Source organism: Gardnerella sp. DNF00753 (assembly GCF_049244275.1).
Lineage (GTDB): Bacteria > Actinomycetota > Actinomycetes > Actinomycetales > Bifidobacteriaceae > Bifidobacterium > Bifidobacterium greenwoodii.
In genome coordinates, this window is the sequence record NZ_CP058393.1 from 634,038 (window position 1) to 749,380 (window position 115,343).

General features: G+C 40.8%; 80 protein-coding genes, 4 tRNA genes, 1 other RNA gene, 1 pseudogene and 1 riboswitch (2 of these 87 cut by a window edge). Of the genes and pseudogenes, 63 read left to right on the forward strand and 23 right to left on the reverse strand.

What is annotated here, in order from left to right:
• Together HXT33_RS02780 and HXT33_RS02785 are read left to right on the forward strand one after the other, a co-directional pair.
• Positions 1 to 845, forward strand: partial view of a glycosyltransferase family 2 protein gene (locus HXT33_RS02780; protein WP_421787486.1) — the end only. Its footprint begins 2,551 nt before the window's first position; 845 of the gene's 3,396 nt are visible here — the last part of the coding sequence; its start codon lies off the left edge, out of view; its stop codon occupies positions 843 to 845.
• Positions 832 to 2,406, forward strand: coding sequence for a DUF5719 family protein (locus HXT33_RS02785; RefSeq protein ID WP_421787488.1), 1,575 nt, complete (start codon positions 832 to 834; stop codon positions 2,404 to 2,406). The genes HXT33_RS02780 and HXT33_RS02785 overlap by 14 nt, the downstream gene beginning before the upstream one ends.
• Positions 2,407 to 2,413: 7 nt before the next feature.
• Here the strand turns inward: HXT33_RS02785 and HXT33_RS02790 are convergent, their stop codons facing one another.
• Entirely contained in the window at positions 2,414 to 2,842 is a 429-nt protein-coding gene (locus HXT33_RS02790; protein ID WP_004128242.1) for a metallopeptidase family protein, read from the reverse strand.
• Between the two features lie 120 nt (positions 2,843 to 2,962).
• On the opposite strand from HXT33_RS02790, the gene HXT33_RS02795 reads away from it, so the two are divergent.
• Together HXT33_RS02795 and HXT33_RS02800 are read left to right on the forward strand one after the other, a co-directional pair.
• Positions 2,963 to 3,784 (forward strand): HAD-IIB family hydrolase, encoded by an 822-nt coding sequence (locus HXT33_RS02795; RefSeq protein ID WP_419388709.1) that lies wholly within the window; start codon positions 2,963 to 2,965, stop codon positions 3,782 to 3,784.
• A 119-nt stretch (positions 3,785 to 3,903) separates the two neighbouring features.
• Positions 3,904 to 4,779, forward strand: coding sequence for a ComF family protein (locus HXT33_RS02800; protein ID WP_119521299.1), 876 nt, complete (start codon positions 3,904 to 3,906; stop codon positions 4,777 to 4,779).
• A 14-nt stretch (positions 4,780 to 4,793) separates the two neighbouring features.
• Here the strand turns inward: HXT33_RS02800 and HXT33_RS02805 are convergent, their stop codons facing one another.
• The 3 genes from HXT33_RS02805 to glgB form a co-directional block, all read right to left on the reverse strand.
• Positions 4,794 to 5,903, reverse strand: coding sequence for a sensor histidine kinase (locus HXT33_RS02805; RefSeq protein WP_421787491.1), 1,110 nt, complete (start codon positions 5,901 to 5,903; stop codon positions 4,794 to 4,796).
• A 91-nt stretch (positions 5,904 to 5,994) separates the two neighbouring features.
• A complete protein-coding gene (locus tag HXT33_RS02810) occupies positions 5,995 to 6,747 on the reverse strand; it encodes a response regulator transcription factor (RefSeq protein ID WP_004127943.1) in 753 nt (250 codons plus the stop codon).
• Between the two features lie 17 nt (positions 6,748 to 6,764).
• On the reverse strand, positions 6,765 to 9,038 hold the full coding sequence (glgB, locus tag HXT33_RS02815; RefSeq protein ID WP_421787493.1) for a 1,4-alpha-glucan branching protein GlgB: 2,274 nt from the start codon (positions 9,036 to 9,038) through the stop codon (positions 6,765 to 6,767).
• Positions 9,039 to 9,129: 91 nt separating this feature from the next.
• Here glgB and HXT33_RS02820 point away from each other — a divergent pair, with 91 nt between their 5' ends.
• Positions 9,130 to 9,768: a CarD family transcriptional regulator gene (locus HXT33_RS02820; RefSeq protein ID WP_421787495.1), complete on the forward strand. Its 639-nt coding sequence runs from the start codon at positions 9,130 to 9,132 to the stop codon at positions 9,766 to 9,768.
• A 147-nt stretch (positions 9,769 to 9,915) separates the two neighbouring features.
• Here the strand turns inward: HXT33_RS02820 and HXT33_RS02825 are convergent, their stop codons facing one another.
• Positions 9,916 to 10,968: a metal ABC transporter solute-binding protein, Zn/Mn family gene (locus HXT33_RS02825; RefSeq protein ID WP_421787497.1), complete on the reverse strand. Its 1,053-nt coding sequence runs from the start codon at positions 10,966 to 10,968 to the stop codon at positions 9,916 to 9,918.
• Positions 10,969 to 11,090: 122 nt separating this feature from the next.
• Here HXT33_RS02825 and HXT33_RS02830 point away from each other — a divergent pair, with 122 nt between their 5' ends.
• The 18 genes from HXT33_RS02830 to glgX all read left to right on the forward strand — a co-directional run bounded on the left by HXT33_RS02830 (position 11,091) and on the right by glgX (position 36,371).
• A complete protein-coding gene (locus tag HXT33_RS02830) occupies positions 11,091 to 11,972 on the forward strand; it encodes a bifunctional methylenetetrahydrofolate dehydrogenase/methenyltetrahydrofolate cyclohydrolase (RefSeq protein ID WP_004135959.1) in 882 nt (293 codons plus the stop codon).
• A gap of 138 nt (positions 11,973 to 12,110) precedes the next feature.
• A complete protein-coding gene (gene rpsA, locus HXT33_RS02835) occupies positions 12,111 to 13,613 on the forward strand; it encodes a 30S ribosomal protein S1 (protein WP_004135961.1) in 1,503 nt (500 codons plus the stop codon).
• A 220-nt stretch (positions 13,614 to 13,833) separates the two neighbouring features.
• Positions 13,834 to 14,163 (forward strand): TM2 domain-containing protein, encoded by a 330-nt coding sequence (locus HXT33_RS02840; protein ID WP_421787499.1) that lies wholly within the window; start codon positions 13,834 to 13,836, stop codon positions 14,161 to 14,163.
• A 152-nt stretch (positions 14,164 to 14,315) separates the two neighbouring features.
• A complete protein-coding gene (locus tag HXT33_RS02845) occupies positions 14,316 to 14,864 on the forward strand; it encodes a TM2 domain-containing protein (protein WP_004135965.1) in 549 nt (182 codons plus the stop codon).
• 78 nt (positions 14,865 to 14,942) lie between these two features.
• Complete coding sequence (gene coaE / locus HXT33_RS02850) at positions 14,943 to 15,611, forward strand: dephospho-CoA kinase (RefSeq protein ID WP_421775714.1); 669 nt, start codon at positions 14,943 to 14,945, stop codon at positions 15,609 to 15,611.
• Between the two features lie 28 nt (positions 15,612 to 15,639).
• Entirely contained in the window at positions 15,640 to 17,754 is a 2,115-nt protein-coding gene (gene uvrB, locus HXT33_RS02855; protein ID WP_421787501.1) for an excinuclease ABC subunit UvrB, read from the forward strand.
• Positions 17,755 to 17,904: 150 nt separating this feature from the next.
• Positions 17,905 to 19,344, forward strand: coding sequence for a pyruvate kinase (gene pyk, locus HXT33_RS02860; protein WP_004127978.1), 1,440 nt, complete (start codon positions 17,905 to 17,907; stop codon positions 19,342 to 19,344).
• A gap of 257 nt (positions 19,345 to 19,601) precedes the next feature.
• Positions 19,602 to 19,675 (forward strand) — tRNA-Leu (locus HXT33_RS02865).
• A gap of 144 nt (positions 19,676 to 19,819) precedes the next feature.
• Complete coding sequence (locus HXT33_RS02870) at positions 19,820 to 21,475, forward strand: alpha-amylase (RefSeq protein ID WP_421787503.1); 1,656 nt, start codon at positions 19,820 to 19,822, stop codon at positions 21,473 to 21,475.
• Positions 21,476 to 21,557: 82 nt separating this feature from the next.
• Positions 21,558 to 23,318 (forward strand): VWA domain-containing protein, encoded by a 1,761-nt coding sequence (locus HXT33_RS02875; protein WP_421787504.1) that lies wholly within the window; start codon positions 21,558 to 21,560, stop codon positions 23,316 to 23,318.
• Positions 23,319 to 23,367: 49 nt separating this feature from the next.
• Complete coding sequence (locus HXT33_RS02880; RefSeq protein ID WP_421787505.1) at positions 23,368 to 24,768, forward strand: glycoside hydrolase family 3 protein; 1,401 nt, start codon at positions 23,368 to 23,370, stop codon at positions 24,766 to 24,768.
• Between the two features lie 474 nt (positions 24,769 to 25,242).
• The gene (locus HXT33_RS02885; RefSeq protein WP_004135981.1) at positions 25,243 to 25,869 is read left to right on the forward strand and encodes a hypothetical protein; all 627 of its coding nucleotides are present in this window, start codon (positions 25,243 to 25,245) and stop codon (positions 25,867 to 25,869) included.
• A 180-nt stretch (positions 25,870 to 26,049) separates the two neighbouring features.
• A complete protein-coding gene (locus HXT33_RS02890) occupies positions 26,050 to 27,987 on the forward strand; it encodes an ABC transporter ATP-binding protein (RefSeq protein ID WP_421787507.1) in 1,938 nt (645 codons plus the stop codon).
• A 55-nt stretch (positions 27,988 to 28,042) separates the two neighbouring features.
• Entirely contained in the window at positions 28,043 to 28,816 is a 774-nt protein-coding gene (locus tag HXT33_RS02895; RefSeq protein ID WP_421787509.1) for an energy-coupling factor transporter transmembrane component T family protein, read from the forward strand.
• 39 nt (positions 28,817 to 28,855) lie between these two features.
• The gene (menA, locus tag HXT33_RS02900) at positions 28,856 to 29,944 is read left to right on the forward strand and encodes a 1,4-dihydroxy-2-naphthoate octaprenyltransferase (RefSeq protein WP_119521325.1); all 1,089 of its coding nucleotides are present in this window, start codon (positions 28,856 to 28,858) and stop codon (positions 29,942 to 29,944) included.
• 225 nt (positions 29,945 to 30,169) lie between these two features.
• Complete coding sequence (locus HXT33_RS02905) at positions 30,170 to 30,958, forward strand: ANTAR domain-containing response regulator (protein ID WP_004128008.1); 789 nt, start codon at positions 30,170 to 30,172, stop codon at positions 30,956 to 30,958.
• A 109-nt stretch (positions 30,959 to 31,067) separates the two neighbouring features.
• Positions 31,068 to 34,142: a DNA polymerase I gene (polA, locus tag HXT33_RS02910; protein WP_421787512.1), complete on the forward strand. Its 3,075-nt coding sequence runs from the start codon at positions 31,068 to 31,070 to the stop codon at positions 34,140 to 34,142.
• A 99-nt stretch (positions 34,143 to 34,241) separates the two neighbouring features.
• Complete coding sequence (gene glgX / locus HXT33_RS02915; protein WP_421787514.1) at positions 34,242 to 36,371, forward strand: glycogen debranching protein GlgX; 2,130 nt, start codon at positions 34,242 to 34,244, stop codon at positions 36,369 to 36,371.
• A 73-nt stretch (positions 36,372 to 36,444) separates the two neighbouring features.
• On the opposite strand, the gene HXT33_RS02920 is transcribed toward glgX, so the two are convergent.
• A complete protein-coding gene (locus HXT33_RS02920) occupies positions 36,445 to 37,539 on the reverse strand; it encodes a hypothetical protein (RefSeq protein WP_004135993.1) in 1,095 nt (364 codons plus the stop codon).
• Positions 37,540 to 37,705: 166 nt separating this feature from the next.
• On the opposite strand from HXT33_RS02920, the gene HXT33_RS02925 reads away from it, so the two are divergent.
• Positions 37,706 to 37,779: transfer RNA gene (locus HXT33_RS02925), tRNA-Pro, on the forward strand.
• An 86-nt stretch (positions 37,780 to 37,865) separates the two neighbouring features.
• Entirely contained in the window at positions 37,866 to 39,233 is a 1,368-nt protein-coding gene (gene aroA, locus HXT33_RS02930; RefSeq protein WP_421787516.1) for a 3-phosphoshikimate 1-carboxyvinyltransferase, read from the forward strand.
• 80 nt (positions 39,234 to 39,313) lie between these two features.
• Here the strand turns inward: aroA and HXT33_RS02935 are convergent, their stop codons facing one another.
• The 3 genes from HXT33_RS02935 to HXT33_RS02945 all read right to left on the reverse strand — a co-directional run bounded on the left by HXT33_RS02935 (position 39,314) and on the right by HXT33_RS02945 (position 45,173).
• The gene (locus HXT33_RS02935; protein WP_004135997.1) at positions 39,314 to 40,543 is read right to left on the reverse strand and encodes an acetate/propionate family kinase; all 1,230 of its coding nucleotides are present in this window, start codon (positions 40,541 to 40,543) and stop codon (positions 39,314 to 39,316) included.
• 167 nt (positions 40,544 to 40,710) lie between these two features.
• Positions 40,711 to 42,417 (reverse strand): phosphate acetyltransferase, encoded by a 1,707-nt coding sequence (gene pta / locus HXT33_RS02940; RefSeq protein WP_421787518.1) that lies wholly within the window; start codon positions 42,415 to 42,417, stop codon positions 40,711 to 40,713.
• 278 nt (positions 42,418 to 42,695) lie between these two features.
• Positions 42,696 to 45,173 carry a phosphoketolase gene (locus tag HXT33_RS02945; RefSeq protein WP_004128025.1) on the reverse strand — a complete coding sequence of 826 codons (2,478 nt, stop codon included), beginning with the start codon at positions 45,171 to 45,173 and terminating at the stop codon, positions 42,696 to 42,698.
• Positions 45,174 to 45,574: 401 nt separating this feature from the next.
• Here HXT33_RS02945 and guaA point away from each other — a divergent pair, with 401 nt between their 5' ends.
• The 3 genes and pseudogenes from guaA to HXT33_RS02960 all read left to right on the forward strand — a co-directional run bounded on the left by guaA (position 45,575) and on the right by HXT33_RS02960 (position 49,987).
• Complete coding sequence (gene guaA / locus HXT33_RS02950; RefSeq protein WP_421787520.1) at positions 45,575 to 47,137, forward strand: glutamine-hydrolyzing GMP synthase; 1,563 nt, start codon at positions 45,575 to 45,577, stop codon at positions 47,135 to 47,137.
• 519 nt (positions 47,138 to 47,656) lie between these two features.
• A complete protein-coding gene (locus tag HXT33_RS02955) occupies positions 47,657 to 49,045 on the forward strand; it encodes a PTS ascorbate transporter subunit IIC (protein ID WP_421787522.1) in 1,389 nt (462 codons plus the stop codon).
• Between the two features lie 214 nt (positions 49,046 to 49,259).
• A pseudogene (locus tag HXT33_RS02960) lies at positions 49,260 to 49,987 on the forward strand (GntR family transcriptional regulator).
• Between the two features lie 179 nt (positions 49,988 to 50,166).
• On the opposite strand, the gene HXT33_RS02965 reads toward HXT33_RS02960, so the two are convergent.
• The 5 genes from HXT33_RS02965 to HXT33_RS02985 all read right to left on the reverse strand — a co-directional run bounded on the left by HXT33_RS02965 (position 50,167) and on the right by HXT33_RS02985 (position 56,201).
• Positions 50,167 to 50,253, reverse strand: a tRNA-Leu gene (locus HXT33_RS02965).
• A gap of 114 nt (positions 50,254 to 50,367) precedes the next feature.
• Positions 50,368 to 52,317 carry an FAD-binding protein gene (locus HXT33_RS02970; RefSeq protein WP_421775704.1) on the reverse strand — a complete coding sequence of 650 codons (1,950 nt, stop codon included), beginning with the start codon at positions 52,315 to 52,317 and terminating at the stop codon, positions 50,368 to 50,370.
• A gap of 40 nt (positions 52,318 to 52,357) precedes the next feature.
• On the reverse strand, positions 52,358 to 54,013 hold the full coding sequence (dprA, locus tag HXT33_RS02975; RefSeq protein ID WP_421787524.1) for a DNA-processing protein DprA: 1,656 nt from the start codon (positions 54,011 to 54,013) through the stop codon (positions 52,358 to 52,360).
• Entirely contained in the window at positions 54,010 to 55,653 is a 1,644-nt protein-coding gene (locus HXT33_RS02980) for a YifB family Mg chelatase-like AAA ATPase (protein WP_421775702.1), read from the reverse strand. The genes dprA and HXT33_RS02980 overlap by 4 nt, the downstream gene beginning before the upstream one ends.
• Entirely contained in the window at positions 55,653 to 56,201 is a 549-nt protein-coding gene (locus tag HXT33_RS02985; RefSeq protein WP_421775701.1) for a YraN family protein, read from the reverse strand. Before HXT33_RS02985 ends, HXT33_RS02980 begins: the two co-directional genes overlap by 1 nt.
• A 320-nt stretch (positions 56,202 to 56,521) precedes the next feature.
• On the opposite strand from HXT33_RS02985, the gene HXT33_RS02990 reads away from it, so the two are divergent.
• From HXT33_RS02990 to HXT33_RS03005, 4 genes are all read left to right on the forward strand, one after another.
• Positions 56,522 to 57,844 (forward strand): O-acetylhomoserine aminocarboxypropyltransferase/cysteine synthase family protein, encoded by a 1,323-nt coding sequence (locus HXT33_RS02990; RefSeq protein ID WP_421775700.1) that lies wholly within the window; start codon positions 56,522 to 56,524, stop codon positions 57,842 to 57,844.
• 271 nt (positions 57,845 to 58,115) lie between these two features.
• The gene (locus tag HXT33_RS02995; RefSeq protein ID WP_421775699.1) at positions 58,116 to 58,955 is read left to right on the forward strand and encodes an ABC transporter ATP-binding protein; all 840 of its coding nucleotides are present in this window, start codon (positions 58,116 to 58,118) and stop codon (positions 58,953 to 58,955) included.
• A gap of 17 nt (positions 58,956 to 58,972) precedes the next feature.
• The gene (locus tag HXT33_RS03000; RefSeq protein WP_421787526.1) at positions 58,973 to 61,666 is read left to right on the forward strand and encodes an ABC transporter permease; all 2,694 of its coding nucleotides are present in this window, start codon (positions 58,973 to 58,975) and stop codon (positions 61,664 to 61,666) included.
• 381 nt (positions 61,667 to 62,047) lie between these two features.
• Complete coding sequence (locus tag HXT33_RS03005; RefSeq protein WP_421775697.1) at positions 62,048 to 63,985, forward strand: chromosome partitioning protein ParA; 1,938 nt, start codon at positions 62,048 to 62,050, stop codon at positions 63,983 to 63,985.
• A gap of 94 nt (positions 63,986 to 64,079) precedes the next feature.
• Here HXT33_RS03005 and HXT33_RS03010 read toward each other — a convergent pair whose 3' ends face one another.
• Positions 64,080 to 64,853, reverse strand: coding sequence for a response regulator (locus tag HXT33_RS03010; RefSeq protein WP_421775696.1), 774 nt, complete (start codon positions 64,851 to 64,853; stop codon positions 64,080 to 64,082).
• A 9-nt stretch (positions 64,854 to 64,862) separates the two neighbouring features.
• Complete coding sequence (locus HXT33_RS03015; RefSeq protein ID WP_421775695.1) at positions 64,863 to 67,418, reverse strand: sensor histidine kinase; 2,556 nt, start codon at positions 67,416 to 67,418, stop codon at positions 64,863 to 64,865.
• Positions 67,419 to 67,533: 115 nt separating this feature from the next.
• On the opposite strand from HXT33_RS03015, the gene HXT33_RS03020 reads away from it, so the two are divergent.
• The 4 genes from HXT33_RS03020 to HXT33_RS03035 all read left to right on the forward strand — a co-directional run bounded on the left by HXT33_RS03020 (position 67,534) and on the right by HXT33_RS03035 (position 71,879).
• Complete coding sequence (locus HXT33_RS03020) at positions 67,534 to 68,916, forward strand: alpha/beta fold hydrolase (RefSeq protein ID WP_421775694.1); 1,383 nt, start codon at positions 67,534 to 67,536, stop codon at positions 68,914 to 68,916.
• Between the two features lie 137 nt (positions 68,917 to 69,053).
• On the forward strand, positions 69,054 to 69,860 hold the full coding sequence (gene proC / locus HXT33_RS03025) for a pyrroline-5-carboxylate reductase (protein WP_421787528.1): 807 nt from the start codon (positions 69,054 to 69,056) through the stop codon (positions 69,858 to 69,860).
• Between the two features lie 51 nt (positions 69,861 to 69,911).
• Positions 69,912 to 71,000, forward strand: coding sequence for a redox-regulated ATPase YchF (ychF, locus tag HXT33_RS03030; protein ID WP_421787530.1), 1,089 nt, complete (start codon positions 69,912 to 69,914; stop codon positions 70,998 to 71,000).
• Between the two features lie 303 nt (positions 71,001 to 71,303).
• Positions 71,304 to 71,879: a L,D-transpeptidase gene (locus HXT33_RS03035; protein WP_421787532.1), complete on the forward strand. Its 576-nt coding sequence runs from the start codon at positions 71,304 to 71,306 to the stop codon at positions 71,877 to 71,879.
• A gap of 140 nt (positions 71,880 to 72,019) precedes the next feature.
• Here the strand turns inward: HXT33_RS03035 and HXT33_RS03040 are convergent, their stop codons facing one another.
• Positions 72,020 to 73,081, reverse strand: coding sequence for a YeiH family protein (locus HXT33_RS03040; RefSeq protein WP_421787534.1), 1,062 nt, complete (start codon positions 73,079 to 73,081; stop codon positions 72,020 to 72,022).
• Between the two features lie 217 nt (positions 73,082 to 73,298).
• On the opposite strand from HXT33_RS03040, the gene HXT33_RS03045 reads away from it, so the two are divergent.
• From HXT33_RS03045 to HXT33_RS03055, 3 genes are all read left to right on the forward strand, one after another.
• Positions 73,299 to 73,655 (forward strand): DUF488 domain-containing protein, encoded by a 357-nt coding sequence (locus tag HXT33_RS03045; RefSeq protein ID WP_421787536.1) that lies wholly within the window; start codon positions 73,299 to 73,301, stop codon positions 73,653 to 73,655.
• A 309-nt stretch (positions 73,656 to 73,964) separates the two neighbouring features.
• On the forward strand, positions 73,965 to 75,254 hold the full coding sequence (locus HXT33_RS03050) for a uracil-xanthine permease family protein (RefSeq protein WP_246905001.1): 1,290 nt from the start codon (positions 73,965 to 73,967) through the stop codon (positions 75,252 to 75,254).
• Positions 75,255 to 75,394: 140 nt separating this feature from the next.
• Positions 75,395 to 78,988 (forward strand): UPF0182 family protein, encoded by a 3,594-nt coding sequence (locus HXT33_RS03055; RefSeq protein ID WP_421787539.1) that lies wholly within the window; start codon positions 75,395 to 75,397, stop codon positions 78,986 to 78,988.
• Positions 78,989 to 79,205: 217 nt separating this feature from the next.
• On the opposite strand, the gene HXT33_RS03060 is transcribed toward HXT33_RS03055, so the two are convergent.
• Positions 79,206 to 79,997: an ABC transporter permease gene (locus HXT33_RS03060; protein WP_004136043.1), complete on the reverse strand. Its 792-nt coding sequence runs from the start codon at positions 79,995 to 79,997 to the stop codon at positions 79,206 to 79,208.
• Between the two features lie 383 nt (positions 79,998 to 80,380).
• Here HXT33_RS03060 and HXT33_RS03065 point away from each other — a divergent pair, with 383 nt between their 5' ends.
• The 3 genes from HXT33_RS03065 to mfd all read left to right on the forward strand — a co-directional run bounded on the left by HXT33_RS03065 (position 80,381) and on the right by mfd (position 85,723).
• The gene (locus tag HXT33_RS03065; protein ID WP_032841610.1) at positions 80,381 to 81,421 is read left to right on the forward strand and encodes an ABC transporter substrate-binding protein; all 1,041 of its coding nucleotides are present in this window, start codon (positions 80,381 to 80,383) and stop codon (positions 81,419 to 81,421) included.
• Between the two features lie 131 nt (positions 81,422 to 81,552).
• Entirely contained in the window at positions 81,553 to 82,152 is a 600-nt protein-coding gene (pth, locus tag HXT33_RS03070; RefSeq protein WP_004136047.1) for an aminoacyl-tRNA hydrolase, read from the forward strand.
• Between the two features lie 16 nt (positions 82,153 to 82,168).
• Positions 82,169 to 85,723 carry a transcription-repair coupling factor gene (gene mfd, locus HXT33_RS03075; protein ID WP_421787650.1) on the forward strand — a complete coding sequence of 1,185 codons (3,555 nt, stop codon included), beginning with the start codon at positions 82,169 to 82,171 and terminating at the stop codon, positions 85,721 to 85,723.
• A gap of 75 nt (positions 85,724 to 85,798) precedes the next feature.
• Here the strand turns inward: mfd and HXT33_RS03080 are convergent, their stop codons facing one another.
• The 3 genes from HXT33_RS03080 to HXT33_RS03090 form a co-directional block, all read right to left on the reverse strand.
• Entirely contained in the window at positions 85,799 to 86,614 is an 816-nt protein-coding gene (locus HXT33_RS03080; RefSeq protein ID WP_410314286.1) for an ABC transporter ATP-binding protein, read from the reverse strand.
• Between the two features lie 27 nt (positions 86,615 to 86,641).
• The gene (locus HXT33_RS03085; protein WP_004136053.1) at positions 86,642 to 87,646 is read right to left on the reverse strand and encodes an ABC transporter substrate-binding protein; all 1,005 of its coding nucleotides are present in this window, start codon (positions 87,644 to 87,646) and stop codon (positions 86,642 to 86,644) included.
• Positions 87,647 to 87,702: 56 nt separating this feature from the next.
• Positions 87,703 to 88,524, reverse strand: a complete 822-nt coding sequence (locus tag HXT33_RS03090) for an ABC transporter permease (RefSeq protein WP_004136055.1) — start codon at positions 88,522 to 88,524, stop codon at positions 87,703 to 87,705.
• Positions 88,514 to 88,630: riboswitch (TPP riboswitch) on the reverse strand. (Overlaps the previous gene by 11 nt.)
• Positions 88,631 to 88,778: 148 nt before the next feature.
• Here HXT33_RS03090 and eno point away from each other — a divergent pair.
• The 5 genes from eno (at position 88,779) to HXT33_RS03115 (ending at position 93,749) form a co-directional block, all read left to right on the forward strand.
• Positions 88,779 to 90,074: a phosphopyruvate hydratase gene (gene eno, locus HXT33_RS03095; RefSeq protein WP_004111411.1), complete on the forward strand. Its 1,296-nt coding sequence runs from the start codon at positions 88,779 to 88,781 to the stop codon at positions 90,072 to 90,074.
• Between the two features lie 195 nt (positions 90,075 to 90,269).
• Positions 90,270 to 91,184 (forward strand): L-lactate dehydrogenase, encoded by a 915-nt coding sequence (locus tag HXT33_RS03100; RefSeq protein ID WP_004128103.1) that lies wholly within the window; start codon positions 90,270 to 90,272, stop codon positions 91,182 to 91,184.
• 157 nt (positions 91,185 to 91,341) lie between these two features.
• The gene (locus HXT33_RS03105) at positions 91,342 to 91,818 is read left to right on the forward strand and encodes an FtsB family cell division protein (protein ID WP_004128105.1); all 477 of its coding nucleotides are present in this window, start codon (positions 91,342 to 91,344) and stop codon (positions 91,816 to 91,818) included.
• A 54-nt stretch (positions 91,819 to 91,872) separates the two neighbouring features.
• The gene (locus tag HXT33_RS03110; protein ID WP_421787581.1) at positions 91,873 to 93,537 is read left to right on the forward strand and encodes a DUF501 domain-containing protein; all 1,665 of its coding nucleotides are present in this window, start codon (positions 91,873 to 91,875) and stop codon (positions 93,535 to 93,537) included.
• 128 nt (positions 93,538 to 93,665) lie between these two features.
• Positions 93,666 to 93,749, forward strand: a tRNA-Leu gene (locus HXT33_RS03115).
• Between the two features lie 360 nt (positions 93,750 to 94,109).
• On the opposite strand, the gene HXT33_RS03120 is transcribed toward HXT33_RS03115, so the two are convergent.
• The gene (locus HXT33_RS03120) at positions 94,110 to 95,027 is read right to left on the reverse strand and encodes a hypothetical protein (protein WP_421787542.1); all 918 of its coding nucleotides are present in this window, start codon (positions 95,025 to 95,027) and stop codon (positions 94,110 to 94,112) included.
• Between the two features lie 374 nt (positions 95,028 to 95,401).
• On the opposite strand from HXT33_RS03120, the gene HXT33_RS03125 reads away from it, so the two are divergent.
• The 14 genes from HXT33_RS03125 (at position 95,402) to HXT33_RS03190 (ending at position 113,216) form a co-directional block, all read left to right on the forward strand.
• Positions 95,402 to 96,382: a cation diffusion facilitator family transporter gene (locus HXT33_RS03125; RefSeq protein WP_421787583.1), complete on the forward strand. Its 981-nt coding sequence runs from the start codon at positions 95,402 to 95,404 to the stop codon at positions 96,380 to 96,382.
• A 61-nt stretch (positions 96,383 to 96,443) separates the two neighbouring features.
• Positions 96,444 to 97,382 (forward strand): TrmH family RNA methyltransferase, encoded by a 939-nt coding sequence (locus tag HXT33_RS03130; protein ID WP_421787544.1) that lies wholly within the window; start codon positions 96,444 to 96,446, stop codon positions 97,380 to 97,382.
• Positions 97,383 to 97,417: 35 nt separating this feature from the next.
• A complete protein-coding gene (gene pheS, locus HXT33_RS03135) occupies positions 97,418 to 98,527 on the forward strand; it encodes a phenylalanine--tRNA ligase subunit alpha (protein WP_050543263.1) in 1,110 nt (369 codons plus the stop codon).
• Positions 98,528 to 98,532: 5 nt separating this feature from the next.
• On the forward strand, positions 98,533 to 101,157 hold the full coding sequence (pheT, locus tag HXT33_RS03140; protein ID WP_421787546.1) for a phenylalanine--tRNA ligase subunit beta: 2,625 nt from the start codon (positions 98,533 to 98,535) through the stop codon (positions 101,155 to 101,157).
• Between the two features lie 177 nt (positions 101,158 to 101,334).
• Entirely contained in the window at positions 101,335 to 101,880 is a 546-nt protein-coding gene (locus HXT33_RS03145; protein ID WP_004134894.1) for an arginine repressor, read from the forward strand.
• A gap of 258 nt (positions 101,881 to 102,138) precedes the next feature.
• A complete protein-coding gene (locus tag HXT33_RS03150; RefSeq protein ID WP_004134896.1) occupies positions 102,139 to 103,353 on the forward strand; it encodes an argininosuccinate synthase in 1,215 nt (404 codons plus the stop codon).
• Positions 103,354 to 103,371: 18 nt separating this feature from the next.
• On the forward strand, positions 103,372 to 104,859 hold the full coding sequence (argH, locus tag HXT33_RS03155) for an argininosuccinate lyase (protein WP_421787548.1): 1,488 nt from the start codon (positions 103,372 to 103,374) through the stop codon (positions 104,857 to 104,859).
• Between the two features lie 137 nt (positions 104,860 to 104,996).
• The gene (gene tyrS / locus HXT33_RS03160; RefSeq protein WP_004134900.1) at positions 104,997 to 106,316 is read left to right on the forward strand and encodes a tyrosine--tRNA ligase; all 1,320 of its coding nucleotides are present in this window, start codon (positions 104,997 to 104,999) and stop codon (positions 106,314 to 106,316) included.
• Between the two features lie 64 nt (positions 106,317 to 106,380).
• Positions 106,381 to 107,796 (forward strand): hypothetical protein, encoded by a 1,416-nt coding sequence (locus HXT33_RS03165; protein ID WP_421787585.1) that lies wholly within the window; start codon positions 106,381 to 106,383, stop codon positions 107,794 to 107,796.
• Between the two features lie 20 nt (positions 107,797 to 107,816).
• Entirely contained in the window at positions 107,817 to 108,929 is a 1,113-nt protein-coding gene (locus HXT33_RS03170) for an HAD-IIA family hydrolase (protein WP_421787550.1), read from the forward strand.
• Positions 108,926 to 109,729 (forward strand): TlyA family RNA methyltransferase, encoded by an 804-nt coding sequence (locus tag HXT33_RS03175; RefSeq protein ID WP_421787552.1) that lies wholly within the window; start codon positions 108,926 to 108,928, stop codon positions 109,727 to 109,729. Before HXT33_RS03170 ends, HXT33_RS03175 begins: the two co-directional genes overlap by 4 nt.
• A gap of 81 nt (positions 109,730 to 109,810) precedes the next feature.
• Positions 109,811 to 110,740 (forward strand): NAD kinase, encoded by a 930-nt coding sequence (locus HXT33_RS03180; protein WP_421787554.1) that lies wholly within the window; start codon positions 109,811 to 109,813, stop codon positions 110,738 to 110,740.
• A 36-nt stretch (positions 110,741 to 110,776) separates the two neighbouring features.
• Entirely contained in the window at positions 110,777 to 112,561 is a 1,785-nt protein-coding gene (gene recN / locus HXT33_RS03185; protein ID WP_421787556.1) for a DNA repair protein RecN, read from the forward strand.
• The gene (locus HXT33_RS03190) at positions 112,545 to 113,216 is read left to right on the forward strand and encodes an HAD family hydrolase (protein WP_421787558.1); all 672 of its coding nucleotides are present in this window, start codon (positions 112,545 to 112,547) and stop codon (positions 113,214 to 113,216) included. The genes recN and HXT33_RS03190 overlap by 17 nt, the downstream gene beginning before the upstream one ends.
• Here the strand turns inward: HXT33_RS03190 and rnpB are convergent.
• An RNA gene (gene rnpB, locus HXT33_RS03195) (RNase P RNA component class A) lies at positions 113,213 to 113,586 on the reverse strand. The genes HXT33_RS03190 and rnpB overlap by 4 nt on opposite strands.
• A 211-nt stretch (positions 113,587 to 113,797) precedes the next feature.
• On the opposite strand from rnpB, the gene hpf reads away from it, so the two are divergent.
• The gene (gene hpf / locus HXT33_RS03200) at positions 113,798 to 114,469 is read left to right on the forward strand and encodes a ribosome hibernation-promoting factor, HPF/YfiA family (RefSeq protein WP_004128140.1); all 672 of its coding nucleotides are present in this window, start codon (positions 113,798 to 113,800) and stop codon (positions 114,467 to 114,469) included.
• Between the two features lie 216 nt (positions 114,470 to 114,685).
• A protein-coding gene (gene secA / locus HXT33_RS03205) for a preprotein translocase subunit SecA (protein WP_419388766.1) crosses the window boundary here: on the forward strand, positions 114,686 to 115,343 show its beginning. Its footprint extends 2,129 nt past the window's final position; only the first 658 of its 2,787 coding nucleotides appear in the window; the start codon lies at positions 114,686 to 114,688; the stop codon falls past the right edge of the window.

Below are 115,343 nucleotides of genomic sequence, written 5' to 3' on the forward strand. Positions count from 1 at the left end.
CTCGTACGGATAGGCGCGCCGCAATGCGTAGATCTGCACAGCGTTTTATACGTCACGTAATTCGTATTGCTCGTGCTGCTCTGGCAAGTGGAATGTTAGCTATGGCTGTTCTTTTGGGTCTTTTTACGGTATTAAGCGGTCCTGCAACATCAATCTCTGCAAGTAGTAATGGCCTACCTATGGTTGTAACTGATTACTTGCGTAAGGATGATACTCATCGCATACTTGCTTTGCGTGCACAAGATAATCATGAGCTATCTATTGCTGTTATGCGCACTTCTAAGGGAGATTCTATTGATCAATCTCCAGCTCTTCGTGTACGACAAGTAATTTTTGGTAATTCTCAAAGCAACAAAGCAATATCTCGTGCTGCGGCTCAACTGTTATCTCATGCAGATAATAGCGCAATTGAAACGCTAAAGCAGTTAGGTATTGGCGGTATTTATATTGTTGGAGATTCTGGTAATCATAAAGTAATTTCAGAATCAAAAATGTCAATACAGCAGTTGCTTCAGCCTTCTTCCAAGCCTCAGCCAAGCAAGGTAAATAAAGAAGCTACGGATAGTCTTATTGCGCATGTAAACGCATCTGAAAGCACGCAATTAGTAGTATCTATGCCTCAAGGAACTTATTGCAGGTTTGATGGCATGCCAGATTCTAAGTCGCTTTCAGAAACATCCCCATATTATCGTTCTAGGCCATTAACTTGGAGAATACCTTGGGTAGTGTCCACTGCAATCGTATTGCTAGTATACTGCTTGGTAGCTGTTCCTCGTTTTGGACGACATAATATGATTGAGCGCTCTGACGATTTGCATGAGGAGGAATTAGATGAGTTGGCGTAAAAATCCTCATGATAGTTCAAAGCATGGTGAAGTGCCTGCACAATCAGAAATTAAGCAGCATAATAAAATGATTGGCGTTGCTGCTCTTGCAACATTTAGCGCAATATTTCTTTTAGTAGTTGCTTGTGTTGTGGCGTTGTGTTGCGCTATGCCTAATTTTGTAGATAATGCTAATGCTCCAACTAGTAGTGTTTCTCACAGTGTTGGTGTTAGCCGCTTGCAATCTGTATGTCCTATTAGATTATCGCTACCTGATTTGGCACAATACGGAGATAGTCAATACAACGAATCAGAAGGAGACTTGCAATCTTTTGCTAGATACTCGACTTTTGGTGACGTGTATCGTGCTAGTGTGCACAATATTCGTGATACTAATGACGAATCGACTTTGTTAAGTAAAAAATTAAATAATGATGGAACTTCATCTCTTACTTATGATGGAGATGTAAATCACGATGCGCAAGTTTTAGAAGGGCGTTTATCTAACATTGCTTCTGGCACAGGAATAGCGGCATCAATGGCATCTTGGGCAACTAAAGGTGATGTTCGCGGATTGTCCGCAACAACTTGCTCTATTCCTACCATGAAACAGACTTTCTTGGTTCCAGAGTCAGGTGAAGGTGTTTCTATTCGTTTAGAGGCTTTTAATCCTGCTTCAAAACCAACAGTAGTGCGTGTGCGAGCTTGGTCTGCTAAGCGTGGAAGTAATCCTATTAATTTATCTACTGGAAGTGCTTTTACTGTTCCAGCTCACTCTCACGCGTATTTTGATCTTTCTGCTGCAGCGCCTAAATCTTCTGGATTGTACGTTCAAGTAGAAAGTGAGCAAACACCTATTGCTGCCTTTGTAAAAGTCGTTCATATGAGCGGACTTACAGTGAAAGGTGTTGATATTATTCGAGCTTTAAGCGCTATGTCTTACGAAACTGTTTTGTCTGGAATTAATGAGTCAGAACAAGCAAAAGCATATGTGTGGCCAGATAAAGACGGTAAAGTGACTATTTCTTGGATGAATGATTCTGGAGCTCAAACAGTAAAAGATTTATCTGTAAAATCTCATAATTTGCAAGTTATTGATCTTGGAAAAGTTCCAGAAAAAGTTCATGCTTTAAGTATTACCGGCTCTGTTAAAACGTCTGCAATGATGTCTGTTTCTCGAGATGGTAAAGATGGCCAATCAGATATTGCTTTTATTAGCGCATCTCGTTCTCAAGGAATTAGCGCAATTGTTTCTCCTGTAAGCGCGGAAGAAACGACTTTATATATTGCTTCAACAAGTGATTCTGATTCTTCAGTATTCTTACAAGCAGTTGGCGCATCTGGAATGAAACGTGTTAGCGTTCCTGCACATTCTGTAGTTACCGTTCCAGCATCAGACATATCTCATAATGCCGTAATGTTTACTGTTAAATCAAGCAAAAATATTTCTCTGTCTGCAAGAATTCGTAAAGATGATTTAGACAAAGCTAATGTTGCTGGTATTGCTTGGCTTGCTTCTCAATCATTGGAGCCGCAACAAGCTCAAGTGCATGTTAATAGCGACAATCACATTGTGCAATAAGCTATAATTATATTCCCCAATCAGGGTCAATTTCTTCCGGCCTGCGCCCATATAATTCAGCTAAACGTTGCACAAGCTCATCTCTAATAGCATATTGAAGCTCTAGTCTGCTTGTTACATGAGTGCATAGGGGAAGACGATACAATACAATACGAGCTTGCATTCCTCTACTTGCAGGGAATGCTTGAGACATAATGCGCCTATTATGTTCCCACAGTATTGGTTGAGATGGTGGAACATCTTCTACAGCAAATTGAACATCTTTTGTAAGAGCCTTCCAAGCTCCATTAAGGCGTCGAATTTGTGCAGCTACCATGGAATCAAACATTGCGCTAGCAGTACGGTATTGTGGAAGCCTAGTGCCAAATATTGGTGCGCGTAAGCCTCGCCCGTGGCGGTTTCTATAGCGACGTTCCTCCCAAATTACACCTGTCATACTTACACTGTAGGTGAAGGCTAGGGCAATCTTAATTATTAATTTGATTTTTACGGTGTGTGCAATATAAGCACAATATGGAATACTGTTATATAGTCTTAAAAGTTAGGAGTAATCTGAATGCTTAAGCCAATAGTGCATGATTGCAATGAGTTAAATCTTGGCTTAAGTATTGCCCAATCTTCGCTTATTGGTTTTGATTTAGATAACACATTGGCTTGTTCTAAGAAACCTATGCTTGCTCCAATGGCAGAAACTTTTAGCAAAATTGTTGATTTAATTCCTGTTGCTATTATTACAGGTGGAAGATTATCTTTAGTTAAAAGTCAAATACTAGACATGCTTACTGAAGGAACTAATCTCGAAAATCTTCATATTATGCCTACTAATGGCACTAGCTATTACAGAATCGACAATAAACAGTCTTTGAAATGTGTTTATGAGCATAAAATTGATCCAAATCAAGCGGAACATGTTATTTCTGTAATACGGGAGTGTGCTGAAAGCATGGGGTTGTGGAAGGCTTCTGGAGATTCAATGCTTTGGGGAGAGCAAATTGAAAATCGTGGTAGTCAAATAACTTTTTCTGCATTGGGTCAGCTTGCTCCAGTCGAATATAAGAAAACGTGGGATCCAGAAGGAAAACTAAAAGCTCAGCTTGCTAAAAGAATTTCTCAATCGCTTCCAAATTTTGCGGTTCGTCAAGGAGGAGATACGAGCGTAGACGTGTATAGGCAAGGCGATGATAAAGCTCAAGCATTACTCACATTAGCTAAATATTGTGATTTTTCTATTAAAAAAATTACATTTATTGGAGATCATATGGAACCAGGCGGTAACGATTATCCAACCGCTTTTACTGGAGCTTTAGCCGTGCGCGTTAAAAATCCTGAAGATACTTTAACTCTTTGCACTAAAGTTCTTAATTACTTAAATGCTTAGGTTTAAATATTTAATAAATAGCTTTTAACCACAATGGCATTTTTTATTTTTATAGTTAACTAATTCTATTTTATGCTTACATTATGGCTGGGAGACGCAATGAAATAAGCCACAATAAGATGCAGGCTAAAAGCGTGGCATGCAATAGGGGAGTTGCATGTCACGCATCTGCATCTTTGTGCAAATATTGCAATAGCACATCTTGCAATAATAATGCTGACGAAAAAAGGTATTCTTCAATTGGCTGGCTAAATTTAATAATTATTTTGTATAATATGATACTTCCAAGAGGCTGTGCTGGTTGCGATACTCCTGATTTAGTATTGTGCGAAAATTGCGTTGACGCTTTTCAACATAACAAGCGTGCTCAATTTAATTCCATGACTTTTGGTTATCGTTATTCTTGCGGAGATTATTCGGGTGTTGTTAGACACGCAATATTGCAGTGGAAAGATCATGCAGATACAGCATGTGACAAAATATTTGGCTTACTTATTGCAAATCTTGTATTAAAAGTTTTTAGAAATAATATTAAAGACAACTCTTCAAAGAATAGTTTTAATAGTAATGGGCCAATATTGGTAGTTCCTATGCCGTCTTCATCTTCGTCTACAAGGCGTCGCGGACGTCGTCACATTATTCCAATTGCTAATATTGTTGCTGAAAAATTGTGTAACGAAGGTATTGAAGCTAAGGTTGCGAATATTGTTCGCATGGATTCAAGTATTAATTCAAAATCAGTTCAAACTAGCGGATCTAGAGGTAGGTCTAAAAGAGCTTCGCATGCCTTTTGTGTTAATTATCGCAAGCTAAAAAAACAATCAAATAATCGCAATTTAAAGCATGAGGCAATTATTATAGACGATATTGTTACAACGGGTTCCACAATGAGCAGCTGCGTTTATGCATTGCAGAAAGCTAAAGTAAGCGTTATATCTGGATTTTCCTTAGCATGCGTTAGTAGCTCTGGGGATGGCACAGAAGACTATAAATAGCTGTTTTCTTTAAATTATTGCGCTTTATTGTAGTTTAGAGGAAGTGTTATTTCGAAATTAGGACCGCGCTTGTCATCTACTACTTTAACAGTGCCATTATGTAGTCCAGCTGCCCAACGAGCAATTGACAAACCTAATCCAGTTCCGCCAGACTCAGTACCAATTCTTTTATTTCCCTTAACAAATCTACGGAAAATATCAGCTCGATCTTCTACAGGAATTTGATTACCAAAATTAACTACGTTGCTTACAACAGTATTCTGCAGATGATTAATATGAGCGCTGATTAGCACACGAGTTCCGTCGTTTGAATGTTTAAGCGCGTTGGAAATAACGTTAGTAAACAATTGTGAAAGACGGTCTTGGTCTCCTGTTAATTCAATACCATTTTCAATCTGAATGCTAATTTCATGATTATGACCAGCGTCGGCTATTTCAAGAGGCTCAATAATTTCATCAATAAAATCCGCAAAATTAAATGACGTAATATTAAGGCTTTCAGCTCCCGCTTCAACCCTAGATAGGTCAAGAAGAAAAGCAATAAGATCCGCTAATCTGTGTGTTTGGTTCAAAATAGCTTCCATATTGGACTCAGTAGGCTCAACAACCCCATCTGCAAGATTTTCAAGCATCGCTTGCAAAGCAGATACTGGAGTGCGCAACTCATGGCTTACGTTTGCTATAAGTTCGCGTCTCATTTGATCAGCATGCTCAAGTTCCTCGGCCATTTCGTTAAAAGCAAGCGTAAGTTTACCAACTTCGTCGCGTCGATTTTCTACAGCAACTCTTACGGAATAATCACCGTCTGCCATTGCTTCTGAAGCGTCTTTCATTTGACGAAGAGGAGCAGTAAGTCCTCTTGAAAAAACGTAAGTGATTCCTAATGCAACAACCAATGTTAATGGCATAGCAATCCAGCCGTTTAATCCTGTTTTTAGCAAAAACCATGCCATTACGAATGCAATAGCAGTTGCGAACACAATAATCGCAGAAAGTTCAATTTTTAGAGATGAAAAAAATCCAACTGGGCGATTTGGGTAACTGTGTTCTTGCTTATTTTGATTCGATATATTGTTAGATTTTTCCTTGTTAGAAGTTTTTTTCTTAAATAAAAGTTTTTTCATAATAGTTAATTAGTTTTAGATTTGCGCTAATGATTTATATATAAAATTACATAATAATTATGTAAAAAGTGGTGTTATATTAAAGTAATTTTTATGAAGCTTGTGATTGAAGTACCTGCTCATAATCATTCATAGGTGGTTCAAAAGCGTAACCTATACCGTGAACTGTGCGAATCCACTCTGAACCAATCTTATGGCGAAGTGACTTAATGTGAGAATCAACAGTTCTTGTGCCGGAAGCGTCTGGCCAATCCCATACTTGTTCTAGTAGCTCTTCGCGCTTAAAAACATTATGTGGATGTCTTGCAAAAGTCGCAAGTAAATCAAATTCAGTAGGAGTAAAATGCACTTCCTCATCGTTTAGCATTACTTGGCGTTGACGAGGTTTAATAACAAGCGCTCCAAAATTAAGGGTTCGCTCATTCTCCATGGTTTTTGCTATTTGAGCAGCTCTTTCTACTCGGCGAAGCAATGCTGCGCAACGAGCAATTAATTCGCGAGGAGAAAAAGGCTTAGTCATATAATCATCAGCGCCAGCGCTTAATCCGACTATTTTATCTGCTTCCGCATCTCTAGCAGTAAGCATAAGAATAGGGACGGGCCTTTTTGCAATAATCCTACGCGTAGCCTCAATGCCATCCATGATTGGAAGCATAATATCCATGATTATAAGATCAGGTTTAAGCTGTTCTGCCGCTCTAACAGCAGATGCTCCATCAGCAGCAACTCTAGCTCTCCAGCCTTGAGCAGTAATGCGTTGTGCAATTGCTGTAGCAAGATCTGGCTCATCTTCAACCACAAGGATGGTACGAAGCGTGTTGCTAACCGATGGAGCATTTAGCATATTTTTTAATAAACCTTTCAGCGTTGTACTGGCTTTAAGAATACCGCACCTAACGCTGGAACGGTAATTCTTGCTGAGTACGGGCGAGAATGATATTCTTCAGCAGCTGCAGTAAATGTGCCATTGTGAATATCAGAACCGCAATACTTTGCGTCATCGGTTGTGAGTATCTCTTCCCATTGGCCACCCTTTGGCAACGCAACCTGGTAGTCTTGCCAAGCTTGACCAGAGAAGTTTACTACTACAACAATTTCTTCGCCGTCATCGCCAATACGAATGTAGCTTAATGTGTTGTGGTCTGAATCATCACTTGTAAGCCACTGGAAACCATCAGGCGTAAAGTCTTGACTCCAGAAAGCTCTAGAGCTCTTATACAAGGCGTTCAAATCTGCAACAAGCTTTTGCACTCCTTGATGGAATGGCCACTGCAATTCATTCCAGTTAAGAGAAGTATTGAAGTTCCATTCGCTGGACTGTCCAATTTCTCCGCCCATAAACAGCAAGTTCTTGCCTGGGTGAGACCACTGGTATGCAAGCAAAGCACGCAAGCCTGCGAACTGTTGCCATTCATCGCCTGGCATCTTTCCAAGCAACGAACCTTTGCCATATACGACTTCATCGTGGCTTAATGGCAACACGTAATGCTCAGAATACGCGTAAACCATAGAGAATGTAATCTCATTGTGATGCCAACGACGGTTAATTGGCTCTTCCTTAAGGTATTGCAAAGTGTCGTGCATCCAGCCCATGTTCCACTTCAAGCCGAAGCCTAAGCCGCCCATATCGGTTGGTGCTGTTACGCCCTGATAAGCAGTAGATTCCTCAGCAATCATCATGATGCCAGGATTATTCTTGTAAGCAGTAGCGTTTGCTTCCTTAATGAAATCAATAGCTTCCAGGTTTTCTCGTCCGCCGTAAATATTTGGTCTCCACTGACCATTTTCGCGGCTGTAATCCAAGTAAAGCATGGAAGACACTGCATCGACGCGCAGTGCGTCAACGTGGTACTCATCCAACCAGAAGCAAGCATTGGCAACAAGGAAGTTACGAACTTCGTGGCGACCAAAGTTGAAGATATAAGTACCCCAATCAGGATGTTCGCCGCGCATAGGATCAGGATCTTCGTAAAGTGCTGTGCCATCGAAGCGTCCAAGAGCAAAGTCATCCTTAGGGAAGTGGGCAGGAACCCAATCCATAATGACACCAATTCCTGCTTTGTGGAGCTTATCTACAAGGTACTTAAAGTCATCAGGGGAGCCGAGTCGAGAATCTACAGCATAGTAGCCTGTAACCTGGTAGCCCCAAGATCCAGAGAATGGGTACTGTGTAAGAGGCATAAACTCAACGTGAGTAAAGCCTTCTTTTTGCACGTAGTCAACCAAGTGGTCAGCAAGCTCGCGATAATTGCCTAAATCACGATTCCAGCTGTTAGCTTGTACTTCGTAAATACTTATTGGACCATTGTGTGCGTCAGTTTTTGCACGCTTATCCATCCAATCGGTATCGTGCCACTTAAATTCAGAATCGACAACAACGGATCCAGTATTTGGTGGAACTTCATGAGAGCGTTCCATTGGATCGGCCTTCATAATCCAGTTGCCAGACTGAGTAAGAATCTCATACTTGTATACTTCGCCAGCAGTTACACCTGGAATGAAAAGTTCCCAAATTCCGGAAGATCCAAGCGAGCGCATTGCGTGACGTCGACCATTCCAGTAATTAAAGTTTCCAACAACTCGAACTGCGCGAGCATTTGGAGCCCACACGGAAAAAGCGGTGCCGGTTACTTTCTTTACCATCTTGCCTGTTTCAGGAGAAACTAGACCCCAAGAGTCGGTAATAGTCTTAATATGCGCGCCTAAGGCTTCCCAAAGACGTTCATGACGACCTTCGCCGAATAGGTACATATCAAGATCGCCAACTTGAGGCAAATAGCGATACGGGTCATCGTCTGTTGATTCAGAGCCGTCAATTTCTACAGTATGAATGCGGTAGCTTGGCACAGACCAAGTTTTACTTTTCGTATGCTTTACTGCAGGAATAACAGCGGTAAAAATGCCATTATATTCATGCTTAGCTTCGTATTCTCCGCTCTTGGTGAGAATTACTACTTTCTTTGCCATTGGGCGTAAAACGCGGACGGTTACAGTGTCAGCACCCTTGTCAGTTCCAAGGTGGCCGCCGAGAACCTCATGTGGATTGTAATACTCTGCATTGCTCACCGCAGCTAATACGTCCTGACGGACTGGGACTGCGACTGCATCTTCATTGATGTTAGTAACTGTACTCATGTTGACTATCATACATGGTTTATTGCTATAAGTCGCGTGTGTTTCGCAGTATTGTGAAAAATTTATGAAAGTTTTTTCAAGTCTTGCCCTTATGGGAAACTGTTATGAGTTTTTCTGTGCGTACGGAGGGTTCTGTTGGAATCAAGTCGGCGATATGGTCGTCTATCCTCGTCACGGTGCAGCTCGTGTTGAAGAAATAAGTGAGCGCACTGTAAAAGGTGTAACTCGTCAATATCTGCGCTTAGTAGTGTTGTCGTCAGATGGTTTGGAAATTAATGTACCAGTAGACAATGTTAAAAAAGTAGGCGTACGTGACATTGTTGGGGCTCAAGAAGTAGCAAAAGTTTTTGAAATTTTGCGCACTCCAATTATTGAAAAAGAAATGAATTGGTCTAGGCGATACAAGCTTAATGTTGAGAAGATTGCAACCGGCGATGTGAACAATATTGCTGAAGTTGTGCGTGATTTATCTCAACGCGATGTAGACGAGCATGGTCTTTCTGCTGGCGAAAAGCGTATGCTTTCACGCGCTCGCAGTATTCTAATTTCTGAAATTGCTTTGTCTGAAAAGATTGATGAATTTGAAGCTGAGCGTCTTCTTGATGTAAATCTTGGCTACAAAGACCCTCAGGAAGGTGATGATAAGCATCATACTTGCGCGCCTGATGAGCCTGCTTCTCAGACTTTATTTCTTTTAGAAGAGCGTAATAAAAAAGCAAAAAAGAAGTAAGTCTAAATTTTTAATTAGTTAATTTAGTTAATTTAATAATGTAACTGTTTTACAAATTAAATTAATTGTTAGATTTCAGCAATAAAAAATCTCTTGCACCGTCTGATGCAAGAGATTTTTATTATAGCTATCGAAGCTTTGTACTATTTACTTGCCTGGATCTTGCTGACCCTGATTTGAATTCTTAGGATCAGTATTCTTGGCTATAGTTGGCTTCTTAGTAATAGGTTTCTTTGGCGAATCTTGATCATCAATATTCTTGCGCATATCTTTTGTTGCGTTAATAGCGTTTTGAAGATCATCGCAAATTTTCAAAATCCACTGATCTAGCTGATTTGCATACTTAGGCATAAGCTCACTTACGCGTACTGTCGACGTGTAGCTTCTACCAGCAATACCATTTAGAAGATTAAGAACATCATTGCCTTGCTGACTATCACTAATAAGAACATCAATCTTACGATCTTCAATGAGCTTTTGGAATTCTTCTACACTTGAACGTTGTGGTTCAGTGTTATTGCTTATAGCGTCAGAATATTCCTTAGGAGCTGCATCCTTTACGTTCATGTCTGCCATAAGCCAGAACAGAATTGGAGAGGTTGAAGCATATTTTGCATCACTATGATTTTTAGCAAAATCACTAATAGAACTTGCTAATTTCTTTTCGCTATTTTGCCATTCAGATAGTCTCTGAGCAAAATCATGCTTCTTAGCCGGAAGAACCTTTGAGAAAGTATCAGCCATTGATGAAGCCATAGCTTCTCTTGCATCGTGAGAGAACCACAAGTACGGATTATCTCCATTTAATGCACCAACTGTTGCAGCTGCACTGATAGTTTCAGCCTTTTTTGGATGCACTTTAGAAGCCCAATCGTCGTATCCTGCGCCGTTTGTAATTAACACTTGTGCATCCTGCATATTTTCCAAGTCTTTTTGTTTAGGCTTAAAAGATGAAATATCAGTATTTGCGCCAGACATTATCGATTCGACTTTAACGTCTTTACCGCCGATTTCTTTAGCCAAGCTGCCCCAAGTATCGACAGTAGATACAACAGTTATTTGTGTTGCTGCTTTAGGTTTTTCTTTTGGCTTTTCTACCTGCTGACCGCATGCCGAAAATCCAAGAAGTACTGCAGATGCAATAAGGCATGTTGAAACGGTTTTGCCAAATTTTTTTGCCGCGCAAATAATGGTACGCATCACTGTGGCTCCTTCTTTGATAATAGTGCGTCGGCGCACATTAGTTTTGCTTGTCGACTAATACACTTCTATACCTCACGATAGCCTATCCTTACGAATTGTGCGAGTTGGGAGGCATATTTATGGTTATTGTTCTTGATGGTAAAGCACTTGCTGGCAAAATTAAGGAAGATTTGTCTGCACGCGTTGCGCTATTGCGTAAAAATGGTATTGAACCGGGATTGGGTACTCTACTTGTTGGGAATGATCCTGGATCATTAAAGTATGTCGCTGGAAAACACAAAGATTGCGAAGAAGTTGGGATTCGTTCAATCAGATGTGATTTGCCAGAAGATGCTAGTGAAGATGACATTCTTAAAGCAGTTGAGCAATTGAACAATGATCCGCTTTGTACAGGTTTTATTGTGCAATTGCCTCTTCCTAAGGGCGTTGATTCTAAAAAAATTATTTCCGCAATCAATCCTAAAAAAGATTGTGATGGAATGCATCCTTATAATCTAGGCGAACTTGTGATGCATATTTCTGGAGATATTACAACGCCTTTGCCGTGTACTCCTCGTGGAATTTTAGCTTTGTTAGACGAGTATGGAATTAATCTTTCTGGTAAAAACGTTTGTGTTCTCGGTCGAGGAATCACGGTTGGTCGAACGATTGGTTTGCTTCTTACGCGCAGGGGAGTAGATGCAACTGTTACGCTATGCCACACTCATACTAAAAATTTGCAGGAAATTATGCGTGAATCTGACGTTATTATTGCTGCAATGGGCTGTGCTGGTTTTGTTAAGCCGGAAGATATTAAACCTGGTGCAGTTCTAGTTGACGTTGGGGTGTCTCGCATATTTGATGAGGAAGCGGGAAGATATCGTATAAAAGGCGATGTGGATGCTGCTTGCCGTGAGATTGCTGGAGCATATTCTCCAAATCCTGGTGGAGTAGGCCCTATGACACGCGCTATGCTTCTTGCGAATGTTGTTGATATGGCTGAAAGAAAGCTTCAAAATTAATATTTCGACACTCCCGGACTAAAACGGCAATTTTGGCTAGGCCTGCCTATAAACTAGCTCTTTGTGTGCGTAGTATCGCGCATAACTATAACTAAATATCGAGTAATATCCACCCCAAGAAGAAACCACTAATAAATAATGGCAGAGAATAATAACGAAGTCGCCAAGGTTGCGATTAATGATATTGGCACCGAAGAAGACTTCATCAAGGCAGTCGATTCAACCATCAAGAATTTTGATGATGGTGATTTAGTTGAAGGTACCGTCGTAAAGATTGATCACGACGAAGTATTGTTGGATATCGGCTACAAGACTGAAGGTGTAATTCCTTCCCGTGAACTTTCCATCAAGAAAGACGTTGATCCAGATGATGTCGTTGAAGTTGGCGACACCATTGAAGCCCTTGTTGTTACTAAGGAAGACAAGGAAGGACGTCTTATTCTCTCCAAGAAGCGTGCACAGTATGAGCGTGCTTGGGGTGACATCGAGAAGATTAAGGATGCAGACGGCATCGTTGAAGGTACAGTTATTGAAGCTGTTAAGGGCGGCTTGATTGTAGACATCGGTTTGCGTGGCTTCTTGCCAGCTTCCTTGGTTGAAATGCGTCGCGTTCGCGATCTTTCCCCATACATTGGCCAGAAGATTAAGGCTAAGATTCTCGAGCTCGATAAGAACCGCAACAACGTTGTGCTTTCTCGTCGTCAGTTCCTTGAGGAAACCCAGTCCGAAGTTCGCGAGACCTTCCTCTCGCAGCTTAAGAAGGGTCAGATTCGCGAAGGCGTTGTGTCTTCTATCGTAAACTTTGGCGCGTTTGTTGACCTCGGCGGCGTTGACGGCCTCATTCACGTGTCTGAGCTTTCTTGGAAGCACATCGATCACCCATCTGAGGTTGTTAAGGTTGGCGATAAGGTTACCGTTGAAGTTCTCGATGTTGATCTTGATCGCGAACGTATTTCCCTTTCCCTTAAGGCAACTCAGGAAGATCCATGGCAGCGCTTTGCTCGCACCCATGTTCCTGGACAGGTTGTTAAGGGCAAGGTTACCAAGATTGTTCAGTTCGGTGTGTTCATTTCCGTTGAAGATGGTATTGAGGGATTGGTTCACATTTCTGAGCTTGCAAACCGTCACGTAGAGAACCCAGAAACTGTTGTTAAGGCTAACGAAGAAGTATTCGTGAAGGTTATCGACGTTGATCTTGATCGTCGTCGTATCTCCCTCTCCTTGAAGCAAGCTACTGAAGCTGTCGATCCAAATTCTGAAGATTTCGATCCAGCTCTCTACGGCATGCCAGCTGAATATGATGCCGAAGGTAACTACAAGTACCCAGAAGGCTTCGATCCAAACACTAATGAGTGGATGGCTGGCTACGAGCAGCAGCGCGAAGAGTGGGAAGCTCAGTATGCTGCAGCTCACGAGCTTTGGGAAGAACACAAGGCATTCGCTGCTAAGGAACTCGCAGCTGCAGCTGAATCTGCTGCCGCTGACGGCCAGAGCGAAGAAGCTGAAAAGAAGCCAGCTAAGGAAGAGAAGAAGGAAGAAGTTGCTTCCAACTATTCTTCTGAGGCTTCTAACGAAGGTGCTTTAGCTGATTCCGACCAGCTCGCAGCTTTGCGCGAACAGCTTTTGAGCGAAAAGAAGTAGTTTCTACTTTCTACTAGAAGCTTATTAACAATTGCCCTGGTGAGTGATCATCGGGGCAATTTTGTTTATGTTTTACTACTATTTTGAGTATGTTTTACGAGTATTTTTGTGACTCAAGTTTTGTAATTAAATATAGGTACAATTAATTTTCTTTTAAGAATCATGATTATATGATGCTTTTAAGCATTAATCATAATTATTAAAAGGATTGGTGAAGATTATGAGCACGTTTGACAACAATCAGAAAAATGCTCAGTCCCCTTCGTACGAGGGGAATAGTGAGGAGAGAGCTAAAGCAACTTTAGTAAGCTCGCGCAATAAAATTGTTGCAGGTTTGCTAGCGATTTTCTTAGGCACATTAGGTATTCACAATTTTTATCTTGGTTTTAAAGGAAGGGCGATTGCACAGCTGCTTATTTCTGTTCTTTCCTTTGGTTTCCTGTTGATCATTACAGCAATATGGGCATTGGTTGAGGGTATTTTGATTCTTTGCTCAAAGCCTGGAACTAAGTGGCATCAAGATGCTGATGGAGCTGAGTTAAAGGATTAGTGTTTTATAATTATTGTTAATAAACAAGATGCCCTGGTGAGTGATCATCAGGGCATCTTTTAATATCTTTAGTAATAACGCTTTTATTTATTAATTTTTTATTATATAGTTTTTAAGAAAATAAATTTCTTACGAGAGAAAGTGTAATTATTGTGAGTGATTTAGATAATCAAACTGGAGATTACTCAGGCTCTGACGGACAGCCACAGTACGGACAGCCACAGTACAATGATCAGTCTCAGCAGTACAACCAGGCTCAGCCACAATATAACGACCAATCCCAGTATGGTGCTCAGCCTCAGTACAATGCTCAGCCACAGTATGGTCAGCCTCAGTATGGCCAGAATTCGTATTCTCAGCCACAATATGGTCAGTACTCTCAGTCTGCTCCTCAGTACAATCAAGCGTCTTCCTACTCTAACTATGGGTCTAATAATTATTCATCAAACACATACAGAAGCTCTCGTAACAAGATTGCTGCAGGCCTGTTAGCGATTTTCTTGGGCGCTTTGGGTGTGCACAATTTCTATCTTGGTTTTAAAGGCAAGGCTATTGCCCAGCTTCTTATTTCTATTCTTTCTTTCGGCTTGCTGGCTTTTGTTTCTGGAATTTGGGCATTTATTGAAGGAATTTGCATTCTTTGCTCTCAGCCTGGTTCTAAGTGGCATAAGGATGCCGATGGTGCTGAACTTCAAGACTAATTTTACAATTACTATTTAGCATATAATGCCCCGGTAATTATTTACTGGGGCATTACTTATAATTTATATATGACAATAATGCGTATTGCGATAACGGGCGGAATTGCGGCTGGAAAATCTACAGTAGTAAACCATTTGCATTCGCTTGGCGCTTTTGTTATAGATTACGATGTTTTAGCGCGTAAAGTTGTGGAACCAGGAAGTGCAGTATTGCAGCGAATCGTAGGAATTTTTGGGGAAAATGCTGTTAAGAATGATGGTTCTTTAAATCGCGCGTTTATTGCAAAGCATGTTTTTGGGTACTCCAACGAGAGTTGTGAAAATCGTAAGAAGCTTGAGTTGCTTATTCATCCTGCTATTTATGATTGCGCAAAGACTTTAGAAAGCGAATATGTTAATAAAATTTCTGAAGAAAATAGTAATGTATTAGGCAGTATGAGTTCGATTATTGTGCACGATATCCCGCTGCTTGCGCAAGTAATAGACAGCATTCCATTTAGTTTTGACCATATTATTACAGTTGAAGCGCCTCAAGAAATTCGCGTTAAGCGAATGATAAGCGAGCGAAATATGACGGAGAGACAAGCTTTAGCGCGCATAAATAGTCAGCTTCCAAGTAAAGCTCGAAAAGCTATGGCAGATTTTGTGGTAGATTCAACGAAACCGATGGAATCTATGCTTAAAAGTGTTGACAATATGCTGAAAACATGGCTGCAAGAAATAAACAATAAACAATCAAAGCGCTGAAATGGCAAAATTGGGGAAGTAAAAGATTATGTCTAATAAAATTCAGCGCACAAACAAGCCGTTTGTTGTAAAAGCACCATACAAACCTTCGGGTGATCAGCCGCAAGCAATCGAAGCGTTGGCGAATCGCATTGAAAACGGCGAAAACGACGTTGTTTTAATGGGTGCTACGGGAACTGGTAAAACTGCTACAACTGCTTGGCTGATTGAGCGTTTGCAGCGTCCTACTCTTATTATTGAGCCGAATAAAACTTTGGCAGCTCAGCTTTGCGCGGAATTTCGTGAGCTTATGCCAGATAATGCCGTGAGCTATTTTGTGTCTTACTACGATTACTATCAGCCAGAAGCGTACATTCCGCAAACAGACACGTATATTGAAAAAGATTCCAATATTAACGACGATGTTGAGCGGCTTCGTCATGCTGCTACAGCGAATTTGCTTACTAGACGCGATTGCGTTGTTGTGGCTACTGTTTCTTGCATTTATGGACTTGGTACTCCAGAGGAGTATGCAGAGAGAATGCTTATGCTAAACGTTGGCCAGCAGCTTGAGCGAGATACGCTTCTTCGCCAGTTTGTGAGCATGCAATACAAGCGCAATGACATTGCCTTTACGCGCGGAACTTTTAGAGTGCGCGGAGACACAGTTGAGATTATTCCAGTGTACGAAGAATTAGCTGTGCGAATTGAGTTCTTTGGTGACGAAATCGACAGAATTACAATGTTGCATCCTCTTACAGGAGAAGTGATTCGCCAGGAGAGTAGCGTTCATATTTTCCCAGCATCTCACTACATTGCAGGGCCAGAGCGCATGGAACGCGCGCTAGAGGCTATTGAAAAAGAGCGTGACGAACGCGTTGCACAACTTAAAAAGCAGAACAAATTGCTGGAAGCTCAGCGTTTAGAAATGCGAACTACATATGATCTGGAGATGCTGCGTCAGGTTGGTGTGTGCCCAGGAGTGGAAAATTATTCTAGGCATTTTGACGGACGCGATGCAGGCACGCCTCCGCATACGCTGCTTGACTTTTTCCCAGACGACTTTTTGTTAGTTTTAGACGAGTCGCATGTAACAGTGCCGCAAATTGGAGCCATGTATGAGGGTGATGCTTCGCGCAAAAGAACGCTTGTGGAGCATGGCTTTAGGTTGCCTTCTGCAATGGATAATCGCCCGTTAAAGTGGAAAGAATTTTTGGATCATGTTGGTCAAACTGTGTATCTTTCTGCAACGCCTGGAGATTACGAGTTGGGGCTTTCTGACGGCGTAGTTGAGCAGATTATTCGCCCAACTGGTTTGCTTGACCCTAAGATTGAGGTTCGACCTGTGGAAGGTCAGGTTGACGATTTGCTTGCGGAAATCAAGGAGCGAGTGGCAAAAGATGAGCGCGTGCTTGTTACTACGCTTACGAAGAAAATGGCGGAAGACTTAACCGAGTACTTTTTGGAGCTTGGAATTAAAGTTGAGTACTTGCATTCAGATGTTGATACTTTGCGCAGAGTGGAGCTTTTGCGCGAGCTTCGCGAAGGCAAAATTGATGTGATTGTTGGCATTAATTTGCTTCGTGAGGGTTTGGATTTGCCAGAAGTTTCGCTTGTTGCGATTTTGGATGCAGATAAGGAAGGATTCTTAAGATCTTACCGATCGCTTATTCAGACTATTGGCCGCGCTGCTCGTAACGTTTCTGGAACTGTGCTTATGTATGCAGATACCGTTACGGATGCTATGAGCAAGGCGATTAGCGAGACGGAGCGCCGCCGCGAAAAGCAAATCGCGTATAACAAGGCTCATGGAATTGATCCTAAGCCTTTGCGAAAAAAGATTAGTGACGTGAACGACATGCTTGCTAAAGAAGATGTTGATACGCAGACTTTGCTAGCAGGCGGTTATAGGAATGCTAATAAGGCTGGCAACTCGCATTATGGAGTGCCAAAAGAGACGAATCTTGGGCAGCAAAGCAAAGAAAAGCGTATGGCAAATGTTTCTGCGTTGCCACAAGACGATATTATGTCGCTGATTAAAAATTTGAGCGAGCAAATGCATGTTGCTGCGCAGCAGTTGCAATTCGAGTTGGCTGCTCGCTTGCGCGACGAAATACGCGATTTAAAGAAAGAGTTGCGGCAAATGGATGAGGCTAATAAGTGATGGTAATAAGCGAGCGCAGCTAGTCGTGGTTAATTGTAATGAATAAATAGGCGCGAGTTTTGCCTATAGGTCACAATTTGCTGGTACACTATTACTCGGAAAGTGGGTATTTTCCCATTTAAAAATAAACAAAGGAAATAGGTAGGCATTATGCGTAAAGCCAAAATTGTTGATACCATTGGTCCAGCTACAGAATCGTTGGAAGGTATTACCAAGCTTGTTGAAGCTGGTATGGATGTTGCTCGTTTGAACCGTTCTCACGGCACTCCTGAAGATCATTTGCGCGTTTACAACAATGTTCGTGCAGCTTCCAAGTCCACTGGCCGCAATGTTGCTGCTCTTGTTGATTTGCAGGGTCCAAAGATTCGCTGTGGTTGGTTCAAGAAGAACGCTGATGGTGAAGATAAGGTTTATTTGGAAGAAGGCCAGGAGTTCATCATTACTACTGATGATGTTGAAGGTGACGAGCATCGCACTTCCACAACCTTCAAGGGCTTGCCAGGAGATTGCCATGCAGGCGACCCAATTCTTATTGATGATGGTAAGGTTCGTCTTGAGGTAACTAAGGTTGAAGGCAACGACGTTCACACTAAGGTTATTGTTGCTGGCCCAGTTTCCAGCCACAAGGGCATTAACCTTCCAGGCGTTGCAGTTTCTCTTCCAGCTTTGACCGAAAAAGATGAGTCTGATCTTCGTTGGGCTATTCGCACTGGCGCTGACATTATTGCTATGTCCTTCGTGCGTTTTGCTACCGATATTGATCGCGCTCACGAAATCATGGACGAAGAAGGTCGTCGTATTCCAATCGTCGCCAAGATTGAAAAGCCACAGGCTGTTGAAAACTTGGAAGAGATTGTTAAGACCTTCGATGGCATTATGGTTGCTCGTGGTGATATGGCTGTGGAAATGCCTCTTGAAGAGGTTCCACTTGTTACCAAGCGCTGCATTGAGCTTTCTCGCCGTTATGCAAAGCCAGTTATCGTTGCTACCGAAGTTCTTGGCACAATGGTTAACTCTCCAGTACCAACTCGTGCAGAAGCTTCCGATTGCGCTAACGCTGTTCTCGATGGTGCTGACGCAACAATGACTTCTAACGAAACTGCTGTTGGTAAGTATCCAGATGTTACCGTAAAGACTATGTCTCGCATTTCTCAGTATGCTACCGAGAATGGCTATGATCGCATTCCTGCAGTTGAGCTTGATATGTCTAGCACCGGCGCAGTTTCTTCTGCAGCTGTTGATTTGGCAGATAAGCTTAACGCTAAGGCTATTGTTGCCTACACTCAGACTGGTCGTACGGTTCATCGTATTTCCCGCGAACGTCCAACTGCTCCAATCTACGGATTGACCAACAATGAGCACACTTATCACTGGTTGGCTTTGAGCTGGGGTACTGAAGGATTCTTGATTAGTGAAGATTATCACGATATGAATCGTCACGATTTGATGATTTTCACCGACAAGGTTCTTCGTGAGGCTGGTAAGGTTTCAGATGGTGACCAGATTGTTATCTTGAGCACTGCTCAGGGTGAGCGTCAGGCTGGTCGTACTGACTCCATCTACGTTCACACAGTTGGTGCTTGCGACTAATATTACGCGGTTTTGCACATGCGTTTAGTATGATTTAATTTTTTAATTATTTACTTGCGCATGTGTAGGACGTATAACGTGTAACGTATAAGTTGTGACTTGTAATGCGCGCTTCCTATCTGTAGGTTGCGCGCATTGCTTGTATTTAATCGCAAATATTCAATATTGCGACACGCGCAAAACGCCTTAACTATTTGCATGCAGCTTAAAGTGTGCTATAGTCAACAAGTCGCAAAAAATTGCGAAAAATTGAAGATGCCCCTGTATCCCAATTGGTAGAGGAAACAGCCTCAAAATCTGTGCAGTGTGAGTTCGAGTCTCACCGGGGGCACGTGCACAACGTCACTTAGCTTGCTGAGTGACGTTTTTTATTTCGTTTTAATATTCAGACATAAACAGTAAAGCGTATAATAATAAAAGCATTTTCGCACAATAAAACAATGAATGTGCTGTACGTGATGTGAAAGGAACAAAGATGATCCGCAGTGCAAAATTGCAAGTAGGTAATCGTAAAAAAAGTAATTATGCTAGCGAATTAATCAATAATTACAAGCATAAATTAATGTTTGTATTTGCGTCATTCGCTGCTGTAGCAACAATATTAATGTGTGTGTTTACCATTGTTCCAAACTCTTCGGCATTTGCTTCAACTAAATCAACAAACGGCCTTCCACAAAAAGGCGTTATTGTTACAGCTTTTCAGCAAAACTGGAGGAGTATTGCCAAGGAGTGCAAAGAAACGTATGGTCCTGAAGGCGTTAAGTACGTTCAGGTGTCTCCTCCAGAGGATCATATTAAAGGAAAAGCGTGGTGGACTTCTTACCAGCCTGTTAGTTACAATCTAAATTCCAAGCTTGGTACTGAAGCTGAGTTTAAGAATATGATTACTACGTGTAAAGCTGCGAAGGTTGGAATTATTGTTGACGCTGTTATTAACCACATGACTGGTGCTGACAATAAAGATACTGTGGGAGTTGGTGGTAGTAAGTATGATGCGGCAAATCAGAGTTATCCTGATGCTGGTTACACGAAAGATGATTTTCATCAAATAGATAAAGATATTTACACGTATAGTGATGCTCAAGTAGTTTGGAATTATCGTTTAGTTGGTTTGCTTGATTTGGATACTTCTAAGCCGCATGTGCAGCAAACTCTTGGTAATTATTTTGCAAAATTGCTAAAAATGGGTGTTGTGGGCTTCCGCGTGGACGCTGTAAAGCATATTGCTCCAAACGAGATGAAAGCTATTAAGAAGGCTGCATCTGATGCTAGTGGTGTTAAGCCTGAAAACATTTGGTGGATGCAGGAAACGATTGGGGATAGCAATGGTGCGAAAGAAAATCAGCCAGATAAATATGTTGGAACTGGTGAAGTAGACGAGTTTGAGTACTCGTACCGTTTGCGAAATTATTTCTCTGGTTCAATAGACAATTTGAAGCATATTACAGATGGTCTTATTCCTAATAAGAGTGCTGCTATTTTTGTTACAAATTGGGATACTGAGCGAGATAATGCCACAAGTGTTCTTACTTATAAAGATGGCAAATTATATGAGCTTGCAAATGCTTTTATGCTTGCTTATCCGTATGGTACGCCAAATATTTACTCTGGATATAAGTTTAGTGCGCGAGATGTTGGTGCGCCTTTTGCAACTGAAACGTCTGTTCCTGATGCAAGTTGTGGAAAGGATTCAAAGTGGCAGTGCACTCAACGCTGGACTTCAATTCGAGGCATGATTGGCTTCTATAATGCTGTTAAAGGTACGAAAGTAACTAAGTGGCAGGATGATGAAAGCAATAATATTGCTTTTAGCCGCGGAAATAAGGGTTTCTTCGCTATTAATAATGACGATAAGCAGAATGATGTTGGTTACAATACTGATTTGCCAGATGGTGAGTATTGCAATGTTTATGCATCAAAGAATTGCGAAAAAACTGTAACTGTTAGCGGTGGGAAAGTTGAAACAACTATTCCTTCTCATTCTGCAGTGGCATTGCATGTTAATGCTGTAAAGCACTTTGGTAGCAATTCTGCAATTAATAAAATACTTCTGGTATTTGTTGCTATTTTTATAGCTTTGGTTGTGGCTAGTGCGTCCTTTATTAAAGTAAAGCGAGATAAGAATATATAAAAGAAGGTATAGAATCAAAAAGTATATTAAGCTTGAGCTAATTATGTAAGTACTTGCATAATGCTGTGAGAAAGAAGAACGTATGTTTTGCATCAACTGTGGAGCTTTAATTAAGGATAATGCACGGTTCTGTTCTCGTTGTGGAGCAGCTGTTAATGCTTCTGCAGAAAATGATCAGCAGAACAATACGCAGAATCAGCAGAGTTCTCAGAGCCAGCAGAGTTCTCAGAATCAGCAGAGTTCTCAGCAGAATCAGCAAAGTATGCGTAACAACATGCCTCAAGCTTACAAAGCTGAGCCGTATAATGCTGCAACATCAGCCACTTATACGGCATCAGCTATTCCTGCATCTTCACGCAGTGGCGGCCTATTTTCTGGATTTGATGTTTTCTCAAACGAGGAATTAAAGGATAAAAGAAATATAATTCTTTCTATTACAATAGTTATATCTTTTATTCTTTCATGTATTTTCGGATGCTTAATTTGGGATTTTATTCATCCGGGTCAAATTCCTTATTCAAAGCTTCGCAGTGAGCTTACTCAATCACACAAGTATGAAGATTATACGCTAAAAATTGTTAATTCCGACGTTTCTCAATATCCGCACGTTAAATTGTACTTTTCTCTTACGGATAGCAGTGGAAAAGCGCTTGAAATTGATTCTCCAACTGCTGCAATTCGCGAAAAAATTGGTGGCGGCAAAGAAGTAGAACGCCTTATTCACAAGGTTGAGAGAATTAAAGACAATCAAGGTGTTAATTACGAGATTCTTCTTGATAAATCTGGCTCAATGGATTCTTCAATCGACACTATGAAGAAAACAATGAGTGATTTTGTGCGCAATCTCAACTACAAGGTTGGAGATAAAGGAGAGCTTATATCTTTCGATAGCTACCTCATGTATATGGCAACATACACAAATGATAAAGATCGACTTCTTACAGGTATCGATAATATGACACCTTACGGAATGACGGCCTTGTATGATGCTCTATACACTGGTGTTACTAATGCTTCAAACCATCCAGGTTTTAACTGTGTTATTGCTTTTACAGATGGTTTGGATAATGAAAGCACTCATACTGCGGATGAGGTTATTGCTCTAGCAAAAGAAAAGGGAATGCCAGTTTATTTGATTGGTACAAGTGATGCTGATTCTAGCGTATTGCAGAATATTGCAAACGAAACAAACGGCTACTTCTGGGATATTAATTCTATTTCAGATATGAAAGATGTAATGAATAGAATTAGAGTTAATCAAGATAATGTTTATTGTCTTGAATACGATTCTGATTCTTCAACAAATCCTTATGTTGATCGTGTAGTTTCTGCTTTGCTTGCAGATTCGAAGAATCATAAGTCTGGTGGCATTGGTGACGATTTAGCATTTAAGCCAGTAAAGAAGAAGACTTATAAGAAGGGTGGTTCTCGTTTTGTTCTTCATAAGGTAGACGTAACTTGGACCGAAGCTAATAGTGCATGCATGCAAGATGGTGGTTACTTAGTAACTCTTACAGACAAGCGTAAGGAAACTAAGGTTATAAATATGGCTAAGAAGGAAGGCGTCAAGTATGTGTGGATTGGCGGTTACACTTCTCAGCGCGAAAACGGTGAAGTGTATGCACACTGGGTTACTGGTGAAAAAGTAAAGTATCAAAACTGGTTGCCTGGTGAGCCAAGTCGAAATGATAAAGATGGTGAACCTGAGTTTTATCTTATGCTTTGGAGATTAAATGACGAATGGTCTTGGAATGATCAGCGCGACAACCTATTTACAAATCCTACATTACGCAAAACGTTTAGCGGTAAGACAGGTTACGTGTGCGAAGTGAATAAATACTAGTAAATAATTTCAATAGTATTTTTATTATTAGTGAATTAGGGGAAAGCTTATGCGTAAGCAACAGCCGCGTAAATTGCAAAGCATACCGCATACTGTAACTGGTCGCACAGTACAGTATAGGGGTGCGTTGCATAATCAGCGAGTAGAAAAAGTTGCGTCGAGGAATCATTTCGCTTCTATTTTTGCGATTATTATTGCGGTTGCTTTAATAGTAGTGTCTATGTGCGCTGCAGTACATGTTATGCGCTCGCAATTCTTTAACCATTCTAATAGAACTGCTATTAAGAGTCCTAAAGAGTTAGCATTAGAAGCAGAAAAGCGCGAGGCTTTAATTAAAGCTCATAAAAAACTGGCTCGTAGGGGAGTTGATCCTAATAGCGCAGAAGTTAGAAGCGTGCTTTCAAAAATGTCTCTTGAAGATAAAGTTGCGCAAATGTTCGTTGTAAAACCTGAGGAATTAGTTGGCATAAACTGGACGGTAACTTCTTCTGGTGCGCAAATGCAGCAGGCTTTTAACTCATTGCCTGTTGGCGGAATAATGTATACGAGAGAAAATATTCAAAGTCCTGAACAGACCAAAAGTATGATTTCTAAATTGCAAGAAATAAGTAATGCTCGTGTATCATTGCCTGCAATTGTCAGCGTTGATGAAGAGGGTGGAACTGTTGCAAGAGTTAGTTCTAATCCTCAAATGGGAGTGAATACTTCGCCTAATATGAGAGATATTGGCGTTACTAAGAAAATGCGTAAAGCTTATAAAGCTGGAGCATATATTGGTAAATATCTTCATGATTTTGGCTTTAATGTTGATTTTGCCCCTGTTGCAGATGTGCTAACTAATCCAGATAATAATCTTATGAAAAAGCGCTCGTTTGGTTCTAGCCCAAAGCTTGTGGCTAGTATGACTGACGCGTTTACGGATGGTTTGCAAGAAAATCATGTTTTTGCTACGTATAAGCATTTTCCTGGTCATGGCTCAACTTTTGAAGATTCTCACAAAGGTACTACTGTTTCGAATCAGACTCCATTTTGGCTAAGAAAAGTAGATTTAGTTCCATTCAAAGATGCGGTAGATACTGGCGTTAAGTTCATTATGGTTAGTCATGTGTCGTATCCGAAGATTACCGGAGATGATACTCCAGCTAGTATGTCGGAAAAGATTGTTACAGGTTTAGCTCGTAAAAAGCTTGGCTATAACGGTATTCTGATTTCTGATTCTTTAGGAATGGGAGCAATATCTTTACGTTATGCTCCTTCAAGCGCTGCAATTACTGGGATTAAAGCAGGTCTTGATATGTTACTTTCTCCTGCAAATTTGCGTCAAGCTTATTATTCTGTTGTTAATGCAGTTCGTAGAGGAGAAATCCCTGAGTCTAGAATTGATGATTCTGTAAAACGAATTATTGCTGTAAAACTGCAGATTGCTAAATATCAAAAACTTTCTAAATAACAAACGAATTACTGATAATTACTAAGAATTACTAATAGTTCTAATAATATTTTTTAATAATATTTTCAGTTTGTGCGCGTGTTGTGTTTGCATTTGTACTTTCATGGTGTTAGCATCATTCTCAACACAAACGAATATCGAATACTTCGGTTGAGGTTTGTGCGTGAACCATAGTCAGCTAATGAGCTTAAGGAGGCAGTTATCATGCGTAACATGAACATGAATGCTGAATCTCACAATGCTCTTAACGCTGCTCGTATGTGGTGGTGGCAGTCTTCTCTTTGGCGTGAGTTTACTCTGAAGTTTTAGAAGCTGCATATAAAAGCTTATAAAAGACCTCCGGGGTAAGCCCGGGGGTCTTTTTGTATATAAGCTTAAATTTTAAAAAATAACCAAATCACAAAATCACAAATCACAACAAAATATTCGATAGCTTTATATGAATAATATAAAGCCCAAACAAGGAGAGAAATCATGGCTCAAGAAATTAACGAAACCGTTAAGGAAGCTTATAACAATGGTGCAAACGCAACTACAGATGCTGCAGCTGCAATGATGCAAAATGTAAAAGTTAAGAATCACGCATTAGATATTACTTCGTTAGTGTTAGTTGCAGTACTTTTTGCGGCAGGATGCATTCTTGACTTTACTGTTGCAAAATCTCTTTCTATTGGAAATATTCAGCCTGAGTTTGTTATTGCTTCATTCTGCTTGTCAATTTTGCTTGTTAGGCCGAAGATTTACCAGGGAGCTATTATTGGTGCTCTTGCTGCAACGTTAATTCAATTTAATACTTCAATTCCATTCCTTGAGTATGCTTGCGATATTCCAGCTGCAATCATTATGACTGCAATATTAATTGGTTATATTCGCTTGTTCCCAAAGGATGCGGCTCGTAAAGTAAGCGTATTCCCATTCATATCTACTTTTATTACGACTGTAATTTCTGGTTGCATTTTTGCTCTTATTGCTGCTTTCTTCATTCTTCACTCTCCAAATATGGTAATGGTGATGCTTCCAATTATTTTGGGTACAGCAGTATTTAATGCGATTGTTGTTGAAGTACTTTACACTCCATTGAAGATTGTATTGCACAAGTAAATCAATTTTTATACGAATTGTTTTGCATAAAATGTGTTTTTATTGCACTTAGTATGCATGAATGATTGCAGTGTATAGAAAAAGGTAAAGGTATAAAAGTGAGTTGATGCCAGTCATATTGCGATTGGCATCAACTTTTATGTTAGTAAATAGTTTGAGTTTGATTGGTGTGTTACAGTTATGGATGGTACGCATCAGCAAAACGAACTTATTGCTGGCAGAAAATTAGTTGAACAAGCCCCACAACGAAACATAAAGAGCCTTATGAAAAAACCTAATGATTCACACTTAGAAGATCCGCTACTTGAATTGAAGAATGTGTCTTTTCAATACGGTACAAATCGTAGTGAAAATACTTCAAGCGTTGATGATAATACGTATGCGCTTAATCGAGTAAATCTTAAAATTTACCCTGGTGAATTTGTTGGAATTATTGGACCTTCTGGCTCTGGTAAAACAACTCTTGCTTCGCTTTTTTCTGGCGCGATTCCTCACCATTATTCTGGCGAACTCTTAGGAAGCGTTAAGATTGCGGGTCAAGACACTAAAAATCTTGCTTTAACTAATATTGCTTGCTTGATTGGATCTGTTATTCAAGATATTGATGCGCAAATGGTTGCTGCAAATGTTGAAGATGAGATTCTTTTTGGATTGGAAAATTTTGGTGTTCCTCACGATGAAATCCCTAATCGTATAGCTAGTTCTTTAGAAACTGTTGGTATTAGCGATTTGCGCAATCGAGATCTAGATACATTGTCTGGTGGGCAGAAGCAGAAAGTTGCTATTGCTGCAATTTTGGCGCTTAAACCTAAAGTTTTAGTGTTGGATGAACCAACATGTGCGTTGGATCCTGTATCTTCTCGCATGATTTTTTCTATTCTTCAAAATCTTAATAAAAAATTTGGTATTACTATTGTTGTTATTGAGCAAAAAGTTGCTTTATTAAGCGAATATTGTAAACGTCTTATAGTGCTTTCTAAAGGTGAGCTTGTTCTTGATGCTCCTGTTTCTTTAGCTCTTAAAGACATTGATTTACTTCGTAAAGTTGGTATTAACTATCCGCGTACTACGCATTTAATTAAGCAGTTGCAAGATGAACAGATTTGTAATCCTGCTGAGCTTACTGTTGGCGTGGAAGAAACTGTAAATACTATTGTTAAAACATTACGTACGGATTATTCTAAACTTTCTAATTCAAATAACTCGAATAATGCAGAATCTGTTTTAGAGTCCAATAAAGAAACTTTCATAAAAGCTAATAATTCAGATAATTCTAACAAGCAATGCCTTTCAATAAATAATGTGAGTTTTGCCTACGCGAATGGTGTTAAAGCTCTAAAAGATGTTTCATTTAATGCAAATAGCGGTGAATTAATTGCGTTAATTGGAAGAAATGGTGCTGGAAAAACAACAATTACAAAGATTATTAATGGTCTATTAAGACCTACAGAAGGTAGTGTTGCAATAGATGGCATCGACACTAAGTCGCTTCGCATTAGTCAAATAGCAAAATATGTATCTACCTTATTCCAAAATCCTGATCGACAATTATGCAAAGAAACGGTACTTGAAGAAGTTACTTTAAGCTGTATTTTAATTGGTCAGAATGAGGACGAAGCTAAAGCTCATGCAATGGAAATTATTGATGAGTTGGAGCTGGATTCTAAAGCTAGCCCGTTTATGCTTTCTAGAGGACAGCGCCAAATGGTTGCTTTAGCTGCAACAGTTGTAACGAATCCTAAGATTCTTCTTCTTGACGAGCCAACTTGTGGCCTTGATTACAAGGAATGCATGAGAATTATGCAAGTTGTAGAGCGTTTAAGAAAAAACGGTTGCTGCGTGATTATGGTTTGTCACGATATGGAAGTTGTGCTTGATTATGCAACTCGACTTATAACAATTAACGATGGAAAGCTTATTATTGATGGTTCAGCGCATGATGTGTTTGAAAAGCCGGAAGTGTGCTCTGCTGCAGCATTGTATCCGCCATTATTGTGTTCCGTTTCTCAAGGCTTGGTTGCGCATGGATTTAATAAGTGTAATGGCTTGTATGTGCGAGAAGAATTAGTAGAAGCGTTGCGTGGCGAAAAAATCGTAAAACAGACTGTACAGAATTAGTAGAAGCAATAGCAAATAAAAGTAGCAAATAAAGTAGTAAAGGCGTCTGATATTTATGAAAACGAGATTGTTAACTTACCAACCAGGTAACACTTTTCTTCATCGCACTAATCCTATTGCAAAACTAATTCTTGCTGCGAGTGTTGTAATAAGCGTGTTTATTGCTAAACAGTATTCCGTGCTTATTGCGATTGCAGCTATTATTTTCATTGGCATGGCTTTTACTCGAGTTGTTAAAACATTATCTGGTCTTATCAAAGCTATGCTTATAATTTCTTGCATAATGTTTTTGCTACAGACTGTTATTGCTCAAAGTGGAAACTATATTTTCTTGTGGTTCACATTGCACGGTATTGATATTGGCGCAAAAGCTGCTTTGAGATTGTTCTGCTTTGCTTTTCCTCTTGTAACAGTTCTAACGGTAACTAAATTAAACGATCTTGCAAATGCTGTAGTGCAATATTTGCATGTTCCATACTGCTACGCTTTTACTATTACAACGGCAGTGCGTTTCGTGCCGATTTTTGCTTACGAAATGTCTCAAATCACAGAAGCTCAAATGGCTCGTGGTGTTGAATATGATACTAAAAATCCGTTTAAAAAAATAAAGCTTATGATGCCGCTTATTGTGCCTCTTTTAGTTTCTTCAGTTCGAAAAGCAGACAGTTCTGCACTTGCTGCTGAAGAGCGCGGTTTTTATTTGCGCACACGCAAATCATCGTATTATAAATATCCATTCGGATGGCGTGGATTCTTATCTGTGATTATTTCTGCGCTTATTATTGCTTTACCAATAGTTACTTCAATCTTTTTGCCTAATCTTGTATGAAGAATTTATGTAATTAACAAATAGTTTAAGAGGCTAATAATGAAAAGTGTAAAAGTTTGGCTTAAAGGTGCAAGAATTTACACGCTGCCAATAGGAATAGTTCCTGTTGTTATGGCATTTGCTATTTCTCTTAGAATGATGCGTCTTTCGCATTTTGAGAAACCAATTATTAGTTTTGTGCAGTGTTTTATACAATTTTTTCTGTGTTGTGCTGTTGCAGTATTTATGCAGATTGCTGTTAATTATGCGAACGATTATTGTGACGGATTGAATGGTTTAGACGAGAATCGTAAGTTTCGCCCTGTGAGTAAAAGTAAAAATTCTAAGCCATTATGTGATGTATCGTGGCGTCTTGCAGATGCTGGTATTGAGTCAAAATCTGTGCTTAAAGCGGTAATAGTTTCTGCTTTGATTTCTTGCATAGCAGGTTTACTTATTGTTTTTAGCACGGGAATATTGTGGTTTATTCCGCTTGGAATTGCCTGCATTGCTGCAGCGTGGTTTTATGCAGGAGGAAAGCATCCTTATGGTTATAAAGGTTTTGGAGAAGTAAGCGCTTTTGTGTTCTTTGGCCCTGTTCCTTTTATTGGATCTTTATGTGCAATAACACATGGCATAGGTGTTCAAGCAAACAATATTTTTATTAATAGTCCATTAATGGTTTTGGCTTGTGTTTTAATGTCATTCATTCCTGGAGCTTATTCTGCATGCTTAATGATGGTGAACAATCTTCGAGATATTGCAAGTGATAAAGAGCATGGAAAAATAACTGCGATGATAATGCTTGGAGAGCAAAGAGGTAGACGTTTATGTGCTGCCATGAGCATTGTTGCGGCGCTTTTGTTGTTAGCGTATTCGATTTCAATTATTGTTTTTCCTTTTGAAGTTCCTTCAATATGGAACTTTTATAATGCTGAAATTTTCTTCAATTTTAGTAATTTAGTACGCAATATTACATTGCACCTATTTTTTGCTATTTTTCAGTGGATTATATTGGTAGCTCTTATAGTAAAAGCGTATAAATTTGCCAAATGTATACTTAAAGGCGACTATAAGAATGCTTTTCCACTTTGTGTTGCTCAAACCATTTTTGCAGCTGTAGTAGTACTGTTGTCTGCTACTGTATAAATAAGCAAAATAGTGCGAATTTGTGCATTCTTTCGCGAGTCTTGTGAATCTTATGGTATCATTGATTGACACAAACACTGGGTGCGTGCGGTTTTAGTGACATGCAAATTGCGTTATGATGCGTGATTCTACTGGTGTTTGTGAACGTGCTGTTGCGTAGTCGTCATGTTAAAGATGCATGGCGGTGTTGCCCTGTTTATGCGGCAATGAAATGAGGTTGTGAGTATGCCAGTTACGAAAAGGAATGAAGGGACAGAGCAAACAATGCCTGAAATACTTACTGATGATGAGCTTCGTAAGGCTGCTGATGCAGAAGCTGTGAAGAACGAGTCTGAAGATAAGAAATCTAACAATATTCGCACTGTTGTTGTTGCAGAAGATGAATCTGTTAATCGCATGGATTTAGTAGCTATGTTGGAAGATAACGGTTATCAGGTTGTAGGTCAGGCAGCTAACGGTCAAGAAGCTATTGAGTTGACTCGTGAGAATCATCCGGATGTTGTGTGCATGGACGTTAAGATGCCTGTTATGGATGGTATTACTGCTGCAGCAACTATTTGTGATGAAAACATTGCGCCAGTTGTTATGCTCACTGCTTTTTCGCAGGCAGATTTAGTAAAACAAGCAACAGGTGCCGGTGCAATGGCATACGTAACTAAGCCGTATGAAGAATCTAAGCTTCTTCCAGCTTTGGAAGTTGCTATGGGTCGTTTTAGTGAGATTAACGATTTATTAGATAGCGTTGAGCGCACAGAAAATAGATTGCACGATACGGAAGATCAGCTAAAAAAGACGGAAGAAAAGCTTAAGAAAGCTGAAGATACCTTAGAAGAGCGAAAGCTGGTAGACCGAGCTAAGGGTCTTCTTATGGATAAGGCCGGATTTTCAGAGCAGGGTGCATTCCGTTGGATTCAAAAAACTTCTATGGATCAGCGTATCCCTAAGAAGCGTCTTGCTTTGGCTATTATTTCAAAGTATAGCGATGATAAAATAGACTCAGATTCTGAGGATTAATAGTATTAATCTTAAAAATCTTAAATTTATTAAATCATAACGCTTGTTGTGCTGAATACTATTAGCATAATTGTTGTAATAATTACGGAACGTGGGTGAGTAGTCAACAGTGGATACCAGCATCGTCGAAGAACATTCTTCTGATTTTAAGAATGAGAAAGGAACGTTGTTGGTCGTTGATGGCCATTCTCTTGCGTTCCGTGCTTTTTTTGCAGTTTCTGCGGATAATTTTTCTACTCGCTATGGGCAGGCCACCAATTCTGTCTGGGGCTTTATTACTATGCTTTCCCAAGTGGTAAGAAAAGAAAATCCTGACCGTTTAGCTATTGCTTTTGATGTTAAAGGTGGCACTTTTAGAAATAAGATGCTTCCTCAGTATAAGGGTACGCGTGAAGCTGCTCCTCAAGAGCTTCTTTCTCAGCTGCCTCTTATTCAGCAGATGCTACGTTCTCTAGATATTACATATATTGAAAAACCCGGTTATGAGGGTGATGACGTTATTGGAACACTTGCAACAATGGGCGCTGATGCTGGGTATAGAACTTTAGTTCTTTCTGGAGATCGCGACGCATTTCAGCTTATTGACGACAATATTACAGTTCTTTATCCGGGGCAGCATTTCAAAGATTTGAAACAAATGAATGCTGCTGCCGTTTTAGAAAAATATAATGTTACTCCTAAGCAATATCCTGATTTAGCGGCTTTAAGAGGCGAAACTGCAGATAATATTCCTGGTGTTCCCGGTGTTGGAGATGGTTATGCTGCCAAATGGATTAACCAGTTCGGCAGCTTGGAAGATATTATTTCTCATGCAGGTGAGATTACAGGTAAAAAGGGTGAAGCTTTAAGAGAAAATATTGATCAGGTTCGTTTGAACCGTCGAGTTAATGCTTTGGTTCGTGACTTAGATCTTGGTATTAGTGTTGATAATTTGCGTTTTGGTGAAGATATTAATGCTAAGAAATTAGGAGAGTTGTTATCTCAACTTGAGTTTGGTGAATTAAAAAAGCGTAAGATTCTTAAAGCTTTTAGTCGTACAAATCAGCAATTGCTTGATGACAATATGCGAATTATGCTTTCTTCAACGTATGAAGGAAATGTCGAAATAGAGCATACCAACCGCGGCGAGCAATCAACTTCTGATGCTGAAAATCTTCAAGACGTATTAAAAAATACTAAAGTAAGTCATATTAAATCTTTAGAAGATTTACGCGAGTGGGAAACTAGCGTATCTACTTTCCTAGAAGAAGACAATAGTAACGAGGAAGAAAATACTGACGTAGAAAAAACGAAAGATTCTTCGCAATCTGATTCCTCTGTAGATGCAGAAAAACTTATTGATAATGAGCAGAAATGTGCAGATTTAATATTAAACAATCGCGAATTAGTTGTTTATGCTCATGAAAGTAGCTGCCAGTCAAAGCATCGTTTTGGTTTAAAAGCAGACTGTTTATTGATGCTTGTTAGGGGTAGAGCAGCACTAATTTATGCTTCAGACTTGCGTGTAGAGACAAACTCCTTACTCGAATCTTTAAGGGAATTTTTGCAAAAATATGCTTCTTCAATAGTTTTGCACGACTATAAAAAGCATTTAGGATTGTTGTCATCTTTGGAATTAGTTGATTCCGATAATCCGAGTATTACTCCTCTTCTTGATACAAGATTGGCTTCATATTTGCTTGAGCCTGATTTTCGTGCTGAAACGCTTGAAAATATGGCAGAACATTATTTAGATATTTCGAGCGATGATGAAGATTTGGATAATCAGGAAGCTAAGCAGGGTGAGCTTGATCTTTTACTTGATGATTCACTAGCTTTAGATGAAGCTAAAGCAAGCGAAGAAGAAACGCAAAAGTTTGAAGATAAAATTTTAAGAACTGCTGTTCTTACACGTCTTTTAGCTATTCAATTTGCGCCAAAATTGGATTCTAGAAAACAAACAGGTTTGATGTCGAACTTGGAAATGCCTATTTCAAGAGTTTTGCGAGGACTAGAAGATGTTGGTGCTGCTGTAGATATGCAGCGTTTAAGTAGCATGTTCCAGCAATTTTCTTCCGATGCTGAATTTGCCCAGAATATGGCTTGGCAGGCTGCGGGAAATCGTGTGAATTTGCAAAGTCCTAAGCAATTGCAGCAAATACTGTTTGATCATTTTGCTCTTAAACCAACTAGGCGTACAAAAAACGGTTCTTACACTACTAATGCTGAAGCATTGCAAGCAATGTATGCGAAACTTGATCCTGAAGAACCTGCAAGCCAATTTTTAGGGGCTCTTCTTAGTCATCGTGAGAAAAATAAGTTAAAGCAAATAGTGCAAAGCTTAATTGATGCTGCTCATTATGATGATAAACGTATTCATACAAGATTTGAGCAGACTATTGCTGCAACAGGCAGATTAAGTTCTGCGGATCCGAATTTGCAAAATATTCCTAATCGTAATGCTGCTGGCCGTGAAATTCGTGCAGCGTTTGTTCCAGGTGAAGATTTCGAATATTTAATGAGCTGTGATTATTCTCAAGTTGAGTTGCGTATTATGGCTCATGCTTCTCATGATGAAACTCTTATTGAAGCGTTCTGCTCTGGTGTAGATTTTCATAAATATGTGGCAAGCCTGGTTTATCAAATACCTGTAAATCAAGTTAGTAGTGACCAGCGTTCTCACGTAAAAGCTATGAGCTACGGTTTGGCATACGGATTGAGTACTTATGGTTTGGCAAAACAACTTTCTATTACACCGTCTGCTGCCGAAGTGTTGAAAAATAAGTATTTTGATACTTTTGGAAAAGTTCATGATTACCTGGAGTCTTTGGTTTTGAAAGCTAAAGAACTTGGGTATACAGAAACAATGTTTGGTAGGCGTAGATATTTCCCACAGTTATCGTCAAATAATCGTGCAGCTCGCGAAGCTGCAGAACGTGGAGCTTTAAATGCTCCAATTCAAGGAACTGCAGCCGATATTATGAAGCTTGCAATGATACGTGTTGATAAAGGATTGCGAAATTCTAAAATGCGCAGCCGCGTAATTTTACAAATTCACGATGAATTAATTTTGGAAATTGCGCACGGAGAAAAAGATAGTGTAGAAAATATTGTGCGAGAAGCTATGGAGCATGCAGTTAATTTAGATGTCCCGCTTAATGTGTCAACTGGCGTTGGTGTTGATTGGCAATTAGCAGCTCATTAGATTTGCATATATTTGAATAAATTTGTATAAATTTTCATCTTTTTTCAAATAAAAGCAACATAGCGTGAAAAGTGCGCAAATATATGAGATACTTATATTATGCATATAAGACCAGGTTCCATGTATCCGCTTGGTGCCAGTTATGACGGCGCCGGCGTTAATTTTGCGCTGTTTTCCGAAGTTGCAAAGCGCGTTGAATTATGCTTGTTTGACGAGAATGATAATGAAACACGTATTGATATGACCGAACAGAACTCATACGTTTGGCACAATTATGTATCAGGTATTCAGCCTGGCCAACGTTATGGGTATCGTGTTCATGGTCCTTACGATCCTTCGCACGGATTGTGGTGCAATCCGCATAAGCTTCTTTTAGATCCGTATGCAAAAGCAATTGAAGGCAATATTGACGGTGATGAAAGCCTGTTTTCTTACTGGTTTGATAATCCGGATGATATTTCTGCAATGAATACTTTGGATTCTGCAGACCATACGATGAAAGCTGCAGTTATTAACCCATACTTTGATTGGGGTAATGATCAGCATCCTATGATTCCGTACCATGATTCTGTTATTTATGAGGCTCATGTTCGCGGTATGACTAATCTTGATAGTCGTGTTCCTGCAGATATTCGCGGAACCTATGCTGGTCTTGCTCACCCAAGCGTTATTTCTTATTTAAAGAAGCTTGGTGTTACTGCAATTGAGCTTATGCCAATTCATCAGTTTGTAAATGATTCATTCTTACAAAATAAGGGATTGAGCAACTATTGGGGTTACAATACCATCGGTTTCTTTGCTCCGCAAAATTCTTACTCAAGTTCTGGTCAGCGCGGTGAGCAGGTTAATGAGTTTAAGTCAATGGTTAAGGCTTATCATGCTGCTGGAATGGAAGTTATTCTTGACGTAGTTTATAACCACACTGCTGAAGGCAATGACCGTGGTCCTACTTTGAGTTTCCGTGGTATTGATAATCGCGCATATTATCGTCTTGTAGACAACGATCAGCGTCATTATTTTGATACTACTGGTACTGGTAATTCTTTGCTTATGCGTTCTCCGAAAGCATTGCGATTGATTACGGATAGCTTGCGTTATTGGGTTACCGAAATGCACGTTGATGGTTTCCGCTTCGACTTAGCTGCAACTCTTGCTCGTCAGTTCCAAGAAGTAGATAAACTTTCTGCATTCTTCGACATTATTGAGCAAGACCCTATTATCTCTAGCGTAAAACTTATTGCAGAGCCTTGGGATATTGGTGTTGGAGGTTACCAGGTTGGCGGATTCCCTCCAAGCTGGTCCGAATGGAATGGCAGGTATAGGGATTGCGTTCGTGATTTTTGGCGTTCGCAGCCTTCTACTTTGCCTGAATTTGCAAGTAGGCTTATGGGAAGCTCTGATTTGTATGAGCAAAATGGACGTAAGCCTGTTGCTTCTGTGAACTTCATTACAGCTCATGACGGCTTTACTATGAACGATTTAGTAAGCTATAACGAAAAACATAATGAGGCGAATAAAGAAGGAAATAACGACGGCGCAAACGACAATCGTTCTTGGAATTGCGGTGTAGAAGGTCCTACAAGTATTCACGATGTAAATGAGCTGCGCGAGAGGCAAATGCGTAACCTGTTCTCAACATTGCTTATGAGTCAGGGTATTCCTATGATTTGCGCAGGCGACGAAGTGATGCGTACACAGCACGGCAATAATAATGCTTACTGCCAAGATAACGCTATTTCTTGGATGAGCTGGGATTATAACGAAACTCAGCGTGATATGTTTGATTTCGTTTCCAAGCTTATTCATCTGCGTCTTCATCACCCTGTTTTGCATCGCCGTCGCTTCTTTACTGGGCGTTCAAACGATGATGACGTTTATGATATTCCACAGGTTGAATGGCTTGATCATAACGGAACTGTTATGGACATGGAAGATTGGTCAAATACTCACGCGCTTTCCGTGATGATTTATTTGAATGGCTCCGACATTCCAGAAACAGACTGGTATGGAACAAGAATGGTTGATAATGACTTTATTCTTATATTTAATGCTCATTATGAACCTATTACTTTTACATTGCCAGACAAGCGTTATGGTGAAAAGTGGAAGCTTATTGTAGACACTTATAATCCAAAAGGCCCTGAGCTTTTATATGAGGCAGGATTTAATATTGTGGCTCAATCTCGCAGCTTCTTGTTGCTTATGAGCGAGCACAAGCCGGAGCATTAATAAGAGTCTAATAAAAAATATTTTAATCGCAAATAATTTTATAATTTCATAAGATTGAAGCAGCGTAGGGAATTTAGTTTCCTGCGCTGCTATTTGCTATAATAGCCTGATTAATTTTTGATTGAAGACGGTCAGTTTGCATAGCTGCAACTTGCCTTGAAAAAACAATAATCCATCCTAGAAATAGTAGGCAAGATAATGCTTCAACATTAGTAAGAGTATTGTGACCGTGCATCCACTGATTTCCTGCCCAAGCTGTAAGAACAACAGCTAAATCAGAAGCTACGTAGAATGTGCGAGAAAGGCGAGGGGCTAACCAAGGCAAGCATACAAGCATTGTGCAAATTAATCCAGTTACGCCTCTAGCACACAGGTCATGAAGAAAAGGATGAGGAGTATATCGGAAAGTTCCTATGCCAATAAAAGCAATACCGCCTAAAATAAGCAAAGTAGCCATAATAGTTGTGCGAGTTTTGAAATGACGCGTACGCTCTTCATTATTGTGCTGCAATATTTCGCGTTGGGTTGCAACAAATTCTGTAACAGCAAAGTAGCTTGTTATGATAATACAAATTCCAGATAGTACAAGCGTTGCATTAAACATGCTGGCTGCAAAAGTGGTTCTGTCGCCAAGCTGGGAAAAATTATTGTTATACCAGTAAGGATCATCCGTGGTAAGACCTGCAGTTGCAGCGCCTGAAATAACGAATAGAGGAAGCAGGGAAGCTACGGTTTTAGCTTCAAGAAGCTCAGCTTGAATAAGTGTTGCGTAACCAACAATTCCAGATAATGCTGAGCATAATACCGGCAAATAATTGTTCATTGCAGATTTGCCAATAATACTGTTGATGATGGAAAGCAAAGCAAAAGACATAAGAAACATTGTCGCGCCATAAATTGTAGAAAGCGCTGTAATTTCAAAAGTATGTTTTACTATGCGAATCAGATGGTGTCCGGTAAATTTTTTATTAGTACGCAAATATCCAATAATAAAAGCGCCAATGCTGCACAAAGCCACAATTCCTGAGGCTGTAAGGAAAAGTCTTTGGCTAATTTGCCAAAATGCTGGCATAAGCAACATGTACATGGACATAATAACCATTGCGAATGATGCGCATACAAGAAATGCTATTAATCCCATTGCTTCAGTTCGCTGGAAACGTCCCATATTTTAGCCCCTTTATCTTGTAACTAATTACATTGTACAGTTTGCACTAAAGTCAAGCACGTGTAAAAATTTTATACACGCCACGTGTGTCGAAAATTTGCATTTGTCGGCAAAGTGCGCTATTGTATTTGATTGTGCTTGGAGCTGGTTAACAGTTCAAAAGCCTCGGGGTGTAGCGCAGTTTGGTAGCGCGCCTGCTTTGGGAGCAGGATGTCGCAGGTTCGAATCCTGTCACCCCGACTTTTTTATATCTAGTGAAATATTTTAGTCTGATTGCAAATTATCAGTTCACATATCAGTACATATTAATAGATAGTATTCATAGTATGAGCGATATTAACGATACTGTGGATTGTGCTACTTGTTGGGAAGCACCGTATTCTAATCATCAATTAAAAGCTTGTGTTGAAGTTCCTGGTAGTAAATCCTTGTCAAATCGTTATTTAATATTGGCTGCAATAGGTACAAAACCTGTAGTTTTACAAGGATTATTGCGCTCTAGAGACACTGAGCTTATGATTAACGCTTTATCTGTATTCGGCGTTAAATGTGAATCACTAAATGAAGAGGGCACAAAACTGCGTGTAATTCCGCCAGAAGACGGAATTTTTAGAGTTGAGGATAATGCTGAAGTATATTGCGGACTAGCGGGAACTGTAATGCGTTTTGTGTCTGCTCTAGCATTGTTTGCAAATAAACCCGTGCGATTTGATGGAGATAAGCAAGCCTATGTTCGCCCTATGAAGCCGGTACTTGATGCTTTAGAACAGCTTGGTGCTCATGTTGAGTATCACGGCGAAACTGGTTTTTTGCCGTACACTATTATCCCTCCTAAATCAGTAGAACTTAAAACTCGAAATGTGGAAAATATTGTTTGCATTGATTCCTCTGCATCATCGCAATTCATTTCAGCATTATTGCTAATTGGTTCTCGCATACATAACGGTTTGTATATTGAACATATTGGTAAAAATTTGCCGAGCATGCCGCATATTTTAATGACAATAGATGATGTGAAAAAGGCTGGTGGCACAGTCCAAATGATAGAGCCTATTAGTTGGGCTGTTTTGGAATCAAAATTAGTTTTGCCAAATACTGTCGTTGTTGAACCAGATTTGTCTAATGCTGCGCCATTTTTAGGGGCTGCTTTAATCTCAGGAGGCATAGTTAGAGTTCCAAACTGGCCTAAGCGCACGACTCAACCTGGCGGATTGTTGCCGGCAATACTTGAACGTATGGGTGCTGTTGTTAATTTTGAAGAGGATGATACAAACACTGGGTCTGGAGTTCTTTGTGTAGAAGGAAATGGTCGTATTCATGCAATTCCTTCTTTAGATTTAAGTAAAGCGGGGGAGATTGCTCCAAGCATTGCAGCTATTCTTGCTTTTGCGGACGGAGTAAGTCAGTTGCATGGTATTGCTCATTTACGTGGCCATGAAACTAATCGTTTAGAAGCTTTAGTTAAAGAATTGAATAGAGTCGGTATTGGTGCTAAAGAGCTTGAAGATGGCATCAGTATTGAGCCAAGTGATTATGTGCATGGGGAAGTTATGGAAACCTATGCAGATCATCGCATGGCAACGTTTGCTGCAATGCTTGGATTGCGCATAGAAAATGTTAGAGTCAAAAACATTGCCACAACTAGAAAAACAATCCCAGATTTTCCAGGAATGTGGCATAAAATGCTTGAATAATAAATAATCCCGAGCCTTTTTGACCCGGGATTATTCGTATCTATTTATTTGTTTGTTCTACGCTGTTAAGCGCCAACGATTTAGTGCTTGAACTTGTTACCGTAGGTATCTTCACCAGCTTCAGCAATAGCTGCAGCCTTGCGTGCAATAGCCAACTCTTCGTTCGTTGGAATTACAGCAATAATCACAGAGCTGTCTGGAGTGGAAATAACGCGTGGCTCCTTAGAGCGAACCAAGTTCTTTTCCTTGTCGAGCTTAACACCGAATGGCTCAAGCTTTTCGCATACGCGAGCGCGCACGATTTCGTCGTTTTCACCAACGCCTGCTGTGAATGTAATGACGTCAACGCCACCCATTTGAGCAGTGTAGTTACCAATGTAGCCAACAATACGGTGTACGTATACGCCGAGAGCAAGCTTAGCGTTTTCGTCGCCTTCTGCGATGAGATTGTGAATATCACGCAAATCGCCGTGGCCAGTCATGCCTGTCATGCCGGAACGCTTGTTGAAGAGAGTATCAAGTTCGTCCACGTTCATGTGAGCGTTACGAATAAGGTGGAAGACTACTGCTGGATCAATATCGCCAGTGCGTCCGCCCATCATCAAGCCTTCGAGTGGGGTTAAGCCCATAGAAGTTTCAACTGGCTTGCCAGAAATCTGGGCAGAAGCAGAAGCACCGTTACCAATGTGCAAAACAATCTGCTTCAAACCTTCTGCAGGCTTACCAACAACGCTTGGAACAACAGAGCCAATGTATTCGTGAGAAGTGCCGTGGGCGCCGTAGCGACGAATATGATAGCGGTCTGCAATTTCCTTATTTAAAGCATAAGTTGCTGCAACCTGTGGAAGATCATGGAAGAAGGAAGAATCGAATACCATAATCTGTGGAACGTCTGGCAAAAGTTCAGTCATGACTTCAGCGCCAACAGCCTCTGGGCCGTTGTGAAGTGGAGCCAAAACTGCCAAATCCTTAACCTTATTGATTGTCTTCTCATTGACTAATGCAGGCTTAGGGAAAGTCAAGCCACCCTGAACAACGCGGTGTCCAACTGCCACAATACCAGACTCGGAAAGCTTTGGACCGTATTCTTCGAAGAAACCGAGTACGCGCTTTAAGCCCTGCTCGTGGTCATGAACTGGCTCATCGAACTCATGCTTTTCGCCATTGAATACGTGCTTGTAGTGGCCGTCAACTGGCTCGCCAATCTTCTCAACGATACCGGAAGCGATGCCTTCACCGCTTTCCAAGTCAACGAGCTGATACTTAATCGAACTGGAACCAGAATTGATAACAAGAACGGTTTTTGCCATGTGGGCATCCTCCATAAAGTATTGATAAGGCTTGTAAATTGCCACGCTCTAGTTTACCGTTAAGTTCCTACAATACGGAGAGTTATTTTGTGTCATAACAATCTAAAATATGTGAAGAACATTAACAGCTTATTTTTTATTTATTTTATAGCTTTCTGCACAAAATTTTATTCTCGCTGAGCTTCAATAGCTGTTAAAGCAACAGTATTAATAATATCTTGTACTAAAGCTCCTCGAGATAAATCGTTTACAGGCCTATTTAGACCTTGTAAAATAGGGCCAACTGCTAGTGCTCCGCTGGAGCGTTGCACTGCTTTATACGCAATATTTCCTGCGCATAAATCAGGGAACACAAATACATTCACGTGACCTGCAATAGGATTATCTTTTGCTTTTGCTGCAGCAACTGTAGGAGACCAAGCTGCATCAAACTGAATAGAACCAACTACGGCTAAATCTGGAGCTTTTTCTTTTACTATTCGCGTTGCTTCTTCTACAGTGTCAACATCTGGGCCCTTACCAGATCCTAACGTTGAATAAGAAAGCATTCCAACTTTAGGATCTAGTCCGAATGCTTCAGAAGTATTCGCAGACTGAATCGCAATATCTGCCAGCTGTTCTGCGTTCGGGTTTGTGTTAATAGCACAATCTGCAAATACAGCTACGTGATCTTTAAAACACATAAGAAATGCGCCAGAAACCAGCTTGGAACCGGGTTTTGTTTTTATTACTTGTAATGCTGGTCGCACAGTATTTGCAGTGGAATTAACAGATCCAGACACAAGACCATCTGCTTGTCCAAGTACAACCAGCATAGTGCCAAAATAGCTTGCGTCGCTAAGTTGTTCTCTCGCTTGTGATTCAGTCATTCCTTTCTTTGCTCTTAATTCGCAAAGTTTTGTAATCATATGGCTAAGCATTGCTTCATCACTCATAGATTGGAAACTTGCTTTGCAAACTGAATTAAGATTTAATTCTTCAGCACGCTTCAATATTGATTCGCGCTCTCCAACAATAATAAGATTCACAATATCTCGTTCAAGCAAGTAATCTGCCGCTTTTAATATGCGATCTTCTTCTCCTTCTGGAAGAACAATTGTTTTCTTCTGTTCTTTTGCTTTTCCTAAAAGACTGTATTGAAAAGCGTATGGGGTAGTTGGAGCATTGAATGGCTGGTGCAGCGCATTAAGAATATCTTTTTCTCTAATGCAGTTTACGAATATTTCTAACGAACTATTTTTGTTTTCTTCGTTTATTTGAGGCAGCACCCATAATGGTGTTTGGCTTACTCGAGTTTCTTTTTCGCTAGAATTTGCGCAATTTCTAGCTGTGTAATCTTTCATTACTTCAGCTCCAAGTTCCTCAGAACAGTCAGTAACAAAAACGCCCAAAATTTGCGTGCAAGCCTTCATAATACAAGCGTTGGCAGTATTAATAGTTTGTAAGATTTGCTCTGAGCTTCGTCCCTTTGCGCAAACGGTTAGAAAAACAGGCGAAGCTAAGTCTGCTGCAACAGTTGCGTCAAAAGCAAATAAATCTGGATCATATACAGGGCTTGCGTCGCTTGAAACAATAACAGAAGCTTGGGCGGATGTTGATTGTAGTACTTCATTGTATTTTGCAACAATATCTCCGCGCACTGTGTCTTTATTTGTTCTGACTATTTCTGGAGTGGATGCAATAACTTGTTCTACTTTCGCTGAAGTATTTGCAATACCCAAAAGTTGTTTAGTGAAAGCGTCATTGGCTTGAGCGCATGGGCGAAAAATAGTAGTGCTGTAGTTGTTAGACAGAATATGTGTTATTCCGAGTGCAACAGCGTTTCTGCCGTACATATCTTCGTTGCCAATAATTGTTACATTAATATGTGACACGATGCGTTCTCCTTTGATACTATTCGTGTTGTGCTGTTAGGTTTCATATTGTAAAAATTAAATTACTTAAGTTTTGCAATATAGCCAAGCTTGTTCTATTGTACGGCTTTTTGTTTTTATACACGCACATAGTAGTAATTCTGCAATATAAATTTTGATTCGTTTTTTTTTATTTAGTTTACATGCAAATTTATTTTTATATACAAAACGGGAGTCAACCTTTCGATTGACTCCCGAAATGTTTTTAGCTAACCAGTTTTAGCTTTATGAGCTTAAAACTACTCGTTATCGCCAGCGGTTGCAGCGGTAGCGGTGACAGCGCCTGGCTTGTCGGTCTTAACGCCTGGCCATACCCAATCGGTGTAATCTGGGTGATCAAGACCCTTGTCGACTGCATACTGGAAGGCTTCGAGGCGGAAGTCCTCGAGCTTCTTGATTTCGTCGGCATACTTGGCGGCGTCAACCATACGCAAAGCTTCAGCGGTAAGCTCGTAACGATCCATGTCGTTCACGCGAACCATGTCGTATGGCGTGGTGGTGGAGCCCTGCTCCTTGTAGCCATGGACGTTGAAGTTGTCGTGGTTTGGACGATCGTAAATCAAGCCGCGAACGTCATGTGCATAGGAGTGATAAGCGAAGAGGACTGGCTTGTCAGCGGTGAAGAGATCGGTGAACTCTTCGTCAGTCAAAGCTTCGTTGTTTTCCTTAGCGGACTGCAACTTGAGCAAGTCAACAACGTTAACAACCTTGAACTTAACGCCAAGCTTGTTCAACTTGTCGGCAGCGGCCATCAATTCCTGCTGTGGAACATCGCCAACACCAGCGAGAACAACCTGAACTTCGTCGTTGTTCTTAGCGTTGGAAGCCCACTTCCACTCTGCAGCGCCCTTCTCGAGCTCTTCGCGAGCTTCATCGAGGGTCAACCAAGTGGCGGCTGGCTGCTTACCAGCGAAGATGGCGTTAATCATGTTGGTGGACTTGTAAGCCTTCTCGGCAACAGCAAGCAACATGTTGGAATCCACTGGGAAGTAGATGCCGATTACGTGATCGTTGTTGAAGGTCTTGTTCAAGAGCACGGAGGTTACGCCTGGATCCTGGTGCGAGAAGCCGTTGTGATCCTGACGCCATACGTGAGAGGATACCAACAAGTTCACGGAGGAGATTGGCTTACGCCATGGAATCTCGCGAACGGTAGCCTCAAGCCACTTTGCGTGCTGGTTCAACATGGAGTCGATAACGTGTACGAAGGACTCGTAAGAGCTCCAGATGCCGTGACGACCGGTGAGCAAGTAACCCTCGAGGAAACCTTCCATCTGGTGCTCGGAAAGCTGCTCGGTGACCTGGCCGGTAACAGCCATGTGCTCATCGACTAAGCCAGAAAGGTAGCCAGCATCCCACTGCTTGTTGGTTACTTCGTAAGCAGCCTGCAAACGGTTGGAAGCGGTCTCATCTGGGCCGAAGATACGGAAGGAATCTGGGTTGTTCTTGATGATGTCACGAGTGTAAACACCAAGGCGACGGGTAGCTTCGAGCTGACCCCAGCCGTGACCGAATTCCTTAACTTCCTTGACTTCGTAATCATCGAGCTTTGGAAGCTTCAAATCTTCACGAATACGACCACCGTTTGCGTTTGGATTTTCGCCAATACGGAGTTCGCCCTTTGGCATGAAGGAAAGAACGTCTTCCTTCACAGCGCCCTTTTCGTCGAAGAGCTCTTCAGGCTTGTAGGACTTCATCCAGTTCTTCAAAACCTCGAAGTGAGCTTCGGTATCGCGAGCGGAAGCCAGTGGAACCTGGTGTGCACGCCAAGAGCCTTCGGTCTTCTTGCCGTCGATGAACTTCGGGCAAGTCCAACCCTTTGGAGTGCGGAAGATAATCATTGGGTAGTAAGGGCGAGTTACGTCGTTAGTCTGAGCCTCAGCCTTAATATCGCAAATCTCGTCGAAGATGGTTTCGAACATATCGGCGAAGCGACGGTGAATGGACATGTGATCCTCATCATCGAAGCCAGCAACGAACTCGTATGGCTCGTAGCCCATGCCGTGGAAGAACTCATGAAGCTCTTCGTCGGAAATGCGGGAAAGAATAGTTGGGTTAGCAATCTTATAACCGTTCAAGTGCAAGATTGGAAGCACGATACCGTCGGTACGTGGGTTCACAAGCTTGTTGGACTGCCAACCGGTGGCCAAAGGACCAGTTTCAGCTTCGCCATCGCCGACGATTGCTGGAACGAACAAGCTTGGGTTGTTCATAACAGCGCCGTAAGCGTGGGAGAGTGCATAACCAAGCTCGCCACCTTCGTGGATGGAGCCTGGGGTTTCAGGAGCGAAGTGAGAAGGAATACCGCCTGGGTAAGAGAACTGGCGGAAGAACTTCTGCAAACCAGCTTCGTCCTTTGTAATCTTTGGATAGTACTCAGTGTAAGTACCGTCGAGGTAGGACTGAGCAGTACCAGCTGGGCCGCCGTGGCCTGGACCCATGATAATCACGGTATTCTGCTGGTGGTCAGCAATGAAACGGTTGATGTGGCCAATAAGGAAGTTAAGACCTGGAGTGGTGCCCCAGTGGCCCACCAGACGATGCTTAACATCTTCGCGAGTGAACGGCTCCTTCATTAGAGGGTTGCTACGAAGATAAATTTGGCCGATTGCAAGGTAGTTGGCAACACGCCAGTACTTGTCTACGCCTTCGATAGCTGCCTCGGAAACTGGAGCGTTGAGCTTCTTCCAAGGTGTGCCAATAACAGGACTCGTCATGTGTACTCCTGTACTCAAGCACTTTTCAGTGCAATTTGATCATTACCATTTGGTTATAGAGTCTGGAAAACAAATGTATTACAGCTCTTTTTCCATCCGTTTCAGTATAGTGCCAGCGTCTGACTTTTGTTCGTTTGGTTACTTCTTCGTGCATTTATGTTGAAAAAATGTGTGATTATGTGCGCAAAAAATTAGCCATTTGTATAGATTATGTTATATTTGATGTTCGTTTTTTGCTTTGTTATTCAGCGTTTCGCACAAAAATTTATCAAAGCTATCTATTGATTTAGAATTATTAATGTAACTTTTATATCTAATTTCGGCGTTTTGTAATTACGCAACGTCTCAAAGCTTCACTATTATGAATTGAATCGTATTAGAACTTATATATAAGGAGAATCATGGCAAAAGGACCAGTGCTTGTCGTTGATTTTGGCGCTCAATACGCTCAGCTTATTGCTCGTCGAGTGCGAGAGGCTAATGTGTATTCAGAGCTTGTTCCGCACTCTATGCCAGTTGACGAAATGTTAGCTAAAGATCCTCAAGCTATTATTCTTTCGGGTGGTCCTGCTTCTGTTTATGAACCGGGTGCTCCAGATATTGATTCAAAGATTTTTGAAGCGGGCGTTCCAGTTCTTGGCATTTGCTATGGCTTCCAAGTAATGGCTCATGAACTTGGTGGAGATGTAGATAAAGCTGCTCTTGGCGAGTATGGTAAAACTTCTGCAACTATTGATGATTCTGAAGGCCTGCTTGCAGATTCTCCTCTTGAGCAAAATACTTGGATGAGTCACGGTGTTGCAGTTAAGCGTGCTCCAGAAGGTTTTAAGGTGTTGGCACACACAGAGGGTGCTCCTGTTGCTGCAATGCAAGATGAAAGTCGCAAACTTTATGGAGTTCAGTGGCATCCAGAAGTAAAGCACACTCCATTGGGTCAGGAACTTATTTCTACATTCTTACATAAGTGTGCAGGGTTAGATAACAATTGGAATCCTTCTAACATTATTGAGGATCAGGTTGCTAAGATTCGCGCAGAAGTTGGGAATGCACAAGTTATTTGTGGTCTTTCTGGTGGAGTTGATTCAGCGGTTGCTGCAGCTTTGGTACATAAAGCAATTGGCGATCAGCTTACTTGCGTTTTTGTTGACCACGGTCTGCTTCGTAAAGGCGAAGTTGAGCAGGTTAAACATGATTTCGTTAAAGCTACTGGCATTAAGCTTATTGCGGTAGATGCAGAAGACGATTTTTTGGATGCACTTAAAGGCGTAAGCGAACCAGAGCGTAAGCGCAAGATTATTGGCGAAAAGTTCATTCGTACTTTTGAAAAAGCTCAACGCCAGGTTATTGAAGAAGCTGGTAAAACTGGAGCGGAAGTTAAGTTCCTTGTTCAGGGAACTCTTTACCCAGATGTTGTGGAATCTGGCGGCGGAGATGGTGCTGCAAACATTAAGTCGCATCACAACGTTGGTGGTTTGCCAAAAGATTTGAAGTTTAAGCTTATTGAGCCTTTGCGCACGCTGTTTAAGGATGAAGTTCGCGCTATTGGTACTGAGCTTGGTTTGCCAGATGAAATCGTGTGGCGTCAGCCTTTCCCTGGTCCAGGCTTAGGTATTCGCATTGTTGGTGAGATTACGCGCGAGCGTTTGGCTGTTCTTCGCGAAGCAGATGCAATTGCTAGAGAAGAGCTTTCCAAAGCTGGTCTTGACCGCGATATTTGGCAATGCCCAGTTGTATTGCTTGCTGACGTTCATTCTGTTGGTGTTCAGGGCGATGAGCGCACATATGGTTCTCCAATTGTTTTGCGCCCTGTGAGCTCTGAGGATGCTATGACAGCTGATTGGTCTCGCGTTCCTTACGATGTGTTGGCAAAGATTTCTACTCGAATCACAAACGAGTGCCGTCAAATCAATCGTGTTGTGCTCGACGTAACTTCTAAGCCGCCTGCCACTATTGAGTGGGAGTGACAGTTTTTGATGAGAATTATCGACTGAAATATAAACATATGCTTATACAGTAAAACATATGTTTATTTTCATTAAAAACTGTAATAATTACTGTTTTTTATAAAGCACTTCGTGAAAATGGAGTGCTTTTTTCTGTATATCGGTGTGTCGAATTTTCTAAAAACAGGTAAATTTTCGAATTTTATCGATATTTAATGAATATTGTAGTAGTAAATACTGTTGTTTCTAATTGTTTATAATGTTTAAACGATATAATGAATTTTACATGAAACAACAGTATGAGCTGTAACAGTAGTTGTTGGCTGGGTGTAAAAGCTACTGCTCGTAGTAGCTCTTACTACTTTGCTTCATTGCGGAACCGTGAATTTTGTAAGTGTAGTTTTACTGTGCTACGAAACTAATCGTGTATCTCGAATAGTTTCGCCTACGGTATCGTTTGCGAAGTTTGTAAGATATTTTGCCGCCAATAATTGCGTAAGCCGCTCAAACTATATCGATTAATATGGTAAGGAGAGTTACGTGGACGGAATTCTGTCAGTACTGCTCGATATTTTCAGACAGCCATCTGTTATAGTTGCGCTTATTTCTTTTATTGGGCTTGCAGTGCAAAGAAAGAGATTCTCGGATATTTTGCAAGGATCAATCCGTACTCTTGTTGGTTTTCTTGTTTTAGCAGCTGGTTCTGGAGTTATTACTGAAGCGTTGAACCCATTTGGCAAAATGTTTCAATACGCATTTCATGTGCAAGGCGTAGTCCCGAATAATGAAGCAATTATTGGAACTGTTTTATTGAAATATGGCTCTGAATCTGCGATTATTTTCTTCTTTGGAATGATTGTTAATATTATTCTTTCTATTACTTCTCGTTTTAAATTTATCTATTTAACGGGTCACGTAGCTTTCTATATGGCAAGTATGCTTGCAGTTATATTTAATGTTGCAGGATTTAGCATGTGGGAAGTTCTTTTATGGGGCTCAATTGCTCAAGGATTGTTTACGACAATTTCTCCAGCACTGGTGCAGCCGTTTATGAAAAAAGCTTCAGGCAAAGATGATGTTGCTTTAGGTCATCCTGCTGGTACTGGTGTTGCTTTAGGTGCGTTAATTGCAAAAATTACTGCTTCAAAAAAGCGTCCTTCTAAGTCAACTGAGGATATTAAATTCCCAGCAGCATTGGGATTCTTGCGTGATACAACAGTTCTTATCACGCTTTCTATGGCTGTTATTTATATAGTAGTGGCACTTTTTGCTGGATCTTCGTATGTCGAAACACATTTATCTAATGGTCAAAACTTCATTGTTTTCGTTATGTTGAAGGCTGCAACTTTTGCTGCAGGTGTTTATATTATTCTTGCAGGCGTGCAGATTGTTCTTGACGAAATTGTTCCAGCTTTTAAGGGAATATCGGAAAAGCTTGTTAAAAATGCTCGTCCTGCTTTAGATGCACCAATGACTTTTGGCTTTGCTCCTAATGCTGTTCTTATTGGTTTCTTAGCTAGTTTCTTTGGCGGTTTGCTTGGAATGACGCTTATGGCGATTTTAGGAACGACAATTATTATTCCTGGAATTGTTGCGCATTTCATGGCTGGTGGTGCTGCAGGAGTATTCGGTAATGGTCAAGGTGGAATACGTGGTTGCTTGACTGCATCATTTATTAATGGTCTTTTTATTACTTTCCTTCCGTTGTTCCTTTTGCCAGTGCTTGGCGATTTGGGAAGCGCAAATTCTACATATTCTGATGCGGATTATGGCGTATTTGGTGTAATACTTGGTCACGTAAATATTGTTGGAGGCCGTACTGCTCTAATTTCTGTAATACTTATTGCGCTAATATTGTTCTACTCTGTCTCAATATTTATGAATAAACGCGATTCTAATAATTTTGAAAAAGTTGAAGAAATAAAATAAGTAAGGAAAATAAAAACACAATTAAATAATTGTGTAGACATATAAAAATTAAAAAATTTTTTACTTATTTTCTTATTTATTTGTACATTTTATTGTATGACTGGTAGGATAACAGAGTTATTAGTTTTGCATGAGCCGTTGTTACTATGCTGTGTTTTACACAAACTAGTATCAACGGCTTTTCATGTTATCGTTTAGCTAGGGGAGAGTGATAATGGTCGAAGGTGTGCCTAAATACATTGCTGTGCGAGATAATCTTCGCGCTCGCATTGATTCTATGGAAGCAAACGAACAATTACCTCCCGAAATTGAATTGTGCAAGCAGTACAACGTTAGTCGCATTACGTTGAGACATGCTGTAGACACACTTATTGCAGAAGGCTTGTTGGTGCGTGAGCAGGGTAGGGGAACATTCCGTGCTTCTGAAATTATCAATAGTCATAATAAAGTGTTTATTTCGGATCGTGCTCAAGGTTTTTACGAGCAAAGGTATTCAAGCGATTCTGTTATTACAATAAAAGTTTTAGAAAATGATGTTGTTCATGATGAAGATGCTGCTGAACGATTAGGCTTAAAGCCAACGGATGAGCTTATTTGCTTAAAGCGTTTGCGATACGTAGACGGAGTATTATCGCGTTACAGCGTGCTGTATTTGTCTGCTTCTCGTTTTCCAAAGGTGTTGACTCATGATTTTCAGAGGAATCTTTAGCTGATTTCTTATTGCATGCTTACGCGGTTCAGCTTGTGGAAAATGAAGTATCTATTTATGTAGAAAACTTATGTGACAGTCTTGCAACAGTAATGAACGTTCCTGTTGGAACTGCAGTAATTGCTGCTCAATCTACTGTAAAAGATAATTTTGGTTCTAAAATTGCGTTTGGTGCAGCAGTGTATACACCAAATTCTGGCGAGATTACTTTCCATTTGCATGCAAATTCGTAAATTTTGCATTGTGTTAGCATGAAGTTTTGTAATTGCCTGTAGAATTTTCTGCGGGCAATTTTCGTATAAGCCATTTGTGTTTGGTTTTGGGCTATAACCCTTGGTTTTCAGTTTTATAGTCTGCCGGTTGTTTTACAAAACAAAAAAGTCTTGCTGATTTCTCAGCAAGACTTATTTCGTGTCCGGAGCGGGACTTGAACCCGCACGCCTGTACAAATAGGCACTAGCACCTCAAGCTAGCGCGTCTACCATTCCGCCACCCGGACAGGTGTTTTAGACAACAGATAAGACTATAACATCTTTTTTGAGTCTTTGCTTCGGCGTGTTGAAAAATTTATGCTTTTTTGTTTTAGTAAAGCATGAATTGCGTTATATCTGCCTTATATTAAGCTATTTTTTGCCGCAAAATTTCCGTCGCTACTTGGTTGAAAATCAACAATATTAATCTGTTTATTTGTTGTATTTCCCTCTAAATCAACGAATGAATGTTGTGGAATAGTGGAAGTGTCATGGTTTGGGTAGTCTTTTCTAAAGAATGATCCGCGTGACTCATGTCTACAAAGCGATGCCTTTAATACTGCTTGTGCAAGCGTTGACATATTGCTTATTTCCCATATTGCTGTAAGTTCTTGATTAAAAATTAAATCTTTACTATGAAGCTTTAAATTTTTTATTTTAGGAAGTAATGAAGCGTGAATTTCTTGTAAAGCTGAGTTAAGTGACTTTTCGTCGCAGGATATTGCAGCAGCTTTTTCCATAATTGTTCCAAGTTCTGAAAATAGTGCATAAGGATTATTTTCTTCGCTTGTATCTGCAGAATTACTTAGGGTATTTATATTATTTTCTGTACCATCTTGCTCAGAATTATCTTCTTTAGTAAGCGTTTTAATCTCAAAAATTTTTTGATCATATAATTTTTCTAGTTCTGTGCATGTTTTGTTGTGTTCACTGTTTTTGTTGCACTCACTGTTTTCGTCGCATTCACATTTGCTACCAGAAATATCGTTAAGTTCTTTTGCCATTGCAATGCCAGCGCGTTTTCCAAAAAGGCAAGCGTCAAGCAAAGAATTTCCTCCCAAGCGATTAGCCCCATGAACTCCAACACAAGAACATTCGCCAGCTGCGTATAATCCTTGAATAATAGTTTGATTATTGTTGTGCCACGTGTAAACTTCGCCATCTAAAGTAATAGGTATTCCGCCCATTGTGTAGTGCGCTGTTGGGCGAATAGGAACTAAATCTTTAGAAGGGTCAATATTAGCGTATTGTTCTATTGTTTCGCTAACTTGTGGCAAAACTTCTTTAATTCGTTCTTTGCCAATATTTGTCATATCTAGCCAAACGCAATCACATTTTGAGTCAGTATTACAATCGCTTGTAGTGTCTTTAACACCGCGGCCTTCTAGAATTTCATTTTCAATAGCTCGAGAAACAATATCTCGAGGGGCTAAATCTTTATGAACTGAATCATAATTTTTCATAAATGATTCACCATTGGAATTTTTTAATACTCCACCTTCTGCTCGAGCTGCTTCAGAAAGTAGCATTCCGGTATGTCCAAGACCAGTAGGGTGGAATTGTATAAACTCGCAATCTTCAATCTGCAAGCCTGCTTTCAAAGCTAATGACATTCCGTCGCCTGTTAAATCCCAAGAATTTGATGTTGTAGAAAATAGTCTTCCAGCTCCGCCTGTGGCAATAAGAACTAACTTTGCACGCATAGAGCGCAATTTGCCTTTGGTAAGATCAAAAGCTACAATGCCTTCAACTTTGTGTGTTTCTTGGTCTATAGCAATATCTGTAACATATAAATCTTCAATAAAAGAGATGTTTTCAGCAACGCATTTTTGCCAAAGACTATACAAAATTTGATGACCAATCCTATCTGCAGCAAAAGCAGCACGCGCAATTGGTTCCTCACCAAAATTGGCAGTATGACCGCCGAAACGACGTTGGTTAATATGGCCATCTTTTGTGCGAGAAAATGCTACGCCATCATGTTCAAGCTGAATAATTGTTTCTGCAGCCTCTTTTGCAAGCAATTTAGCTGCATCCTGGTCGCTTAACCAATCTCCGCCATGAACAGTGTCATAATAATGCCACTGCCAAGTATCGTGTTCAACATTTCCTAGGCTTGCAGCGATTCCGCCTTCTGCTGATCCTGTATGAGATCTTAAAGAAGGTATTTTAGAAATCACTTTTATTGAAGGAGATTTTCCTTGTTCTTTCAATGTTTTGTATTCGCAAGATTGAACCAACCCAAGTGCTGCAGACAGTCCTGCTGCTCCGGCTCCAATAATAATTGCATCGTAGTATTCGCTTGATTGCATACTCTTATTTTCTCATAAGCATAGTCTTGCGGAATGCGTGTTATGCCACTTTTTGCTGCTTTATAACAAAATCTTCATTTTTTCTAAATATAGTTCCTTCCAACTCTAAAAGTGTAATTGCTCCAGAAACTTCTGCAATAGATGGAATGGTGTCTAATTCTTCTTTCTCGTATGAAAGCTTAATAATTTCATAAATGCTATCAATGTTTGAATTTTCACGTTTGCGCTTACATGTAAGAATCGCATTAATAATATGCTTTTGTATTTCAGTATAATTTTCTGATTCACTTGAATTTAATACTTGCTCTTCCTGAACATTGTAGGTTTTATCGCTATTATCAGAGTTGTTAAAAGAGTTGCTTTCTGCTGTTGTTTTACTACTAGCAGTTTTATTCAAAGCTCTCGCTATGTAATGGTGAGATTGTGGGAAAAGAATATCAACATCTTGTTGACCGCACACCATTATTGCTTGTGAATCGTGAATAATTTTATTGCATCCAGCGTTATGAGGTCGATTTATATCTCCTGGAATCGCATACAACTCGCGGTTTAAGTCTGTGGCCCATGTTGCAGTATTCAAAGCGCCTGATTGTAGTCTTGCTTGCGCTACAAGAACTTTTGAAGATAATGCTGCAATAATTCGGTTTCGTAATAGGAATCTGTGCCCGACTGGAGTAGTGTCGGGGCACAATTCGCTTATGCAAGCACCGCCTTTTTCTATAATTTCATCAAAAAGCTGAGAATTGCTTTGTGGACCCATATGGTTCAATCCGCCTGCAAAAACTGCAATTGTTTTTCCGATTGGTTTGTTTTCGCATGCCTCTGTTTGTGCGTCAATTGCGCCCCAGTGGGCTGCTGCATCAATTCCATAAGCGCCGCCAGAAATAATAGTATGCCCTTTTGAAGCGCAGTCGTAAGCAAAACGATACGCTAATTCTCTTCCGTAATCTGTGCAAGATCTAGATCCTACAATTGCAAGCGGATTATGGCATTGAATAAGTGCTTGAGGGTTTCCAATACCCCACAGGCATAATGGTGGAGAAAAGTGGCTTTGAAAAGCCAGATCTTGTAATTGCTTTGGCCAATACTTACTGTGAGGTGCAATAATCCACTGCTTTCCTGAATTAGTGAACCATTTACATAATGCGTTTGGCTCCCAAGTTGGTAGATGTGTTAGTCTAACACACCATTTTGCGAGAGTGTGGTGTAGTGCTTCTAAAGTTTGTGTATTGTTGTTGTCTCTGTATCCCCATGACTTTAATCCCTTATTAAAATAAGATTCTAAAGTTGTTATTGAGTGGTGTTTGCTTATGTGCTTCCACATAGTAGATGTTAGCTGTTGGCTTTTGCTGCGCTTGCCTTTAGACAAGCTAATATTATCCGCGTTTTCTTTAATAGCTTCTTCAATATTTTCTTGGGCTGTTTCATAGCTAGTTTCTTCACTAATAATAGGAAGTTGCATTTGTTGAGCAGAAGATTCTTGCTGTTGGGCTAGGAAACTTTTAACAATAGGATGCAGCAGCTTTACAATATCGTTAGCATGCTGAGTTCCAAGTAAAAGCGTGTACATAATGGCGTCTGCTCCTTCTAAGCAGAACGTTAGTATTGCGCGAGAAAGTGTTTCCTCGTCAATTTCAATAACATTATCAATGCTATTTTCGCAATTTTTATTATTTACATTATTAAGATTGCTCATATTCGTGTCCTTAAACTAATAGCCTGAGCCATGTCTGTCATGTCGGGGGAACTGTGTCCAGAAAGATCTGCTAACGTCCAAGCAAGTCGCAACGCTCTATCTGCTCCTCTTAAACTTAATTGGTGTTTTTCTAATGCTCGATTAATAAGCCCAACAGCCTGTTTAGAAGTGTATTTTCGAAGCCATGTTCCGGAAGCTTGAGCATTGCAATCCCAACCTTGCTTACTGAAACGAGTTCTAGCTACTTGACGTGCTTCTGTTACATTATTGCGCATCATTTCACTTGTAAGAGTTGTGCTCGCTTCTTTATTTGGCCCGTGAACTTGATTGTTTTGGTTTGGTATAACAATTCTTTCCACAGGTGGAACATCCATTTGAATATCAATGCGATCAAGAATAGGTCCAGAAAGTCTAGAAAAGTATCTAGCGCGTTCTCGCTCTTTGCATGTGCATCGCTCTCCGTTTCCGTATGCGTAGCCGCAAGGACAAGGATTTGCTGCAATAACAAGCTGGAATTTAGCAGGATAAAGCGTAGTTCCTTTTGAACGCGAAATAGCAATATGGCCGGATTCCAACGGCTCTCGAAGTGTTTGCAAAACTCTTGGTGAAAATTCTGGAGCCTCGTCCATGAACAGTACTCCGCAGTGTGCGCGAGTTATAATACCAGGTTTTGCAACTCCCGTTCCGCCTCCAATAAGTGAAGCTGCTGAAGCTGTATGATGTGGCGCTTCAAATGGTGGAATGTCACTAATGCCATAGTATGGTAGCGTGCCGCAAAGTGAACGAATAGATGCGACTTCAAGCTGTTCTTGTTCATTAAGAGGACACATAATGCTTGGTATTCGAGATGCGAGCATGGTTTTTCCGGATCCTGGAGGGCCAATCATCATAACGTGATGCCCTCCGGCTGCAGCAACTTGAAGAGCCCACTTTGTGTGTTCTTGCCCAATAACTTCGCACATGTCTCCAATCTCATATTTTGAATTGACTTGTAGTGGTGAAGCGCTTTGATCTTCTAATATTTCAGAGTGCTCACTATTGGTATTGTCTTGCCCATTTCGTTCTAAAACTTGCATGTGCTTATAAACTGGGTCTTCTTCAATAAGTTTTAGGGACTCTTCTTGCAAAGTTCCATGCAATTCGGTTACTAAATCATAAATATGATGTATTCCAATAGTCTCAATACCTTCTACTAATTGCGCTTCCGCAAGATTTTCTTGAGGAATAATCATGCGCTTAAAATGCTTCTTTTTTGCGTAAAGAGCAATAGGAAGCATTCCTTGTATTGGAAGAACTGTGCCGTCAAGATTTAGTTCTCCTAAAATAACGGTATTTTCAAGTTCAGAAAGTGGAATATATTTTTCGGCGCTTAAAATACTTGCTGCAATAGCAAGATCGTATGAAGATCCACTTTTAGGCATTGAAGCAGGAGACAAGTTTACTGTTACTCTACCTTCTGGCCATTTGCAGTGTAAGGCATGATGAGCTGACTTTACTCGTTCTCTAGCTTCGCTTAGAGAAGTGTCTGGAAGTCCTATTATTGAAAAGTTTGGCATATTGCCAGACATAAATGCTTGAAGTTTAATCGTAAAAGCTTTAAGTCCAATAAGTCCAACTGATAATGCGTTTCCAATACTCATTAGAATGCTCCTGGAATATGCGTGAATTGAATATTGCTGTTGTTATCTATTTCTTCTAGCGCTTGAATCATGCATGCAGAATCGCTGTACGTGTATTTGTTTATAACAAGAATTGATACTGCATCAAAACGAATACGGTATCTGGGTATGTCAGTGCCGAATTTTTCTATCCACTGCATGCCTGCTTTACGTAATTTATTACGCTTATCTTGGTTTATTGCTTCAAGCGGTGTGCCGCAACGTACGCTTCTTCGAGTTTTGACTTCCACGAAAACTAATTTTTGTTCCGGCGTAATCATAACTAAATCTAATTCTCCTTGACGCGAATGCCAGTTCCTGTCAATAACATGCCAACCTTGTTGCATTAGGCGCAAAGCGGCGTATGTTTCGCCAAGTTTTCCAAGCTCTTTGCTGTCAACAGAGTCTGATTGAAGATCGTTTGACACTTGTTCAAGTTTTTCTTGCAAAAATACTTGAGCAGTCTCAGCGTCATCAATCTCGTCAAACGAGATAATTTCATCGTCAATAATGTGTTTTTGTGTAATCATGCTGCTATTTTCTGTGCTTATTGAGCAGTAATCCAGATTTTTTGAGCATTGTGGATAAAAGCTATATACGGCGTGTTGTATTAGAAATTCACTATATTTTCTGTATTTTTCTAAAACAAATTTCGCTATTTTTTGCAAATTGTTAATTCGTTATAGGTAATTTTGATAACCGTAGGTATGTACGAATGAACCATAATGGCATACTGTCGTTATCACTTAAATAAAAGTGTAAACAGAAAACAGAAAAGTAAGTGGATGCACAAAGCAAGCTGAAGCAAACTAATCTACTGTTTAAAAAGTTGAAAAACTGGAGGGGTATTATGAGCGCTACTGAAGAATTGCAAGGAAAGTATCATTTTGAAACATTGCAATTGCATGTTGGCCAAGAGCAGGCGGATCCGGCAACTGATTCTCGTGCAGTTCCTATTTATCAAACAACAAGCTACGTATTCCATGATTTTGATCATGCTGCAGCTCGTTTTGATTTGCGTGACGCTGGAAACATTTATGGTCGTTTAACGAATTCTACTCAAGATGTTTTTGAGCGCAGAATTGCGGCTCTCGAAGGTGGAACTGCTGCTTTGGCTGTTGCTTCTGGTGCGGCAGCTGTAGATTATGCTATTCGTAACATCACTCAGCAGGGCGATCACATTGTGTCTTCAAAGAATGTGTATGGTGGAACTTATAACCTTCTTCGTCACACTCTTCCTAGAGATGGTGTAACAACCACTTTTGTGGATCCTAAGAATCCTCAAAACTTCGAGGATGCAATTCAACCAAATACAAAGCTCGTATACTTTGAAACTTTTGGTAATCCTAATGCTGATTTGCCTGATTTTGAAGCTATCTCAGAGATTGCGCATCGACACAACATTCCTGTTTTTGTTGACAATACTTTCGCAACTCCATATCTTTTCCGTCCGCTTGAGCATGGTGCAGATATTGTAGTTGAGTCTGCTACGAAATTTATTGGCGGCCACGGCACAACTCTTGGTGGCATTATTGTTGAAGGCGGCAATTTTGATTGGGCTAAAGTTCCTGGAAAATTCCCAACTCTTACTGAAGCTGACCCTAGCTATCATGGTTTGAACTTCTATGAAGCTTTAGGATCTGTGGCTTTTGTGACTCGTATTCGTGCGATTATTTTGCGCGATACTGGCGCTTGCATTAGCCCGTTTGCTGCGTTCTTGCTTTTGCAAGGCACGGAAACTTTGAGCTTGCGAGTTGAACGTCACGTTGAGAATGCGTTGAAGGTTGTGAAATATTTGCAAACTGTGCCAGAAGTTGAATCTGTAAGTCATCCTTCTATTGAAGGTCGTTCTGATCACGAGCTTTATAAGCGTTACTTCCCGAACGGCGGCGGCTCTATTTTCACGTTTGATATTAAAGGTGGAAGGGATGCAGCTCGCGTATTTATTGACAATTTGCAGCTTTTCTCACTTCTTGCAAATGTTGCGGATGTAAAATCGTTGGTTATTCATCCTGCATCTACTACTCACTCTCAGGAAACTCCTGAAGAGTTGGAAGATCAGGGCATTCATGAGGGAACTATTCGCTTGTCTATTGGAACTGAACATATTGACGATATTCTTGCCGATTTGCAGCGCGGATTTGACGCGGTTTGTAAAGCAGGTCTTGCTTAAAAAGAAAAGAGAAAGTAAAGCAAAAGTTATTAATTAAAAATATTCCTGGAGATCCATTACCGTTTTATTCGGAGCGCATTCGTATTTGTATGCGCTCCGATTTTTTGTGTATATTCTTTAAATTTGCGCATCATACTTTAGGATGAGACGCTAATTTTTTCTAAATAATTTCCGCCTTACGTACGATGGTAATCAGCCGTATTTTCCCGTAAATTTAAGTATTAGCAATAGATAACTATGCGATTACTACTTTTTAAGAAAAGGAGCAGTTATGAACAGTCCGTACGAAGTAAGCTCATACGAGCAAGAAAATGCTTTAGATTTTAGAGCAGATTTTAACCAAAACTTGATTGGTGAGACGGCAGTTGCAGCTTTGCATGTTGTTAAAGATTTTGGTAAGGGCGCGGGCATTGTTCACGCTCTGCGAGATGTAAGCGTAAGTTTTGAACGCGGCAAGTTTACTGCGATTATGGGCCCGTCTGGCTCTGGAAAGTCAACTTTAATGCACTCTTTGGCTGGTCTTGACAGCGTTAATTCTGGAAAAGTTTTGGTAGATGGCCTAGATATTACAGGCATGAGCGATAAGCAGCTTACGCTTATGCGACGAGAAATGGTTGGATTTATTTTCCAAAGTTTTAATCTTCTTCCAATGTTCAGCGCTGAGCAAAATATTCTTATGCCTCTTACTTTGGCGGGCAAAAAGCCAGATAAGCAATGGTTTAATACTTTGGTTAATACTCTTGGCTTGCAAAATCGCTTAAAGCATAGGCCTGCTGAGCTTTCTGGTGGCCAGCGCCAACGCGTTGCAATCGCTCGAGCTTTAATCTCTAAGCCTTCCGTAGTTTTTGCAGACGAGCCTACCGGAAATCTTGACTCTGCTTCCAGCTCAGAAGTTTTGCATTTCTTGAAGAAGTCCGTAACTGAGCTTGGTCAAACTGTGATTATGGTTACGCATGATGCTGTTGCAGCCTCTTACGCGGATCGTGCAATCGTGTTTGCAGATGGTCAAATCGTTGAAGATGTGCAAAATCCTACTGCGGAAGGTATGAGCAAGATGCTTATGGAACGCAGTGAGGCTGGTATTAGTAATCAGTCTGCTCAATTGCAATAAAAGGTGGTGAAGTTAGAATGTGGAAAATCGCGCTAAAACTTATGCGTAAAAGCGTACGCATGCTAATCGCCTCTGGAATTGCAATTCTTATAGGCAGCATGTTTATGAGTGCTACTTTGCTTTTTGTAAATAGTGTTGACGACTTGATGGTTCGCAATGCAACGGAAGAATTTCATAGCGCAAATTATGCAATCTCATCTAAAAGCTCTAACAGTTCTCCGAATAGTGGAATTCATTATAAAGACCTTCATTTAGACGAAATATCGAAGATGCCTGGTGTCAACGGTATTCGTAGTAACGATGCGACTGCGCTTGTAAGAGTAGAAAAAGGTGATAAATCAGTTACGAGCGCTGCTTGGTCTAGTGGTTTGTATGGAAATCTTCCTGTGTATAAATCAACAGAAGGTAGAGATCCGCAAAAAATAGGCGAAATTACGCTTATTAAAAGTATTGCTAAATCCATACATGCAAACATTGGCGATACTATAACTTTGGTTAAAGTAGATGACACTGGCGGAAATAAAGAAAAATCGTACGATGTTCGTGTGGTTGGTCTTGTTGACGATGGAGAACATTCTCAAATACCATTTTCAAATCGCGGCATATATCTTGGCGGCGTAACGAACGATTTTTGTGCAAAACTCAACAATCTTAAGAATTTTGATGATCAAGTTGTGCAAAGCAAAGTGTATATGAGCATCGATGAATCTAAAATAAACGATTTATCTCCTAAGATTAGTGCTTTGCTTCCAGAGCAATTTTCTCTTATGTCTAGGCATGATGTTGGTGTAAGAGCTGTTCGAAATGTGTCCAACGGCACTAATTTTGTAACCATGTTCTTGCTATCTTTTGGTGTTCTAGCGTTGCTTATTTCTTCGCTTGTTATAGCAAACACATTCCAAGTTTTGGTTGCTCAACGCAGACGCACTCTTGCGCTTTTGCGCGTAATTGGCGCACAATCGCACCAGCTTTATGCGGCAGTTTTGCTTGAAGCTGCAATACTTGGAGTTATTTCTGCAGGTGTTGGCGTGCTTTGCGCAATAGGATTTATGGGCGCAATTAGTAACTTGAATATTAATTCTGGACCATTATCTAAGATTCCTTTGATTGTTTCACTTCCGGCGGTTGTGTGGCCAATAGTAATTGGTGCGATTGTAACAGTTCTTGCATCTATGGGTGCTGCTCGATCTGCTACAAAAGTAACGCCTATGGAAGCGTTGCGTCCAATGGATTTGATTAAAGATAAGCGTGCAAGCATTATTCGCGCTGTTTTTGGTGTTCTATTTATTGTTGTAGGTATTTTATTTACGGCCTTAAGTGCTACTTCTTTGGCAAGCATGATTGCTCAGCAGTCGCCTAATGCTGGTGCTGACTCTTGGAGAACTTTGCTTGTGGCAGTTTTTGGATGCGCGCTTGTGTTTATTGGAATTATTATTACAGCAACATTCTGGATGCCGTTTGCTATGAAGGCAACTGGCGCAATCATGGCACTTTGTGGGCCTGCATCTAAAGTTGCCAACGCAAACGTGCAACGAAACCCTAGAAGAGTTGCTGCAACTGGAACGGCTTTGCTTATTGGCGTAACGCTTGTTTCTACAGTAGTAACTGGCGCAATCTGCGGTAAAGCAACTCTTAAAGGTGTTGTTGATGACCGTTACAGTGTTGACATTATTATTCAAGGCAAGAATGTTGATGAGTCTTTAGCTGCCGATATTTCAAAGATTAGTGGAATAAAGCATACTGAGTTGCTTCCTGCAGTTCCTATGACTTTTAAGAACGCTAAGGGCAAAACTGAGTACGCTATGGCAGCTGGAGTTGATAATGTAAATCAGCTTCGAAATGTGATGCACACTGACCTTGATGGCGTCAATATAAACAGGGATTCTGTGCTTTTGCCTAAGTTTAATGATGAAGGTGGAGAGCCTTTTGACCTTAAAAAAGGAAACCTTAATCTGCAAGCTTACGTAGAAAAATACAGTTCTGGTGAAGATAGTGTAGAAAATGTTACTCCATTTACTGGCATGAATACAGACTCTAGTAATAACGATAAGAGCATTACTGTAAAACAAGTTCAGTTTAAGACGTATCGAAATGTTGGTGTGTATTCAAATAATACTGCTTTTGTGAGCAAATCCTACTTCAATAACTACCTTAAGCCTACAACGCATATTCTGCTTATTTCGGTAGATTCTAGCAAAGCTAATCTTGTAGATATTGCTAAAAACATTCAAAATGTTACATCTAGCTATGCGGAGGTTATGTCTACTGGAAGCGTGTTTGAGCGTGCAAAGTGGGAGAGTGCTATCGACGCAATGATGATGGTGCTTGTTGGCTTAATAGCAGTAGCTGTTGTGATTGCTTTAATAGGCGTTGCAAACACATTAAGCTTGTCTGTTATTGAGCGAACCAAAGAATCTGCAACTTTGCGCGCAATAGGCATGACGAGAGGCCAAGTTAGAAGGTCTCTTGCGTTGGAGGCAACGTTGATTTCCTTAACAAGCACTGTTTCCGGTTTGATTGTTGGAACAGCGTTTGGGTGGATTGGATCCTACATGGTGTTTAGCGTAATCGGCAAAGTTCCGTTTGTAGTTGATTGGACTATTTACGCGGTTCTTGCTCTAATCGCTTTGCTTGCAGCGCTTCTTTCCAGCGTGCTTCCAGCTCGTAGAGCAGTGAAGTCTTCGCCAGTAGTTGCGCTCGCGGAGGACTAAATTTCACAAAAACTATATGTGAAAGATAGTCTGTAGAAGTTAAGTTGCAGAAAATAAAGATAATGCCGGTGTGTAAATTTTACGTGCCGGCATTATCTTTTTCTTAAGTGTTTTCGACACGCAGAAAAAATTTGTATTATCGTTATTATTTTTTTATTAAAATGTGTGCATAATTATGCGAAGATTATAATATTATGTATAGAAATGGCATTTTTTATTAAAGATATTCAAAAATAATACGATTATTATTCATAATGACAAGTTTTGCCGGAAATTTTCCGAATAAATAGCGTTGAAAATGTATTTATTTCTTTGTTATGCTCAAAATGACTGCTGACATAAGTTAGACATGAAGGCCGCTACGAGCAAGGAGTAGAAAATATGGTAACGGTCAATAAAAAATCTGCCGCAGCAATTGCAGGAATCTTATTGTTAATGCAAAGCCCAATGCCAGCGTGGGCGCAAGATGCTGCTGATGAAGTACAGAATGTACCAGCTCAAACAGAGGCGACTGTTAAAGCGTCTACTGAAGAAGCAATTGAAAAAGCTGAAGAGCAAGTTCAGCAATTAGAAGATCAAATTGAAGCGTATAAGAAAAAAGTTGTAGAATTTGACGATCTTTTAAGTAAAATCTCTGAAACTGAAAAAATAGCTGAAAACGCTGTGAAAGATAAGGAAAAGGAACTTCTAGAAGCTCAAAATGCACTTAAAATGGATTCCGAAGCTGCAAAAGCAAAGGTTGCGGAATTTGAAAAATCCAAAAGAGAAAAAGAGAGCGATCTTACCGGATTAAAAGAAGCATACGAACTTTTAAAAAAGCAATATGATAATGCAAAATTAGCTCTTGATGGTTTGCAAAATGACGAAGAAGAAAAAAGTCAAACAAAAGAAAGAGCTGCATCTAGCATAAAGCAGTATGAATCGCAGATTTCAAATCTTCACAAAGAAGTAGATTCTCTTAAGGAATCTATTGCAAGTGATTCTGCTCAAGTTAAAGAGTATGAAACAAAAATGACTGATTTAGAATCTGCATTAGATAAAGCTGTTAAAGAAAATAATGGTGATATTGATTCTATAAATAATCAGCTTAAAAAAGTTTCTGATGATCAAGCTTTGCTTTTTAAAAAAATCGAAAAAGATAAGAAATCTGTAGCTGATAAAGAAAAAACTGTGAAAGAATTAGAATCTCTTTTCAAAACAGCGCAGCAAGAATTTGAAAAAGCAGATGAAGAACTTAAAAAGATTAAAGATCAAATTGATAAGTCTAAAAAAGATGTAGCCAATAAGCTCGAAGTTTCTAACAGTAAAGATTCTGAAGTAAAGAAAGCAGAGTCTGAAATAAAGCTTCTTGATAATATTATTGAGAACTATAAGTCAGTTGGTAAAGGTGATGAGCTAAGCCAAAAAATTGAATCACTAAAACGTGTTATTGCTGGTGTTAAAGCATTAAAAAATAATCAGCCTGATGCAAGAGCCAATAACAATAAGCAAAAGAAGCAAGTTGAAGATTCTTTAAGAGCCGCAGAAACGAAGCTTGAGGAAGCTAGAGTTAAAGTTGCTACTCTCAAAGCTCAATTGGAACAGGAAAAAGTTCAAAAGAATCAGCAAAATGGTAGCAGTTCTGCTGGTAATAATGAGGCAAAAGAATCTGAAAAACAGACTGCTCCTAGTGTTCCAGCACCTTCTGATTCTGAATCTAAAGAGCGTGTTTCTCCAGCACCTGCACCTCCAGTAGCAGGTGCTCCGAAAGTAGCTGCTCCTTCTCCTGCAGTACCTGAAGCTAAGATCCCAGCTCCGTCTGTTAAAGCTCCAGCTATGCCATCTGCTCCTGTTACTCCTGCAGCCCCAGTAGTGCCAGCAGTTCAAGTTGAAGATAATTCAGCTCCTGCTGTTTCTGAAGATGCTACAGATAAGCAGTCAAAGCCTGTTGAAAGCAAGACTGAAAGCAAGACTGAAAGCAAGCCTGTTGAAAGCAAGTCTGTTGAATCTGCAAAGCCTTCTGCAAAGCCTTCTGAATCTAATGTGGCTAAGGAAAACGTTAAAACTGCGGAAACCACGGAAACTTCTAAAACTGCAGAAAGTGCGGAAACTTCCGAAAATAATGATGTTCAGGATCGTCCTGCTAACGAAACTGACGAAAAGATTTCGGATACTGAAAGCGAAAAGCCACAAGCTCAAGCTAGTGCTACATCCGAGAACAAGTCTTCTGGCAATATGCTTAGCACTATAATGTTGGGTGTTTTGGGTGCGCTAACCATTTCTGGTGCGGCTGCTGCAGGCGTAACATTTATGCGTCACCGTCGCTTACCGAAAGCATAAATTAAAAAGCTATTAGGTATGTTGATAATTTAAATTTGCGGCTATTTGTGCCTTATGCATAAATAGCCGCATTTTTATATATTCTGGTATGTTTTTACGGCTTAACTAAGCCATTTTCGTAAGCAAAAACTACAGCTTGAACGCGGTCTCTAGCATCGATTTTTCCTAAAATATGCGCAACATGAGTTTTAACTGTTGGCAAGCTAATAAATAGTTTGTCAGCAATTTCCTGATTTGAAAGTCCGTGAGCAATTTCAACAAGAACCTCACGTTCTCTATCAGTAAGCTCTGGAATAACGGAAATTCCGTATGCGCAGCTTTGTGTTCCTTGTGCAGTTGAACTTGCTTGTGCAGCCGAATTTGCTTGTGCAGCGTAACTCGCAACGCTGTTTGCTTTAATATTTGTTGCTACTTTGCCTTGCTGAATCATATTTTCGATCAAACGTTTAGTAGCGGTCGGAGCAATAATTGCGTTTCCTTGATACACAGTTCGTATGGAATTAAGCAAAGTTTCTGGCTCTGTATCTTTAAGCAAAAATCCGGAAGCACCCGCATGAATTGCAGCCATAACATATTCGTCTAAATCAAAAGTTGTTAAGATAATGATTCGAGTATTTGTGTTAGTTTTTTGCTGCAGAATCTTGCGAGTTGCCTCCAAACCGTCCATTACAGGCATGCGAACGTCCATAAGAATAATGTCTAGATTCTGGCTTTTAGAAAGCTCCACAATTTGTGATCCGTTAGAAGCCTGAGATACAACGTGCATATCTTGCTGCGAATTTATTACCATCGCAAATCCTGCTCGCACAAGCTCCTGATCGTCTGCTATTGCAACGCGAATTACTTCATTGTTTTCCATATTTTCCATAGTATCAACTTACTCTTGCTTATTTAATGCGTTGTGTTGAATTTGCTCATCAAGTGGGGCAGCAGGGCGAATAGCAATCTCAGTTACATTCGCAGCATTATTTGCTGAATGAACGCTTGAACCTGTTTCTCGCAAAACTCCAAGCAATTTTCGCATATATTTCAGTGCCGAACGACCTTCATCTCCAATATTTTTGAAAGCTTTACTAATTTCTTCACTTTGTTCCTGTGATTGCTTTGGTTCTGATGACTTTCGATTTTCTGCATTGCTATTTGTTTTTTCGTCATTTTTAAGCATATCAATTCCGCTATTTGCTGCATCGATTACTTTATGCAATGTAATAGCAACTTTTTGCTGAATATTTGAGCTAAGTCGTTGCCTTTCTGCGTTAGCTGCAAGTACTTCTAGCTGTTTTTGCTCTTGCTCTAATTCTGTTCTGCGCGCTTTTAGAATCAGCAAATTATTGTCATCGTTTCTGCGGGAATAAGCAAATGCAATGGCCGCAAAACAAATTAACGCAACTATAAAACCAAAAATTAATCCAACGGACGCCATTTGCATAATGTCATAAAAATTGGTTGTGGCAATATTTGATGTAAAGAATCGTATTGGAGTTTCAGTTTGTGGAATATTTTTTGATGAAATACCAATTTTTACGGCGAAAATAGCAGATTCGGCAAGTACTACTGAGCTAACCCATTGCCATGCGTGTTTTTTACCGTAGAGCACAGCAGCGTAAATAATATTTGGTATGAAAAAATTAGCGAATAAAATATTCGGCAAGAGTATAAGCTGTATTGCAGAAAATACTGCTGCAACAATTGCGCATGCGGTTGGAGCTTTTCTGCGAAACATGAATGGAATCATGGTTGTAAGAGTAAATACTTTATAAAGTATTTGTAATGAAAGCGAGCTTGAATATTGTGAAGTCATTCCAGTTCCAACAGTAAAATCGTAAGTTGGCATAAAAAGCATCATAACAACCCAAGGTGATGCATAAATAATGTCTCCAATAAGCCAATGTTGTTCAAACCATTGAGATACTTTCTCAATCCTATTTTGTGAAGCATTTGCTTCTGGTAAAACGTATGGCAAAACTTTTGATGAGGTTGGAACGTTTACATCTGCTGGTTTCACATTTGCCGGTTTTGTTTGTGCTTCTGCTTGATTATTAACTTTTGCATTCTTATTAGTAACGTTATGAATACTATTTAATACAGAAGCAGTACTGTTTGACTGGTCTGCGCTGTAGGAATATGGAATAAAAGCAACAATACTAAACGTTCCATCATTGAGTTTTCCATAATCAAGCGTTCCATGAAGATTTTCAAGTCGCTCTTTCATGCCGATTAAGCCATAACCGTTTTTATGTTGCGCATTGCTATTTTGCGTTTGGTTAGCTTCGGTTTTGTGTATTTCATTCGTGATTTTTAGTGTTAAGCCTTGGTTATTCCACTGTTCATGAATGTTTATTTTAACGCCATCTCCTGCGTGCTTTCGAATATTAGTAAGAGATTCCTGAACAACGCGGTATGCAACGGTTTGTGCGTCCGTGTTAAGTCTATTTTGAGAATTTATGCCATCAACAGTATGCCAAAAAATATTTTTAGGAGATGCAATTTTTGCTTGTTCAATAAGCGAAGGTATGTGATTGAAATCCAATTGACACGATGGAGCGTCTGTTAAAGCTTCTAGAAGTCGGCGCATGTCGTGAACGGCGCGCTCGGCTTCGTTTTTAATAATATGCATTGTTTTTTTAGCAAGTGCAATATCTTTGGTTGCTGCATAACGACCACCATCTGCTTGAACAATAATAATAGAAAGCGTGTGGGCAACAATATCGTGCATATCTCTTGCAATTCTTGCGCGCTCTGCAGTAACAGCAATGTGTTGAGCTTTTCGGCGGTACGCGCGAATAGCATTATTGTGATCTTGCAAAAGTTGAATAGTATGCACGTGAGTGCGCTGCCAGTAGCCAATAATAACCGTAATAGTAGTAATAATAATCGCAAAAATTATTGAAGGAATTGCAAAATTAAGTATATTTGAAACGCAATTTTTTATGCTACTACTATTTATATTTTGTACACTACAAGTATAACTAGCTTTTGAATGATTGATGCCATATATTGGTCCCATTACAGTATTCCACGATATTACTGCGCAAGATAATACTGTTGTTACGTAAGCTGCAATAACAAAAGCTTTTGAATGTTCTGGATTTCCGCGCGCAATAGCATTAACAAGTAGCACGAAACCAAAGAAATCAGCGAAAAGTTGAGTAGGGCCAAATGCTACTTGCACAATGCAAATAACAATAAAAATAGTAGCCGCTTGTTCAGGCCATAGTTTTCGTAATGAAAGTAGTAATGCAACAACAATATTGATAAGCGTTACTGTAATAAGCGAACCTTGAGTCAAAAAGCCATCAACGTTGCTTATAACGTAGCGATCGCTTGAAAGTATAAAAAGAATAAGTGGAATAATACCCCATAATATGTCGTTTAATGTGAGCTCTTTTCGTAATCGCTGTATAACACTTTGAAACATATTAGGTACTTTCATAATTACTAGGCTAGTGCATAGTACTTTATAGAACAATCAAACTTGAGTATGATTTATAAATAGAGTGTGTAATTGATAGTTGCAATGTAGCACGAATAAAGAAAGGGATGGCAAGATGGCATTACTCACAAGCTATTATGTTCCGGGATTACATGTTGAGGAGCGTGCGATTGATGTTCCACTTGATTGGGAAGGCAACACTCCTGGTGGAGCTATTAAAGGCGAAACGATTCGACTGTTCTGTAGAGTTGTTTGTGCTCCTGAGCATGTGCATGACGATTTGCCGTTGCTTGTGTTTTTACAAGGCGGCCCTGGTGGGCAGTGTCCGCGACCACTTTCGCCTTCTAGTGATGGTTGGATTCAAGAGGCTATTAAGCATTTTCGCGTAGTCTTGCCAGATCAGCGTGGTGTTGGGCGTTCTTCAAGAGTGGATGCTTCAACTATGAAGCGTATGGCAGACGACGGAGTAAGTGTTGAGCGTCAAGCGTGGTATTTGAAGCGTTTCTTAGCTGACTCTATTATTCGCGATTTTGAACATTTGCGTCTTACTGAATTTGACGCAAAACCGTGGGTGTCTTTAGGGCAAAGTTACGGCGGATTCTTAACGCTTACGTATTTGTCGCTTTTCCCGCAAGGATTGATTGCAAGCTTCACAACTGGCGGCATTCCTCATGTTCCTGCAAATGCGCGTGAAGTCTATGAGCATACTTTTCCTCGTATGGCGCGTAAAACTGAGCAATTCTATGAGCGTTATCCTCAGGATGTTGCTCGTGCAGCCGCTATTGCGGATCGTATCGCGCAGGGTGATGTTGTGCTTCCAAATGGCGAGAAGCTTACGGTTGAGCGATTCCAAATGTTGGGTTCTTCCTTTGGTATGAAGCCAAGTTTTGAGCGAGTGCACTGGCTACTTGATTCTGCGTTTGCAGATGGTGATGGTTCTTTGAAAGCGTTTAAGCACGGTGGTGGAGCTTCTGCTGGAAGTTTAAGCGACGAGTTTGTGTACGGTGTAATGGATTCAACGGCTTCGAGCCCGCTTTATTGGCCGCTGCAAGAATTTATTTATGCTGACGGTGAATTAGAGCATCCAATTTTGTGGGCAGCTCAGCAGGTTAGGGAAACAATGTCAGAGTTTTCTGGTTCTGCACGTCCGCTTCTTTTTACGGGCGAAGCTATGTTTCCTTGGATGTTTGATCAAGAAAAAGCTTTGCAGCCATTCTTGCCAGCAGTTGACTGCTTAATGAGCGACAAGCAGTTTGGCAAAATTTACGATCAAGATCAACTTGCTAATAACGAAGTCCCATTACAGTCTGCAGTCTATTTTGACGACATGTATGTTGATTCTGGTCTTCAGTTAGATACGCTTTCTCGTATTGCAAACTCCCATTATTGGACAACAAACGAATTTGAGCATGATGGTTTGCATGGAGATGTAGTATTCCGTCATCTTTTTGATGAGGCTTTAAATCGTGGTGATTTAGAGGGAATTTACAAGCGCTAATAAGCTCTGTAAGTTTTAAATTTTGCGTGTTTGTATCGTTTAATAGAGCACTATTTGATATGCTATACATCTGTTTGAGTAATAATTTGCGTAATAAATAGTGCTTTATTTATGAAATGCACCAAAGGGGATTATGAATGAGTAATGGAACATTCGGTACTGTTGGCTTCATAGGCTACGGCAATATGGCACAAGCAATTGCTAAAGGTGCTGTAAATGCAGGCGTATTGCAAGGTGAAAATATTGTTGCATGTGCTCGTAATTTTGAAAAACTTGAGCGTAACACTTCGCTTATTGGGGCTCGCGCTATGCGTACTGCTAAAGAAGTATGTGAAGCAAGTGACGTCATTATTGTTGCTGTAAAGCCGTATCAGATTTCTGAAGTTCTTAAACCTATTGCTGGTCTTATTGACGAGCGTGGTACAGCTATTATTTCTGTTGCAGCCGGCTGGAGTCTTGAGCGATACAAGGATTTGCTAGGCAATAATGTTCATGTGCAATGCATTATTCCTAATACTCCTATTTCGGTAGGTCAAGGAGTTACTTTAGCTGAGTCGAATAACACTCTAACTGACTCTCAGCTTTCTATGTTTAACGCTTTATTTGAGCCAATTTCTTTAGTAGAGCGAGTGGCTGGTGAAAATATGAATATTGCAATGTGCATTTCTAGCTGTGCTCCAGCTTTTACAGCAATGTACATGGAAGCTTTGGGAGATGCTGGAGTGAAGTACGGTTTGCAAAGAGATTGTGCTTACCGTTTGGCTGCAAAAATGATTGAAGGAGTGGGTGCGTTATATATGAACGAGCGTACTCATCCAGGGATTATGAAAGATGCAGTGTGCTCTCCTGGAGGAACCACTATTCGAGGCGTTGCGCAGTTAGAATCTCGCGGATTTAGGGGAGATGTAATTTCTGCCGTGGATGCCATAGAAAATATAAAGTAAATAAAATCAAGTTGTGTCGGCTTTCCCGGCGCTGGTCTAAACTAGGTTAATATGTCTTTAACTATTGGAATTGTTGGATTGCCAAACGTTGGTAAGTCCACTATGTTTAATGCTTTAACCCGCAACAACGTTTTGGCGGAGAATTATCCGTTTGCAACTATTGAGCCTAATACTGGTATTGTTCCGCTTCCGGATCGTCGACTTCCAGTGCTTGCAAAATTAGTTAATACCGAAAAGATTGTTCCAGCAACAGTTACTTTTGTTGATATTGCAGGCATTGTTAAGGGCGCTTCCGAGGGCGAAGGTTTGGGCAATAAGTTCCTTGCTAATATTCGCGAAGCAGACGCTATTTGCGAAGTTGTGCGCGCTTTCAATGATGACGATATCGTACACGTAAACGGAAAAGTTGATCCTGCTGACGATATTGACACTATTAATACTGAGCTTATTCTTGCCGATATGCAAACTATTGATAATGCTCTTCCAAAGTTGGAAAAGGATTTGCGTGGCAAGAAAGTTACGCAAGAATATGTTGATGCAGTGAATAAAGCTAAGGAAATTCTTGCTTCTGGCAAGACTATTGACCAGGCTCATAACGAAAAGCTTATTGATAAAAACGACGTGTACGATTTGCACTTGCTTACTGCTAAGCCGTTTATTTACGTGTTTAACGTGGATGATTCGGAGTTGGCTGATGAAGATTTGAAGTCTAAACTTTCTGCATCTGTAGCTCCTGCAAAAGCAATCTTCTTGAATGCTCAGTTTGAGTCCGAGCTTACAGAGCTTGACGAAGCTGACGCTCGCGAAATGCTTGAGGATGCTGGTTTGAAGGAATCTGGTTTGGATCAGCTTGCGCGCGTGGGATTCGATATTTTAGGTCTTCAAACTTACTTAACAGCTGGTGTTAAAGAAGTTCACGCTTGGCAGATTCATAAAGGTTGGACTGCTCCTCAAGCTGCAGGCGTTATTCACACTGATTTTGAGCGCGGATTTATTAAAGCAGAAATCGTATCTTACGATGATTTCGTTGAGGCTCAAGGTTCTATGGCAAAAATTAAGGAAGAAGGCAAGCTTCGCCTTGAAGGCCGAGACTACGTTATGCAAGATGGAGATATTGTTGAATTTAAATTCAACGTGTGATATTTCTGTGAATTAAGCGAAATTTTGTTTTTCAAGCGTTGCTACTAGTAGTTTGCTGTTAAACTATTAGTAGCAACTTTTTTATTTTTATAACCGGAGATAGTGATGCAATTTATTCGTGACTTTGTTAGTGATATACGCAAATGTGCGCGATTTTTTGCAAAAATGCGCAGATGGTGGATTCGTAGTTCGAAAACTATGCGCTATATATCTGCGAGCATACTTGCAATATTGATAGTAATTTTCCTGTTATTTGTTGGTTTTGAAACATCAAATGTACTTTCTACTACGTATCAATACGGTGTGCAAGCACGTAAAAATGCGCTTATTGAAAAGATCAAGAATAATTGCGGCGGTAGTGAAAATAGCAGTAAGAGAAAAAATATAAATAATATCTATAAGTATTGCAATAAAGATTCTTCTAAAAAAGCTAATGCTAAATCTGATTTTTGGAAGTATCCTACAGGGGGAGCGTACCCTAATCTTACTGGAATAAATGTTTCTGACTTACATATTGATGTAAATCTTAAAAAGCAGCGCGTATACATTATTGCTAAAGGGAAAACTGTTTATTCAATGATTATGAGTTCTGGAATAAATGACTCTACTCCTCACGGCGATTATCATATTAACGGTATGCGCAACAAGCATTTTTACAATCAGAATGAAAAAGTTGGCGCCGACTATTGGGTAGGTTTTATTGATGCAGAATACTTGTTCCACTCTGTGCCAACTAACCATAAGTTTGGAAATTATATTAGGTCTGAAGGTATGAAGTTAGGAAAGCCTGCATCTCATGGTTGTGTGCGTTTAAGCGTTGCGGATGCAAAATGGTTTTATGAAAATATTCCTGACGGAACGTCTGTTCATATTGGATAATCTTGCAAAAACTGTATAAACGCAATATTTAAGTAGTCTGATTTAAGTAATTGTTTAAATGTTGCAAATAAAAAAGAGGGCCCTCATTTGGAAGGCCCTCATATATTCATTTTTTAGCAAACTATTCTTGAAATATTTATTTAGAAGAATAGTACTGCAGCCAAACAGGCTAATACTACCAAAACAATAGAAGCTAAGAAGCTTGCAAGGAAAGCAGTGCGACCCTGTTTGAAAATAACTCTGAAGTTTACGTTAATTCCAAGAGCTGCCATTGCCATTCCAAGGAAAACGTATCCTGCTTCTACAAGAGTTGATGCATGAGCAGTTATGAAAGGAACGTAAGTTCCAATAACGGATGCTGCAATAAAGCCAAGCATGAACCATGGGAAGCTAATCTTATGCTTTCCGCCATTTTCAACTTTGCTGTGACGAGCATTCCACCAGATTGCAATAAAGATTGATGCTGGAACTAGCATAAGAACTCGTGAAAGCTTCATGATTGTTGCAACATCGATACTATCGAATGCTCCGCCAGCTGCAACAGCATGTGCGATTTCATGAAGTGAGGCACCTGCTGTAATGCCAAGCTGCTGCTTAGTCATGCCGAAGTGAGGAAGAATGAAGATTTCAGCAAGAGCGTAAATAGTGCCCATAATCGCAACTGTTGCAACGGCCATAACTTCGTTCTGCTCTTTTTCGTCTTCCTCTTCTGGAAGAACAGGCATTGATCCAGAAAGACCCATAACTGCTGCAGCGCCACAAATACTTGTGCCTCCTGCAGTAAGCATTGCGAGCTGAGGATTTACCTTCAAAAGTTTAGCAATGTTATAAGTTACGCAAACCATTACTGCAACTAACACGGCTGCAATAGGCAAGCACTTAATGCCCTTGGTAAACAAATCGTGCAAATTCAGCTTAAAGCCGAGGAGAATAATGCCAAGACGAAGAAGCTTGTTTGCAATCAAACCGGCAGCGCTTTTAACACCTGCGCGTCGTGAATCATTATTCTTTTTGTATGCGTGCAATGGCAGCTGCAGAGCCATGCCAACGAGCAACGCAATAATAAGAGCACCCAGAAGTTTTAAGCCTGGGTATTGCTTAAGCCAGCTACCAATAAAGGAAGCTAGAAGCGTCAATACGGCAATAAGAGCCATATCGATGGTGCAGATTTTCTTTTTCCATGTATCAAAGAAATTAACCATTTAGCTCATTATTCTCTCACAATCGGACAAAAGTGAACATTAATTAAAGATTTAGCTAATAATTATTCATTTTGCTGAAAAAATACGCGACACGCCGTACGCAAAAATCACATAATCGAACATAATGCACCGTTAGCTATCTTTAAGAGTGGTGCATTTGATATTGCATTTTGAAAATACAATGCCATTATAGATATGTACGGAAAAGGTGGCAGCTTTGAGTAAATATACGGTAAAGATTAAGCGAATTTATGAAATAGCTGATGAACATGATGGTTTGCGAATCTTAGTGGATAGGCTGTGGCCTAGAGGGGTAAGCAAAGAGCGCGCTCAGGTTGATGAGTGGTTCAAAGATATAGCGCCGAGCACTCAATTGCGAAAATGGTTTAATCACGATCCTGAACGTTTTGAAGAATTTGCGCATCGCTACGCCGAAGAACTTGATGCAAACCGTGAAGCTGTCGATATGCTTACTGCTTTGTTTACTAAATACTCAACAGTGACTTTGTTGTATGCTGCTAAAGATCCAAAAGTGAATCACGCGTTAGTTTTGCAAGAATATCTGCAAAACTAACTTGCGTGATTTTAGTTCTTTCTTAAACATAAGTGAGCAATTATAAACATTCGTTAGTGTTTATTTTGCTCTTTTCGACACACCGATTTTGCTTGATATTTCAACAAAAATAAAAAGTAGTTTTATGATTTTCTACTTATGTTCGACACATATCTTTTTGCGCGTTAGAATTTCTCTTTGGCATATGGGTCGGTGGTGTAATGGAGACCCCCAGAAGCTGCCATCCCAGCGCTCGGCGAGTGCTTGTTTTTTTTTTAACGACACTCGTTTACATACCTCTTGCAGAACTTGTTTTTACGAGGAGAAGAAATGAATTCTTTGTTTACATGGCAGCGTCACGGCGACGGTAAGACTTTGCGTCCTGGCGAAGTAGTTGAGCCAGATGAACGCTTAACTTGGATTCGCACCGCTGGTATTGGTGCTCAGCATGTTATTGCAATGTTTGGCGCCACATTCTTAGTGCCTATTTTAACGCACTTTGATCCGTCGACTACTTTGATGTTCACAGCTCTTTCGACGGCATTGTTCTTATTGATTAACGCAAACAAGCTTCCTAGTTATCTGGGAAGCTCTTTTGGTCTTATAGCACCTGTTATGGCTGTAGCTTCAGCTAATAAAGGCATTGCTGTTGCAAGCTTTGGCATTATGTGCACAGGTATTTTGCTTGCGCTTATTGGTGTGCTTGTTCATTTTGCGGGCGCTAAGTGGATTGACATTATTATGCCGCCTGTTGTAAACGGTGCAATCGTTGCAATTATTGGTTTTAACTTAGGCCCAGCCGTTTGGAGTAACTTCCAAAAGGCTCCAGATACGGCTTTGGTAACTTTGGTTGCAGTTATGCTTATTGCAGTAATCTTCCGCGGTCTTATTGGACGATTGAATATTTTACTTGGCGTTCTTGTTGGCTACGCGTACGCATGCTGGCGCGGACAAGTTGATTTTAGTCAGATTGAGAATGCTTCTTGGATTGGTTTCCCTAAGTTCCACACCCCACAAGTAGATTTCTCCGTTCTGCTTATGTTCTTGCCTGTGGTTCTTGTTTTGATTGCAGAAAATGTTGGTCACGTTAAGTCTGTAGCTCAAATGACTGGTCGAAATTACGATGACAAGATTGGTACAGCTTTATTCGCCGACGGTTTAGGTACTGCAATTGCAGGTTGCTTCGGTGGCTGCGGTACAACTACATATGGTGAAAACATTGGTGTTATGGCTGCAACAAAGGTTTACTCAACAGCAGCTTACTGGTGTGCAGCAGCGTTTGCTTTCATCTTGAGCCTCTGCCCAAAGTTCGGTGCGGTTGTAAACTCCATTCCAGCCGGCGTTTTGGGTGGTGTAACCACTTTGCTTTACGGCATGATTGGCATGATTGGTGTGCGCATTTGGGTTGAAAACAAGGTGAACTTCGACAAGCCAGTTAACATTATGATTGCTGCAATCGTGATGATTATTGGCATTGCTAACTTCCAGTTTGCTGTTTCCGGAATTCAGTTCAACGGTATTGCGATTGGCACTGTTGTGGTGTTGGTTGTATACCATCTGATGAAGGCTATTGGTAAGCTTACCGGAACTATCGCTAAAGATGATCCAGATGTTGCTTAGCTTAAATGCTTACATGATTTAATTTAATCACATCAGGCGCGTTCGCTACTTTTGCGAGCGCGCTTTTTTGTAATTATTTTTGATTACACAACAAACACAACAAGTAGATTAGGAATAATTAGTATAGTACTATTATCCTTATGTTGAAAGTCATCATAGAAATAATCATTGGCATTGCATGGGTTGCTTTTGGCGCGTATATGGCTAAAAAACCTAAAAACACTAAAGTGCATAAGCGTTCCGATTATTCAAGCGATGGAAAGAAAAAGAGCAATCAAAATAATGATTCTCCCTATACTTCTGACGATGCTTCTACGGATGATTCCAGCGATCAAGATGTAGTTATAGAAAGCATTGATGAAGATAATAACAGTGATGATGCTGTTGCTAAAGATGAGTCTAAAGATGAGTCTAATAGTAAAAACAAAGATAAGACTTCTTCAAAGTTTGCGAAAAAAATAAAAGATTTGGCAGACTATTATAGTGACGATGATGACCTCGGTGACCTCTTTAGCGATATATTGGAAGCTAAGAAGAAACTAGAAGACGAAGGCGATTCGCCAAAAAATAGCGAAGATAGCGAAAATAGCGATACTAGTGAAGATAGCGAAAATAGTAAAAGCAATAAAAGCGATGATAAAGGCGCCAAAAATAAGGAGTATAAGCATTTTATGAGATTAGAGTTTAACGTAGGTAAATTTATTGGTGGCTCAAGAAGATGGCGCTGGCTTTTTGCTGCAATAGTAATAGCAATAGCTTTCGTAGTGGCAATAGTTTTTGGTCTTTCAAAGTTTATTACTGATTGCATGTGGTATGCGCAGCTTGGATTTGAAAGCGTAATTTGGATTCAATTGGCTGCAAAAGTAGGAGTTTGGGTACTATACGCTGTACTGATGTCCGCTTTCGGTTACTTGTCTGCAGCTTTAGCGATTAAAGCTCGTCCGACTAATGCAGATGGCTCTTATATTCGCGTGCGTGGAAATGTTATTGACTTAAAGCATGGAATAAGCTCTAAAGTTGCGTTACATGCTGCTGGTATTGTTTCGCTAATTGTTGGCGCAATATTTGGTTTCCAATTCTACAATCACTGGGTGCAAATCTTACTTATGTTCAACGCTCAGCCTTTCGGAATTAAAGATCCACAATTTGGAATCGACAATGGTTTTTACGTGTTTGTGCTTCCAGGACTAAGGTTATTTGTCCGTGCTTTTGTTCTTCTTTTAGTAATATCCCTTATTTTCTCTATTGTTTCGCACTTGCTTATGGGTGGTATTCGCTTTACTATGCCTGTTGCTGGCAATGGAATATTGAATATTACTAACCGTGCTCGCAGGCAAATTGCAATATGGTTTATGCTTGTGATTTTATCTTGGGCAGTTTTGCAAATTTTAGACATGTTCTCTGTAGTAACTCTTGATGGTTCAAGAATTACTGGTGGATCATACACGGATATGAACGCTGTAGTGCCTGGAAGCATAGTAATGGCAGTTGTAACAGTTTTGGTTGGTGCTGTTCTTGCGTTCTGGTTTATGAAATCTCATGCACTTTCTGGTGAAGCTCCAATAGCGCAACGTTTTAAGAGTGCTGTTAAAGCTTGGAAAACTCCAACAATTGCTTTGGCTTCTTTAATTGCTTGCTCAATTGTTATATCTTTTGCTTGGCCTGCACTTTTGCAGCGTTTTAAGGTTGCTCCTAACGCTCAGGAAATGGAAGCGCCTTATATTCAGCGAAATATTGATGCTACAAAGTTTGCTTACGGTTTAAACAATGTAAAGAAAGAATCGTATAACGCAACTTCTCACGGAAAATCTGGAGCATTATCTGCAGAAGCAGAATCTACTGCGCAAATTCGTTTGCTTGATCCTCAAGTTACTTCTCCAACCTTCCGTCAGCTTCAGCAATCAAAGCAATACTATACGTTCGCAGATACTCTTGCAGTAGACAAGTATGATATTGATGGAGTGAGTCAAGATACTGTTATTGCGGCTCGAGAACTAGATTTAGCCGGAAATGACAATCGTAACTGGGTTAATGATCACACTGTTTACACTCACGGCTATGGAATTGTGGCAGCTTATGGAAATAAAGTAACTGCAGACGGTCAGCCGCAATTTATGGAGTATGGTATTCCAACTCAAGGTAAGCTTACGAAGTTGCAAAAATATGAGCCTCGTATCTACTTCTCTCCAAATGCTCCAGAATATTCCATCGTTGGTTCACCAAAGGGCACAGCTCCGTGGGAGTTTGATTATCCAACTGGTTCTCAAGGTGCTTTAACTACTTTTAAAGGAAATGGTGGTCCTCGTCTTGGAAACTTCTTCTCAAAGCTTATGCATGCTATTCGTTTTGAGTCAGATCAGATTCTCTTCTCGGATCGCGTGACTGCAAATTCGCAAATTTTGTACGATCGAGATCCTAAGACGCGTGTGTCTAAAGTTGCACCATACTTGACTTTGGACGGCCGAGTGTATCCTGCTGTTGTAGATGGCCGAGTTAAATGGATTGTTGACGGATACACTACTTCTGACGCTTATCCATACTCTCAAATGACTGATTTTGGCAGTATTACGCAGGATTCAACTACAACAACATCTCGCTCAATTAAAGGCTTAACTAATCAGCGCGCAAATTATATTCGCAATTCAGTAAAAGCCACTGTTGATGCATACGATGGTTCGGTTGATTTGTACGTTTGGGATACCAAAGACCCTGTGATTAAAGCTTGGAAATCAATATTCCCAGGTCATTATCACGATATTTCTAAGATTTCTGGCGATTTGATGAAGCATTTGCGCTATCCGGAAAGCCTGTTTAAGGTTCAGCGTTATTTGCTCGCAAAGTACCATGTAGATACTGCAAGTCAGTTCTTCTCTGGCGAAGATTTTTGGCAGACTCCTGTTGATCCAACTGAATCTCAAAGTCTTCAGCGTGAGGATATTTTGCAACCGCCTTACTATTTGACTTTGCAAACTGGAGATGCAAAGAAGCCAGTATTTTCACTAGTTTCTACATATATTCCTGCAGGTAAGATTACTCGCGAAATTTTAACTGGTTTCTTGTCTGTTGATTCAGATGCCGGGGATACTCCGGGAAAGATTGGACCAAACTATGGTAAGCTTCGCTTGCAAGAATTACCTAAGGTTTCTAACGTTCCAGGCCCTGGTCAAGCTCAAAACAACTTCAACGCTAACGCGAATGTTTCTAAAGAGCTGAATTTGCTTGAATCTGGTTCTACAAAAGTTAAGCGAGGAAACTTGCTTACTTTGCCTCTTGGCGGAGGACTTGTTTACGTAGAACCTGTTTATGTGCAATCAAGTGGTTCTACAAGCTATCCGTTGCTTAAGAAGGTATTAGTTGCTTTCGGTGATCAGGTTGGTTTTGCAGATACATTAGATGAAGCTCTTGATCAAGTATTCGGTGGAGATTCCGGAGCTTTGGCAGGAGATGCGTCTAATAAACCTGGAGAATCTGGCGAAAATGGAGAGAAGACTGGCAAATCTTCTGCAGCTGTTAATCAAAAAGATTCAGGTGCCAATAGCTCAACGAATAAGCCTTCTAATAAGCAAGAAGGTTATACGAATCCTCAAGTAAAGGCTGCTCTTAAGCGAGCAGCTCAAGCGCTGAAAGATTCCGATGCTGCAATGCGTGAAGGTAATTGGGAAGCGTATGGCAAAGCTCAAAAGGAATTAAGCGATGCTATTGGCGAGGCTATGAAAGAAGAATCTGCAAAGTAGTAGAATTGCCGTTACTAATCCGTTATTATCTCAGTTTTGTAGCTGAGATAATAACGGATATTGCTATTTATGCGTTACTTTCTCAGTTTGTTGACTGAGTTAGTAACGGTGTTTTGCTTATTACCGTTATTTTCTCAGTTTGTTGACTGAGTTTTTAACGGTGTTTTGCTTATTACCGTTATTTTCTCAGTTTGTTGACTGAGTTTTTAACGGTGTTTTAAAGCTGGTTGTCTGGATCTTCGTCATCGCTTACAGGGCCAAGAAGCAGACGCTCACTAATATTGACTACTCCCATAAGCAATGCTGTAAAAGCAATAATTACCAAAGTCGCTGAAAAAATGAGGGGAGTGCGGAAAGAATTATATGCAGCTTGCAGCCAAATACCTAATCCTTGACGAGCGCCAAGATATTCTGCAGTAGTAGCTGCGCCAAAAACGTAGGCTGCGCTAATGCGAATACCGCCAAAAATTTGGCGCGCTGCAACTCGTAATTTTACATGCCAAAGCGTCCAAACTCGTCCAGCTCCGCACGTTAAAGCTACATCGCTATAAAAACTTGGCACTGCATCAAGACCTCTAATTGTTTGAACAGCAATAGGGAACATGCTAAAAATAGCTACGATAACAATTTTTCCAGACATTTCGAAACCGAACCATATAAGAAATAGAGGGGCAATCGAAATAAGTGGTAACGTTTGTGCAGCACAAAGAAGGGGGAACAAAGCTGCGTGAACCAGCTTGCATACGTGAAAAAGTACGCCCAGCAAAATGCCGCACACAATGGCAAAACTAAAACCAATAACCGTTTCTTCAATAGTTGCAAGAGTTGCAGGCCATAATTGCGGCCACACTTCACAAGTGGCTTTTGCAATAGTTGTCGGAGTTGGAATAGAATTTTCTGGAATTTTATAAAATTCGCAAGAAAGCTGCCAAAAAATTAGTAACGTAATAATAGAAATTACTGTTGGCAGATAATTATGCAGTAGTGATTTCCAACGCGCGCGCGTCATGGAATATCGTTCCTTTCAATATACAAGCAATAATGCTTGTTGTAGTTGTTTGACTGCTGCCCCAATCAAACAACATAAAATTTTACAAACTTTCTTGTATGAAAATATCACATAGCTAGTATGTAGTTAGCAAACGTGTATTTTATGCGTATTTGTCTTTCGATTAGTGCATAATTTAGTCGTTTCGTGAGTCAATGTGTGGCAAACCGAAAGTTCTAATTTTCGGGGGCATTGAACGGCGCGGGCTAGGCCCTTGATACCGTTTTCTGCCAAGTTCGTGTCACATTCCCAGAAAGCGGATTTTTAAGAAAGTTAGGGAACTCATGATATGTCAATTATGGCGCAATGCGCGAGCTTTTTGTTTTAAATTTAATAAAAATATTATGCGCGCAACAGCAGTTTTTATAAGCTCATGCTGCATTCTGTCTTTGTGCGCGTGCGGATCAAACAACAGTAAGCAGAATAGTAAATCTGGTCTTCAAAACGTTTCGTTTATGCTTTCTTGGATACCAGATACTAATCATATTGGCGTATACGTGGCAAAGCATATGGGCTGGTTTAAGCAAGCTGGTTTACACGTGAATATTTTGGCTGTGTCTCAAACTGGTGCCGAGCATGCTGTTGACTCTGGAGCTGCGGATTTTGCTTTAAGTAATACTACTAATCTTGCAGATTTCAGCACAAAGGGCGCTAAATTGAAGGAAGTTTTGCAAGTTCAGCAAAAGCCTAGCGCAATTTGGTGCTCTCTTTATAAAAACACTAAAATTCATTCTCCTAAAGACTTTGATGGTAGAACTTTTGCAACCTTTGGATCTGCAGAAGGCGATGCTGTTATTCGCAGAATGATTCAGCATGATGGTGGCGAAGGTAAGTTCGATAAGGTTACTGTTGGCACTTCCACGTTCCGCACTCTTGAATCCGGAAAAGCTGATTTTGGTGGTTTTTATGGAACTTGGGAAGGCGTGCAAGCGCAAATGTATGGTCCAAAGTTGCGTTGCTTTAAAGAAGCAGACTATGGCGTGCCAGGCCAGCAGGACACTATTGGCATTATTACTCACGCAAACACGGTTAAGCGCAATCCGAAGCTTGTTCGCGCTTTTGTTAAAGCAGTTAAGCGCGGTTATGAATATGCTTACAATCATCCAGATGAAGCTGCGAATATTTTAGTAAAAGAAGCTCCTGAAGCTAATCTTGATGTGAAATTCGTTAAGCGAAGCATGAAGATGATTGTTGACGGGCAATATTGGGGCAATCGTGCAGACATAAAAAGCGGCAAGTTTGTGTTCGGCACGAATGATGTTAAGGGTGCTCAAGAATACTTCAACTTCCTAAGTAAGGAAGGCGCATATACGGATTCTAAAGGCAAAGTAACATATAAAACTCCTCAAGCAAAAGAATTAACTACAGACGAATTTTTGAAGTAGTTTACGCAATGACTTGAGTCTTGCTAAAATAGATTACAGTATATGAGGGCGTATCGGGTAGTTGGAAATCCAGCTTCAATCGATGCGCCCGTTTTGTTGTTGGCTACCTATGCGAATTGGGGTGGGGATGTATGGCATCTGATTTTTGGCTTATTGCAGGTTTAGGAAATCCTGGAACAAAGTATGAAGGCACGCGTCACAACATGGGTTTTATGGTATCGGATGTGCTTGCAGAGCGCTGGTCGGTGTCTCTTGCAGACCACAAAGGTTTAGCAAAACTTGGCAAAGGTGTGATGAATCTGGATGGGAAAATTGCTAAGTTTTTCCTTGCTAAGCCGCTAACTTTTATGAACAATTCAGGAGCTGCTATTTCATCTATAAGTTCCTACTATCAGATTGAGCCGGATCATATTGTTATAATCCACGACGATATGGATTTAGATTTTGGCAGAATTAAAGTAAAAGCTGGCGGTTCCGCAGGTGGCCATAATGGTATTAAGTCTATTGACAGATCCCTTGGAACTCAACAATATGCTCGCGTTCGCATGGGCGTAGGTCATGCTCAGCGTGGTGCTCATGCGCATGATAATACTGTAAATTGGGTGCTTGGCGGCTTTGGTGGAACTCAAAAATCTGAACTTCCTAACTTCTTAGCTGACGGTGCTGATGCTGCAGAAAGCGTTATTTTCCGAGGGCTTGCAGCAACTCAGGAGCATTTTAATGGCCGCTAATAACAGGTCAATACAAATGGCTGCAAAATTAAAAAATATTGAAACAGAAGAATCATCAATCAATTTGCATGATATTTTGCTAGATTTATGCAGTAAAGATGAAATATTTCGTGCATTATCGAAAAATAATATTGATTCAATTAACAAGTTTCAAAAACCTGCAGAAAGTGGCGAGCTTAATATTGCAGCGCCTCTTGGAGTGCGACCGGCTCTTGCAGCTTCTCTTGCAGAGAATATGCCTGTTGTTGTTATTGTTCCTTCAGCCAAAGATGCGGCAGATTTCACTGAATCTCTTCGTGACTGGTATAGGGGGAATCCGCAAGACATTGCACAACTAGAGGCATGGGAAACTTTGCCTCACGAGCGTCTTTCACCTCGCGCAGATACTGTTGCGAGCAGAATCTCAGTATTTCGTAGGCTTAAGCATCCAGAAGAAGGTAGTTCTTTATTTGGACCAATTCGAGTTCTTGTTCTTCCTGTTCGATCTCTTATTCAGCCAGTAGTTTCAGGACTTGGAGATGTAGATCCGCTAGTTTTTGAGTGTGGAAAAGAACTTTCTATTACAGACGCAACTAAGCGTTTGGTGGAAAATGCTTACACGCGCGTTGATTTGGTTATGGAGCGTGGAGAATTTGCTGTTCGAGGCGGAATTATTGACGTATTTGCGCCAACAATGACGCATCCAGTGCGTATTGAATTTTTTGGTGACGAAATTGACACAATGAAGCAATTCCATGCTTCAGATCAGCGCACATACGGAAATAATATTGAAAAACTTTGGGCAACTCCTTGTAGAGAACTGCAACTTACAGAGGAAATTTGTAATCGTGCTCGCTCTCTTATTGGTGTTATTCCCAATGCTGATGACATGCTTGAGTCCATTGCAAATTCTATACCGGTAGAGGGTATGGAATCCTTGCTGCCTGCATTAGTTGACAACATGGAATCAGTGCAAAACATGTTTTCTAAAAATGCTGTAATAATGCTTTCTGACCCGGAAAAATGCAGAAGAGCAGCAGAAGATGTTACGTCCACTGCAAACGAATTTTTGGCAGCCAGCTGGCATGTTGCAGCTTCTGGTCTTGGGGCTGGCGCTCCTATTACTTTTGATCAAGCTAATTTCTTAGATTTTGACGAAACTGTTTCTGCATTAGAATTTTCTAATCATGATGTTTGGAAATTAACATCATTCGGCGTAGACGATACGCTTGCAGGAAATATCTCTTTACCTGTTAAAGCTCCTGAAGAATTTAGGGGAGATTCTTCGAAAGTTTCAGGCGGAATATCATCTCTTATAGATGACGGTTTTGATGTAACTATTACTGCAGCAGCTTCTGGTACTCTTTCTAGATTAAGAAGAGCTGTTAGAACAACAGGAGTTGCAAACTTTACTACAGTACGTTCTTCTTTAAGCGACGGTTTTATTGATTCAAAAGCGCGTATAGCTGTGCTTACAGAGCGCGATTTAACTGGTAAATCTTCTGCTTCAACACAATTAAAAACGCCAAAACGCAGGCGCAAAGCAATCGACTTAATGGAACTAAAGCCTGGAGATTTTGTAGTACACGAGCAGCATGGTATTGGTCGTTTTATTGGCATGAAACAGCGAAATATTGCAGTAACTGGTGGAACTGCAACTCGTGAATATTTAGTAATTGAATACGCGCCAAGTAAACGTAACGCTCCTGCAGATAAATTATTTATTCCAACAGATCAGCTTGATTTAGTTAGCAAATATATTGGTGCCGAAATACCAAAACTTAATAAGCTTGGAGGCTCGGATTGGGCTCAAACTAAGGCAAAAGCTAAAAAGCATGTTCACGAAATTGCGGAAAATCTTATTAAGCTTTACTCCGCGCGTCAGCAGTCTCGCGGTTTTGCGTTTAGTAAAGATACTCCTTGGCAAAAAGAGTTGGAAGACGCATTTCCTTACCAAGAAACTGCCGATCAGCTGACAACTATTGATGAAGTAAAAGCAGATATGGAAAAACCAATGCCGATGGATCGCTTAATTTGCGGCGATGTTGGTTTTGGAAAAACTGAAATTGCGTTGCGTGCAGCTTTTAAAGCTGTTCAGGATTCTAAGCAGGTTGTTGTTCTTGTTCCAACAACATTGCTTGTTCAACAGCATTACGAAACTTTTACGAATCGTTTTGAAGGATTCCCTGTAAAAGTTGCTGCAATGAGTAGATTCCAAACCGCTAAAGAAATTGACGAAACTTTAAGCGGATTGCAAGACGGAAGCGTGGACGTTGTTATTGGAACTCATAAACTTTTGAACCCGAGTATAAAATTCAAAGATTTAGGTTTAGTCATAATAGATGAAGAGCAGCGTTTTGGCGTGGAGCATAAGGAAACGTTAAAAGCTTTGCGTACAAACGTCGACGTATTAAGTCTTTCAGCAACGCCAATTCCTAGAACGCTTGAAATGGCTGTAACTGGTATTCGTGAAATGTCTACACTTGCTACGCCTCCAGAAGACCGTCTTCCAGTTTTGACTTATGTTGGCGCTTATGAAGATTCGCAAGTATCAGCTTGTATTAAGCGAGAATTGTTGCGCGGAGGACAGGTTTTTTATGTTCATAACCGCGTAGAAGATATTAGTTCTGTTGCAAACAAAATTAACGAGCTTGTGCCGGATGCGCGCGTTGCTATTGCGCACGGAAAAATGGGTGAAAAGCAGCTTGATGCTGTAATTCGCGATTTTTGGCATAGAGATATTGACGTGCTCGTGTGCACTACGATTATTGAAACCGGTCTTGATATTTCTAATGCGAATACGCTTATTGTTGATCATGCCGACAGATTTGGTTTAAGCCAATTGCATCAGCTTCGCGGGCGAGTTGGGCGAGGACGTGAGCGTGCATACGCTTACTTCTTGTATGATCCAACTAAGCCAATGACTCAGCAGTCTCACGATCGTCTTGCAACTATTGCTCAGCACACGGCTTTAGGCTCCGGTTTTGATGTTGCTATGAAAGATTTGGAACTTCGAGGAACTGGAAATCTTCTTGGTGATGAACAAAGTGGGCATATTGAGGGAGTTGGTTTTGATCTCTACGTTCGAATGGTTTCAGAAGCTGTTGAGCAGTATAAGGAGCCAGAGCGCGTTCAGCCTGTCTCGGTGACTATTGATTTACCTATTGAAGCTTCGATTCCGGTTGATTATATTGCTTCCGACAAGCTTCGTTTGGAAGTGTACCGTAAGCTTGCTTGCGCAAGTAATGATGACGATTTGAAGGATCTTCACGACGAGTTGTTGGATCGTTTTGGTGAGCCGCCTGAAGCGTTTGGCGCGCTGTGTGATGTTGCTCGCTTGCGTTTTAAGGCTCGAGAGCTTGGTATTACGCAAATTAGTTCTCAAGGAAAATCAGTGCGAGTTGTTGGCATCGATCCAAAAGAGTCGTTGTGGATGCGTTTGCAAAGAATTTACCGCGGAGCAAAGTATCGTCCTCTTACTCATATGCTTATTATTCCAGCGCCTTTTGAATCTTCGCTTGGAACTAGCGCAATGAGCGAGCATGAAATACTTTCATGGGTGCGTCAACTTCTTGAAGATTTAGCTTGGTAAATTTGCTTGTGTTTATTTTATAGATAAAGGCGGCCGCTTATTTTGCAGTCGCCTTTATCATTTTTTCGAGTTTACTTATTGTAACGCTTCTCTAAGCTCGTCTTCTATTTCACTATGATTTAATGGACGATTTTGAGCGTCAAGATTCTCGCGATTAATATGCCATTGCTTATAAATCTCACCATTTTTAATCATAAGAATTCGGTCAGAAAGTCTCACAGCTTCCGCAATATCGTGCGTAACCATAAGCGTGCTCCAGCCGTATTCAGATTGAAGCTTATTAAGCAAATCTTGCATATCGAATCGCGTAAGAGCATCCAAAGCGCCAAAAGGCTCGTCAAGCAACAATAATTCAGGATTTCTAACTAAAGCTCTTGCTAAAGATACGCGCTGCTGCTGGCCGCCAGAAAGCTGAGATGGCCACTTGTTATCGTAGTCTTCAAGCTGCATTTGGCAAAGTGCTAAATGCGCAATATCCTTAAGCTCTTGCTTACTTGCTTCCATACCAAAAACAACATTTTTGCTCACAGAAAGCCAAGGTATTAATCTCGCATCCTGGAAACCAATAGCCTGACGACTTGTGGCGTAAATGCTGCCTTCGGTAGGAGTAAGAAGTCCTGAAATTATTTTCAAAAGCGTCGTTTTTCCGCAACCGGATCTACCAATAAGCGACACAAATTCGCCCTTTTTAATTCTCATCGTAATGTTTTTCAATACGAAAGAAGAATTAGTTGCAGAATTATCTTCTGTATTTTTACTTTCTGAAGATGCGAAAGAAATACCAAGATTCTCCATACTAACGCAGTAATCACTATCGTTAATATTCGATTCGTAAGTAGATTCTTCCGAAACTTCAGCATTGTGACGCTTATGAAAAATGCTCTTAAACATAGTCGTATTTTAGTTAGGTAATAGCGTTTACTTGCTGCAGTCCATTACAGAATCATCCAAATTCTTTGGAGCCTGCTTAATCAAACCGTACTTAACGTATTCCTTGGCTTGAACTTTCATCATTTCCAAGCCTTTAGCGTCGATTGGTCTAATTGTTGGATTATCAAACTTTTCAATCTGCTTAATAATCGTGTCAGACGCACCAAGCTGCTTATAAGCGTTGCCAATAACATTCTTTTCCTTGTGAGACTTCTTTGCTTCGCGCACAAGAGCCTTATACATTTTCTTCACAAGTTCAGGATGTTTCTTAGCAAAGCTTCTAGAAACAATATGAATAGTAACGTTCATATTGCCGTACTTCTTAGCGTTTACAAGCAACTTAGAACCAGGAGTAGTCATAGCTGCTGCAAGATTCTGGTCGAACGAAGAAATTGCGTCAATCTGTCCAGAAGAGAAAGCAGCCTGGAAGTTTTTAGGGCTCATTTCAACTTTGTGAACTTTAGAAACGTCTAAACCGCTTTTATCGAAAGCGCGATGAAGCATGTAGTCGCCGGTGTCGCCATTGTGAATAATAGCAACTTTCTTTCCATACAAGTCTTTTAAGGTTTTTACGCCGCTTTTTGCAGATGCTACAATTCCCTGAGAATCACCATTGTAGTATTCGAGTGCAAAAGCAACCCAAGGCTGACCTTCGGCAATAAGATCAATAAAACGGCCGGTTCCTGTAGTTGTTGCGTCTGCGCTACCGCTCATTACTGCAGTAAGACCATCAACTGGAGTGTAAGGACCAGTGTAAGTGACTTTAGACTTTCCAAACTCTTCCTGCAAGAACTTTTCGTTCTTCAATGTAGTTAAATAGTTTGCTGTAGAAAGATAAGCAACGCGCATAGTGCCAGTATCTTCTTTTGCTGAAGACGCGTTGCTTGAAGATTTCTGAGCGCTTCCGCATGAAGCTAGTGCAACTGCTGTGCAAAGAGCACACAATGCGCAAATAGCACGCTTGCTTGCGCTTTTTAATTTGAAATTAACCATAGTTGGCTCCTTTTTTGTGTTTATTATCTTGTGTTTATTGTTTATTGTGTTTATTTTTAGGAAATTCTTCGTTCTGGCATGAGTAAGTATTCGAAAATATTTGCCGTAATTTCGGATCCAAGACCTGCAATTGCGTACATAATTATGCAAGCCATCATCTGATCCGGCCTAAAGAATTGTTGCGCTCTCGAAAGAATATAGCCGATTCCAATAGAAGAATTAACTGTTTCGCAAGTAACTAGTGCAACCCATGCAACGGAAATAGAAAAACGCAATCCAGTCATAAAATTAGCAAGAGTTCCGCGCATAAAAATAGTGGTGAAAATAGTAGATTTTTTAATATGATAAGCCTTAGCTAGTTCAATAAGGCGAGGGTCAATATTACGAACACCATCGCGAATATTTACATACATAGGGCCAAAAACGCCCACTGCAATAAGCATAATCTTCATAAGCTCATCAACGCCAAGAAAAATAATAAGAAGAGGAGCTAGAGCAGGGAACGGTATTGAACGTATCATGTGGCTAGGCTTGTTTATTATTGTTTCACCTATTGCGCTTCCTCCAGAAAGAATTCCGGCAGGAAGTGCAAACGCAATACCCAAAAGAAGACCTGCAACAACCCTAAAAATGCTTATTGCAAGAGACGGCCACAGTATTCCCTCATTGTGTAAATCTACGAAAGCTTTAATAACTTCGAATGGGGAAGGCAGAGCGCGGTTTTCAACAGGACCGAGCGTAATAATAAACCAGCAAAAAACTATAACTATTGTAGAAAGCCAAGCGCTAAAAGATTTTAACGACTTATTTGCTTTCTTATTCGCTTGCTTGCTGTTTGCAATACATTCAGTTTTGCGCTCGCGAAAGTGGATATTCATCCGACATCCCTTCGATAGTACTAGCTATATCAGGTTCGACGGGTATGTTCTCAGCAATATCCGCAAAATCATATGAATGCGTAAGGTTGCACCCCGTGTCAGTTCGCTATTATGGCGCACAGGCATGGACAAAACGTACAAATTCGCGACACGTGAACGTTCTCGGCATAAACACTTGCAAATACAATATAACGTCCATAAAACGCACTAATCTTAAAAGAGTCATCACAACCCATAGGTATAAAGGAGTAGTTGTGGCAGCTATTGAAAGCGTATATGCACGCGAAATTTTGGATTCTCGTGGAAATCCTACTGTTCAGGTTTATTTGGAGACCGAAGATGGCGCTCAGGGTATTGGTTTAGTGCCTTCTGGTGCTTCTACTGGTGAGGCAGAAGCTTGGGAGCGTCGCGATGGCGACAAGTCCCGTTATCAGGGCAAGGGCACGTTGGAAGCTGTTAAGGCTGTCAACGAAGTAATCGCTCCTAAGGTTATCGGCATGGATGCCACCGATCAGCGCGCTCTTGACGAAACAATGATTGAGCTTGATGGCACGCCAAACAAGGGCAAGCTTGGTGCTAACGCAATTCTCGGCGTTTCCCTCGCTGCTCTCTACGCTGCTGCTGAGTCTGCTCAGCTTCCGTTGTACCGCTACATTGGCGGCACCAATGGTCACATTCTTCCAGTTCCAAACATGAACATCATGAACGGTGGTGCTCACGCTGATTTCGCAACCGATATTCAGGAATACATGATTTCTCCATACGGTTTCGCAACCTACAGCGATGCTTTGCGCGCTGGCGTTGAGGTTTATCACACCTTGAAGAACGTTTTGAAGAAGGAAGGCTTGGCTACTGGTCTTGGCGACGAAGGCGGCTTCGCTCCAAAGATGAAGTCCAATGAGGATTCCTTGAAGTACATCATGGATGCAATCGCAGCCGCAGGCTACGAGCCAGGCAAGCAGATTGGTATTTCTCTTGACGTTGCTTCTTCTGAGTTCTACAACAAGGAAACTGGTAAGTATCGTTTCGATGGCGAAGAGCGCGAATCTGCTTACATGCTTGATTACTACGAGAAGCTCATCAACGAGTATCCAATCGTTTCCATTGAAGATCCATTCCAGGAAGAAGGCTGGGATGATTGGGCAGAAATCACCAAGCGTCTTGGTGATCGTTTGCAGTTCGTTGGCGATGATTTGCTCGTCACCAATCCAAAGCGTTTGGCTAAGGGTATTGAGCTTGGTGCAGCTAACTCCTTGCTCGTGAAGTTGAACCAGATTGGTTCCGTCACCGAAACCCTCGACGCTATTGAACTTGCAACCAAGAATGGCTTCACCTCTATGGTTTCTCACCGTTCTGGCGAAACCCCAGACACCACAATTTCTGATCTTGCTGTTGCTAAGAACACCGGCCAGATTAAGACTGGTGCTCCTGCTCGTGGCGAGCGTATTGCTAAGTACAACCGCTTGCTTGAGATTGAGGAAGAGCTTGGTTCTACCGCTCAGTACGCTGGTTACAGCGCATTCAAGGCTTGCAAGAAGTATATGAAGTAACTTTCTACTTTTAAGTAACTTAAATCTTCTTAAGTCTTTAAGTTTAAACGGTCAGTCGTGTTTTCGGCTGGCCGTTTTTTGTAAATATTTTTGAAAAAATCAAGACACGCAAAAAATTTTTTTGAATTTACTTTCATTCTCAGCATAATGGTGATATTTTTGTGAGAAACTCGAAACAGAAGGAGATGTTTCATTATGCGAAAAGTAGCAGTTATCGGTATGGGAAATGTTGGTGCAGCTGTTGCTCACCAGCTTGTTGTTGGTGGTTACGCCGACGAGTTATACCTGTATGACAAGAATGAAGCTAAGGTTAAGGCTGATGCATTGGATTTTGAGGATTCAATGGATAATTTGCCTTTTAATGTAAACATTACTGTCAATGATTACGATGCTTTGAAAGATGTTGAAGTTATCGTAAGTGCTATGGGCAATATTAGACTTTTAGACGTTCCAAATCCTGATCGTTTCGCAGAACTTAAACATAATCGTGTTCAAGTTGAAGAAGTTGGCGCAAAGATTAAAGCTTCTGGCTTCCATGGTGTTTTAGTTGATATTACGAATCCTTGCGACGCTATTTGCCAGCTTTATAAAGAAACAACTGGTCTTCCTTATGAAAAAGTTATTGGCACTGGAACTTTGCTTGATTCTGCAAGACTTCATCGCGCTGTTGGTAAATTCTTCGGAGTGCATCCAAAAGCAGTGAAGGGCTATAGCTTGGGTGAGCATGGCGATTCACAGTTTGTTGCATGGTCAACAGTTAAGGTTCTTGAACAGCCAATTGCTGAGCTCGCAAAAGAAAAGAATATTGATTTGAACGCTGTTGATGAGGAAACTCGCCAAGGTGGCTTTACGGTGTTCTATGGCAAGAAGTACACGAATTACGGTATTGCTGCCGCTGCAGTTCGTCTAGTTCATGCTGTTCTTTCGGATTCTAAAGAGCAGATGCCTGTTTCGAACTATCGCGAGGAATACCATTCTTATCTTTCTTACCCAGCAATCGTGGGTCGCGAAGGTATTGTAAAGCAGTGCAAGCTTGATCTAACTGAAGAAGAATTGCAAAAGTTGCAGCATTCTGCAGATACGATCTTAAGTAAAGCTCAAGCAAAATAATCTAAAATAATCTAAAAGTAATATAGCGATGTAATATATCGAAATATTATAAAAGTAATCTAACGAAATAATTAGGTAGTAATGGTCAGTTGCTGTTTAGTAACTGACCATTATTATTGTGTTTTTCACGTCGAATACATCAAGTAATTTAGAATGTATGGTTATGAGGAAGCGCCGTACGAAAGCAGCAGGTGAAGAAACACAGTCACCGATGCAGCAGCGTCGACTATTTTCAGGACCGCTTGTTTTTCTACTCATGGTTTTTATAGTTACAGTTGGTTCAATTGAGTGCATTTCTACAGTTAGAAATTATGCTCTAAGTTTGGCTGAACTTCACGCATTGCAGCGCGAAGAAAGTACGTTAAAAGAGCAAAAACGTACACTCGACAATAATATTGAACGCTGGAAAGATAAAGCGTATATTGCAGCTCAGGCTCGAGATCGTCTTGGTTTTGTTTTTCCAGGGGAACAGGCAGTTAGAGTGGAGCATCCTGAAGCTGTAACAGGCACATTGCCTAATGCGTTTGCGCAGGAGAATAGCGAAACTAAGAATCGTACTGTTCTACCTTGGTATAGTGATTTGATGTATGCAATACACAAAGCAGACAAGCCAGATAATTTGCCATTGCAATAAAATTACAGTAAAGCTGTGCTGGGAAAAATAAATATGCCAGAAAGTTCAAATATTATGCAAAAAAATGACAATAATCATTACTCTCCAGAAGATGCTGTAAAGCGTTTACTTAAAACGCCAGCAAGCGATGCTGAACGTGCGATTGTTCAGAAGCAGCTTGGAAGATTTCCGAGGGGAATGGTTGCTGTTGGTGCGCGCTGCGTTTGTGGCCGGCCTCTTGCGGTTATAACAAGGCCGTGTTTGCAAGATGGCACACCATTTCCAACTACTTGCTATTTAACAAGTCCCGAAGCTGTAAAAGCAGTGTCTCATGTAGAGGCAAACGGTCTTATGCGAGAATTTAACGAATTGTTGCAGACGGACGAAGTTGTTAAGAAGCAGTATGAGCAGGCGCATAAGTATTATTTGGCATTCCGTCATGCATTGGCTGTTTCGTTGGGAGATAGTGAAGAGCATATTAGCGATATGAGTGCAGGTGGTATGCCTGTGCGCGTGAAATGCTTGCACGCTTTGCTTGCGCAAACCTTGGTAATGGGCAAAGGTGTGAATCCTATTGGTGACATGGTGTTGGAGAGAATTAAGGATGAGTTTGATCCAAACGTGTGCCGTTGCACAACTCCATGGAGCGATGATTGTGATGCTGAAGAAACGGAAGTTGTTGTGGACGAAAAAAATAGTATAAAAAATACTAGAAAAAATGTTGGTAGTAATAGTGAAGAAAAATCTGTGACTGTTGCTGCAATTGATTGTGGGACTAATTCTATTCGTCTTAAAATTGCGCAAGTTTCCGAGCATGGAATGAAAGATATTGTTCCTAGAATGCTTCGCGTTGTTAGACTTGGGCAGGGAATTGACGAAACGCACCGCTTTGCTGACGATGCTTTAGCGCGAGTTCGGGATGCTGCGCACGAATTTGCGCAGGTGTTAAAAGAGCATCCGGTTGATGCGATTCGTTTTGTGGCAACTTCGGCTACAAGAGATGCTGAAAATCGTGAAATTTTTGAGCAGATGATGGTTGATGAGCTAGGTGTTCGACCTGAAGTTATTAGTGGTACGGAAGAGGCGTCGCTTAGTTTTCTTGGAGCAACTAGCGTTGTTTCGCGCGATGATTTGCAGCCGCCGTATCTTGTAGTTGACTTAGGCGGAGGCTCTACTGAGCTTGTGCTTGGAGGGGATGGAGAGAGTTTGCCTGCTCACAAGGTTGCTGCAGCATATTCGATGAATGTTGGTTCTGTGCGCATGACTGAGCGTCATTTGCATACTGATCCGCCTACTGAAGACGAAATCCAAGCTGCAATTGATGACGTTGACAAGCATATTGACGAAGCTTTCAAAGTTGTTCCTGCTGGGCGCGTGCGCACTATTATTGGAGTTTCTGGAACTGTTACTACAATGGCTGCATTAACAATGGGCTTGAAGCATTATGATCACTCGGCTGTTGACGGAGTTAAAATTGGGCTTGATCAGGCGTACGCGGTTAATAACCGATTTTTGCGCATGACGCGTGAGCGTAGGCGCTCGTATGCGACGATTCACCCTGGGCGCGTTGATGTTGTTGGCGGCGGAGCTGTGGTGTGGAGCCGCGTGCTTGAGCGTTTAGCAAAAGCTGCGTATGAGGATCATGGTGGGGTGCTGGATACTTTTGTGGCGAGTGAACATGGTTTGCTTGATGGCATTACGCTTGATTTGGGGCGCAGACTGCTTGGTTTAGAACGCTGAGTTGAGTGTTTTTGGCAAGTGTTTGATGGAGCTGCATGTTTGACGAGTGTTTAGTAAGTGTGTGTTTATGTTTTCGCCACGCGCCGGCTTGTTCTTTGCAGTGATGTATGGCATAATAATTGATTGCTGCCTCTGTGGCGGAATTGGCATACGCATCAGACTTAAAATCTGACGCCCTTACGGGCTTGTGGGTCCGAGTCCCACCGGAGGCACAAACAAAGCGCTGTACAGTTTTAGCTGTGCAGCGCTTTTTGCTTAACTTTTGGGGGTTTCCAGGGTTATAGGCCAAAAAGTGTGTAAAGCTAGGCTGATGAATATTCTGTGGCATAAGCCACAAGCCTCAACACTGTTAAAAACTCAGTCAAGTATCTGAGAAAGTAACGGTAATCGCCAAAACACTGTTAAAAACTCAGCTAACGAACTGAGGAAGTAACACTGATAGCCCAAATACCGTTACTAACTCAGTCATAAGACTGAGAAAACAACGGTCATGCGTTACTGGTGCAGTACGTAGACTGCGTTAGTAACGAAAAAGTGTGATTTATTGTTACTCGCGCAGTACGTAATCTGCGTTATCGTCTGCGCCAGCGAGTGCGTCCTTCGCCATTGTCGCTGCAAACCATAGGCACACCTTTTGCTGATACAGCTTCTACTCCCGGTCCTGAGTTGCAGAAAGAACCTGGATGAACAACTATTGCGCCTGAATGTTGTGGCGTCTGTTGCTGAGGTGCTGGAGCAGGTGCTGGTGCTGGTGCTGGTGCTGGTGCAGGTGCTGGTGCAGGAGCCTGAACTTGCTGCTGTGGTTGTTGCTGTGGTGATGGAGCAGGTGCAGGAGAAGGTGCAGGAGTAGGGGCTTGATTTTGTTTGTAATCATTGCCTGTGTTTTTATTTTTATCGTCATTATTTCCACTATTGGTGGTATTGCGATTAGTGTTAGAACGAACTATTTTCTTTACTCTATTTTTTCTTTTACGATTAACACGTTTGCGATTACGCCTTGTAGTTTTCTTTTTGCGTTTTATACCATTTTTGCTGTTTTTGCGTTTCCGATTTTTTCGATTTTTCTTCTTTTTGTGAGTCTGCTTTTTCTTAGACTTTTTGTTATCGGCTTTTGTTTTATTGCGTTCTTCTGCTGTTAATCCGTTTTCGTCTACTACTTCGATGTGTTTCTTTGAGTTCTCGTCTTTCTTTCCCTTTTTGTCACTTTTTTCATCCTTTTTTCCGTCTTTATTTTTACCTTTAAAAATCGATTTCCAAAAATTTTTAACTCCGTCAAACCAAGAACCTGCGGCAATCGTTTTGGTACTATTGTCAGATTTTTGAATTGCTGCAATGCAAGAGTTTACTTTATTTTCGCTAGCATACGCAGCCTCGGGAGCAGCAAATAGTGATGCCGACATTGTGAGAGTAATAAGTATGCCCAAAATAGTATTTACAATAGAGCGAGTTGTAGTTTTATGCTTAGTAACGCGCGTAATATTCTTGCTCATAAGTTTCCTATCTGTAGTTTCGCAAGCTAGGTTATACTATATTCTATTTGATTGTTATTACGTATGTTTCGTTAGCCGTTTTTTTTTTATTTGCGCGTTTTATTTTGTATAAACTTTTGACAAGTTGCATTAAATAAAATTTTGGCAGGTTGCACTTATTCTCGCTTACACACTTATGTTGACAGCGTGTGATTACATAGTTGTAGATATGATAGCTTAGCAATTTTGAACCCCGGCTTCGGCTGGGGTTCATTGCGTATAAGAGAAAATGCGAATGATATTGAGAAATAATATCGTTCCTGTATTTAGAGGAGGCTTAGAAAGTGCATAATCATAACGGTGTAACTCCAACTAGCGGCATTGATTCATACTCAATAAGCGCCAATACCAACGCAAGCACAGGTACCAAAACCACCACCAACGCCAACGAAGCTTCTCAAGCTGCCGCAATCCACGCAAGTCACACCCACCAGCACCGATTACTTCTTACTCTTTCTCTTACTTCAATCGTATTTTTTGCCGAAGTAATCGGCTCTTTCCTTACGAATTCTCTTTCGCTTCTTATTGACGCAGGCCATATGCTTACAGATATTTCCGTTCTTGCAGCTTCAACTGTTACTGCAATTCTTATGCGTCGTCGTCCAAGTAGTAAGCGCACGTGGGGTTGGGCTCGTCTTGAGGTTATTACTGCTGCCGCCGGTGCTATTATTTTGCTAATTGTCGGCGTATATGCTCTTGTTGAGGCTGGAATGCGTCTTTTTGGAAGTGGTCACCAAGGCATTCATGATGTAAATCAACTGCTTTTCTTCGGCATACTCGGCCTTGCTGCAAACCTTGCTTCGCTTGTAATTCTTATGTCTCAATCGCAAGACAACATGAATATGCGAGCCGCATTCCTTGAGGTTATGAATGACGCTTTGGGTTCTGTGGCGGTTGTAATTTCTGCAATTGTTATGATGAGCACTGGTTGGGCTGGTTTTGATGCTCTTGCCGGCGCGATTATTGCTATTCTTATGATTCCGCGCGCTCTGAAGTTGCTTAAGAATGCTGTTAAGGTTCTTCTTGAACAAACTCCAGAAGGTCTTGATCTAGATAAAGTTCGTGAGCATTTAGAGCATGTGCCGCATGTTCTTGCTGTTCATGATTTGCACGCAAGCACTGTCTCTACTGGCATGCCAATTTTTATGGCTCACGTAGTTGTGGAGCCGAACATGACTATGGCTCAATGCGCTCAGGTGCTTTCCCAGCTTCAGGACTGCTTGCGTGAGCATTTTCCTGTTTCTGTTTCGCACACTACTTTTCAGTTGGAGCCTGAAGGCTATACCACTTCTAGTTCTTCTGAGCATCACGAGTAATATTTGAAGCTTGGTTATTATTTAACTGTGTTGCATTCGTTTTTTGAAGTAAAGTGTAAATATGCCCTTAAAAGAATTAATTGATAATCCACACAGTGAGCGTGTGCGTAGGCTTGTAGCGTTGAGTCGAGGCAACTCGCATGCTTCTAAGCGTTTTTTGGTTGAAGGTCCTCAAAGTGTTCGTGAGGCTGTTCGTTACGCTTCAGATTCAATAAGTGATATTTACGTTACTAAAGAGGTTTGTGTTAACAATGAAGAAAATGCTAATCAATCTTCTTCTCTGCAAGAAATTATTAAAGAAGCGTTATCTAAAGATTTATATGTTCATCCTGTTGAATCAAGTATTATGCAAAAAATAAGTTCTGATTCGCAAGGAATTGTTGCTGTTAGCGATGCGCAATTTTTAGATGAGATTTACGTAGGTGAGTTTAAGAATTTGCAAAAGTCTGTTAGTGCAGAAAACTTTGTGAATGCAGAAGGCTCTGAGCGCGCAGGCAATACAAATAATCCTCTTTTGATTGCAGCTTGCTGGCAGGTAAGAGATCCTGGTAATGCGGGTGCGATTATTCGTGTTGCAGATGTTGCAGGCTGCGATGCTGTTGTTTTTGTTGACGATTGCGTAAGTCGTTGGAATTCTAAGCTTGTGCGTTCGACTGCTGGCTCGCTATTTCATCTTCCTGTAGTGCAATTAAGCGTTCAAGACTGGTTTGATTACGCTAAAAAATCAAATATTCGCGTTATTGCAGCGGATATTTACGGAACAGATCAGCTAAAACCTGTGCCTTTCCCAAAGATTCTTGCAAATACTGAGCTTACCAGCTCTTCTTTAGCAATCTTATTTGGCAACGAAGCGCGTGGTCTTCCTCAAGAAATATTGCAGCAAGTTGACAATATTTCGATTATCCCAATCTATGGTAAAGCGGAATCAATGAACCTTGCAACAAGCGCAGCAGTAATGCTTATGGGCTTGGCTATGTCTAGTCATGAGCGAAAAATATAGCTTTGGGCAGTATTTTTAACAGTGTATAGAACATAATGAAACATGTGGATACGCGTAATACAGATAGGAAGGGTGCTGTGACCGATAATAAGCCATTCGACGTTAAAGCTGTAACTCAAGCAGTCAAAGAAGGTATTGCTCGTGCTGCTGCAGCTCAGAACATGGACGAGTTAAAGGCGGTGAAAACTCAATATGCTGGTGCTCAGTCAGTGATGACTCTTGCGAGCAAGGCTATTGGTTCACTTCCTGCAGATCAAAAGAAGGAAGTTGGCAAAGTAATGTCAACTTTGCGAGCTGATTTTGGACGTGCATTTGCTCAGGCTTCGGAGCGTGTTAAATCTGCTGAAGAAGCGCGTATGCTTTCTGCTGAAACAGTTGATATGACTCTTCCGGTGAATCGCAAACCTCTTGGTGCTCGTCATCCGATAGCTCGTATTATTGAAGATTTTGAAGACTTCTTTATTTCTATGGGTTGGCAAATTTCTGCAGGTCCAGAAGTTGAAACTGAATGGTTTGATTTCGACGCGTTGAATTTTGGTCCAGATCATCCTGCTCGCCAAATGCAAGATACTTTCTACGTTCAGGGAAATCAAGCCAAGGATGCTGCAGGCTTTGTTGGTTCAAACATGGTTTTGCGCACGCAGACTTCTTCTGATCAGGTTCGCGCATTAATTGAGCGTGGAGTTCCTCTTTATATTGCTTCACCTGGTCGCGTATTCCGAACAGATGAGCTTGATGCAACTCACACTCCAGTATTCCACCAGTGTGAAGCTTTAGCTGTAGATAAGAACTTGACAATGGCTGACTTAAAGGGCGTTCTTGACCGTTTGGCTGTTGCAATGTTTGGTCCAGACGCTAAAAGCCGTTTGCGTCCTAGCTACTTCCCATTTACTGAGCCTAGTGCTGAGCTTGATTTGTGGTTCCCAGATAAAAAGGGTGGCCCAGGTTGGATTGAATGGGGTGGCTGCGGTATGGTCAACCCAAATGTTTTGAAGTCTGCAGGTTTAGATCCGCAAGTTTACACTGGCTTCGCTTTTGGTGTTGGTTTGGAACGCACTTTGCTGCTTCGTCACGATATTAACGATATGCATGATTTGGTTGAAGGCGATAAGCGCTTCGCACAACAGTTTGTAATGGGGGAGTAAAACTCATGCCAATGGTAGATATTGACTGGCTTAAAGATCATGTTGAAGTGCCAGAAGGTTTAACTTACGAGCAGCTTGCTAAGGATTTAGTGCGCGTAGGTTTGGAAGAGGAAGAAATTCATACTTCTCAGGTTACCGGCCCGATTGTTGTCGGCTATGTAGTAGATGCCACTGCCGAACCGCAGAAAAATGGTAAAACTATTAATTGGTGCCATGTTGATGTTGGTGAAGAGTACAACGATGTTGATGAGAACGGTAAGAAAGTTCCTCGTGGCATTATTTGTGGCGCTCCAAATATGGCTGCAGGTGAAAAGGTTGTTGTAACTCTTCCTGGCGCTGTTCTTCCTGGTGATTTTAAGATTGAGCCTCGTAAGACTTATGGTCATATTTCTAACGGAATGTGCGCATCTGAGCGTGAGCTTGGTTTAGGAGATAGCCACGACGGCATTATTTTGCTTCGCGAATATGGCTTCACTAAGGCTGAATATGATGCTCTGAAGCCTGGCGATGATGCTATGGAATTGCTTCATCTTAATAAGCCAATTTTGGAGATTAATATTACTCCAGATCGCGGTTACGCGTTCTCGTACAGGGGTGTTGCTCGCGAGTACCATCACTCAACCGGCGCATCTTACACAGATCCTGTAGTAGCTCTTAATGAGCAAGCTGCAAAATTTATGGACTCTCAGAATCATAAATCTGCAGATATTCAGGTAAGCATTGAAGATACGAACCCAATTCACGGTGTTGCTGGTTGCGACCGTTACTATGTTCGTGCTGTTAATAATTTCAGTTCAGATGCTAAAAGCCCTCACTGGATGCAGCGTCGTTTAACTCGTGCAGGCATGCGTAGCATTTCTCTTGCTGTTGACGTCACTAATTACGTGATGCTTGACTTAGGCCAGCCTTTGCATGCTTACGATTTGGATAAAATTGAGGGTCCTATTGTTGTTCGTCGTGCTCGTTCTGGTGAACGTCTTACGACTTTAGACGGTAAAGATCACGAATTGCACGTTGAGGATTTGGTTATTTGCGATTCTCCTCGTGGAAATCACGGCTCTCGTATTCTTGGTTTGGCTGGCGTTATGGGTGGCATGTATGGCGAAGTAACCAGTGAAACTAAGAATGTTTTGATTGAGGCAGCTCACTTTGATCCTGTATCTATTGCTCGAACCGCTCGCCGTCATAAGATTCCTTCTGAGGCTTCGCGTCGTTTTGAGCGTGGTGTTGACACTGAGTTGCAACCTGCTGCAGCTCAAATGGCTGCAAACCTTTTGGAGCAGTTTGGTGGTGCTCAGCCATCTTCTTATCCAAATGATGTTAATAATACTCAGTCTCGCAATGTGATTGTTTTCAAAGCTGATGAAGTTAAGCGTGTTGCTGGTCTTGATCTTGATTTGAACCGTATTAGTGACATTCTCACCGATATTGGTTGCTCTGTTGCAGGTGGTGGAAATGGTTCATTCTCAGTTCTTCCCCCAACTTGGCGTCCAGATTTGAATGAGCCTTGCGATTTGGTTGAAGAGATTGCTCGACTTGTTGGTTACGACGAGATTCCTGTTAAAGTACCTGCTGTTCCTATTGTGGGAAGAACTGGTTTAACAGAAAAGCAGGCAACTCGTCGCGCTATTGCTTATGAGCTTGCAGAAATGGGCTTAGTTGAATCTTTAAGCTACCCATTTGTTGGTGAAGAAGATATTAAGGCCTTCCGCGAAGATGTTGATGAAGTTGACAAGGTAAGTGTTCGTATTGCTAATCCTTTGGCAGGAGATCGTCCTTGGCTTCGCAGATCAGTTCTTATGACTTTAGCTGGAACTGTTCGTCGTAATCTTCGTCGCGGCTTAGATAATATTTCAATGTATGAGCTTGGTCATGTTTACTTTAGTGATCCAAACGCTCCTGCAATTCCTGCTCTTCCTGGTTCTGTGCGACCATCTAATGCGGAACTTGCTGCATTAGATGCAGGTTTGCCGGATCAGCCTTTGCATGTTGCTGCTCTGCTTACAGGTCATGCTGAAGAAACTGGCTGGCTTGGAACTCATCGCGATGTTGACTGGAGTGATGCTGTCGAAGCAGTTCAACGCTTAGCTAAGCGCATTGGTGTTCAATTTGTGCTAGATCAATTTAACGCTGAAGATGCTCCTGTTTCTTGGCATCCAGGCCGCAGTGCTAGCGTTTGTGTAATTGCTCAAGACGGCTCTAAAGTTTCTATTGGCGTTGTTGGTGAATTGCATCCTCATGTGTGCGACGCTTTGGATCTTCCAAAACATTCTGCAGCGTTCGAGCTTGATTTGACTTCTTTGTTTAACAATATGCAAATGAAGCCAGTTCAAGCTAAGCCGATTTCTACATTCCCACCAGTTAAGCAAGATTTTGCGTTCACTGCTCCTGTTTCGCTGAAGGCTCAAGTTTTGCAAGATGTAATTGAAAAAGCTTCAGGCGATTTGTTCGAATCTGTTGAGCTTTTTGACGTTTATGAAGGCGAGCAGTTAGGTAAAGGCTTGCGTTCTCTTGCATATTCTGTAACCTTTAGGGCTGCAGATAGAACTCTTTCTGGTGAAGAAATGGAAGCAGTTCGTAAGGAGATTACAAAGTCCGCTGCAGCATTGCATGCAACTTTGCGCGTATAAAACTGTATTAAATAGCATAATGCGATTGTAATTCCATGTTTTATTGGTTTTGCAGTCGCATTATTCTGTTGTTATAACAAATTTTTTGAAATAAATTTCATATTTCGTAGATATTTACGCATGTAATCGTATATATTTATGTATAAATGTTTTTTATGAAAGGTTCTGTAAAAAATTATGATTAATTCTAGACAGGATGCTGAAGTGGACGATGATGGAGATGTTGTTTTTAAGCAACAACGTCCTTCTACAAAAGCTGCTAGATTAGATGCTATTGAGCAAGCTTTGCTGTCTGAGGTTATTACGTCTCAGTCTCAGCTTTCTAAGGTTCTTGCTCTTCACGGTTTTAATGTTACTCAAGCTACTTTAAGCCGCGATTTGGATGAGATGAATGCTGTTAAGATTCGTTTAACAGACGGCAGGATTGCTTACGTTTTGGGCGATGGTACTGGAAATCGTCACGCAATGGATACGGTTCGCATAGATCAGCAGGTTGCTCGAACGTTATCTGGTCTTGTTACGGAAGTTGCTCACGCAAATAATATTGTTGTAATTCATACTCCATCTGGAGCCGCACAGTATGTTGCTAGTGTTATAGATCGCCAGCCTTTGAAGGGTATTTTGGGCTCTGTTGCAGGAGATGACACTGTTATTATGGTTTGCGTTTCCAATGAAGAAGCGGAAGAAAGAGCAAACTGGATGCTTACTGTTGCATCTCGCTAATTATAAAAAATGTTAGCTTAAAATTTATTTGCGAAAATTTATTCGTGAATATTTATATTTATAACGTGTACAGTGCGAGTTGGGCTGTACACGTTTTTATATGTATAAGTATAATTTCTAAATTTTTATGTATTTTTTCAAGTAATTTAACAAAAAAATAAAAATACAACAATTTTCGACATGTCTATTGCGTTTATCTTGTGTGTATAATATGCTCTATATTGTTTAGTTATACAAAGCGCTGCATATGGAGGTAACATGAATACTAATAAGCGCATTGTTTTGGCGTACTCAGGCGGCTTGGATACTTCTGTAGCAATTCCTTACTTGAAAGAACAAACCGGACAAGATGTTGTTGCTGTATCTCTTAATGTTGGTCAAGGCGGTGAAGCTCTTGATGCAATAAAGAAGCGTGCATTAGCTTGCGGTGCAGTAGAATCCTATGTTGTTGATGCAAGAGATGAGTTTGCCAACGATTATTGCATGCTCGCTTTGAAAGCAAATGCAATGTACGAAGACGTGTATCCTCTTGTTTCTGCGCTATCTCGTCCACTGATTACAAAGCATTTAGTGCATGCAGCGCACGAATTTGATGCGGATACTATTGCTCATGGTTGCACCGGAAAGGGAAACGATCAAGTTCGTTTTGAAGTTGCTATCAAATCCTTAGATCCACAGTTAAAAGCAATCAGTCCTATTAGAGATTTGTCACTTACTCGTGATGTTGAAATCGCTTTTGCAAATAGTCACCAGCTTCCAATTGAGCAAAGTAAGAAAAGCCCTTACTCAATTGATCAAAACGTTTGGGGTCGTGCAATTGAAACAGGTTTCTTGGAAGATCCTTGGAATGCTCCAACAGAAGAGTGCTATTCTTATACGCAAAATCCTATGGAGTCTCAAGAGCCTGATGAAGTGACTATCACTTTTGAAAAAGGTGTTCCAGTTGCTATTGACGGTCATAGCGTAACTCCTTTGCAAGCTATTGAAGAAATGAACGCAAGAGCAGGCGCTCAAGGAATCGGTCGAATTGACATTATTGAAGATCGTTTAGTTGGCATCAAGTCTCGCGAATTGTATGAAGTTCCAGGCGCTCAGGCTCTTATTACTGCACATCAAGAGCTTGAAAACTGCTGTTTGGAACGTGAACAGCACAGGCTAAAGCGTGATCTTGATAAAAAGTGGGCAGAATTTGTTTACGACGGTCAGTGGTTCTCTCCAGTTGTGCGTTCTTTGAATGCGTTTATTAACGAAACTCAGGAACATGTTTCTGGCGATATTCGAATGACTATGTACGCTGGAAAGGCTGTTGTTACCGGTAGGCGCTCCGAAGAGTCTCTGTACGACTTTAACTTAGCTACGTACGATTCTTCCGATACTTTCGATCAGCGTGCTTCCAACGGTTTTATTGAAATTTACGGATTGTCAAATACTGTTGCTGCAGCTCGTGACATGCGCGTTTCAAAAAACAATTAATTTGGATTTGAGGTAATAATGATTTCGCACGATACAACAAAAAACGCTGGCAATCCGATTGCATTGTGGGGCGGGCGTTTTATCTCCGGCCCATCTAAAGAGCTTGCTGCATTAAGCAAATCGACACAGTTTGATTGGCGATTAGCTGATGATGATATTGCAGGATCTAGAGCTCACGCGTTTGCGTTGTATCGTGCAGGTCTTCTTAGCAAAGAAGAGTATTCAGAACTGATTTGCTCATTAAACGAATTGCAAAAGCAAGTTGATTCAGGAACATTTGCTCCTATTGAAGAAGACGAAGATGAGGCAACTGCGTTAGAGCGAGGATTGCTTGAAATTGCTGGAAGTCAGTTAGGTGGAAAGCTTAGAGCAGGTCGTTCTAGAAATGATCAGATTGCAGCGCTTATACGCATGTTCTTACGCCGACATGCTCGTTTTATTGCAAAGCTACTTCTAACAGTTTGCAAAGCTCTAATTACTCAGTCAAAAAATGCAAAAGATGCTGTAATGCCAGGTAGAACTCATATGCAGCATGCTCAACCTATTTTACTTGCGCACCAATTAATGGCTCACGTTTGGCCACTACTTCGCAACATTCAGAGACTTGTAGATTGGGATTCGCGAGCAAACGAAAGCCCTTATGGTGCTGGAGCTTTAGCTGGAAACACTCTTGGGTTAAATGCTGACGGCGTTGCTAAAGAGCTTGGTTTTGACGCTGTTTGCGCAAACTCTATTGACGCAACTGCAAGCAGAGATATTGTTGCTGAATTTGCATTTATTTCAGCAATGATTGGCGTTGATATTTCTAGGTTAAGCGAAGAAATTATTATTTGGAATACGCAAGAATTTGCTTTTGTGCGCTTGGACGACGCTTATTCAACCGGTTCTTCTATTATGCCTCAGAAAAAGAATCCAGATATTGCAGAGCTTGCAAGAGGAAAGTCTGGCAGATTAATTGGCGACTTAACAGGATTGATGGCAACTCTTAAAGGTCTTCCTACTGCTTATGCTCGAGATCTTCAAGAAGATAAAGAAGCTGTTTTTGACCAAATCGACACTTTAGAGGTGCTACTTCCAGCATTTGCTGGAATGCTAAAAACTATGCAGTTTGATTTTAAGCGTCTTCGTGAGCAATCAGCCACAGGTTTTGCGCTCGCAACAGATATTGCAGAATGGCTGGTAAAACAAGGTGTTCCATTCCGCAATGCTCATACTTTGTCTGGTTTGTGTGTAAAGCGAGCAGAAGAAATTGGCGGAGATCTTGCTGATTTAAGTGACGATGATTTTACGAATATTTTAGACGGATTTATTGATTGCAGCCAAATTTCTAATCTTAGAAAACTGCTTTCAAGTGACGGATCTGTTGCGTCTCGTTGTACTAGAGGCGGAACTGCACTAGTGCGAGTTCTTGAACAAATAAATGAAGCTGAATCTAAAGTAAATGAATATAGTAAGTTTGCTTCTTCTACAAGTGACGGTTCTGCTTATAATTCATCTTCAAAATAATATTGTGCAAAATTGAAATATTGTGATTATGCTTTTGACAGCTTTGTAATAGTGTCTGCCTGTACTGCAAAAATTAAAAGGCTTGCGGACGCGCATAGCGCCCGATATTTCGGAATTTTTGCAATAAGGAGATACGAATGGCTCAGGTCAGGAATTACAAGGAAGCAGGTTTTGCTTCTTTGTTTGAAGAGCTAAAGTGGCGTGGATTGATTTCTCAATCTACAGACGAGAAACAGCTTGCTCAAGCACTTGACGGAGAACCATTAACGTATTATTGCGGCTATGATCCTACAGCTGCATCTTTGCATATTGGAAATCTTGTTCAGCTTATTAACATGCGCCACTTGCAGGCAGCAGGTCATCATCCTATTGCGCTTGTTGGTGGAGCAACTGGTTTGATTGGCGACCCTCGTCAAAGTGGTGAGCGAACTTTAAATTCTAAAGATATTGTTGCTGCATGGGCTGAACGTTTGCATAATCAGATTGGACGTATTCTGCCTCTTGATGGAGAAAATCCTGTTCGTTTTGTTAGCAATTACGACTGGGTTTCTAAGATGTCTGCTATTGATTTCTTGCGAGATGTTGGCAAAAACTTCCGTGTTGGTACAATGATCGCTAAGGATATTGTTGCTCGTCGCTTGAACTCAGATGAAGGTATTTCTTTTGCAGAGTTTAGCTACCAAGTTTTGCAAGGAAACGATTTCTTGTACCTCTTTGATAACTACAATGTTACTTTACAGCTTGGTGGATCTGATCAGTGGGGTAATTTGACTTCTGGTATGGATCTTATTCGTAAGGTTCGCGGAGCTTCAGTAAACGTATTTACTAGCCCGATTATTACGGATAATCAGGGACGCAAGTTTGGTAAGTCTGAAGGCAACGCAATGTGGCTTGATCCAACAATGTTAAGCCCATACCGCTTCTACCAGTTCTGGTTTAATCAGCCTGATGATGAAGTTGTTAAGTTACTTAAAGTTTTCACATTCTTGCCAAAGAGTGAGATTGAGCGTTTAGCCCAGCAAATTCAGGAAGATCCAGGAAGCCGTGAAGCTCAGCGTGTGCTTGCTTGGGAAGTTACTAGCTTTGTTCATGGTGAAGATTTAACCAACCAAGCTATTGAAGCTTCTTCTGCACTGTTTGGCCGTGGAGATTTGCAGAATATTGACGAGCAGACTCTTGAGGCTGCTTTAGACGGTGTTAAAGTAAAGTCAGAAGACGGTAGCTTAGATTTTGCGAAGTCTCACAATGGGGATCGTATTGTTGAAGCTGCGGTTGCTGCAGGTTTGTTCCGCACGATTTCCGAAGCTCGTCGCGCTATTGAAGCTGGCGGTTTGTATCTAAATAATGAACGTGTTGAAGGCGTTGACGATGTTCTTTCTGATGCTTCCTTCTTGCACGGCCGTTTTGCTTTGCTTCGCCGCGGTAAGAAAGCTATTGGTGCTGTAGAGCGCGCATGATTTGTTTTTAATATTAGATTAATATTATTTTATTGTTTATTAGAATTTGAAAGGTATGCCGATAATGGGCGAAGAGCGCGGATCACGTAGTGGCAAGTCGTTTGGTAATCGTGGTAATTTTGGCCATCGAAACGGTGGTAAAAGTGGCGAAAGACGCGGTGGTTTCCATAAAGATGGATTCCACAAGAGTGGTTCTAAGAGAAGTGGTTTCCGCTCTGAAAATCGCGATGGAGAACATCGTTTTAACCGTAATCGCCGCTTTGATGATCGCCGTGATGATCGTCGTTCACGCGATTTTGAGCATAGCGGTGAAGAAGGCGGAAATCCGCGCTACAAGAAGTTTGATGGTGAAAAACGTTTCGACCGTCGAAATAATCACAACGAGAATCGCAGAGAAAATAATCGCGGTGGAAACTTCCACAAGGATTTCCATAAAGATTCCAGAAGTGATTTTGGCGATAATCGTCGTGATAATCGCAGCGAAAATCGTCGCTTTGACGATCGTCATAATAATCGTTACGATCGCAATGACCGCAATGACCGTTACGACCGCAATAATCGCAATGAAAATCGTCGATTCGACGAACATCGCAGCTCTGAGCGTCGAAACAGCAATGCGCATGGCAATGTCAGATTTGAAAATGGACCTCGTCGCAATTCTGACGGAACAGTTTCATATCCATCACAAAACCCTTATACCGCGCGCCGTCCTGGCGAGCCTAAAATGCCAAAGGGGCTAGAGTGGGCAATGCTTTCTAAGGAAGACCGTGAGCGTTTGCGTGGACTTTCCAAAGAGCATGCTGAAAATATTGGTCTTCATATTCTTGCAGCATACGTTTTACAGGAAGAGAATCCTGATCTTGCTTTGGAGCACGCAAAATGGGTTGCTAAGCAGGCTTCAAGAATTGATTTTGCCCGCGAAACCTTAGCTTTCGTAGCTTATCGTCAAGGTGATTACAAGCTTGCAGCTAAAGAATTCCGCACTGCAATGCGCATGAACGGCTATCTTGACTATCTTCCATTTATTGCAGATTGCGAGCGCGGCATGGGCAATCTCGATAAAGCTTTAGAGATTTGCATGTCAGATGAAGCAAAAAGCCTTAAGGGTGAAGTTAAAGCCGAAATGTTCTTAGTGTACGCAGGTGTTTTGTTTGATACTGGTCATTCAGATAAAGCTATTGATCTCGTTCATGCAATGGGTCGTTCGAAGGGCTTACCTGGAGAGTATCGTATGCGTGCCGTTCAAGCTGAGCAGTACTTCTTAGAAGAAGCAGGCAGAAGTGATGAAGCTGTAGAATTAGAATCTTTGCTTGACAGTCTTGAAAATCAGTATGCTGATGCTGACGATGACGATATTAACCCAGATGATATTGTTATTGACTACGATTTGGAACATTTGAACGACGCCATGATGGATGAGATTGGTGTAAGTGAAGATGATTGCGAATTCGCTCCAGAAGAAGATGAATCTGAGGATTAAAATCATTTAAGGCTATTTTTATGCAACTTGAAACGAGAAAGAATTTTTCTGCAAGTACTCGTCCTTTAAGTGAAGCTTTTAGCTTAGCTTTGCTTGATTTGGATGGTGTTGTTTATAGAGGCGGAAATTCTGTTGAGTATGCTGCTGAATCGATTGAGTGTGCTCAAAGACGTGGAATGTTTATTGAATACACAACAAATAATTCTTCTCGTTTTCAAGCTGTTGTTGCCAAACAATTGGAAAGTTTTGGTCTGAGCGTAAAACCATGGCAGATTATTACTTCATCAGTTGTTGCAGCTCGCATGGTTGCACGTCATGTTGAGCCGGGCTCGCGTGTTCTGGTTCTTGGTGCCGAGCATTTGCTAGAGGAAGTTAAGCGTGTAGGTTTACAGCCTGTAGATTCTTGTAAAGATAATCCGCAAGCTGTTATTCAAGGCTGGTATCCTCAGATGACTTGGCAAGAAATGGCAGAAGTTTCTTTTGCTGTAGAGCACGGAGCCAAGTATTTTGTTACAAATCGTGATTTAACAATTCCTAGAGAGCTTGGCATAGCTCCTGGATGCGGATCAATGATTCAAGCTGTTATTAATGCTACAGGGGTTGAGCCTATTTCGTCTGCTGGAAAACCTGAATCTGCAATGTACGATGAGGCTCGACTGCTTGTTGCAGCAAATGCTGAACATGCAAAAACTGAATTTGAGTCAGTGGATGAACATTATACTGAAAAAGACGAGTTTGGAAATCCTGTAATAAGTATTTCTAAATCTCTTGCTGTAGGAGACCGTTTAGATACTGATATTGAAGCCGGAACAAGGGGAGGCTACGAGTCTTTGCTTGTTCTTACTGGAGTTACGAATCCTAGAATGCTTATGCTTGCGCCGAAACATTTGCGACCAAGCTTTGTTTCTAAAGATTTGCGAGGACTTAACGAGTCTCATAACTGCCCAGAGAAAGTGGACGAGCATACTTTTATTTGCGAAAATGCAAAAGCTGAGCTTACTGATAATCGCATTATTGAAGTAAATAATCTTAATGATTGCAATGCTTTGAGGGCTGCATGCGCGTTGACATGGAGTTTGCAAGATAATGGTGAATCTCTTGAAAACTATACTCTTCCGGAGTTTTCATTATGAGTTTTAATGAAGATTTGCGAATTTTTGTAAACTCTTCTTCACATAAACGTTTGGATTGTGCTCTTGTTGCCAGAGGATTAGCGGAAAGTAGAACAATAGCTAAGCGTTTAATTCAAAATGGTGCTGTAAACGTAAATAATAAAACTATTAAAAAATCTTCTTTTCTTGTAGAGGATTCAGAAGAAATAGTTATTTCTAAATCAGAAGGCGTAAGCTCTTTTGCTAAATATGTTTCTCGCGGAGCTCTTAAGCTAGAAGGAGCTTTTGAAGCGTTTTCTAAATACGGTTTATCTACTTCCAAGTCAACTAGAGCATTAGATATTGGCGCTTCAACAGGCGGATTTTGCGACATGCTTTTACAAAGAGGAGTTGAGCATATTATTGCTCTCGATGTTGGTCATGGGCAGCTTAATCCTAAAATTGCGAATAATCCTAGAGTAATTGAAATGAGCGGAGTAAATATTCGCAACGTTTACGAAGAAGATTTGCCGTATAAACCTAATCTTATAGTTTCGGATGTTTCTTTTATTTCTTTAACATTCGTTATTCCGGTAATTTCGCGCATTGCTGAGAATAATGCAGATGTTGTTTTACTTGTTAAACCTCAGTTTGAGGTTGGAAAAGGAAATCTTGGAAAAGGTGGAATAGTAACAGACGAATCTTTGCGTATTAAAGCGTTAGAAAATGTTGAAAATTGTGCTAAAGATAATAATTTAACGATTGTTTCAACAGTAAAATCTCCTATTGAAGGCACTCACGGAAACGTAGAATATTTGCTTTATGCGCATTTTGAAGGCTGATAATACAAATACTTGCGCCTAATATACGTAGAAGAATTACAATAGTACTGTTATTTGAAAACAGTACGAAGGGTATTTGTGATGCAGAAACATTTCGATGAAAATACTGCTTCTGCGCCTCGACGCGCTCTTGTAGTAACTCATGCGAGACTTGATAGTCACAGTGCTGTAGTAAATCAAGTTACTTCACAGCTTACTCAAGCGGGTTTTCTAGTTGATGTTTTTCACAGTGCTGCCGTTTCTGATTTTTCTAAAACGCCTACTAATTTAGTTGATGAGCATACTGAAATTGTTGTGGTGCTTGGGGGAGATGGCACCATGCTTCAGGCTGCAGAATTAGTACATTGCACTACAGTGCCAATTATTGGAATAAATCTTGGTCACGTTGGTTTTTTGGCAGAATTCGAAAGCTTCCAAATTGATGAAGCAATTAGAAGAATCGCAAATAAGGATTATTCAATCGATCAACGTATGGAAGCCCATGTTGACGTGTGGCTTCCTGGCGAAAGTGAGCCTTTAAGAGACTGGGCTTTGAATGATATTACGCTTGATCGTGCAGATCGTGGACGAATGGTAGAGCTTTCAATACGAGTAGATGATGTTGAAATGTCATCTTTTGGCTGTGATGGTGTAATAGTTTCAACTCCTACTGGTTCAACGGCTTATGCGTTTTCTGCCGGTGGCTCAATTATGTGGCCAAATGTTGCGGCTTTGCAATTAGTTCCTTTAGCTGCTCACGCGCTTTTTGCTCGTCCGCTTATTATTGGCTCAGGATCTACTTTTACAATTGATATTCTTGAAGAATCTTCTTCTGGCGGCTGGATTTGCTGCGATGGCAGACGTCAGCGCGCTCTTCCTCAAGGATCAAGGATTCAAGTTCGACAGTCTAAAGATGAGCTTTTGTTAGCTAGACTTTCTGGAGCGCCTTTTACTAAGCGTTTGGTTACAAAATTTGATTTACCGGTAGTTGGTTGGCGAGAACATAACAGTAATCAGTCAAACCGTAAATAATCTACTTAACTAATAGCAGTAAAAACGAGGTATATTGTGCTTGAAGAATTAGAAATACGCAATCTTGGGCCAATTTCACACGCGCTTATTACTCCTTCTTTACGAATGACTGCGATTACAGGTGAAACTGGCGCTGGAAAATCAATGCTTTTAAGTGCCATAAAACTTATTTCTGGTTCGAAATCAGATTCTGCTAGAATTTCGCCAAATGCTAAAGAAACGTGGGTACAAGGCGTATTTAGCATTCCAAAATCAAGCGAAGTGGAAGAAACTGTTAATCAAGCAGGTATTGAGCTTGAAACTTCAGAAATTGATGAAACAAAGTCAGATATGTATGTTGCAAGAACTGTTCCTAAACAGGGTCGCTCAAGAGCAACAATATCTGGATTCGCTGTTCCAAAAACTTTGCTTGAAGACGTATGTTCACAAATGATCACGATTCATGGTCAAAGTGATCAGTTACGTATAGCAACTAGCGCAAAACAGCGCGAAATGTTAGATCTAGTGGCAAAGAATAGTGAATTAGCTAATAAGTATTTTCAAGCTTATCAAGCTTTAAAAGATGCTCAAGAAACATGTAATCGTCTTGAAAACCAAGAATCTTCTGCTCGTCAGAGAGCTGACTATTTGCGAGAGTCTTTAGCGCAAATAAAACAAGTAGATCCAAAGCCTAATGAAGATGAAGAATTGCGTTCAAAGCGAGAGCGCATTGAAAATTCTGCGCAAATTATTAACGCTGTGAGCACAGCTTTATCATCGCTTGACGTTAGTCAAATCGACTATAGTGCTTCATCGTCATCTTTAGACGCAAGAACGCTTATTGATCAGGCTGCTCAAGCATTGCGAAATATTAGAGTTGATAATTCATTTAGTAAACTAGCTCAACAACTTGATGATATTCATGCGCAACTGGACGATATTGTAATGCAGCTTGCTCAGCAGATTGATTTTGACGCAAGTGAGGAAGATTTAGATTCTTTAAACGCAAGAATACACGATCTTGGTGAGCTTACGCGAAGATGGGGCCCTACTTTAGATGATGTTCTTAATTGGGCGCAAAAAGCTCAGTTTGAACTTGAAGATTTAGATGATTCTCCAGAAGCTATTGAGCGTGCTAGGGCCGCTTGTAATAAGCGTTACGATGAAGCTTTTGATTTAGCTAAGAAATTATCTGCCACTCGTGTGAAAGCAGCTAAAAAGCTTAGTGATGATGTTAGTAATGAGCTATCTTCTTTAGCAATGGATGGCGCTCAATTAAATGTTCGAGTAAATTCTAGAAGTGAAAATCAAGATGGTTTCGTTGATCTCGATTCAAACGGTATTGACGATATTGAGTTTCTTTTCAAACCATTTCCAGCTTCGCCAGATTTACCAATGGGCAAAAGTGCTTCTGGCGGTGAGCTAAGTAGGCTGATGCTTGCAATGGAACTTGTTGTTGCAAGAATGCGCGAGCATGATGATAAAAACATGACTTTTATTTTTGACGAAGTTGATGCAGGAGTTGGTGGCGCTGCTGCAGTGGAATTAGGAAAGCGTTTGGCTAAACTTGCTAAACATTCGCAAGTGATTGTTGTTACGCATTTGCCTCAAGTCGCCTCTTTTGCTGATGCGCAATACGCTGTGCAAAAAAATATTTCACCTGTTAATAATGGTGATTTTGAAAGTCAAGAAGCAGATACTACTGTTAATCTACTCGAAGGTGAATCTCGCGAGTTAGAAATCGCTCGTATGCTTGCTGGAAGTAACTCTAAAACTTCGCTTGAACATGCGCATGAATTGTTGGAAACAAGTAGAAAGATAATTGATGACGCTGCAGAATAATAATTCGTTTTTTAAGGCTGCGATTTTTGATTTTGACGGAACTCTTATTGATTCTCTTGGAGTTTGGGATGATATTGATAAAAAGAGTTTCGCAAAACGAGGCTTAAGTGTTCCGGATATTTTTGCAAATACTACAGCAGCTATGAATCCTCGACAAATTGCGGATTATGTTATTGAACATTACGGTTTTAGTGAATCTCCTGAAGAACTAATGAAGGAGTGGTCAGATATGGCATTTGATGCTTATGCTAATCATCTTCCTCTTAGAAATGGAGCTTACGACTACGTTAAATACTTGCGTTCTAAAAAAGTAAAGATGTTTCTTATTACAACTCTTTCCAAAACTTTATGCGAGCCTGCGTTAAGAAGGCTTAATATTTTAGATTGTTTTGATTTTTTGCAATTTGGAGAAGATTTATCTAAAGAAGGAAAACACAGTTATAAAACTTATGTTGATATAGCAGAAACTCTTAAGGTTGCTACAAAAGATTGTGCAGTTTTTGAAGATTCTGCAACTGCGCTAAATTCTGCTCAACAAGCTGGAATGAAAACATACGGTGTTGTAGATGGATTATGCTCAAAAAATGATTTAGATTTGCCGTTTAGGAAATGCTTAGAAGTATTTTCCAACTTCGATGATGCTCCAAAAAGTTGATGAGGTTTCACATACCCCGGGTTTTGTCGCGTACACAAGTGCACACGGATGGCCATCCATCTCGATTTGACGTTACCGCCAAACTCTAGCAGTCTACCCGAAGACTCAGGCGAGCAGCCTTTAAGCGTCTTCTGCTTGACCTTGCTCCCAATGAGGCTTGCCATGCGACTAACTGTTACCAGAAGTCCGGTGGTCTCTTACACCGCCGTTTCACCCTTACCCAAACGAAACGTTCGGGCGGTCTATTCTCTGTTGCGCTATCTCTCAGGTCGCCCTGGGCGGACGTTATCCGCCATTGTGCTCTGTGGAGCCCGGAAGTTCCTCAGTCACTCCGAATGAACATTGTGACCGCGGCCATCGTGAAACCTCAACCTTCCCAAGTATAGCAGATATTGTTCATCTCGTAAAAAATTAGTTGTTTTGCGTAAATTTTCGAAATAATTATGAAATTTTTTTGCTTAAATTTAATAACTTGCTAGTTTCTTATTGATTTAGCAGATATAATAGAAGCACCGACGGCATCGTGGCAGTCGGCTGATACAAATCGAACTTAGGTTCGAATCTATATGGGGAGGTTTCGCATGGAAATCGTCATTACTGGTCGTCATACGCAGATTAATCAAAGGTTCCGTGACGTTGTAGAAAGTAAGATGAATCGCGTAACCGCTATTGCTCCTGATGCGCAGCGCGTTCAAATTGTGTTGACTCATGAAGGTAATCCAAGGCAGGCAGATACTGCAAAGCGAGTTGAAATTACTGTTGTTGCAGGTAGCACCGTGATTCGCGCAGAAGCTTCTAGCACTGATCAGTACAGTGCTCTTGACATGGCTCTAGATAAGTTGACGCTACGTTTGCGCCGCACGCGTGATCGCCGCAAGGATCATCGCCGCGGATACACGGAAATGGTTCCTGTTGATATGGGCGCTGTTGAGCCAGAAATTGACATGAAAATTGAGGAGCCTAGTGAGGATGTTGCCAATAGTGCGGATGCAGCTGTTGCTTCTGATTTAGGCCCTGGTGAGTCTGTAGAAGTTAGCGTTGGTGACACGCCTATTGTTATTCGACGCAAGCTTCATATTGCAGAGCCTATGAGCATTGATGAAGCTTTGTACGAGATGGAATTAATTGGTCACGATTTCTTCCTGTTTGTTAATAAAGAAACAATGCGACCATCTGTTGTGTATCGTAGGCATGGATGGAGCTATGGTGTGTTTGAGATTGATACGCCTGAAAATGTTGCTAAGAAAAAGTAATAATAAAATAATTACGAAAAGTGATAAAGTATTTAGGAGTTTGTAAAAATTAAGTTAGATTAACAAAATGCCCGTCGGCTAGATGGCTAGGCGGGCATTTTATTTGTTACACCGACTCGCGTGCTTATAAAAATCGCTGCCGTCGCGTAATATAGGCACAGTTTACGTCTATGTTGGCTAGGCCGTCTTCATAGACATGACCTAAGGGAGCAAAACGTGGTAGATATCGTCGATAAAGCCTTGCGTATGGGTGAAGGCCGTCAGTTAAAGCGCCTTGAGAACGTTGCCAAGGCTGTGAATGCGTTGGAAGATGAAATTTCTGCGCTTTCCGATGAAGAATTGAAGGGTCAAACCGCTAAATTTAAGCAGCGCTTAGATAATGGTGCAAAACTGGATGATTTGATGCCTGAAGCCTTCGCTACTGTTAGAGAGGTTTCAAAGCGTACGCTTGGCCAGCGTCACTTCGATGTTCAGCTTATGGGCGGTGCGGCATTGCATTGGGGCAATATCGCAGAAATGAAAACTGGTGAAGGTAAAACACTTGTTGCAACTTTGCCAAGCTATTTGAATGCTTTGGAAGGCAAGGGCGTTCACGTTGTTACAGTTAACGACTACCTTGCAAGCTACCAGAGTGAGCTTATGGGTCGTATTTACCGATTCCTCGGCATGAGTGTTGGCTGCATTATTACAGATCAGCAGCCACCTGAGCGTCGTAAGCAATACAACGCTGATATTACTTACGGCACTAACAACGAGTTTGGTTTCGATTACTTGCGCGATAACATGGCGTGGGAAAAGAGCGAGCTTGTGCAGCGCGGTCACCACTATGCTATTGTCGATGAGGTTGATTCTATTCTTATTGATGAAGCTCGTA

Excerpts from the sequence above, each read along its gene's own strand:
- HXT33_RS02785 (WP_421787488.1), top strand. The coding sequence starts at position 832 with ATGAGTTGGCGTAAAAATCCTCATGATAGTTCAAAGCATGGTGAAGTG.
- HXT33_RS02790 (WP_004128242.1), bottom strand. The coding sequence starts at position 2,842 with ATGACAGGTGTAATTTGGGAGGAACGTCGCTATAGAAACCGCCACGGG.
- HXT33_RS02795 (WP_419388709.1), top strand. The coding sequence starts at position 2,963 with ATGCTTAAGCCAATAGTGCATGATTGCAATGAGTTAAATCTTGGCTTA.
- HXT33_RS02800 (WP_119521299.1), top strand. The coding sequence starts at position 3,904 with ATGCAGGCTAAAAGCGTGGCATGCAATAGGGGAGTTGCATGTCACGCA.
- HXT33_RS02805 (WP_421787491.1), bottom strand. The coding sequence starts at position 5,903 with ATGAAAAAACTTTTATTTAAGAAAAAAACTTCTAACAAGGAAAAATCT.
- HXT33_RS02810 (WP_004127943.1), bottom strand. The coding sequence starts at position 6,747 with ATGCTAAATGCTCCATCGGTTAGCAACACGCTTCGTACCATCCTTGTG.
- glgB (WP_421787493.1), bottom strand. The coding sequence starts at position 9,038 with ATGAGTACAGTTACTAACATCAATGAAGATGCAGTCGCAGTCCCAGTC.
- HXT33_RS02820 (WP_421787495.1), top strand. The coding sequence starts at position 9,130 with ATGGGAAACTGTTATGAGTTTTTCTGTGCGTACGGAGGGTTCTGTTGG.
- HXT33_RS02825 (WP_421787497.1), bottom strand. The coding sequence starts at position 10,968 with ATGCGTACCATTATTTGCGCGGCAAAAAAATTTGGCAAAACCGTTTCA.
- HXT33_RS02830 (WP_004135959.1), top strand. The coding sequence starts at position 11,091 with ATGGTTATTGTTCTTGATGGTAAAGCACTTGCTGGCAAAATTAAGGAA.
- rpsA (WP_004135961.1), top strand. The coding sequence starts at position 12,111 with ATGGCAGAGAATAATAACGAAGTCGCCAAGGTTGCGATTAATGATATT.
- HXT33_RS02840 (WP_421787499.1), top strand. The coding sequence starts at position 13,834 with ATGAGCACGTTTGACAACAATCAGAAAAATGCTCAGTCCCCTTCGTAC.
- coaE (WP_421775714.1), top strand. The coding sequence starts at position 14,943 with ATGCGTATTGCGATAACGGGCGGAATTGCGGCTGGAAAATCTACAGTA.
- uvrB (WP_421787501.1), top strand. The coding sequence starts at position 15,640 with ATGTCTAATAAAATTCAGCGCACAAACAAGCCGTTTGTTGTAAAAGCA.
- pyk (WP_004127978.1), top strand. The coding sequence starts at position 17,905 with ATGCGTAAAGCCAAAATTGTTGATACCATTGGTCCAGCTACAGAATCG.
- HXT33_RS02870 (WP_421787503.1), top strand. The coding sequence starts at position 19,820 with ATGATCCGCAGTGCAAAATTGCAAGTAGGTAATCGTAAAAAAAGTAAT.
- HXT33_RS02875 (WP_421787504.1), top strand. The coding sequence starts at position 21,558 with ATGTTTTGCATCAACTGTGGAGCTTTAATTAAGGATAATGCACGGTTC.
- HXT33_RS02880 (WP_421787505.1), top strand. The coding sequence starts at position 23,368 with ATGCGTAAGCAACAGCCGCGTAAATTGCAAAGCATACCGCATACTGTA.
- HXT33_RS02885 (WP_004135981.1), top strand. The coding sequence starts at position 25,243 with ATGGCTCAAGAAATTAACGAAACCGTTAAGGAAGCTTATAACAATGGT.
- HXT33_RS02890 (WP_421787507.1), top strand. The coding sequence starts at position 26,050 with ATGGATGGTACGCATCAGCAAAACGAACTTATTGCTGGCAGAAAATTA.
- HXT33_RS02895 (WP_421787509.1), top strand. The coding sequence starts at position 28,043 with ATGAAAACGAGATTGTTAACTTACCAACCAGGTAACACTTTTCTTCAT.
- menA (WP_119521325.1), top strand. The coding sequence starts at position 28,856 with ATGAAAAGTGTAAAAGTTTGGCTTAAAGGTGCAAGAATTTACACGCTG.
- HXT33_RS02905 (WP_004128008.1), top strand. The coding sequence starts at position 30,170 with ATGCCAGTTACGAAAAGGAATGAAGGGACAGAGCAAACAATGCCTGAA.
- glgX (WP_421787514.1), top strand. The coding sequence starts at position 34,242 with ATGCATATAAGACCAGGTTCCATGTATCCGCTTGGTGCCAGTTATGAC.
- HXT33_RS02920 (WP_004135993.1), bottom strand. The coding sequence starts at position 37,539 with ATGGGACGTTTCCAGCGAACTGAAGCAATGGGATTAATAGCATTTCTT.
- aroA (WP_421787516.1), top strand. The coding sequence starts at position 37,866 with ATGAGCGATATTAACGATACTGTGGATTGTGCTACTTGTTGGGAAGCA.
- HXT33_RS02935 (WP_004135997.1), bottom strand. The coding sequence starts at position 40,543 with ATGGCAAAAACCGTTCTTGTTATCAATTCTGGTTCCAGTTCGATTAAG.
- HXT33_RS02945 (WP_004128025.1), bottom strand. The coding sequence starts at position 45,173 with ATGACGAGTCCTGTTATTGGCACACCTTGGAAGAAGCTCAACGCTCCA.
- guaA (WP_421787520.1), top strand. The coding sequence starts at position 45,575 with ATGGCAAAAGGACCAGTGCTTGTCGTTGATTTTGGCGCTCAATACGCT.
- HXT33_RS02970 (WP_421775704.1), bottom strand. The coding sequence starts at position 52,317 with ATGCAATCAAGCGAATACTACGATGCAATTATTATTGGAGCCGGAGCA.
- dprA (WP_421787524.1), bottom strand. The coding sequence starts at position 54,013 with ATGAGCAATCTTAATAATGTAAATAATAAAAATTGCGAAAATAGCATT.
- HXT33_RS02980 (WP_421775702.1), bottom strand. The coding sequence starts at position 55,653 with ATGAGTATTGGAAACGCATTATCAGTTGGACTTATTGGACTTAAAGCT.
- HXT33_RS02985 (WP_421775701.1), bottom strand. The coding sequence starts at position 56,201 with ATGATTACACAAAAACACATTATTGACGATGAAATTATCTCGTTTGAC.
- HXT33_RS02990 (WP_421775700.1), top strand. The coding sequence starts at position 56,522 with ATGAGCGCTACTGAAGAATTGCAAGGAAAGTATCATTTTGAAACATTG.
- HXT33_RS02995 (WP_421775699.1), top strand. The coding sequence starts at position 58,116 with ATGAACAGTCCGTACGAAGTAAGCTCATACGAGCAAGAAAATGCTTTA.
- HXT33_RS03000 (WP_421787526.1), top strand. The coding sequence starts at position 58,973 with ATGTGGAAAATCGCGCTAAAACTTATGCGTAAAAGCGTACGCATGCTA.
- HXT33_RS03005 (WP_421775697.1), top strand. The coding sequence starts at position 62,048 with ATGGTAACGGTCAATAAAAAATCTGCCGCAGCAATTGCAGGAATCTTA.
- HXT33_RS03010 (WP_421775696.1), bottom strand. The coding sequence starts at position 64,853 with ATGGAAAATATGGAAAACAATGAAGTAATTCGCGTTGCAATAGCAGAC.
- HXT33_RS03015 (WP_421775695.1), bottom strand. The coding sequence starts at position 67,418 with ATGAAAGTACCTAATATGTTTCAAAGTGTTATACAGCGATTACGAAAA.
- HXT33_RS03020 (WP_421775694.1), top strand. The coding sequence starts at position 67,534 with ATGGCATTACTCACAAGCTATTATGTTCCGGGATTACATGTTGAGGAG.
- proC (WP_421787528.1), top strand. The coding sequence starts at position 69,054 with ATGAGTAATGGAACATTCGGTACTGTTGGCTTCATAGGCTACGGCAAT.
- ychF (WP_421787530.1), top strand. The coding sequence starts at position 69,912 with ATGTCTTTAACTATTGGAATTGTTGGATTGCCAAACGTTGGTAAGTCC.
- HXT33_RS03040 (WP_421787534.1), bottom strand. The coding sequence starts at position 73,081 with ATGGTTAATTTCTTTGATACATGGAAAAAGAAAATCTGCACCATCGAT.
- HXT33_RS03050 (WP_246905001.1), top strand. The coding sequence starts at position 73,965 with ATGAATTCTTTGTTTACATGGCAGCGTCACGGCGACGGTAAGACTTTG.
- HXT33_RS03055 (WP_421787539.1), top strand. The coding sequence starts at position 75,395 with ATGTTGAAAGTCATCATAGAAATAATCATTGGCATTGCATGGGTTGCT.
- HXT33_RS03060 (WP_004136043.1), bottom strand. The coding sequence starts at position 79,997 with ATGACGCGCGCGCGTTGGAAATCACTACTGCATAATTATCTGCCAACA.
- HXT33_RS03065 (WP_032841610.1), top strand. The coding sequence starts at position 80,381 with ATGCGCGCAACAGCAGTTTTTATAAGCTCATGCTGCATTCTGTCTTTG.
- pth (WP_004136047.1), top strand. The coding sequence starts at position 81,553 with ATGGCATCTGATTTTTGGCTTATTGCAGGTTTAGGAAATCCTGGAACA.
- mfd (WP_421787650.1), top strand. The coding sequence starts at position 82,169 with ATGGCTGCAAAATTAAAAAATATTGAAACAGAAGAATCATCAATCAAT.
- HXT33_RS03080 (WP_410314286.1), bottom strand. The coding sequence starts at position 86,614 with ATGTTTAAGAGCATTTTTCATAAGCGTCACAATGCTGAAGTTTCGGAA.
- HXT33_RS03085 (WP_004136053.1), bottom strand. The coding sequence starts at position 87,646 with ATGGTTAATTTCAAATTAAAAAGCGCAAGCAAGCGTGCTATTTGCGCA.
- HXT33_RS03090 (WP_004136055.1), bottom strand. The coding sequence starts at position 88,524 with ATGAATATCCACTTTCGCGAGCGCAAAACTGAATGTATTGCAAACAGC.
- HXT33_RS03100 (WP_004128103.1), top strand. The coding sequence starts at position 90,270 with ATGCGAAAAGTAGCAGTTATCGGTATGGGAAATGTTGGTGCAGCTGTT.
- HXT33_RS03105 (WP_004128105.1), top strand. The coding sequence starts at position 91,342 with ATGGTTATGAGGAAGCGCCGTACGAAAGCAGCAGGTGAAGAAACACAG.
- HXT33_RS03110 (WP_421787581.1), top strand. The coding sequence starts at position 91,873 with ATGCAAAAAAATGACAATAATCATTACTCTCCAGAAGATGCTGTAAAG.
- HXT33_RS03120 (WP_421787542.1), bottom strand. The coding sequence starts at position 95,027 with ATGAGCAAGAATATTACGCGCGTTACTAAGCATAAAACTACAACTCGC.
- HXT33_RS03130 (WP_421787544.1), top strand. The coding sequence starts at position 96,444 with ATGCCCTTAAAAGAATTAATTGATAATCCACACAGTGAGCGTGTGCGT.
- pheS (WP_050543263.1), top strand. The coding sequence starts at position 97,418 with ATGAAACATGTGGATACGCGTAATACAGATAGGAAGGGTGCTGTGACC.
- pheT (WP_421787546.1), top strand. The coding sequence starts at position 98,533 with ATGCCAATGGTAGATATTGACTGGCTTAAAGATCATGTTGAAGTGCCA.
- HXT33_RS03145 (WP_004134894.1), top strand. The coding sequence starts at position 101,335 with ATGATTAATTCTAGACAGGATGCTGAAGTGGACGATGATGGAGATGTT.
- HXT33_RS03150 (WP_004134896.1), top strand. The coding sequence starts at position 102,139 with ATGAATACTAATAAGCGCATTGTTTTGGCGTACTCAGGCGGCTTGGAT.
- argH (WP_421787548.1), top strand. The coding sequence starts at position 103,372 with ATGATTTCGCACGATACAACAAAAAACGCTGGCAATCCGATTGCATTG.
- tyrS (WP_004134900.1), top strand. The coding sequence starts at position 104,997 with ATGGCTCAGGTCAGGAATTACAAGGAAGCAGGTTTTGCTTCTTTGTTT.
- HXT33_RS03165 (WP_421787585.1), top strand. The coding sequence starts at position 106,381 with ATGGGCGAAGAGCGCGGATCACGTAGTGGCAAGTCGTTTGGTAATCGT.
- HXT33_RS03170 (WP_421787550.1), top strand. The coding sequence starts at position 107,817 with ATGCAACTTGAAACGAGAAAGAATTTTTCTGCAAGTACTCGTCCTTTA.
- HXT33_RS03175 (WP_421787552.1), top strand. The coding sequence starts at position 108,926 with ATGAGTTTTAATGAAGATTTGCGAATTTTTGTAAACTCTTCTTCACAT.
- HXT33_RS03180 (WP_421787554.1), top strand. The coding sequence starts at position 109,811 with ATGCAGAAACATTTCGATGAAAATACTGCTTCTGCGCCTCGACGCGCT.
- HXT33_RS03190 (WP_421787558.1), top strand. The coding sequence starts at position 112,545 with ATGACGCTGCAGAATAATAATTCGTTTTTTAAGGCTGCGATTTTTGAT.
- hpf (WP_004128140.1), top strand. The coding sequence starts at position 113,798 with ATGGAAATCGTCATTACTGGTCGTCATACGCAGATTAATCAAAGGTTC.